This window comes from Roseibium sp. MB-4, from assembly GCF_053005265.1.
Window position 1 is genome coordinate 2056078 of sequence record NZ_JBRKQB010000001.1, and the last position, 114285, is coordinate 2170362.

General features: G+C 57.2%; 111 protein-coding genes (2 of these 111 cut by a window edge). 58 read left to right on the plus strand and 53 right to left on the minus strand.

The window, feature by feature from the left end:
• The 19 genes from ACVDG4_RS09505 to ACVDG4_RS09595 form a co-directional block, all read left to right on the plus strand.
• Positions 1 to 1609 carry the 3' portion of an acyl-CoA dehydrogenase family protein gene (locus ACVDG4_RS09505; protein WP_447234872.1) on the plus strand. Its footprint begins 173 nt before the window's first position, so only the last 1609 of its 1782 coding nucleotides appear in the window; its start codon lies off the left edge, out of view; its stop codon occupies positions 1607 to 1609.
• Between the two features lie 35 nt (positions 1610 to 1644).
• Positions 1645 to 2391 carry a crotonase/enoyl-CoA hydratase family protein gene (locus ACVDG4_RS09510; protein WP_447234873.1) on the plus strand — a complete coding sequence of 249 codons (747 nt, stop codon included), beginning with the start codon at positions 1645 to 1647 and terminating at the stop codon, positions 2389 to 2391.
• A 35-nt stretch (positions 2392 to 2426) separates the two neighbouring features.
• Positions 2427 to 3290, plus strand: coding sequence for an SDR family oxidoreductase (locus ACVDG4_RS09515; protein WP_447234874.1), 864 nt, complete (start codon positions 2427 to 2429; stop codon positions 3288 to 3290).
• A gap of 178 nt (positions 3291 to 3468) precedes the next feature.
• Positions 3469 to 5007, plus strand: coding sequence for an ankyrin repeat domain-containing protein (locus ACVDG4_RS09520; protein WP_447234875.1), 1539 nt, complete (start codon positions 3469 to 3471; stop codon positions 5005 to 5007).
• A gap of 107 nt (positions 5008 to 5114) precedes the next feature.
• A complete protein-coding gene (locus ACVDG4_RS09525) occupies positions 5115 to 5921 on the plus strand; it encodes a mechanosensitive ion channel family protein (protein WP_409689437.1) in 807 nt (268 codons plus the stop codon).
• A gap of 108 nt (positions 5922 to 6029) precedes the next feature.
• Positions 6030 to 6959 carry a histone deacetylase family protein gene (locus tag ACVDG4_RS09530; protein ID WP_209172831.1) on the plus strand — a complete coding sequence of 310 codons (930 nt, stop codon included), beginning with the start codon at positions 6030 to 6032 and terminating at the stop codon, positions 6957 to 6959.
• 125 nt (positions 6960 to 7084) lie between these two features.
• Positions 7085 to 7339 (plus strand): exodeoxyribonuclease VII small subunit, encoded by a 255-nt coding sequence (locus tag ACVDG4_RS09535; RefSeq protein WP_008190357.1) that lies wholly within the window; start codon positions 7085 to 7087, stop codon positions 7337 to 7339.
• A gap of 317 nt (positions 7340 to 7656) precedes the next feature.
• The gene (locus ACVDG4_RS09540; protein ID WP_306149548.1) at positions 7657 to 8811 is read left to right on the plus strand and encodes a helix-turn-helix transcriptional regulator; all 1155 of its coding nucleotides are present in this window, start codon (positions 7657 to 7659) and stop codon (positions 8809 to 8811) included.
• Positions 8812 to 9143: 332 nt separating this feature from the next.
• On the plus strand, positions 9144 to 11105 hold the full coding sequence (gene dxs / locus ACVDG4_RS09545; RefSeq protein ID WP_420338605.1) for a 1-deoxy-D-xylulose-5-phosphate synthase: 1962 nt from the start codon (positions 9144 to 9146) through the stop codon (positions 11103 to 11105).
• 183 nt (positions 11106 to 11288) lie between these two features.
• A complete protein-coding gene (locus tag ACVDG4_RS09550) occupies positions 11289 to 12737 on the plus strand; it encodes an MFS transporter (protein ID WP_447234876.1) in 1449 nt (482 codons plus the stop codon).
• Positions 12738 to 12836: 99 nt separating this feature from the next.
• A complete protein-coding gene (locus ACVDG4_RS09555) occupies positions 12837 to 13223 on the plus strand; it encodes a hypothetical protein (protein WP_306149551.1) in 387 nt (128 codons plus the stop codon).
• 36 nt (positions 13224 to 13259) lie between these two features.
• On the plus strand, positions 13260 to 13799 hold the full coding sequence (locus ACVDG4_RS09560) for a copper chaperone PCu(A)C (RefSeq protein WP_306149552.1): 540 nt from the start codon (positions 13260 to 13262) through the stop codon (positions 13797 to 13799).
• A gap of 27 nt (positions 13800 to 13826) precedes the next feature.
• On the plus strand, positions 13827 to 14453 hold the full coding sequence (locus tag ACVDG4_RS09565; protein WP_286189729.1) for an SCO family protein: 627 nt from the start codon (positions 13827 to 13829) through the stop codon (positions 14451 to 14453).
• A 52-nt stretch (positions 14454 to 14505) separates the two neighbouring features.
• Positions 14506 to 14640 carry a hypothetical protein gene (locus ACVDG4_RS09570; protein ID WP_447234877.1) on the plus strand — a complete coding sequence of 45 codons (135 nt, stop codon included), beginning with the start codon at positions 14506 to 14508 and terminating at the stop codon, positions 14638 to 14640.
• Between the two features lie 39 nt (positions 14641 to 14679).
• Positions 14680 to 15420, plus strand: a complete 741-nt coding sequence (locus ACVDG4_RS09575; RefSeq protein WP_447234878.1) for a TlyA family RNA methyltransferase — start codon at positions 14680 to 14682, stop codon at positions 15418 to 15420.
• 49 nt (positions 15421 to 15469) lie between these two features.
• Positions 15470 to 16702 (plus strand): class I SAM-dependent RNA methyltransferase, encoded by a 1233-nt coding sequence (locus ACVDG4_RS09580; RefSeq protein WP_447234879.1) that lies wholly within the window; start codon positions 15470 to 15472, stop codon positions 16700 to 16702.
• Positions 16703 to 16705: 3 nt separating this feature from the next.
• Positions 16706 to 17824, plus strand: coding sequence for a class I SAM-dependent methyltransferase (locus ACVDG4_RS09585; RefSeq protein ID WP_447234880.1), 1119 nt, complete (start codon positions 16706 to 16708; stop codon positions 17822 to 17824).
• 73 nt (positions 17825 to 17897) lie between these two features.
• On the plus strand, positions 17898 to 19217 hold the full coding sequence (gene ribB, locus ACVDG4_RS09590) for a 3,4-dihydroxy-2-butanone-4-phosphate synthase (protein WP_447234881.1): 1320 nt from the start codon (positions 17898 to 17900) through the stop codon (positions 19215 to 19217).
• A gap of 24 nt (positions 19218 to 19241) precedes the next feature.
• On the plus strand, positions 19242 to 19802 hold the full coding sequence (locus tag ACVDG4_RS09595; RefSeq protein WP_306149557.1) for a hypothetical protein: 561 nt from the start codon (positions 19242 to 19244) through the stop codon (positions 19800 to 19802).
• An 18-nt stretch (positions 19803 to 19820) separates the two neighbouring features.
• Here ACVDG4_RS09595 and aroC read toward each other — a convergent pair whose 3' ends face one another.
• A complete protein-coding gene (gene aroC / locus ACVDG4_RS09600) occupies positions 19821 to 20906 on the minus strand; it encodes a chorismate synthase (protein ID WP_447234882.1) in 1086 nt (361 codons plus the stop codon).
• A gap of 268 nt (positions 20907 to 21174) precedes the next feature.
• On the opposite strand from aroC, the gene ACVDG4_RS09605 reads away from it, so the two are divergent.
• Positions 21175 to 23433, plus strand: a complete 2259-nt coding sequence (locus tag ACVDG4_RS09605; RefSeq protein ID WP_447234883.1) for a putative bifunctional diguanylate cyclase/phosphodiesterase — start codon at positions 21175 to 21177, stop codon at positions 23431 to 23433.
• A gap of 30 nt (positions 23434 to 23463) precedes the next feature.
• Here ACVDG4_RS09605 and ACVDG4_RS09610 read toward each other — a convergent pair whose 3' ends face one another.
• The 3 genes from ACVDG4_RS09610 to fabI all read right to left on the minus strand — a co-directional run bounded on the left by ACVDG4_RS09610 (position 23464) and on the right by fabI (position 26340).
• Positions 23464 to 24645: a DUF3095 family protein gene (locus ACVDG4_RS09610; RefSeq protein ID WP_447234884.1), complete on the minus strand. Its 1182-nt coding sequence runs from the start codon at positions 24643 to 24645 to the stop codon at positions 23464 to 23466.
• Positions 24646 to 24767: 122 nt separating this feature from the next.
• Positions 24768 to 25421: a histidine phosphatase family protein gene (locus tag ACVDG4_RS09615; protein WP_447234885.1), complete on the minus strand. Its 654-nt coding sequence runs from the start codon at positions 25419 to 25421 to the stop codon at positions 24768 to 24770.
• A 100-nt stretch (positions 25422 to 25521) separates the two neighbouring features.
• The gene (fabI, locus tag ACVDG4_RS09620; RefSeq protein WP_428527893.1) at positions 25522 to 26340 is read right to left on the minus strand and encodes an enoyl-ACP reductase FabI; all 819 of its coding nucleotides are present in this window, start codon (positions 26338 to 26340) and stop codon (positions 25522 to 25524) included.
• 171 nt (positions 26341 to 26511) lie between these two features.
• On the opposite strand from fabI, the gene ACVDG4_RS09625 reads away from it, so the two are divergent.
• The 3 genes from ACVDG4_RS09625 (at position 26512) to ACVDG4_RS09635 (ending at position 31163) form a co-directional block, all read left to right on the plus strand.
• Positions 26512 to 27924 (plus strand): FAD-binding oxidoreductase, encoded by a 1413-nt coding sequence (locus ACVDG4_RS09625; RefSeq protein WP_447234886.1) that lies wholly within the window; start codon positions 26512 to 26514, stop codon positions 27922 to 27924.
• Positions 27925 to 28915: 991 nt separating this feature from the next.
• Entirely contained in the window at positions 28916 to 30376 is a 1461-nt protein-coding gene (gene dnaA / locus ACVDG4_RS09630) for a chromosomal replication initiator protein DnaA (RefSeq protein WP_209172815.1), read from the plus strand.
• Between the two features lie 352 nt (positions 30377 to 30728).
• Positions 30729 to 31163, plus strand: coding sequence for a glyoxalase superfamily protein (locus ACVDG4_RS09635; protein ID WP_133948170.1), 435 nt, complete (start codon positions 30729 to 30731; stop codon positions 31161 to 31163).
• 50 nt (positions 31164 to 31213) lie between these two features.
• Here the strand turns inward: ACVDG4_RS09635 and ACVDG4_RS09640 are convergent, their stop codons facing one another.
• From ACVDG4_RS09640 to ACVDG4_RS09655, 4 genes are all read right to left on the minus strand, one after another.
• Entirely contained in the window at positions 31214 to 32083 is an 870-nt protein-coding gene (locus tag ACVDG4_RS09640) for a class I SAM-dependent methyltransferase (protein WP_447234887.1), read from the minus strand.
• A gap of 131 nt (positions 32084 to 32214) precedes the next feature.
• Complete coding sequence (locus tag ACVDG4_RS09645) at positions 32215 to 33642, minus strand: DUF1254 domain-containing protein (protein ID WP_447235104.1); 1428 nt, start codon at positions 33640 to 33642, stop codon at positions 32215 to 32217.
• 200 nt (positions 33643 to 33842) lie between these two features.
• Positions 33843 to 34634, minus strand: a complete 792-nt coding sequence (locus tag ACVDG4_RS09650) for a prephenate dehydrogenase/arogenate dehydrogenase family protein (RefSeq protein ID WP_447234888.1) — start codon at positions 34632 to 34634, stop codon at positions 33843 to 33845.
• Between the two features lie 282 nt (positions 34635 to 34916).
• Entirely contained in the window at positions 34917 to 35663 is a 747-nt protein-coding gene (locus ACVDG4_RS09655; protein WP_447234889.1) for an SOS response-associated peptidase, read from the minus strand.
• Positions 35664 to 35781: 118 nt separating this feature from the next.
• Here ACVDG4_RS09655 and ACVDG4_RS09660 point away from each other — a divergent pair, with 118 nt between their 5' ends.
• The 4 genes from ACVDG4_RS09660 (at position 35782) to ACVDG4_RS09675 (ending at position 37698) form a co-directional block, all read left to right on the plus strand.
• On the plus strand, positions 35782 to 36294 hold the full coding sequence (locus ACVDG4_RS09660; protein ID WP_209172812.1) for a hypothetical protein: 513 nt from the start codon (positions 35782 to 35784) through the stop codon (positions 36292 to 36294).
• A gap of 28 nt (positions 36295 to 36322) precedes the next feature.
• A complete protein-coding gene (locus tag ACVDG4_RS09665; RefSeq protein WP_447234890.1) occupies positions 36323 to 36751 on the plus strand; it encodes an NUDIX hydrolase in 429 nt (142 codons plus the stop codon).
• Positions 36752 to 36820: 69 nt separating this feature from the next.
• Complete coding sequence (locus tag ACVDG4_RS09670) at positions 36821 to 37234, plus strand: TIGR02301 family protein (RefSeq protein WP_447234891.1); 414 nt, start codon at positions 36821 to 36823, stop codon at positions 37232 to 37234.
• 191 nt (positions 37235 to 37425) lie between these two features.
• Positions 37426 to 37698, plus strand: coding sequence for a hypothetical protein (locus ACVDG4_RS09675; RefSeq protein WP_008193146.1), 273 nt, complete (start codon positions 37426 to 37428; stop codon positions 37696 to 37698).
• A gap of 80 nt (positions 37699 to 37778) precedes the next feature.
• Here the strand turns inward: ACVDG4_RS09675 and ACVDG4_RS09680 are convergent, their stop codons facing one another.
• Positions 37779 to 38417, minus strand: a complete 639-nt coding sequence (locus ACVDG4_RS09680; protein ID WP_447234892.1) for a LysE family translocator — start codon at positions 38415 to 38417, stop codon at positions 37779 to 37781.
• 171 nt (positions 38418 to 38588) lie between these two features.
• Between ACVDG4_RS09680 and ACVDG4_RS09685 the strand changes: the two genes are divergently transcribed.
• A complete protein-coding gene (locus tag ACVDG4_RS09685; protein ID WP_447234893.1) occupies positions 38589 to 39269 on the plus strand; it encodes a hypothetical protein in 681 nt (226 codons plus the stop codon).
• A gap of 10 nt (positions 39270 to 39279) precedes the next feature.
• Here the strand turns inward: ACVDG4_RS09685 and ACVDG4_RS09690 are convergent, their stop codons facing one another.
• The 3 genes from ACVDG4_RS09690 to ACVDG4_RS09700 all read right to left on the minus strand — a co-directional run bounded on the left by ACVDG4_RS09690 (position 39280) and on the right by ACVDG4_RS09700 (position 42600).
• The gene (locus ACVDG4_RS09690) at positions 39280 to 39933 is read right to left on the minus strand and encodes a class I SAM-dependent methyltransferase (protein ID WP_447234894.1); all 654 of its coding nucleotides are present in this window, start codon (positions 39931 to 39933) and stop codon (positions 39280 to 39282) included.
• Between the two features lie 18 nt (positions 39934 to 39951).
• A complete protein-coding gene (locus tag ACVDG4_RS09695; protein ID WP_447234895.1) occupies positions 39952 to 41214 on the minus strand; it encodes a BtaA family protein in 1263 nt (420 codons plus the stop codon).
• 144 nt (positions 41215 to 41358) lie between these two features.
• Complete coding sequence (locus ACVDG4_RS09700) at positions 41359 to 42600, minus strand: L,D-transpeptidase family protein (RefSeq protein ID WP_447234896.1); 1242 nt, start codon at positions 42598 to 42600, stop codon at positions 41359 to 41361.
• A gap of 365 nt (positions 42601 to 42965) precedes the next feature.
• Between ACVDG4_RS09700 and ygfZ the strand changes: the two genes are divergently transcribed.
• The 5 genes from ygfZ to ACVDG4_RS09725 all read left to right on the plus strand — a co-directional run bounded on the left by ygfZ (position 42966) and on the right by ACVDG4_RS09725 (position 47596).
• Complete coding sequence (gene ygfZ, locus ACVDG4_RS09705; protein WP_447234897.1) at positions 42966 to 43856, plus strand: CAF17-like 4Fe-4S cluster assembly/insertion protein YgfZ; 891 nt, start codon at positions 42966 to 42968, stop codon at positions 43854 to 43856.
• A 25-nt stretch (positions 43857 to 43881) separates the two neighbouring features.
• Positions 43882 to 44544: a YfbR-like 5'-deoxynucleotidase gene (locus ACVDG4_RS09710; RefSeq protein ID WP_447234898.1), complete on the plus strand. Its 663-nt coding sequence runs from the start codon at positions 43882 to 43884 to the stop codon at positions 44542 to 44544.
• Positions 44545 to 44613: 69 nt separating this feature from the next.
• Positions 44614 to 45123, plus strand: coding sequence for a tyrosine phosphatase family protein (locus tag ACVDG4_RS09715; protein WP_409689378.1), 510 nt, complete (start codon positions 44614 to 44616; stop codon positions 45121 to 45123).
• A gap of 12 nt (positions 45124 to 45135) precedes the next feature.
• A complete protein-coding gene (locus tag ACVDG4_RS09720; protein ID WP_447234899.1) occupies positions 45136 to 46119 on the plus strand; it encodes an NUDIX hydrolase in 984 nt (327 codons plus the stop codon).
• 250 nt (positions 46120 to 46369) lie between these two features.
• Positions 46370 to 47596 (plus strand): cell wall hydrolase, encoded by a 1227-nt coding sequence (locus tag ACVDG4_RS09725; protein WP_447234900.1) that lies wholly within the window; start codon positions 46370 to 46372, stop codon positions 47594 to 47596.
• A 38-nt stretch (positions 47597 to 47634) separates the two neighbouring features.
• Here ACVDG4_RS09725 and ACVDG4_RS09730 read toward each other — a convergent pair whose 3' ends face one another.
• Complete coding sequence (locus tag ACVDG4_RS09730; protein WP_447234901.1) at positions 47635 to 48672, minus strand: GlxA family transcriptional regulator; 1038 nt, start codon at positions 48670 to 48672, stop codon at positions 47635 to 47637.
• Positions 48673 to 48708: 36 nt separating this feature from the next.
• Positions 48709 to 49209 (minus strand): YqhA family protein, encoded by a 501-nt coding sequence (locus ACVDG4_RS09735; protein WP_133948196.1) that lies wholly within the window; start codon positions 49207 to 49209, stop codon positions 48709 to 48711.
• Between the two features lie 332 nt (positions 49210 to 49541).
• Here ACVDG4_RS09735 and ACVDG4_RS09740 point away from each other — a divergent pair, with 332 nt between their 5' ends.
• Positions 49542 to 50135 carry a HupE/UreJ family protein gene (locus ACVDG4_RS09740; RefSeq protein ID WP_447234902.1) on the plus strand — a complete coding sequence of 198 codons (594 nt, stop codon included), beginning with the start codon at positions 49542 to 49544 and terminating at the stop codon, positions 50133 to 50135.
• Between the two features lie 6 nt (positions 50136 to 50141).
• On the opposite strand, the gene nadC is transcribed toward ACVDG4_RS09740, so the two are convergent.
• From nadC to nadA, 3 genes are all read right to left on the minus strand, one after another.
• Positions 50142 to 51002, minus strand: coding sequence for a carboxylating nicotinate-nucleotide diphosphorylase (gene nadC, locus ACVDG4_RS09745; RefSeq protein WP_447234903.1), 861 nt, complete (start codon positions 51000 to 51002; stop codon positions 50142 to 50144).
• A gap of 14 nt (positions 51003 to 51016) precedes the next feature.
• Complete coding sequence (locus ACVDG4_RS09750) at positions 51017 to 52621, minus strand: L-aspartate oxidase (RefSeq protein WP_447234904.1); 1605 nt, start codon at positions 52619 to 52621, stop codon at positions 51017 to 51019.
• Positions 52622 to 52720: 99 nt separating this feature from the next.
• Positions 52721 to 53803: a quinolinate synthase NadA gene (nadA, locus tag ACVDG4_RS09755; protein ID WP_447234905.1), complete on the minus strand. Its 1083-nt coding sequence runs from the start codon at positions 53801 to 53803 to the stop codon at positions 52721 to 52723.
• Between the two features lie 409 nt (positions 53804 to 54212).
• Here nadA and ACVDG4_RS09760 point away from each other — a divergent pair, with 409 nt between their 5' ends.
• A complete protein-coding gene (locus ACVDG4_RS09760) occupies positions 54213 to 55448 on the plus strand; it encodes an MFS transporter (RefSeq protein ID WP_447234906.1) in 1236 nt (411 codons plus the stop codon).
• A gap of 4 nt (positions 55449 to 55452) precedes the next feature.
• Here ACVDG4_RS09760 and ACVDG4_RS09765 read toward each other — a convergent pair whose 3' ends face one another.
• The 8 genes from ACVDG4_RS09765 to ACVDG4_RS09800 all read right to left on the minus strand — a co-directional run bounded on the left by ACVDG4_RS09765 (position 55453) and on the right by ACVDG4_RS09800 (position 64241).
• The gene (locus ACVDG4_RS09765) at positions 55453 to 55848 is read right to left on the minus strand and encodes a type II toxin-antitoxin system death-on-curing family toxin (protein ID WP_447234907.1); all 396 of its coding nucleotides are present in this window, start codon (positions 55846 to 55848) and stop codon (positions 55453 to 55455) included.
• A gap of 4 nt (positions 55849 to 55852) precedes the next feature.
• On the minus strand, positions 55853 to 56038 hold the full coding sequence (locus ACVDG4_RS09770) for a hypothetical protein (protein WP_447234908.1): 186 nt from the start codon (positions 56036 to 56038) through the stop codon (positions 55853 to 55855).
• Positions 56039 to 56192: 154 nt separating this feature from the next.
• Entirely contained in the window at positions 56193 to 56633 is a 441-nt protein-coding gene (locus tag ACVDG4_RS09775) for a 6,7-dimethyl-8-ribityllumazine synthase (protein WP_353621037.1), read from the minus strand.
• 66 nt (positions 56634 to 56699) lie between these two features.
• Positions 56700 to 58787: a glycine--tRNA ligase subunit beta gene (gene glyS / locus ACVDG4_RS09780; protein ID WP_447234909.1), complete on the minus strand. Its 2088-nt coding sequence runs from the start codon at positions 58785 to 58787 to the stop codon at positions 56700 to 56702.
• 138 nt (positions 58788 to 58925) lie between these two features.
• Positions 58926 to 60146, minus strand: a complete 1221-nt coding sequence (gene gltS, locus ACVDG4_RS09785; protein WP_447234910.1) for a sodium/glutamate symporter — start codon at positions 60144 to 60146, stop codon at positions 58926 to 58928.
• 258 nt (positions 60147 to 60404) lie between these two features.
• A complete protein-coding gene (locus tag ACVDG4_RS09790; protein WP_447234911.1) occupies positions 60405 to 62366 on the minus strand; it encodes a DUF2207 domain-containing protein in 1962 nt (653 codons plus the stop codon).
• 21 nt (positions 62367 to 62387) lie between these two features.
• Positions 62388 to 62945 (minus strand): LemA family protein, encoded by a 558-nt coding sequence (locus ACVDG4_RS09795; RefSeq protein WP_447234912.1) that lies wholly within the window; start codon positions 62943 to 62945, stop codon positions 62388 to 62390.
• A gap of 330 nt (positions 62946 to 63275) precedes the next feature.
• Positions 63276 to 64241 carry a glycine--tRNA ligase subunit alpha gene (locus ACVDG4_RS09800; RefSeq protein WP_133948220.1) on the minus strand — a complete coding sequence of 322 codons (966 nt, stop codon included), beginning with the start codon at positions 64239 to 64241 and terminating at the stop codon, positions 63276 to 63278.
• 371 nt (positions 64242 to 64612) lie between these two features.
• Between ACVDG4_RS09800 and ACVDG4_RS09805 the strand changes: the two genes are divergently transcribed.
• The 3 genes from ACVDG4_RS09805 to ACVDG4_RS09815 are packed head-to-tail and all read left to right on the plus strand — an operon-like array spanning position 64613 to position 66304.
• Complete coding sequence (locus ACVDG4_RS09805) at positions 64613 to 64891, plus strand: hypothetical protein (protein WP_447234913.1); 279 nt, start codon at positions 64613 to 64615, stop codon at positions 64889 to 64891.
• A 54-nt stretch (positions 64892 to 64945) separates the two neighbouring features.
• Positions 64946 to 65677 (plus strand): HupE/UreJ family protein, encoded by a 732-nt coding sequence (locus ACVDG4_RS09810; protein WP_428527962.1) that lies wholly within the window; start codon positions 64946 to 64948, stop codon positions 65675 to 65677.
• A gap of 12 nt (positions 65678 to 65689) precedes the next feature.
• The gene (locus ACVDG4_RS09815) at positions 65690 to 66304 is read left to right on the plus strand and encodes a transmembrane anchor protein (protein ID WP_447234914.1); all 615 of its coding nucleotides are present in this window, start codon (positions 65690 to 65692) and stop codon (positions 66302 to 66304) included.
• Positions 66305 to 66476: 172 nt separating this feature from the next.
• On the opposite strand, the gene ACVDG4_RS09820 is transcribed toward ACVDG4_RS09815, so the two are convergent.
• A complete protein-coding gene (locus ACVDG4_RS09820) occupies positions 66477 to 67073 on the minus strand; it encodes a TetR/AcrR family transcriptional regulator (protein WP_447234915.1) in 597 nt (198 codons plus the stop codon).
• A 109-nt stretch (positions 67074 to 67182) separates the two neighbouring features.
• On the opposite strand from ACVDG4_RS09820, the gene ACVDG4_RS09825 reads away from it, so the two are divergent.
• The 3 genes from ACVDG4_RS09825 (at position 67183) to ACVDG4_RS09835 (ending at position 68767) form a co-directional block, all read left to right on the plus strand.
• Positions 67183 to 67500, plus strand: coding sequence for a YciI family protein (locus tag ACVDG4_RS09825; protein WP_209172782.1), 318 nt, complete (start codon positions 67183 to 67185; stop codon positions 67498 to 67500).
• A 51-nt stretch (positions 67501 to 67551) separates the two neighbouring features.
• Positions 67552 to 68082: an MAPEG family protein gene (locus tag ACVDG4_RS09830; RefSeq protein ID WP_447234916.1), complete on the plus strand. Its 531-nt coding sequence runs from the start codon at positions 67552 to 67554 to the stop codon at positions 68080 to 68082.
• A 94-nt stretch (positions 68083 to 68176) separates the two neighbouring features.
• A complete protein-coding gene (locus ACVDG4_RS09835; protein ID WP_447234917.1) occupies positions 68177 to 68767 on the plus strand; it encodes a hypothetical protein in 591 nt (196 codons plus the stop codon).
• Positions 68768 to 68800: 33 nt separating this feature from the next.
• On the opposite strand, the gene ACVDG4_RS09840 is transcribed toward ACVDG4_RS09835, so the two are convergent.
• The 5 genes from ACVDG4_RS09840 to ACVDG4_RS09860 all read right to left on the minus strand — a co-directional run bounded on the left by ACVDG4_RS09840 (position 68801) and on the right by ACVDG4_RS09860 (position 72169).
• The gene (locus tag ACVDG4_RS09840) at positions 68801 to 69034 is read right to left on the minus strand and encodes a hypothetical protein (RefSeq protein ID WP_133948230.1); all 234 of its coding nucleotides are present in this window, start codon (positions 69032 to 69034) and stop codon (positions 68801 to 68803) included.
• Between the two features lie 108 nt (positions 69035 to 69142).
• Entirely contained in the window at positions 69143 to 69328 is a 186-nt protein-coding gene (locus tag ACVDG4_RS09845) for a hypothetical protein (RefSeq protein WP_133948232.1), read from the minus strand.
• Between the two features lie 47 nt (positions 69329 to 69375).
• Positions 69376 to 70233, minus strand: coding sequence for a S49 family peptidase (locus ACVDG4_RS09850; protein ID WP_409689326.1), 858 nt, complete (start codon positions 70231 to 70233; stop codon positions 69376 to 69378).
• 90 nt (positions 70234 to 70323) lie between these two features.
• Positions 70324 to 70959 carry a PilZ domain-containing protein gene (locus ACVDG4_RS09855; protein ID WP_447234918.1) on the minus strand — a complete coding sequence of 212 codons (636 nt, stop codon included), beginning with the start codon at positions 70957 to 70959 and terminating at the stop codon, positions 70324 to 70326.
• Positions 70960 to 71269: 310 nt separating this feature from the next.
• On the minus strand, positions 71270 to 72169 hold the full coding sequence (locus tag ACVDG4_RS09860) for a uracil-DNA glycosylase (RefSeq protein ID WP_447235105.1): 900 nt from the start codon (positions 72167 to 72169) through the stop codon (positions 71270 to 71272).
• A 396-nt stretch (positions 72170 to 72565) separates the two neighbouring features.
• Between ACVDG4_RS09860 and ACVDG4_RS09865 the strand changes: the two genes are divergently transcribed.
• Positions 72566 to 74242 carry an electron transfer flavoprotein-ubiquinone oxidoreductase gene (locus ACVDG4_RS09865; protein WP_447234919.1) on the plus strand — a complete coding sequence of 559 codons (1677 nt, stop codon included), beginning with the start codon at positions 72566 to 72568 and terminating at the stop codon, positions 74240 to 74242.
• 86 nt (positions 74243 to 74328) lie between these two features.
• Here the strand turns inward: ACVDG4_RS09865 and ACVDG4_RS09870 are convergent, their stop codons facing one another.
• On the minus strand, positions 74329 to 75099 hold the full coding sequence (locus ACVDG4_RS09870) for a nuclear transport factor 2 family protein (RefSeq protein WP_447234920.1): 771 nt from the start codon (positions 75097 to 75099) through the stop codon (positions 74329 to 74331).
• 178 nt (positions 75100 to 75277) lie between these two features.
• Between ACVDG4_RS09870 and ACVDG4_RS09875 the strand changes: the two genes are divergently transcribed.
• Positions 75278 to 75655, plus strand: coding sequence for a winged helix-turn-helix transcriptional regulator (locus ACVDG4_RS09875; protein ID WP_447234921.1), 378 nt, complete (start codon positions 75278 to 75280; stop codon positions 75653 to 75655).
• Between the two features lie 868 nt (positions 75656 to 76523).
• Here the strand turns inward: ACVDG4_RS09875 and ACVDG4_RS09880 are convergent.
• The 6 genes from ACVDG4_RS09880 to ACVDG4_RS09905 all read right to left on the minus strand — a co-directional run bounded on the left by ACVDG4_RS09880 (position 76524) and on the right by ACVDG4_RS09905 (position 84414).
• The gene (locus tag ACVDG4_RS09880; RefSeq protein WP_447234922.1) at positions 76524 to 77822 is read right to left on the minus strand and encodes a DEAD/DEAH box helicase; all 1299 of its coding nucleotides are present in this window, start codon (positions 77820 to 77822) and stop codon (positions 76524 to 76526) included.
• A 369-nt stretch (positions 77823 to 78191) separates the two neighbouring features.
• A complete protein-coding gene (locus tag ACVDG4_RS09885) occupies positions 78192 to 79355 on the minus strand; it encodes a PQQ-dependent sugar dehydrogenase (RefSeq protein ID WP_447234923.1) in 1164 nt (387 codons plus the stop codon).
• A 173-nt stretch (positions 79356 to 79528) separates the two neighbouring features.
• Positions 79529 to 79843 carry a chorismate mutase gene (locus tag ACVDG4_RS09890; protein WP_447234924.1) on the minus strand — a complete coding sequence of 105 codons (315 nt, stop codon included), beginning with the start codon at positions 79841 to 79843 and terminating at the stop codon, positions 79529 to 79531.
• Positions 79844 to 79930: 87 nt separating this feature from the next.
• Positions 79931 to 82234 (minus strand): NADP-dependent malic enzyme, encoded by a 2304-nt coding sequence (locus tag ACVDG4_RS09895; protein ID WP_447234925.1) that lies wholly within the window; start codon positions 82232 to 82234, stop codon positions 79931 to 79933.
• A gap of 269 nt (positions 82235 to 82503) precedes the next feature.
• Positions 82504 to 83148: a ceramidase domain-containing protein gene (locus ACVDG4_RS09900; protein ID WP_055672031.1), complete on the minus strand. Its 645-nt coding sequence runs from the start codon at positions 83146 to 83148 to the stop codon at positions 82504 to 82506.
• Positions 83149 to 83187: 39 nt separating this feature from the next.
• Entirely contained in the window at positions 83188 to 84414 is a 1227-nt protein-coding gene (locus tag ACVDG4_RS09905) for an aminotransferase-like domain-containing protein (RefSeq protein ID WP_447234926.1), read from the minus strand.
• 197 nt (positions 84415 to 84611) lie between these two features.
• On the opposite strand from ACVDG4_RS09905, the gene moaB reads away from it, so the two are divergent.
• On the plus strand, positions 84612 to 85169 hold the full coding sequence (moaB, locus tag ACVDG4_RS09910) for a molybdenum cofactor biosynthesis protein B (RefSeq protein WP_306149948.1): 558 nt from the start codon (positions 84612 to 84614) through the stop codon (positions 85167 to 85169).
• 284 nt (positions 85170 to 85453) lie between these two features.
• Here the strand turns inward: moaB and ACVDG4_RS09915 are convergent, their stop codons facing one another.
• Positions 85454 to 85879, minus strand: a complete 426-nt coding sequence (locus tag ACVDG4_RS09915) for an Lrp/AsnC family transcriptional regulator (protein ID WP_447234927.1) — start codon at positions 85877 to 85879, stop codon at positions 85454 to 85456.
• 308 nt (positions 85880 to 86187) lie between these two features.
• On the opposite strand from ACVDG4_RS09915, the gene ACVDG4_RS09920 reads away from it, so the two are divergent.
• On the plus strand, positions 86188 to 87246 hold the full coding sequence (locus tag ACVDG4_RS09920; RefSeq protein WP_306149947.1) for a saccharopine dehydrogenase family protein: 1059 nt from the start codon (positions 86188 to 86190) through the stop codon (positions 87244 to 87246).
• Positions 87247 to 87581: 335 nt separating this feature from the next.
• Here the strand turns inward: ACVDG4_RS09920 and ACVDG4_RS09925 are convergent, their stop codons facing one another.
• Positions 87582 to 88274, minus strand: a complete 693-nt coding sequence (locus tag ACVDG4_RS09925) for a glycosyltransferase (RefSeq protein ID WP_209176796.1) — start codon at positions 88272 to 88274, stop codon at positions 87582 to 87584.
• A 176-nt stretch (positions 88275 to 88450) separates the two neighbouring features.
• Between ACVDG4_RS09925 and ACVDG4_RS09930 the strand changes: the two genes are divergently transcribed.
• Together ACVDG4_RS09930 and rnhB are read left to right on the plus strand one after the other, a co-directional pair.
• Positions 88451 to 89515 (plus strand): PA0069 family radical SAM protein, encoded by a 1065-nt coding sequence (locus ACVDG4_RS09930; protein WP_447235106.1) that lies wholly within the window; start codon positions 88451 to 88453, stop codon positions 89513 to 89515.
• Positions 89516 to 89672: 157 nt separating this feature from the next.
• Positions 89673 to 90329, plus strand: a complete 657-nt coding sequence (gene rnhB / locus ACVDG4_RS09935) for a ribonuclease HII (RefSeq protein WP_447234928.1) — start codon at positions 89673 to 89675, stop codon at positions 90327 to 90329.
• A 6-nt stretch (positions 90330 to 90335) separates the two neighbouring features.
• Here rnhB and ACVDG4_RS09940 read toward each other — a convergent pair whose 3' ends face one another.
• On the minus strand, positions 90336 to 91721 hold the full coding sequence (locus tag ACVDG4_RS09940) for a DUF3179 domain-containing (seleno)protein (protein ID WP_447234929.1): 1386 nt from the start codon (positions 91719 to 91721) through the stop codon (positions 90336 to 90338).
• Between the two features lie 197 nt (positions 91722 to 91918).
• On the opposite strand from ACVDG4_RS09940, the gene ACVDG4_RS09945 reads away from it, so the two are divergent.
• Entirely contained in the window at positions 91919 to 92380 is a 462-nt protein-coding gene (locus ACVDG4_RS09945; protein ID WP_447234930.1) for a GNAT family N-acetyltransferase, read from the plus strand.
• A 243-nt stretch (positions 92381 to 92623) separates the two neighbouring features.
• Here ACVDG4_RS09945 and ACVDG4_RS09950 read toward each other — a convergent pair whose 3' ends face one another.
• The 8 genes from ACVDG4_RS09950 to ACVDG4_RS09985 form a co-directional block, all read right to left on the minus strand.
• Entirely contained in the window at positions 92624 to 93103 is a 480-nt protein-coding gene (locus ACVDG4_RS09950) for a F0F1 ATP synthase subunit B (RefSeq protein ID WP_395174275.1), read from the minus strand.
• Between the two features lie 10 nt (positions 93104 to 93113).
• Complete coding sequence (locus ACVDG4_RS09955; protein ID WP_133948272.1) at positions 93114 to 93659, minus strand: F0F1 ATP synthase subunit B; 546 nt, start codon at positions 93657 to 93659, stop codon at positions 93114 to 93116.
• A 79-nt stretch (positions 93660 to 93738) separates the two neighbouring features.
• A complete protein-coding gene (locus ACVDG4_RS09960) occupies positions 93739 to 93966 on the minus strand; it encodes a F0F1 ATP synthase subunit C (RefSeq protein WP_008191441.1) in 228 nt (75 codons plus the stop codon).
• Between the two features lie 85 nt (positions 93967 to 94051).
• On the minus strand, positions 94052 to 94801 hold the full coding sequence (locus ACVDG4_RS09965; RefSeq protein WP_133948274.1) for a F0F1 ATP synthase subunit A: 750 nt from the start codon (positions 94799 to 94801) through the stop codon (positions 94052 to 94054).
• Positions 94802 to 94866: 65 nt separating this feature from the next.
• Complete coding sequence (locus ACVDG4_RS09970) at positions 94867 to 95256, minus strand: AtpZ/AtpI family protein (RefSeq protein WP_447234931.1); 390 nt, start codon at positions 95254 to 95256, stop codon at positions 94867 to 94869.
• Between the two features lie 207 nt (positions 95257 to 95463).
• On the minus strand, positions 95464 to 98922 hold the full coding sequence (smc, locus tag ACVDG4_RS09975) for a chromosome segregation protein SMC (protein WP_447234932.1): 3459 nt from the start codon (positions 98920 to 98922) through the stop codon (positions 95464 to 95466).
• Positions 98923 to 99009: 87 nt separating this feature from the next.
• Positions 99010 to 99645: a thioredoxin domain-containing protein gene (locus ACVDG4_RS09980; RefSeq protein ID WP_209179416.1), complete on the minus strand. Its 636-nt coding sequence runs from the start codon at positions 99643 to 99645 to the stop codon at positions 99010 to 99012.
• Positions 99646 to 99816: 171 nt separating this feature from the next.
• Positions 99817 to 100290, minus strand: coding sequence for a DUF721 domain-containing protein (locus ACVDG4_RS09985; RefSeq protein WP_228198200.1), 474 nt, complete (start codon positions 100288 to 100290; stop codon positions 99817 to 99819).
• Positions 100291 to 100551: 261 nt separating this feature from the next.
• Here ACVDG4_RS09985 and mutY point away from each other — a divergent pair, with 261 nt between their 5' ends.
• The 4 genes from mutY (at position 100552) to bcmE (ending at position 104748) form a co-directional block, all read left to right on the plus strand.
• Complete coding sequence (gene mutY / locus ACVDG4_RS09990) at positions 100552 to 101634, plus strand: A/G-specific adenine glycosylase (RefSeq protein ID WP_447234933.1); 1083 nt, start codon at positions 100552 to 100554, stop codon at positions 101632 to 101634.
• A gap of 219 nt (positions 101635 to 101853) precedes the next feature.
• Positions 101854 to 102336 carry a fasciclin domain-containing protein gene (locus tag ACVDG4_RS09995; protein WP_133948286.1) on the plus strand — a complete coding sequence of 161 codons (483 nt, stop codon included), beginning with the start codon at positions 101854 to 101856 and terminating at the stop codon, positions 102334 to 102336.
• 247 nt (positions 102337 to 102583) lie between these two features.
• Positions 102584 to 103069, plus strand: a complete 486-nt coding sequence (bfr, locus tag ACVDG4_RS10000; RefSeq protein WP_040451567.1) for a bacterioferritin — start codon at positions 102584 to 102586, stop codon at positions 103067 to 103069.
• A 164-nt stretch (positions 103070 to 103233) separates the two neighbouring features.
• Positions 103234 to 104748 carry a thiamine pyridinylase gene (gene bcmE, locus ACVDG4_RS10005; protein ID WP_447234934.1) on the plus strand — a complete coding sequence of 505 codons (1515 nt, stop codon included), beginning with the start codon at positions 103234 to 103236 and terminating at the stop codon, positions 104746 to 104748.
• A 233-nt stretch (positions 104749 to 104981) separates the two neighbouring features.
• On the opposite strand, the gene ACVDG4_RS10010 is transcribed toward bcmE, so the two are convergent.
• Positions 104982 to 106493 (minus strand): AMP nucleosidase, encoded by a 1512-nt coding sequence (locus ACVDG4_RS10010; protein WP_447234935.1) that lies wholly within the window; start codon positions 106491 to 106493, stop codon positions 104982 to 104984.
• A gap of 188 nt (positions 106494 to 106681) precedes the next feature.
• Here ACVDG4_RS10010 and ACVDG4_RS10015 point away from each other — a divergent pair, with 188 nt between their 5' ends.
• The 3 genes from ACVDG4_RS10015 to ACVDG4_RS10025 all read left to right on the plus strand — a co-directional run bounded on the left by ACVDG4_RS10015 (position 106682) and on the right by ACVDG4_RS10025 (position 109821).
• Positions 106682 to 107359 (plus strand): DNA-3-methyladenine glycosylase I, encoded by a 678-nt coding sequence (locus ACVDG4_RS10015; RefSeq protein ID WP_447234936.1) that lies wholly within the window; start codon positions 106682 to 106684, stop codon positions 107357 to 107359.
• Between the two features lie 140 nt (positions 107360 to 107499).
• The gene (locus ACVDG4_RS10020; protein WP_447234937.1) at positions 107500 to 108642 is read left to right on the plus strand and encodes a site-specific DNA-methyltransferase; all 1143 of its coding nucleotides are present in this window, start codon (positions 107500 to 107502) and stop codon (positions 108640 to 108642) included.
• A 156-nt stretch (positions 108643 to 108798) separates the two neighbouring features.
• Positions 108799 to 109821: an adenylate/guanylate cyclase domain-containing protein gene (locus ACVDG4_RS10025; RefSeq protein WP_447234938.1), complete on the plus strand. Its 1023-nt coding sequence runs from the start codon at positions 108799 to 108801 to the stop codon at positions 109819 to 109821.
• Between the two features lie 690 nt (positions 109822 to 110511).
• Here the strand turns inward: ACVDG4_RS10025 and ACVDG4_RS10030 are convergent.
• Entirely contained in the window at positions 110512 to 111024 is a 513-nt protein-coding gene (locus tag ACVDG4_RS10030; RefSeq protein ID WP_447234939.1) for a winged helix-turn-helix transcriptional regulator, read from the minus strand.
• 33 nt (positions 111025 to 111057) lie between these two features.
• Here ACVDG4_RS10030 and ACVDG4_RS10035 point away from each other — a divergent pair, with 33 nt between their 5' ends.
• Genes ACVDG4_RS10035 through ACVDG4_RS10045 form a run of 3 tightly spaced genes read left to right on the plus strand, consistent with a single transcriptional unit; the run spans position 111058 to position 112270 of the window.
• Positions 111058 to 111672 carry a glutathione binding-like protein gene (locus ACVDG4_RS10035; RefSeq protein WP_447234940.1) on the plus strand — a complete coding sequence of 205 codons (615 nt, stop codon included), beginning with the start codon at positions 111058 to 111060 and terminating at the stop codon, positions 111670 to 111672.
• Positions 111669 to 112055 (plus strand): nuclear transport factor 2 family protein, encoded by a 387-nt coding sequence (locus tag ACVDG4_RS10040; protein ID WP_447234941.1) that lies wholly within the window; start codon positions 111669 to 111671, stop codon positions 112053 to 112055. Before ACVDG4_RS10035 ends, ACVDG4_RS10040 begins: the two co-directional genes overlap by 4 nt.
• Before the next feature lie 2 nt (positions 112056 to 112057).
• Positions 112058 to 112270, plus strand: coding sequence for a tautomerase family protein (locus ACVDG4_RS10045; protein WP_447234942.1), 213 nt, complete (start codon positions 112058 to 112060; stop codon positions 112268 to 112270).
• Positions 112271 to 112320: 50 nt separating this feature from the next.
• Here ACVDG4_RS10045 and tyrS read toward each other — a convergent pair whose 3' ends face one another.
• Together tyrS and ACVDG4_RS10055 are read right to left on the minus strand one after the other, a co-directional pair.
• Positions 112321 to 113598: a tyrosine--tRNA ligase gene (gene tyrS / locus ACVDG4_RS10050; RefSeq protein ID WP_447234943.1), complete on the minus strand. Its 1278-nt coding sequence runs from the start codon at positions 113596 to 113598 to the stop codon at positions 112321 to 112323.
• A 208-nt stretch (positions 113599 to 113806) separates the two neighbouring features.
• Positions 113807 to 114285 carry the 3' portion of a cysteine hydrolase family protein gene (locus ACVDG4_RS10055; protein ID WP_447234944.1) on the minus strand. Its footprint extends 193 nt past the window's final position, so 479 of the gene's 672 nt are visible here — the last part of the coding sequence; the start codon falls outside the window, past its right edge; its stop codon occupies positions 113807 to 113809.

Consider the following 114285-nt stretch of genomic DNA (forward strand, 5'->3'; position numbering starts at 1 on the left):
CGACAAGCACGGAACTCCGCTTACCAACCGGGAAGTCACAACACCTCCCGGCTGGCGCGAACTCTACCATGGCTGGATCGAAGGCGGCTGGAACGGTCTTTCTGCCAGCGAGGACGCCGGCGGTCAGGGGTTGCCACAAATGCTGTCAGCCGCTGCACTGGAGATGTGGAACTCCGGTTCCATGGCCTTCGCCATCGGCCCGACGCTGACAATGGGCGCTGTGGAGGCCATCGAAAAGCACGCAACGGAAGAGTTGCGGGCAACCTACCTGGAAAAGCTAGTCACCGGTGAATGGATGGGCACCATGAACCTGACCGAGCCACAGGCCGGGTCTGATCTCAATGCGTTGAAAGCGCGGGCCGAACGCAATGACGACGGCACGTACCGGATCTACGGCCAGAAGATCTTCATCACCTACGGCGAACATGATCTGACCGACAATATCATCCATCTGGTGCTTGCCCGCCTGCCGGATGCGCCGGCTGGAACCCGTGGCATTTCGTTGTTTCTCGTGCCGAAATTCCTGGTCAACGAAGACGGCTCGCTCGGCGCGCGGAACGATGTCCACTGCGCGGGTGTAGAGCATAAGCTCGGCATTCATGGTTCCCCGACCTGCACCATGGTCTACGGCGATGAAGGTGGTGCCACGGGCTGGCTGATCGGTGAGGAAAACAAAGGCCTTGCCTGTATGTTCACGATGATGAACAACGCCCGGCTTGCCGTCGGCATTCAAGGGCTGGGTGTTGCGGAACGCGCCTGTCAGGACGCCCATGCCTACGCGCTGGAGCGCAAACAAGGCAACGTACCCGGCAAGAAGGGCGACGGCATGGTCGCCATTGCACACCACCCTGACATCAAACGCTCTTTGCTGGGCATGCGGACCCGAACCCAGGTCGCCCGCGCGATCTGTTATTCCTGCGCCCATGCCATCGATATGGCCAACACGGCCACCGACCCGGATCAGAAGAAGCACTGGTCGGAACGCGCGGGCCTGCTCACGCCGATTGCCAAGGCGCTGTCGACCGATTTCGGCGTCGAAGTCGCCTCCATCGGCGTTCAGATCCACGGCGGAATGGGCTACGTGGAAGAAACCGGCGTTGCACAACATCTACGCGATGCCCGGATTGCGCCGATCTATGAAGGCACCAACGGCATTCAGTCGATCGACCTTGTGATGCGCAAGCTGCCCCTGTCGGGCGGGGATCACATTCGTGGCTTCCTGACCGAACTGCGTGAGATCGCCCGGGAAGTTTCCCAATCTAACCGACCCGAGTTCGGTGACACGGCCGAACGCCTGCGCCGGGCCCTAGATGATCTGGAAGAAGCAACCGACTGGATGCTGGCAGCTCAGGCCGATGGACGGGTCGAAGAGGCCCTTTCCGGCGCAACACCCTACTTGCGGCTGGCGGGCCTTGCCTATGGTGGTGTGTTGCTGGCAAAGGGCGCCCTGAAATCAGGCATGGAAAACCGGGCCCTGCGAACTCAGCGCACCATCATGGCGAGAAGCTACGCCATGACACTTCTCTGCGACACGGCAAGTCTGAAGGAAGACATCGTCGGCTCGTCGGACAGCATCCTGGAGTTCGACCCGGAAGCCATGACCTCTTAAACGCCTTATAGGCGAATACTGAAAGGAATTTCCTCATGATCACGCAGTCTCTTGAAGACGGCGTCAGGACTTTGCGTCTTGATCGTCCGGAAAAGAAGAACGCCTTGACCGGCCAGATGTACACGGATCTGGCGGAAGCGCTGGAAACCGGAAACACGGACGACAATGTGCGCTGCCACCTCATTTGCGGCCAGCCGGAAGCATTCACGTCCGGCAATGACATCGGTGATTTCCTTCAATTCGCCGGCAAGATGCAGATGTCGGAAACACCGGTTTACCGCTTTCTGCGCGCGCTTGTTGGGAACAGGAAGCCATTGGTCGCCTCCATCGACGGGATTGCAGTTGGTGTTGGCGCAACGCTACTCATGCATTGCGACATGGTGTTTGCCAGCCCGCGCTCCGTCATCCGCACCCCGTTCATCGACCTGGGTCTCGTCCCAGAGGCCGGGTCGAGCCTGCTCGGTCCGAAAATCATGGGCCATGCCCGCGCATTTGAAATGCTGTGCCTCGGCCGTCCGTTCAGCGCCGAACGGGCCTATCAGGCCGGTCTCGTCAATGAAGTCGTCTCTGAGAATGTCGATGATGTGGCTTTGGCTTGCGCCCGGGAAATTGCTGCAAAACCGCCGGAAGCAATGGCGCTTTCCCGCCAGTTCCTTTGGCAGGAAAGCCAAGACCTCAGCGACCGGGTCGATGAGGAAGCCAAGGTGTTCTCCTCCCGCCTGACGTCGCCGGAGGCCATCTCCGCGTTCCAGGCCTTCATGACCAAGAAGTCGAAATCCTGAACAGCCACACAGCAGCTTCCTTGAAGGAGAACACCATGTCCTTGAACGGCAAAATACTCTTCATCACCGGCGCTTCGCGCGGGATCGGCAAAGCCATTGCATTGCGTGCTGCACGGGAAGGCGCGAATGTCGCCGTTGCTGCCAAGACCGCAGAACCGCATCCGAAACTGGAGGGCACGATTTTTTCAGCTGCCGAGGAAATCGATGCGGCTGGCGGCAAAGCCCTGCCGATCGTGCTCGATGTTCGCGATGATGAAGCGGTTCAAGCAGCCATCGACAAGACGGCGGATCACTTTGGCGGTTTGGACATCCTCGTCAACAATGCCAGCGCGATCCAACTGACTCCGCTCCAGCAGACGGACATGAAGAAGTTTGATCTGATGCACCAGATCAACACGAGGGGCACGATGGCCTGCTCGAAACACGCCATCGCTCATTTAAAGAAATCAGAAAACCCGCACATCCTGATGCTGTCCCCGCCGCTGGATATGCAGGAAAAGTGGTTTGCGCCGTTTACGCCCTACTCGATCGCCAAATACGGCATGAGCCTTGTTGTTCTGGGCCTTGCCGGTGAACTGCGGTCCAAGGGGATTGCGGTGAATGCGCTTTGGCCGCGCACCACGATCGCGACAGCGGCGATCAAAAACATCATCGGCGGCGACAAGATGATGCAAACAAGCCGGACGCCGGACATCCTCGCAGATGCTGCCTACGAGATCTTTACGACACCTTCTAAGGAATTGACCGGTCAGTTCCTGATAGACGACACGTTCCTTCAGAGCTGCGGCGTAACCGACTTTGATCAGTACCGTGTGGATCCAACCCAGTCACTCACCCCGGATTTCTTTGTCCCGGACGACAGCCCGGCCCCGGCCAGCATGAAACCTGCTACCACCTGAGAATTTTACCGAGGCGGGCTTGCATTTTCAGGCACGTCCCGGCAATGTCCGCGGGCCGATGAGGGCGGCACCCGGATCCGCGGACAGCGAAAGCACCCTGACACATACAATTGATGCCGGTTTTTCACCTGCGCCCGACACAAGCGGATCGTCCGGGCACGCCAACAGGAGAAAAGCCTTGTCTTCCAAGACGCTGACCTCACTCGATCACTTCCGCAAGGATGCCAAACGCCTCAAAAAGGCGATTGCCAGTGGCGACCGCGCGGCTCTTGCGCGGGCGCATAAATTTGTTTCTGCCGATAAGCCGCTCAAGCATGCCGATTGCCTCCATGTAATCGCGCGCGAAGCCGGACACACCAGCTGGCCCCAGCTCAAGTTTGCCGTCGAAAGTGCGGCCATGACCCGCTCTGAGCGGGCGGAGCGACTGAAAACGGCACTCTTCGCAGGTCAGCATTGGGTCACGAACAAGCTGCTGGATGATGATCCCGCGCTCAAAGACGACAACCTCGGACTGCAAATCGCACTCTACGACCTAGCCTCGGTGCGCGAAGCGGTCGAGGCCGATCCCAAGCGAGCGCTCGACCCGATTGGTGTTCGATCCCCCCTGCTCCATCTCGCCTTTTCGAAAGAAATCCACCGATCTCCCTCGAAACATGCGGACATGCTTGCCCTGGCAGAGCTCCTTCTGTCCCATGGCGCAGATGTCAATGACGGCTTTCCCGCGGATGCAAACACTGATCACAAGCTCTCAGCGCTGTACGGCGCGTTGTGCCACGCCGACAATTACGAACTCGGAGACTTACTGCTCCGCCATGGCGCAGATCCGAATGACAATGAAAGCCTCTATCATGCCACGGAGCTCACCCACGCTCGCGCCCTGAAGCTGCTTCTGGAATATGGCGCCAAACCAGATGGCACCAACGCTCTACCGCGTGCGCTTGATTTCAATGACCTCGACAAAGTTCGCATGCTGCTGGAGGCCGGTGCCGATCCGAACCTGCTTGAAGACAATCACCCGAGCGGACAACCGGTGAATACCGTCCCGGCCCTGCACCAGGCAGCGCGCAGGGGATGTTCCGGAGAGGTTGTTTCGCTGCTTGTTTCGTCCGGGGCGGCCCTCGATGCCCGGTGGCAGGGCCATTCTGCTTATGCGCTTGCCAGGATCCACGGCCATACAGAAGCGGCAAGCGCGCTGTCGGACCTCGGGTGCGACACACGTCTCACCCCGGATGAGCAGGCTCTCGCGGCGTGTGCCACTGGCGAGGCTTCTGCAATGAGGCTCGATCTGAAGGCGCTGACTGATGAAGACAGACGGCTGTTGGTGAGGCTTGCCTCAGAACCCGGACGTCTTTCGCAAATCAAGGCTCTCGTTGCCGCCGGGCTGGACCCAAATGCCACCGATGAGATGGGTCTATCGCCCCTTCATGCAGCTGGCTGGCATGGGCTACCAAAGGAAACTGCATATTTCCTGAGTCTGAAGCCGGATCTTTCCAAAAAGAACGGCTTCGGAGGTGACGCGCTCGACACGGTGCTTCACGGCGCAGAGTTCGCACCGGAAAAACCTGGAGCTGACCATATCAAATGCGCGGGGCTTTTGCTGGAAAACGGCAGTCGGATCTATCCCGACTTCATCAAGGGATGTGGTGACGAGGACATGGCTGCCTTTCTAGAGACCTGGATCAGCGCGCATCCAGAGAGCCTAGACCACCGGGTCTGATCCGACAAAAAGCGAGATTTGCCACAGGCTTACTTGCTTGTGGCAAATCATTCCGCTACGACATTTTGACAAGTGGGGTGACACGTCAGCTATCGGGGAGACCGTCGATGAACGGCACAATGGAACAGGTAACCGTCTACATGCCTCTGGTGATCAATGCGGCAAAAGCACTGATCGTTCTGATCATTGGCTGGCTGCTTGCCGGTGCCCTGTCGAGCTTCGTCCGAAAGCGGATCGTCTCTCACGAACGGATCGACGATACGATCGGCGGCTTCGCGGCCTCGATCGTCCGCTGGCTTGTCCTTCTCGTAACATTCATTGCGGTTCTGCAGCTGTTTGGCATTCAGGCGACCAGTTTGGTAGCCGTCCTCGGCGCCGGTACCCTTGCGATCGGCCTTGCCCTGCAGGGCACCTTGAGTGACATCGCGGCCGGAGTGATGCTCATCATCTTCCGCCCCTACAAGATCGGACAATATGTGTCCATCGGCGGGACCTCCGGAACGGTGAAGGACCTCAACATCTTCGTCACAGAGTTGGTGACCCCGGACAATGTTCAGATCATCATGCCCAACGGCCAGGCATGGGGCACGGTCATCACCAATTTTTCCGCGCACCAGACTCGCCGGCTCGACCTGACTTTCGGCATCGACTACGGCGATGACGCGGACAAGGCGATCCAGATCATTCTCGACACCGCCACTGCGGATGCGCGCGTCCACAAAGACCCTGAGCCCTGGGTGCGTGTGACAAATCTCGGTGACAGCTCCGTGGATCTAGGTGTGCGGCTTTGGTGCGACGCGGGCGACTATTGGGAACTGAAATTCCACATGCTGAAGTCTGTGAAAGAGGCTTTCGACGCGGGCGGAATTTCCATTCCCTACCCGCACCAGGTGGAAATTCAGAAAGCCGGATAGACCGGCCTGGAATAAGCTGCCGGAATTGAGATGGCTCATTGACAGATCTGAAGACCACGGATCTGATGGCGGACAACTATAAATTCATACCTTATGGAAACGCCCGCCGTGTCAACACTCCTACTGCATCACCCGACCTACCTGGATCATTTGACCCCGGTGGGTCATCCGGAGCGCCCGGATCGCATTCGTGCCATTGACCGTATTCTGGAACATGAAAAGTTTCAGTCGGTTGAGCGCGATCTCGCACCCGTTGGCGCGCTGGAGGATATCGCACGGGCTCATCCGATGGCGTATATCGACCAACTTCACCGGCTGTCCCCGGACGAGGGTGTCGCGCGTGTCGATGCAGACACGACCATGTCGCCCGGCACCTGGGAAGCGGCGCTGCGCGGTGTGGGCGGAGCCTGCCGGGCGGTTGACGAAGTCCTGACAAAGAAAGTCAACAACGCCTTTTCTGCCTCCCGCCCCCCTGGGCACCATGCGGAAAAAGACCGGGCGATGGGCTTTTGCTTCTTCAACAACGCAGCCGTTGCAGCCCGGTACGCTCAGGAGAAATACGGGATAGACCGGGTCGCGATCATCGATTTCGATGTGCATCACGGCAACGGCACCCAAGATATTTTCTGGGATGATCCAAGCGTGATGTATTGTTCGACGCACCAGATGCCCCTCTATCCTGGTTCCGGCGATGCTTCGGAAACCGGGGAGGCCAACACGATCGTCAATGTCCCACTGCCGCCGGGCGAAAATGGCGCGGGCTTTAAGGAGGCGTTCGAAGTTGTTCTGCTTCCTCGGCTCGATGGCTTCGCACCGGAATTGGTCATCATTTCAGCCGGGTTCGATGCCCATGCGCGTGACCCGCTCGGCGGCTTGAATCTCGTGGAGGCTGACTTCGCCTGGGCCACGCGGGCCCTGATGGACGTGGCAGACAAACACAGTGACGGCCGTGTGGTCTCGGTTCTGGAAGGCGGCTATGACCTTGAAGGCCTCGCCCGCTCAACCGCTGCTCATGTCATGACGTTGATGACCGGCTGAAGTCTAACACCAAGAATTCTCCAGTTGGCGGTGGATGGCAACGCCTATCCACCCGCGCCCTCTTGACCTTTGGCGCAGGTCTCGCAAATGTGCCGGTCTGTAGGGAATTCATTCAGGAAAATCGCATGTCTGATGCTGCCAAGGAAATTGCCGGTCTGTCTTTCGAAGACGCGCTCAAGCAGCTTGAGACAATCGTGCGCGAACTCGAGCAGGGAAACGTTCCGCTGGAGCGCAGCATCGAAATGTACGAGCGCGGCGATGCATTGCGCCAGCATTGCGATACATTGCTGAAGGCGGCTGAGGCCAAAGTGGAAAAAATCCAGCTTGGGCAAAATGGAGAACCAACTGGCACGACCGAGCTTGACCCGCAAAACGGCTAGACTGCTCAGCCGGTAGCGCCAGCAATGGCTCATGCAGCCAAATAACCGCCGACAAACGTAACCCGAACCGTTTGCGAGGGCTGGTCTCTGCAAAGAACCAATCTCAGGAGCACCGAGATTGACGCACCCACAGGTAGAGAAAGCTCAAATCATCTACCAAAACTTATAAATCAATTGCAGAACGTTATTGCCTGAACCTTTACTTTATTTCTGGCAAATTGACGATCTCATTAATTTTTTCAGATCCCTGACTATTTTGCAGTGTTATCCTTGCGCTCATCTTGTAATATTTGAGTACATCTATCGAGCGACCGGAAATGCCCAATTTAAGCAAAGACGCTGAACTGGACCTTTTGGAAGACGCCTTAGGCAATATTACGACCCATACGGACTGGCTGCCTTTCCTAGACAAAGTCAGTGGGGTCTTTGAAAGCAAAGCCTGCGCGGCAGAATATCTCAACGACGGATTTGCAACAGGCCGGTTTACGGGTCCGGCGCACGCAGAAGCCTTCAGAGACTTTTTGAATTCTGCTTCCTACCACGCCGGAGTATCAGCGTTTAAGTATTTGCTTGAGTTGGCGGAACCGGATGCTGTGTACCGTATTCACCAAGGTCACATTTCAAAGCTCGATGCTGCTGCCACATCTCTTGTGAATGGAAATGAACTCTCGTCCCAATCGGCGATAATCATCATTACACGGGATAGCACAGGCTTGACCGTGATATTCGGCCTGCTCTTTGATGACGCATCGTCGGTGGAAACGACTTCGGCAGAAACCGTTCTTGCCTTCTCCAAAATCGCCAAGATCCTGAAGACCTGCTTTGGTGCACTCACAAACATCGACATGCTTAAAACGCAAAGCCGCATTCAGCGGGCCTTTGCGAACCATTGCGCGGTTCCTTCTGTTCTCATCAACAAACAACGTCTCGTTATAGCCGAGCATGAAAACGGGCTATCAGCTCTGGCAGATCTGGACGTCGGTCATATGGCCGGGGAGAAACTGCAGATCCGGAACAGGGAGATGGAGATGCTTCTGTCAGAGATATCGTCAGCTCCCACCTCTGCAAAAGACCCGCATCAAACAGGTTACATAAAAGATGCCAGGTCAGACAGCTCTCTTTCCCGGTCCGGTTTTTGTCTTCGTGACCGGTCGGGAAACTTAAACCGGGTCACGATCGAGGCAGTATCGGGAGACACACATGACCCTTGGGTTCTTATCCGCGTTTGCCAGCCAGCCAACATACCTGAAGCCATTGAGACCATCCTGCAGGAGGAACTCGGCCTCTCACAGTCTGAAGCGCACCTTGCCCGGTCTTTGGCGGAAACCGGTTCCGTTTCTGCGACCACCGATTTGCTGAACATCACGCGCAACACCATGAAAACTCACCTTCGCCGGATATTCGACAAGACAGCAGTGCGCACACAACTGGAGTTGGTGCAATTGGTGTATCGGCTATCCGGTCTGGTGTGACAAAAGAGCCCAAGGATAGGCAATGAGCCGGCAAATATTTTAAAGAATAACCGCGTCTAAAAAGTCAAAAAACTGGGGTCGCGCAATTACGACCCCAAGTTGATCACTGTGCACGTGGCCCCATCGACCACACTTAAAGGTTTAATACATATTAATAATGTATGCATCACCCAAATGGGTGACATTGCATGGATTTCGACGAAAATTTAGCGCTATAAGTGCATAAATTCCTGCATACACCCGTTATCTCAATGCATATTCACCAAGGTGTCACATTTCAAGGTGTGCCCCCCCTGATCGTACAGCGTTTGCGCCATACATAAGGTTGGTGTATGGCTGCCCGCCATGTTTTCTATTCCGGAGCATTCCCCAGCGTGACTGCAGATTCAAAAACGCCCTTGCTCGATAAGGTGTCCTCTCCGGCCGATTTGCGCCAGCTCGATGAAACCGAGCTCGGCCAACTGGCCGACGAGTTGCGCACCGAAACCATTGATACGGTTTCCATAACCGGAGGGCATTTGGGCGCCGGTCTGGGTGTCGTAGAGCTAACGGTCGCGCTGCATTATGTCTTCAACACGCCGGACGACAGGATCATTTGGGACGTTGGACACCAAAGCTATCCGCACAAGATTCTTACCGAACGTCGGGACAGAATTCGGACCCTGCGCCAACCAGGGGGCCTGTCGGGTTTCACCAAGCGCTCTGAAAGCATCTATGACCCCTTCGGAACGGCGCATTCGTCGACATCCATTTCTGCCGGCCTTGGCATGGCAGCGGCTCGTGATCTGAAGGATGGCGACAACAATGTCATCGCAGTGATCGGTGACGGAGCAATGTCCGCAGGCATGGCTTACGAGGCGATGAACAACGCGGGGCATCTCGGCTCCCGGCTTGTGGTTATCCTGAACGACAATGACATGTCGATCGCACCGCCAGTGGGCGCAATGTCCGCCTATCTCGCCAAGCTAGTCTCAGGCCCGACTTACCAGTCGCTGCGCGGTGCCGCGAAGAACATCGTCAAGAATTTCCCGAAGCAGCTGGCTGAAAAAGCGGCTCGGGCGGAAGAGTATGCTCGAGGCTTCTGGACCGGCGGCACCTTGTTTGAAGAGCTGGGTTTTTATTACGTCGGCCCGGTCGATGGGCATAACCTTGAGCACCTGCTGCCGATCCTGAAAAACGTTCGCGATACGCACAATGGTCCAGTCCTGATCCATGCTGTCACCCAGAAAGGCAAGGGCTATGCGCCGGCAGAGGGCGCGAAAGACAAGTATCACGGCGTTGCCAAGTTTGACGTGGTCACGGGTAAACAGTCCAAACCCAAGGCCAACGCGCCGAGCTACACCAATGTGTTCGCAACGTCCTTGATCAAGGAAGCGGAAGAAGATGAAAAGGTGGTCGCCATCACAGCGGCCATGCCCGACGGCACCGGCCTGAACCTCTTCGGCGAAGCCTTCCCGGAGCGCACCTATGATGTCGGCATTGCCGAACAGCATGCGGTGACCTTTGCTGCTGGCATGGCGACCGAAGGATACAAGCCGTTTGCCGCGATCTATTCGACGTTCCTGCAGCGAGCCTATGATCAAGTGATCCATGACGTCGCTCTCCAGGGACTGCCCGTCCGGTTTCCGATCGACCGTGCAGGTCTCGTCGGCGCGGATGGGGCCACCCATGCCGGCGCGTTTGATACCGCGTATCTTTCTTGCCTGCCGGGCTTTGTGGTCATGGCTGCCTCCGATGAAGCCGAACTCCGGCACATGGTGGCAACAGCTGTTGCTTATGATGAGGGCCCGATCTCCTTCCGCTATCCACGCGGCGAAGGTGTTGGTCTAGAGATGCCGGAACGCGGCACTGTTCTGGAAATCGGCAAAGGCATTGTGCGGCGCGAAGGCACCAAGGTGGCGCTCCTCTCCTTCGGCGGACGGATGGCCGAATGTTTGAAAGCCGCAGATGAATTGGATGCCGCCGGTCTTTCCACAACTGTTGCAGATGCCCGGTTTGCCAAACCGCTCGACATGGATCTCATCCGGCGACTTGCGCGCGAACACGAAGTGCTTGTGACAATCGAAGAAGGATCCATCGGCGGTTTCGGCAGCCATGTCCTGAGCGCACTGGCTCAAGAAGGCGCGCTGGATGCCGGCCTTAAGATCCGCACCTTGACCCTTCCGGACACGTATCAGGACCATGACAAACCGGCATCCATGTACGCGTCTGCCGGTCTCGATAAGGACGGTATTCTCAAAACAGTCTTTGCAGCGCTTGGCACCGAATTCATGAGCGGATCTCAGCGCGCATAAACCTTGTGCCAGGGCTCGGCGAATTTGAGCCACGCCGCGCCGGAAAATGCGGATTGACAGGCCGGGCGCAGGAAGATTATGGCTGGAGAAATATAAAAAACCGCGCCGGCATCTTGCCGGCGCTTTTGTTTTTCGCCCGATTTGAACGTTCCGGACGCTGAACGAAACGCTCAGGAGGCTGCCATGGCACAGACGCTACTCTCGGTTTCCGCACTCTTGTTGTCGGTTGCTCTGCTCATTTTTGGCCACGGCCTGCAGACAACGCTGCTGCCGCTCGCTGCGGACCGATTCTATTTCTCAGATTTCGAGATTGGTGCGATCTCGTCCGCTTACTTTGTGGGAATGGTCATCGGATGCTTCGGCGCTCCGCTCTTGATTATGCGGGCTGGCCATATCCGGGCCTTCGCCGCGCTCGTTTCCATGATGTCAGCGGCTGCCATCCTCCATCCCGTCGTCGTGGATCCGGTCTTCTGGGTCGTGATCCGTATCGTCTCGGGTTTTTGTCTCGCCGGTTTTTACATGATCGTCGAGAGCTGGCTGAACGAGAGCGCCACCAACGAAAACCGCGGCACGATCATGTCCGTTTACATCGTGATCCTATTCGGCGCGCTGATGCTTGGCCAGGTGTCCATCGCAACGATGAGCATTGCGTCTTTCATTCCGTTCGTGATTGCCTCAGTCACGGTCAGCCTGGCGGTCATGCCGGTCTCGTTGACGACCTCTGCACAACCTGCGCCGATCACACTTGTCCGGTTCCGACCGGTTCAGCTCTACAAGAACTCACCGGCTGCCTTTGTCGGGGTGTTTTTCATCGGCATTTCTCAAGGCGCACTTTTGACGCTGACGCCGCTCTATGGATCTCAGATCGGATTGAGCACCAACCAGTCCGCGTTCTATGCGGCCGCGATCATCGGTGGCGGTCTGATTGCCCAATGGCCGGTCGGCCGTTTGTCCGACCGGATGGACCGGCGTCTCGTGATCATCATTCTGGGACTTGCGACCGCGGCGGCCTCGACAGCGATCGTTGTCTTCTCACCGAACGCGTTCCTGATTGCTGCCGGCACGGCTGTTCTCGTCGGCATGTTCTCGCAGCCGCTCTACGCGATTGCCGTGGCGCACGCGTTTGACCACGCAGCGCAGGAAGACTTCGTTGAAACCTCATCCGGCATGCTTCTGTCCTTTGGGATCGGCTCGATCGTCGGACCTCTGGTCGCCTCAGTCTTGATGGGCCAGATGGGCCCGTCCGGTCTCTACGTGATGGTGATCGCGTTCAATGTCTTAATGGCCGCATTCATCTTCACCCGCGTCCTGACCCGCGAAGCGCTGACAGCCGAAGAAAAGACAGACTTCGAGTACGCTGCAACGGCGCAGGTCGGCACCGTTATTTCGACCGAAGAGCTGAACGCCGAAGACGAAGAGTATGTCATCCCGCCGGAAGAGTTCCCGGCTTATGAAGATGACATCTACAACTTCGATACCGAAGCTTCTGGCGATCCGGAAAAAGACGAGACCGAGGTTGGTTCCGCCGATGATACAAGTGGCACTGACACATCACTCAAGGACGGTGCCCCAGAAGGCAACCCTTCCGAGACTTTGTCAGAGGCACCAGCAAAGCCGGCAGACAAAACCTGACGTGTTGGAGGCCTTTTGAGCGGACAATCGAACTTCTGCGCTGTTTCGCCGCTCGACAGAAGTCCGCAATCAGCTTATAGCCGCCCCATGGAATGGCGCATGAGCACACTCAGGATCTTGCGGCAAGAGCGGACACCACTGGTGGCGCTCACTGGGCTTGCGTTTGCCGTCCGGCTGATCCTGATCACACTCGGCACTGCCCTCGCACCCACCGGCTCGATTGCTGGTGACGGGCTGGCGAGCCTCTGCCTCACAACAGATCTTGACCCTTCCACCCAAGGTGCGCATGACCCGATCACCTGCACCTGCGCAACGAGCTGTCCGCATGGCTGTGCAGCTGGCCCGTGCCTTGCTCCGGCGCAGATTGAGCGCTTGTCGGCCAATGATCCGATAGGCCTCAACACGCCCCACCACGCGCAACGCGCACCTCATCTTTCCATCGGCAAAAGCGGGCCAATCCGTGCACCGCCTGTTCTTCGTGTCTGACCCGAACCAAACCTACAGAACACGAGGAATTCACAAATGAAACTCTGGACTTCCGTTGCAGCCGCAGCTGCACTTTCGCTCGTCTCTATGACAGCCATAGCAGCCGATTATTCTGCCGGCTCTCTTGAGCTGTCGAACGCCTGGACCCGGGCAACACCTCCGAAAGCCAAGGCAGGCGGTGGCTTTATCGAAATCGTGAACACAGGAACAGAGGCTGATCGCCTTGTCGCGGCCAGCTCCGATGTCTCCAAGAAAGTCGAGTTGCATGAAATGGCCGTCACCGACGGCGTGATGAAAATGCGCGAGATGGAAAACGGCATTGAGATCCCGGCTGGCGAAACTGTGTCCTTGAAGCCGGGCGGCTTGCACATCATGTTCATGGGGCTGAACCAGTCGTTTGAAGAGGGCACGTCCGTTCCAGTCGTTTTGACGTTCGAAAAAGCTGGTGATGTCGCCGTCGAACTGCCGGTCGCCAAGATGGGCGCGAAAGCCATGGACCACGGCAAAATGGATCACAGTGGCCATGACCACAGTAGCGATGATCACAGTGGTCACGACCACAGCAAGACCAACTAACACCAAAGGACCCAGGGAGAGCCAACCATGTCAGGTTTGAAACTCTTCCGGTACGTGGCTTGGGCGGCAGTTGCCGTCCTTGCCTGCGTGGCCGGCGCGCTTGTCTATCTGCAAACCACTTCCAGCAACAATTCCGGGGCCTTGATCGAGCCACTGGCTGCCATTGGTGGCCCGTTCGAACTGGTCAGTGGCAACGGCGAAACCGTGACCGACCAGACGCTGGCCGGAAAACCGACAGTCATGTTCTTCGGTTTCACTTATTGCCCGGACGTGTGCCCCACCACCTTGTCGGAACTGCAGGGCTGGATCGAAGCTCTGGGCCCGGATGCAGACAAACTCAACTACGCCTTTGTCAGCGTTGATCCGGAGCGGGATACTCCAGACGTTATGCGCGATTATGTCGGTGCATTCGATGACCGCATCCTGGCCCTGACCGGGTCCCGCGAGAACATCGATTCAATGCTGAAGGCCTATCGGGTCTATGCAAAGCGGGTTCCGCTTGACGACGGCGACTATACGATGGACCATTCCGCGGCCGTCTATCTGATGAATGCAGACAACAAGTTCGTCGGCACCATTGCTTATGGCGAAGTGGAAGAAACAGCACTGGCCAAACTCAAGCGGCTGATCGAAAATGCCCCGGCGTCGTCCTGACGAATTGCGACAGGATTGCGTCGGATAGTTTGGATGAAAGGATAAGGGCGGAATGCAAACGTCACTTTATTTCGGACTGGCGCTTGGCGCGACAAGCCTTGTCGCGTTGTCCGCAATGCTGTGGCTCTACGCAGGCGAGCGGGTCTATGTCGACCGTCTCATCTCCACAATTGCCGGGTGTTTTTGACAACCCACCGCCCCCTTCCTTTCTGATTAGCCCGTTCTGATGTCCAAACAGCGTCTTGATCAGCACCTTGTCGACACCGGTCACTTTCCCTCCCGAGCCCGTGCCCGGGATGCGATCTTGCGCGGCACGGTTTCGGTGAACGGCGCGGTCTGTGGCAAACCAGCTCAAAAAGTCGCCGCAGATGTTGTTATTGCCGTGGAAGATCCGGCGGCAGCCTACGTCTCCCGCGCTGCACTGAAACTGATTGAGGGGCTGCGCGCCTTTGATGTTTCGGCGGTAGACAAGATTTGCCTTGATATCGGCGCGTCGACCGGCGGCTTCACACAGGTTCTCCTGCAAAACGGGGCAACAAAAGTCCATGCCATAGACGTCGGGCATGACCAACTGCACGACAGCCTGCGCAGCGATCCCAGAGTTTTGGCACAAGACGGATTGAATGCGCGCGAGCTGACCCTTGAGCACCTCACCGGCGATCAGCCGGAATTTCTGGTCTCCGATGTCAGCTTCATTTCCCTTAAACTCGCTCTCCCTCCTGCTCTCAATCTAGCAGCGCCGGGGGCGGACGGAATTTTTCTAGTGAAGCCGCAGTTTGAAGCGGGCAAGGACAACATCGGCAAAGGCGGGCTGGTGGATCCGGAGATTGCCGAGGCAACAGCCAAACAACTCCAAAACTGGCTTGGAACCGTGTCCGGTTGGACCGCAGGGGACTTGATCCCCTCTCCGGTCAAAGGCGGCGACGGCAACGCCGAATGGCTGCTTTACGGGAAGAAAGCGCCCTAAAGCCGACCTATCGCTTGCCCCGACCTGCGTTCGCCTGTATCGCTCGGCCATGACTGAGACGCGACTAGAAATCACCGAGCTGGGCCATCGGGGAGATGGCATTGCCATCACCGATACCGGGCCTGTTTATGTGGCCGGAGGCCTGCCGGGCGAGACTGTTGAGGCGAAGGTCCAGAATGGCCGAGCGCTGAAACCAACGTATCTGACCCAATCGCCGGACCGTATTGAGCCGGTGTGCCGGCATTACGCGGCCTGTGGCGGCTGTTCGGTGCAGCACCTGACCGAAGCGACCTATCTGTCGTGGAAACGGAGCCTTGTTGAAAAGGCGCTCAAAACCCAGGGCATAGACGCAGAAGTGGCGCAGACCATCGCAGCGACCCAAGGCGGACGGCGGCGGGCGGTCTTTACGGCGACCCGGGCCGGGCGGGCTGTTCTTCTCGGCTATCATGAAAAAGCCAGCCACAAGCTGGTCGATATTTCTGAATGCCCGGTGCTCGACCCAACTATTACCGGCGCGCTCAAGGGTCTGAAGTCCCTGGCAGCCGAACTGGTTCCGAAGAAGGGCGACCTCCGGATAACCGTGCTCAGCACCACCTCCGGTCTGGATGTCGCCTTTGACAAGGCCGACAAGACCTATGACCGCAAGATCCCGGCTTTGAGCCAGAAGACCGTGGAACTGGATCTGGCGCGCCTCAGTGTGAACGGCGAAGTCCTTCTGGAAGTACGCCCGCCCTTGCTCGACATGGGCGGCACCGGCCTCGTCCCGCCACCGGGCGGCTTTACGCAGGCAACACATGCCGCTGAAGAGGCGCTCTCAGAACTTGTTGCCGCAGGTGTTGGCAAGGCCAAGACCGTGGCCGATCTGTTTTCCGGTGTCGGCACCTTTGCACTCAGGCTTGCCCGCGCAGCCAACGTCCATGCGGTTGAGGGCGACCCGGCCGCGATTGCCGCGCTCGACCGGTCCTTGCGCAAGCCGCAGGGCTTGAAGAAGGTGACCTTCGAAAAGCGGGATCTTTTCCGCCGCCCGCTGGTGCCGGAAGAGCTGGAGCCATTGGCCGCTGTTGTTTTCGACCCGCCGCGTGCCGGCGCTCAAGCTCAGGCCGAGATGCTGGCCAAATCGAAAGTGAAGACGATCGTCGCCGTCTCCTGCAATCCGGCAACGCTGGCCCGGGACTTGAGGATCCTGATCGACGGCGGCTATGCGCTTCACTCTGTCACCCCGGTAGACCAGTTCCACTTCTCGCCCCATATTGAGGCGGTGGCAGTTTTAAAACGGGAGTGAGCCATGGCTGCGGTGACGGATCAGGATGTGTCTGACAAAGAGGGCTTGCGCCGGTCACCGCCCCCGATTGCCAAAGTTGCCCGCAGGCTCCGCTATGCGGCCCACCAGGGCAGTCGTGTCGCGCTCTACACGTTACACTCAGAAGCCATGCGCCGCATGAACCTGCGGCTTCAAAAGGACCTGCCCGAAACGCCGAAAGTCACCCCGGAAGGCCCAGTCCCAAGCCAACGGCGCATGCTCGCCGACATCGTCAGGTTATTTGCCGAGGACATGAAGGCGGTTGAAGATGGCATCTATCCGATGCCTTCAGACGGCACCCTGAGCCCAAGGGAGCTGTTGCAGACCAGCCAGGCCTTTTTCAAGGACGTGCCCAAAGTGGCGCGGCGGCGGGCCGAAAACACCCATCAGGAAGTCAACCAGGACGGCCCGGCCTTTGCCGATGCGCTTCCACGTTATTACCGCCAGAACTTCCATTTCCAGACAGATGGCTGGCTGTCGGAAGACAGTGCACGGCTTTATGATTTCCAGGTTGATGTCCTGTTTTCCGGGGCAACAGCCGCCATGCGGCGCAAGGCCCTCCTCCCGTTCGCGGAAATCCTGAAACGCAAGGACCAGCGCAAGATCGCCTATGTCGACATTGCGTGCGGCACGGGCGGCCTGCTCCGCCCCGCGCTCAATGCCTTTCCGCGCCTGTCCGGGATCGGACTGGACCTTTCAGAACCGTATCTCAACGTTGCGCGGGACCGGTTCAAAAGTCCGCGCGCCAGATATGTGACCGCGATGGCCGAAGAGCTGCCCTTCGCGGACAACTCGCTCGATGTTGTTTCGTGCGTGTTCCTGTTTCACGAACTGCCCCCGAAAATCCGGCGCCAGGTTTTAAGCGAGGTGGCCCGGGTCCTGAAACCACGCGGTTCGTTTCTATTCGTCGACAGCCTGCAAACCGGCGATGTGCCGGATTACGACGGACTTTTGACGATTTTTCCGCAGCTGTTCCACGAGCCGTACTATACCTCTTATCTGAAAGAGGACCTCGCGAGCCTGTGCGCGGATGTGGGGCTTGATGAACGCTGGATGCGGCCCGCCTTTGTGTCCCGAGCTGCAGAATTCGTGAAGACCACCTGACCTTTCAGTATTACTGAAATTTTTCTGCTTCTTGTCTTGTGACTGAAAGCCGAAGGGCGTATATCCGGTCTCTATGAGATTGGATCATTGGCTCTTGCAAACAGGGGAAAACCGCAGCGCCTTCGCGCGCCGGGCAAACCTGTCCCCTGCCTCCGTTACCGCCCTGTGCAACGACCCGAATGTCTGGGTGTCGCGCGATATGGCCCGCAAGATCGCCATCGCCACGAATGGCGAAGTCACTCCAAACGACTTTCTCGGACTAGCTACAACCAAGGAGCATCCCGTGTCCCAGGCCCGTGTCGCAGAAGCAATCCGCGCATTCGAACGTGGAGAAATGGTGGTCGTGACCGACGATGACGACCGCGAAAACGAAGGCGATCTGATTGTCGCCGCCTCCAAAGTCACGCCTGAACAAATGGCGTTCATGGTCCGGCACACATCCGGGATCATCTGCGCGCCGATGACGGTGGCCCATGCGCGGCGGCTTCGCCTTGACCCGATGGTTGCGGAAAACGATGCGCCGCTCGCAACCGCCTTCACCATTTCGGTCGACTACCGCCAGGGCCTGACCACCGGGATCTCGGCTGAAGAGCGTTGCTCCACCGTCCGTGCGCTGGCCAACCCGAATGTTGGCGCAGATGATTTTGTCCGTCCCGGCCACATCTTCCCACTGGTTGCCAAGGAAGGCGGCGTCATGATCCGCTCCGGGCACACGGAAGCCGCTGTCGATCTGTGCCGCCTGGCCGGCCTTGAACAGGTTGGCGTGATCAGTGAACTGGTCAATGACGACGGCACGGTCAAACGCGGCGCGCAAGTTGCCGAATTTGCCGCCGAATATGATCTGAAGATGGTGTCAGTCTCCGACCTGATCGCCTGGCGCCAGCGCACAGAACGCATGGTTGAGAGGGTCAACGAGCAGCCGGTTGAGACAATTGCAGGCCCGGCTTACGCCATGACTTATTCTACGCCTTACGACCCGATGCACCACGTTGCCATCGTCTATGGTGATATTCTGGATGGCCGCAGCGTGCCGGTTCGCCTGCAGCTGGAATCAGTACTGGACGATACGTTCGGGGATGCCCGCCCGCTTGACACCATCATGAAGCATTTTGCCGACCGGGGACGCGGCGTTGTTGTCTATCTGCGCGAGGGATCTGTGGGGGTTGCCCGTCAGTCCACCCGGCCAAGATCGGATTTCGAAGCTGCGGAAACCGAAGACCACAGCTCCGCGCAAGCTAGACAGGAACAATGGCGGGAAGTCGGACTGGGTGCTCAAATTCTGAAAGATTTGGGTGTCAGCTCCATTCGTCTGCTGGCCTCCCGTGAGCGGCACTACGTTGGGCTGGAGGGGTTTGACATCAAGATCGACGAAACAGAGATCCTCGACTTGTGAGGTCAACAGATTGGATAATGCTGAATGAAAGAACAGGTGGTCGACAAGGAAGCCGAGAGCAAGGGATCTGAAAAGCCAGCTCCTGCGCCGTTCACAATCGGCTACGACCGACGGAACAGCGAGGCCATCGTCTATGGCTGTATGCTGCTTGCAGGTCTCTTCGCAGTCGTGAGCATCGTGTCCGGCATGTACCTGTTGCTGTTTGCAGCGCTTGGTCCAGCGGTCATCGCCTATTGGCATTTTCCAATGCTTGAGAAAAAGCGCCCACAGTTGGGCGCGAATGAGGATGGACTTTTTATTGACCGGATCGGCTTTATCGACTGGGGTGCCATCCGGATGATCGATCTGACCCGCACGAGCGTGCGCAGTATCGAGTTGATCAAACTGAACGTGCTTCTAACCCGCCCATTGGAAGATGCCGTCACTCAAGGCCAACACACACCCTTATGGAAGCGGTTCACAATGCGCAACTGGAAGCGCAGCAAACGCGAACACGGCCGGGAGCTGATTTCCGTCAACCTGCACACCCTTGTCGGCGACCCGGACGAAGTTCTGACCCGCATCCGGACGTTCAAGTTTGTCTAAACCTTCGGTCGTTCAGTCTTAGCCGACCTGGCCACGGTGGCGGATCATGTGGTCGGCCAAAACGCAGGCCATCATGGCCTCGCCTACCGGAACGGCGCGGATGCCGACGCACGGATCGTGGCGGCCCTTGGTCATCACGTCGACTTCTTCGCCCTGGCGCGTGATCGATTTGCGCTCTGTCAGGATGGACGAGGTCGGTTTGACCGCAAAGCGCACCACCAGCGGATCACCGTTTGAGATCCCGCCGAGCACACCGCCGGCATTATTTGTCAGGAACACCGGCCGGCCGACATCATCCACGCGGATTTCATCGGCGTTTTCTTCACCGGTTAAGGTCGCGGACTCAAAGCCGTTTCCGACTTCAACGCCCTTTACTGCGTTGATGGACATCATCGCTGCGGTCAGGTCCGTATCCAGTTTGCCGTAGATCGGCGCGCCCCAACCAGCAGGGACACCTTCCGCCACGATTTCAATCACCGCGCCGACGGAGGACCCCGCCTTGCGCACCCCGTCCAAATACTCCGCCCACTGGGCAGCGGCTGCTGCGTCGGGACAGAAAAACGGGTTGTTGTTGACTTCCGCCCAGTCCCAATTGCCGCGATCAAGTTCATGCGGCCCAATCTGAACCAGAGCGCCGCGGATCGTGACACCCTGTAGAACCTTCCGCGCAACGGCACCAGCTGCGACACGCATTGCCGTTTCACGGGCAGAGGATCGCCCACCGCCGCGATAATCCCGAATGCCGTATTTCGCATCATAGGTGAAATCAGCGTGGCCCGGGCGGAACCGATCCTTGATTTCGGAGTAATCCTTGGACCGTTGATCGGTATTCTCAACCATCAACGAAATCGGTGTGCCAGTTGTTTTCTGCACACCGTCTTCATCAACCATGACGCCGGACAGGATCTTCACTTCATCAGGCTCACGCCGCTGGGTCGTGTACTTGGATTGGCCAGGCTTGCGCTTTTCCATGAAGCCCTGAATGTCGGCTTCGGTCAGCGGAACGAGCGGCGGACAGCCATCAACAACACAGCCGATTGCAGGTCCGTGGCTTTCCCCCCAAGTGGTGACCCGAAACATGTGACCGAAACTGTTGTGCGACATCCGTGGCTTTCCCAAAAAGCAGCGTGAACCAAGACTGCGAGCGATAAGCCATCCGCCCTTGAAGCTCAAGCCCATGAGGCGTTGGAGCGGTCTTCTATTTCGACGCATGTCAAAATGACAGAAAACAAGAAAATCGCTGATTGATCAAAAACAGATCACCTATACGTGTGAAACGGCGATAGACCCGTTTTTATAAAACCGGATTTGCCAATCGTTAAACACCAATCTTTATCGTGCCTTCCCAAGTTGAGGTCAGCGGGATTCTATCGTGCGCATTCGTGGTTGGCTAACAGGTCTGATCATTTTCTTGCTGGCGCCCAGCCTGCTCTTTGCCTCGCTTTGGTTTTACGGGAATTTCGAAAGTGTCCGCGCGATTGACCGCAGTTTGAAGGGCGTTGGCCTGCTTCAAGCGCTGGGACCACTGACGGAGGAAAAGTCGCGTGGCATCCCTTCACTTGAGATCCCAGACGACTACCGCAACCAGCTTATCCGCTTCGGTGGCCCCGATTATGCGGACTATCTGGACACCCAACTGACAGAGTTTGCGACGGAAGAAGATGTCTCCAAATCGCTGAGACATGCCAGAAGTCTGGCACTTTCGATCGCAGCCCTTGCCAAGATCTCATCATCCAGTCCGTACGAGACAACAAAACTCCCTCATTTGCTGACTGAAATTCTGCCCTCCGTCATTATCGAAACGTCGAAAATGCGCGAGAATGCCGAACTCCTGTCGGCAAAGGACACCATCAACGTCTGGGACAAGATGATGGTTCCGGTTCAGGGCGGGCAATTCAAGGTGGCCGCCGATGGCGCGGCACGTGACACCGTATTGCTGTTCACCGATCTCGTAGGCCCGGCAGCAGATGACCTGCGTCTCATGGCTAGACAGTACCGCGAGGCGAACGTTGCCTTTCAGACCCAAGGAGCCAAGTTTCTGACGTCGACGATACAGGCCGAAACAGGGACCGATATCGTCGCAGAACCCGTAATCACTGCGGAGCCTTTGCTGATCGAAGCCACATACACTCTGTGGCAAGAAACCCTGGATTACTTGCGCGCTGCATTGATCGAAGAAAAGCAGGACACACTTCAGGCAGTCTCCTTAGCCGGCGCTGTTGCGACGGCTGTGATCTTCATCGCCTTTGGGATCGGTGCTGTTCTTGTCAGGGCACTGGCGGACCGGACGCAAAAGGAGTTTGAAAAGCTCGGGTTCCACGATCCATTGACAGGCCTGCCGAACCGCAGAGCTCTGCTGGAGGCACTCCGAACCGTACGCCCGTCCAGCTCAAGTGGCACATCAGGCCTTGTCGTGTTCGACATCCGCCAGTTCCGCAAGATCAATCATCGTTTTGGGGACGAAGCTGGCGACATGATCTTGCGGGCGATTGCGAGCGACCTAACAGCGATCGCGGGCCCAAAAGACTTCCTGTGCCGAACGGGCGGCAGTGAGTTCGCCCTACTCCGCAGGGACGCCAACAGCATCGCAGCCTTTGAATCGTTCGCCCGGAAAGTCTTGAAAAAGATATGCTCGGTCAAAGTCGTGGAAGGCCAGGAAACGGTAATCGATGCTAACGCTGGGGTTTCCTTTCACAAAGCAAACACGGCACTCAGCGAAAACATTCTGACGGACGCAACACTTGCCTTGCGCGCGGCCAAACAGAAGGGATCGAAAGAGCTCGAAGTTTTCTCGCCGATGATGCGTGCCATATTCGAGAGCAACGCGGAGACCGCCAAGGAAGTCCTCTCGGCTCTGGAACATGGCAACATTGTTCCCTGGTATCAGCCTCAGGTGGATATCCACACCGGACAGATCATCGGCGCGGAAGCCCTCGCCCGTTGGATAGATGGAGATCAGGTCCGCTTTCCAGGCGCTTTCCTGCCCGCCGCAGAAGATGCCGGATACATGGAACTTATCGAAACAGCGGTTCGTGAGAACGTGCTCTCGTTGGCAACGACGCTCGAAACCCGGGACATGCATGGCATTCATCTCGGACTGAACGTCTCTGCGAGCTTTCTGGAGCAGGAAAATGTGGCTGAAGAGATCTACGCCAAGATCGTCAGCCTCGGTCTCAAGCCTTCCAACTTCAACCTCGAAATCCTTGAAGCTGTCATGATCGACGAGATCGCTGCCATGCCGGTCAAAGCCAACATTGCGCGCCTGTCAGAACTTGGCTTTTTCATTGAACTCGATGATTTCGGCACCGGCCATTCCAGCATTTCAAGTTTGCGGGACCTCAAGGTGGATCGCGTGAAGATCGACCGCAGCTTTGTCACCGGAGTTGACACCAATCCGGGTCTGCAAAAATTCACAAGCGCCTTGATCAATCTCGCCAAGAGCCTCGACATCAGCGTTTTGGCGGAAGGTGTTGAAACCGAAGGCGAACGGCTCTGGTTGCAACAAAATGGCTGTGATTACATCCAGGGCTTTTTGGTCTCAAAGGCCGTACCGGAAGATCAAATACTGGACATGATCCAGCGGCAGTCGGTCCTGAATGCGGACGGCAAGATTTACGCCGTAACCGCGTGAGCCGCTAAACTTGCGGCTTCTATCGGCGGATCAATTGGTGATCCGAGAAGCTGCTACCCGATCTGCGAGCCTCTTCTTGAAATCGATGGCAGCCAAAGACAGGCCGCCATTGGCCCCGTCCACAAAGTGGATGTGCTGGTTGTTGGACACATCCTGCACGAAACAGGTCATCAGGGCACTGTCAGAGACATGGAGCCCGTAAACCAGTTGGTCCGCTTTTGATTGGCTTTCCAGATACGTCTTCACCGCGGTCAGCTGATCGGGAGTCAGATCGAGAACAAGCTGCAAACTGTCCCCGAGCTTCCTGTGATCGGTATTGAGACTAAGCTCTTTGATATATTTCTTGGGCTCGAAGGGCCCAACCCGGCGCCCGGTGAAGTACCCGTACATGAAGAACAGGCTCTCCACGATCCCCATGAGATAGCCTTTCAGCCAGCGGCCCGGCGAACCAAAACTGGCTTCCAGCGACAAGGTGCGCGGCGGAAACCGGAACTTCAGACGCGGCCCCTCTGCCAAACGGAGCTTTTCGTCGTCCGTTAGTGGATTGAAACCGAGTCCACCGGCCAATCCCTCGATAATCTCCGGCAAACTTTCGTCCGTTGCCGGTTTCAAGATGACGGAAACGATATGCCCATTTTGGGCATCCAACGGCTCCCATCTGCAGGACAATCCGCTCAAAACGGGATCATCTGAAGATGCCGCCAAAGCATAGGGCTTTACGGCCTGAGGATCTTTCAGGATCCTGTCCGCGATCAGCAGGCCGTCGCCGATGATCATGGCAAGGTGATTTCCCGGGCTGAGGCAGTATTTGCGGACTTTGATGTCGCCGCCTCTTTTCCGGATGTCCGCAACCGGAATGGATGCAGCCCGTAACTCCAAATCCACAACATCTCGTGCCAGAGCAACAACGCCGGCGATCGCTTCCGCTGCAAGTTTTTTGTCGGCCTCTGGAACAACGACAACAGCCCCATCGCCGCCGAAAACAAAGGGCACGCGCTCTCGGTCAATCTTGTTGAGGACGGCGGCAATGACGGCCGCACCGACCATGTTGACGTGCTTATAGCGTCCCGCGTTAATGGCGTCGCGGGATCGAACGATGTCGGCAGTCAGGACGACCCAGTCTTCCGGAACGGGAATGAAATCGTTACGTATGTTGTCCGACTTGAAATCTTGGCAGCTAGGAAGCTCGGAATAGAAGTCTTCTGCGGACATGTCTTTGTCTCCGTATGAGTACAGATTCATACGGACTGAAGCTCGGCATCCGATGACCGGACCGAACGCTTTCAGTTCACATATGCGTCAAGACACCGGCCCCGTAAGTGGCCGGGTTGCTCTCAGATTGTTTCAACAGCGGTCATCTGGCTGTCCCGCCAAACGAACACCTTGTCTTGCGGAACATCGTATTTCGGAACCTTGTCCGTATAGCCACCTTCCAGAAGACCGCGCAGAACCCGGAAGACACCGCCATGGGACACTACGACCGAAGGACGGTCAACGGTCACAAGCCACCGTCCGATGCGATCTGCAAGCATCTCATAGCTCTCCCCGCCCGGCGGCACGAAACGCCACTTGTCCGAGCGCCGTTGCTCAACGAGATCCGGATCATTTACGGCCAGCTCTTCAAGCGTGAAACCTTCCCAGTTACCGAAGGTGATTTCCTTCAATTGGTCTTCGAGCCTGTAGGTAACCGGCGCAAGCCCCATTTCCGCCCTCACACGTTCCATCGTCGCCCGGGTCCGGCCGAGAGGAGACGCGACAAAATCCAGGGTATCCGGGTCGATCCCCTCTTTCTCCAAAAACGCCTTCAAAAGCGCGCCATTGTTGGTCGCTTGGCCTTCGCCGTGGGCGTTCAAGGGAATGTCCTTCTGGCCCTGCATCCGGCCTTCGGCATTCCAGTCGGTCTGACCATGGCGGATAAAAATCAGGAATCCGGGATCAAAAAGCTTCTTCAGATATTCAGGGGCTTTGGGCGCAGGTACAATCGTCATGAAGATGTCCGGATATGGAAACGCTCCGGCAAGATATAAGCCGGAGCGCTGAAATTGGAATATGCCCGGCGGGGCCCCGCCTCGGCTTACTGCCTGAGCGTCAATCTTTGACGACGGAAATATCCGGCGCATCGACGGCTTTCATGCCGACGATGTTATAGCCGCAATCGACATGCTGGACTTCGCCAGTGACACCTCGTCCAAGATCGGACAAGAGGAACAGGGCGCTGTCGCCGACTTCCTCAATGGTAACAGAGCGGCGCAGCGGAGAATTGTATTCGTTCCACTTCAAGATATAGCGGAAGTCGCCGATACCGGACGCCGCCAGCGTCTTGATCGGTCCGGCAGAGATCGCATTGACGCGAATGTTTTGCGGTCCGAGATCCATCGCGAGGTATTTGACGCTGGTTTCCAGAGCCGCCTTGGCAACACCCATGACGTTGTAGTGCGGCATGACTTTCTCTGCACCATAGTAGGTCATGGTGAGGATCGACCCGCCATCGGTCATCAGCTTTTCCGCGCGCTGGGTGACAGCGGTCAGCGAGTAGCAGGAGATGTCCATCGTGCGGGCAAAGTTATCGGCGGTCGTATCAACGAAACGGCCGGTCAGCTCGTTCTTGTCGGAGAATGCAACGGCATGAACCAGAAAGTCGATCTTGCCCCACTTTTCTTCAAGCGCCTTGAAGACGTCGTCGATGGACTGAGTGTCGGTCACATCACAATGACCGGCCACAAACGCACCCAGTTCGTCCCCAAGCGGCTCCACGCGTTTCTTCAGAGCGTCGCCCTGGTATGTGAGGGCAAGCTCGGCACCGGCATCGGCAAGCGATTTGGCGATGCCCCAGGCAATTGACTTCTTGTTTGCCAAGCCCATGATCAAGCCACGTTTGCCGTTCATCAGTCCGCGCGTTTCCGCCATCGTATTCTCCGATTAGGATTTCATTCACCACCCGAGCGGGCTGGCCTCCTATGGCACAAGGCATTTTCTCCTTCAAGTCAGACCGAGACGGAATGAAGCGTCGACGGGGGCCGGTTCAATCACTATGTTGGCCGCAAAATTTGATCACGGAACAGGACGAGAATCCCGACTATGGAGCCCTCCCCTCACGCTGAACGCTTCGCCGAAATGATCGGCGCAGCCAACGTATTGACGACCGCCGAAGACCAAGCCCCGTTCCTCACAGAGTGGCGTGACCTCTATAAAGGTGTCACGCCAATGGTGCTGCGGCCAGGATCCACCGAAGAGGTCAGTGCGGTGGTGCGCTATGCCTATGAGAACGATCTGAAGGTCGTCCCGCAAGGCGGGAACACCGGGCTCGTCGGCGGTCAAATTCCGCAGGAATCCGGGGACGAAATCGTTCTTTCACTCACCCGGATGAACAAAGTCCGGGCCGTCGATCCGGACGGTTTCACGCTGACCGTAGAGTCCGGCGTGATCCTTGAGACGGTGCAAAACGAGGCTGAAAAAGTCGACCGCCTGTTCCCGCTTTCACTTGGCGCGCAAGGCTCCTGTCAGATCGGCGGCAACATTTCGACCAACGCCGGCGGCACCGCCGTGCTGGCTTATGGCAACACCCGCGACCTGGTTCTCGGGCTCGAAGTTGTGCTGCCGACAGGTGAGATTTGGAACGGTCTGCGCACCCTTCGCAAAGACAATACCGGTTATGATTTGAAACAATTGTTTATCGGTGGAGAGGGCACCCTGGGGATTATTACGGCAGCCTCTTTGAAGCTGTTTCCCAAGCCGAAGAAACTGGAAGCTGCGTTTATCGGCCTCGCCAACCCGCATGCCGCGTTGAAGGTCTTTTCAATGGCCAAGGCGCAGGCGGGACCGCTGCTCACCGGTTTTGAAATCATGCCGCGTGTCGGCGTGCAATTCTGTCTCGATCATCTGGACGGGGCACGGGATCCCTTGGAGGGCGAACACGCCTGGTATGTGCTTATGGAGCTGTCCAGCGGCTCTGAAGTGTTCCCGGTCAGGGACCTCATGGAGGGCATTCTGGGCGAAGCTTTTGAAGCCGAGCTGGTTGAAGACGCAGCCTTCGCCCAGAACCTCACCCAGGTTCAGGACTTCTGGCACATTCGCCATGGCATGTCGGAAGTCCAAAAGGCCGAAGGCGGATCCATCAAGCATGATGTCTCTATACCGGTTGCCTCTGTTCCCGACTTCCTCGATGAGGCGATTGCTGCCGTCGAAGCATTCGTTCCCGGGTGCCGGCCGGTGCCATTCGGCCACTTGGGCGACGGCAACATCCATTTCAATGTCAGCCAGCCGGTTGGCGCGGACAAGGAAGCCTACCTCGCACAATGGGACGAGATGAATGCGATCGTCCACGGCATCGTTGCAGATTTCAGCGGCAGCATTTCTGCCGAACACGGCATCGGGCGTTTGAAGAAGGATCTGCTGCGCGACGTCAAATCAGAGATCGAGCTCGATCTCATGCGCCGGATCAAATCGGCCTTCGATCCGAAAAACCTCATGAACCCGGGCCGGGTACTCTAAACATACTGAAAATGGGGAGGTGCTCGCCTCCCCTAGGCCGTGTACCTTGCGGAGACCAAGAAGCAAAACTGCTGCGTAAAAAATCAGCCACTTGGCAATATCCATCGGCTGCGCCCACTCCCATTTGGAGTAAATGTCTATTTTTACTTCCAACAGTGAATGCTGTACTTGCCGGTTCGGTAAACGGCGTCAAAAGGTCGGCCAAACGGATTGGCGGAGAATTCCTGCTGAGGCGTGCAATTGTCAATATTACCATATTGCAGCGATTTGTGCCCTGAACGGGGATGCACAGGCCAACCGACTTAGCGGCGATTGCTGACCCGATAATTTCACTCTGTGAAGTAAATGCCTGTTTAGACGAATTTTTTGGTTCTGACCAAGTGGTCAAAAGACGGTTTGCCTCGCCTCAATCCTAAGTTCCTAAGGCCAGGTTTTTCCCACAAATCCACTGCCGAAAAGGCAAGTTTTCAGCAAAAATCGGGTCCATCCTGAATTCGGGCCGTTTTTTTGGCACACGCCACCTTGGGAAAATTCTCATTATTTCTCAGCGCGATCGCAGAATTCACATACAAAGAATTCCCAATTTTCGCGCTTACCTTTTGAAAACTCCTGGATAATTTTCGAAATAGTTAAAAATTTCCTAAAATCCAAACTTGCAACGGCAGAAACCAATAGCAGACCAAGGAGGAATACTGGGCTGGATCTAGCTCTCTGCTCGGCGGCGAGTAAACGGGCAAGTCTCCTTCCCTAAACAACAGAATCGAAGACTGGGCATCTACAAAAATTACAATACAAAACGTCTATGACCCCATAAAAATTAGCTATTTGAAAATATGGTAAGCAAATAGTTAACGTTGTTCATAGGCAAGAATAAGCCAACCGGCCGTTAAGGCCAGAAAACAGCCAAAAGGCAGCGGCAAGAGCAATCGCAGCCAGGCAGGACAGTGCACGTGAAGAAGCGACGAATGCGTTTCTTTGGATGGAGGCCACAATGCAGGTTCAGACTCTACAAGTGTCCGATCCTTGGGATCGGGTGAAGGCGGAACTGAAAAATGAACTGGGCGAAGACATTTTCTCCAACTGGTTCGGCAGGGTAAAACACGAAGAGACAAACGGAGATGCGGTTCGTTTGTCGGTCCCGACACCGTTTCTCAAGAACTGGATCTTGAGCAATTACGAAAAGCAGCTGGTCAACCTGTGGCAGCGGCAGCATGACGACATCAGCCGGGTTGAGCTGACCGTTCGCGGTGCACTCCGCCCGCGGCCGGCTGGCAGCCAGGCACCAAAACCGATCAAGGCACGCCGCATTAGCGGCCGGGCCGCCCCATTTGCCACAAACCCTCAGTTCGGCTCGGTCAACACGGCTGCGTCCATCCCGTGCCTAGCGGACACGGGTGAAGATGCTGCAGCTGATTTCCTGAACGGCGCCGCGCTGAACCCGAAACTGACCTTCGATACCTTTGCCGAAGGAACGTCCAATAGCCTCGCCTGTGCAGCGGTGCGCCAAATGGCGGCCGGTCACGATGGCTCGCTCGGCCTGCTCTACATCCACTCTTCCACCGGCATCGGCAAAACGCACCTGCTCCAGGCTGCGGCCACCGAAGCACGGAAAGGTGGGCGCCGGGTGGCCTATTTGTCTGCTGAATTCTTCATGTACCACCTGGTACCGGCCCTGCGCACACCGGCCTATCCGGTTCTGCGCCAGGCCATGAAGTCCATCGATCTGCTTTTGATCGATGATCTGCAGTTCCTCCACGGCAAACAGGGCCACGAAGAGTTCGGCAAAACTCTCGAAATGCTCATGGAATCGCCGATGAAGATCATCATGGCGGCGGACCGGGCTCCGGACGAAATGAGCACTTTGGGCACCACGGTCCGCCAACGCATCCAGACCGGTGAAGTTGTCACGATCCAGGCGACCGACTATGCGCTCCGTCACGATATCCTCAAGAAACGGATCTTCTCGGCGCGCCGGACCCATCCCGGCTTCACGGTTCCGGACGAAGTGATCGACTACATCGCCCGCTATGTGATTTCCTCCGCACGGGATCTGGAAGGCGCCTTGAACCGCCTGTTTGCACACAACCAGCTGACCAAACAGCCGGTTACCATGCAGCTTGCTGAAAAGACCTTGCATGATCTGGTCCGGATCGGTGAGCCGCGGTCCATCAAGGTCGAAGACATTCAAAACGTTGTCTGCAAGCACTTCAGCGTTACAAAGGCCGACTTGCTGTCTTCCTGCCGTGCCCGGACCCTAGTCCGTCCGCGCCAGATCGCGATGTACATCGCAAAGGTCATGACAGGGCGGTCCTTGCCGGAAATCGGACGCCGGTTCGGCAACCGGGACCACACCACGGTTCTCCATGCGGTGCGCAAGATCGAAAGCATGGTTGCGGGCGATGCGGCGCTGGCCCAAGAGGTCGAACTGTTGAAGCGTCTCGTCCATGCATGAGACGATGCTGGCCTGACATGCACCAGCTTCAGGCCAGCTTCATCCAATAGCCTTTTGGTATGGCAGATGTGATTGCCCTGCCATTTGATTGTGAAGCGTTGTGTACCTGAGTTTCTACTCCTCCCTCCCTTGAAGCCGCCGCGTGCGGCTTTCTTTTTGCCCTCTTGATTTATTTGAACTGGCCACTTACATGTGCGTCCGGTTTGAAGGGACCAGCCGTCCGCGGGCGACAAGCCTCGGTGAACACCTTCGCAGCCGCCTGGCTGCTTCAATCGTTCCTGACTAAGTTGTGCAGGCCGATGGCAATGCGGACCCCATCTGAACATGCCTGCCTTTCTTGGAAGGGTGCGTAATGACTTTACCTAATCTGACTGATCTGAAGTCTCAGGCGAAACGCCTCCGGCTCGCGATCTCAAATTCTGACAGTGCCGACATCAGCCATAGCAAATCGCTGGAACTGGTTGCCAAACAATATGGCTACCGGGACTGGAATACATTGCATGCGGCCACCCAGAGCAACGGCTTCCGTCCCTTCACTGTGGGGGACCGGGTGAACGGCACATATCTTGGCCAGTCTTTCGAAGGCGAAATTCTCGGCTTCGCAAAAACCTCGCAATCCGGGACCTACAGGGTGACGATCCAGTTTGACGCCCCTGTGGATGTGGTGACATTTGACAGCTTCTCCGCTTACCGGAGCCGCGTCACCTGCACCATTCGGGAAAACGGGGTTGCGATCAACCGGACGTCCGACGGGCGCCCGCATTTGGTCATGGACTTGGCTGCGTAGAGCAGCATTGGGCGTCTGAAACAAAACGCCCGACGCTCTTTGCGGCGCTGTTACCGTTTCCGGGTCATCACGAGATGGCCCGGAACCGGCTCCCCTTCCTCCATCCGGACGGTAATCGGGTCCATCGCCAGGATGTCGAAACCGAATTCCTCAAGCCTTTTTCGAACATAAGCTTCGCCTTGAGCAAACCGGCTCTTCGGCCCGACCATATAGTCCCGACCGTCCAGCATGGCATCCGGCAGGGTTTCGGTCGAAAAGGCGAGATACCCGCCCGCTACCAGCCGCTCGGACGCGCCTTTCAGAAAGGGTTCAATCGCGCCGAGATAGGGAAACACATCCGTTGCGGCGATAAAGTTCCAAGATGGACGGCTGCCGTCTTCTTCCTCAAATTCTTCAAGAAACTCGACGGCTTCTCCGACATAGAGGTCATTATAGACCTCCCGATCATAAGCCAGTTCGACAATCCGTTCCGACAGGTCAACGCCGGTTAGATGCTGTGCGGTCTCGGAGAACGCGAGACCAGTCAATCCGGTGCCGCAGCCAAGATCCAGAAAACGGTCGAACGGTCCCAGCTGCAATCGCCCGACAAGGTCCTGAAGTAGCAACGGGACACAATATCCAAGGTCATCGACCAGAATTTCATCAAAGACATCTGCGTGTTGATCGAACAAGGTCGCCACATAGGCATCCGGCATCTTGCCGGGCGTCTCCGCCACGCCCATGGCTGCGAGCCGGATACTGACGCCGCCAGGATCGGACGGATCGAGTGCCAAGGCTTCCCGGTAGGACTCGGCCGCTGCGACGAGGTCACCTGCCTTTTCGAGTTTCAAACCCCGATTGTAAGCTTCCGCAAGCGCGTCGTTCTCGACGGTTGCTGCGGGCATGTCAGATACGTCGGAATTGGTTTGATCGTCGCTCATCAGGCTCTCATTTCTCGTTGAAGCCCTCTCCTATCGCGGCCTTGGTTACAATGCACGGCAAAAGGTTGTTCTTGAACCAAATTCAAATCACTACTCTGCGGACAAAGCAGTTGTTCCGAAATTGATCAATCCTACGGTTCAACCCTGTTTAATTGCGGCAATTCGAAGTCTCCACTAATTACATTGTCCTGCGGCTCGTAAAGCCTGATCTGCAGCATGAAATTACCATCCGGAGCAGGTAGCCAATTGGCCAGACGTTTGGCATCGTTGGGCCTGTCCTTTGAAATGAAAATTGTCAACGAGCCGTCGCCGTTGCGCTGCAAGCCTTGAGTTGTGGTACCAATTTTATAGCGATCAATCTCGTTCTCCACCATGAACCGGTCTGTGTCGTCATACATAGTCATAGACCAGAAGCCGCCTACGTCTCCTCTGACCGGCATGTCGGGAGGAAACGTAATCTCATATGCGTTATTGCCATTAAGTTGCTGCCCCTGATCATCTACGAAGCGTTTGGGGTACATCGCCCTCTCTGGCGAGTTCAGACCCACCGAGTTCATGTTGACTGCGGAGCGCAAGAGGAAATCGTTGCCGTAGCGTCCGGCTTCGTATTCCCAATTCCAACCGTTCACTGGCGTGCCGGTGAACTTGGCCGTATCGGCAACAATGCTAAAGCCATCTTGAAATGCCGCTTTCAGCGCTGATTTCCGCGTGTTGGACAAGTCAATGACGTCTGTGTCGTCTGACCCGATGCCTATGAAAGCAAATTGGTCTGTCATAGCCGCGGCTTCAGGCAAGGGATTTGCCTCAAGAACATCATCAAGACGTTTGAACCAATCCAGTCCCGACGGGAACGACACCGTGGGCGCACCGTTGGACACAAGCGGTTCGGGCTGTTCACCGCCGTCCGGGTATGAACTAAGGGACATCAAACGAAACAGCTTCTGAACTTCTCGTGCCGCTTCTTGGTCCTCAGGGGTACTGACGCCCAAGCGTCCTGCGAGCCAAATGTAACGCGTGTTCGAATAGTACACCGACAGGTCGTCCGGGATGGGTCCTTCGTACCCACGCTTTGCAAGGACAAAATATTCATCGCCATCGCCCACTGTTGCACCAGTCAGATCAACAACCGACTCAGTATACATGTCCAAAATTTGCTGTATCCAGTAGCGATCTTCGATCTTGGGTACGTACAACACGAGCGGTTCTTCTTCCAGATCAGCCCAGCCTTGAATGTAAAGTGTGTCGTTGTTAGGTGTTGCATAGGACTGATCACGGTAGTCCCAAAGCCGGGTAATAGGACCCAGTTGATTGATTGGCGCTTGTCCGTTGTTCGTCGGTGAGTCAACAGACGTCTGCAGTACACGTGCCACGTCCATCATGACAGGTGCCCAGCCGTAGACCACCGCCTGAACCCCTAAGGTGTAAGCATAGTCATATTCGGCTTTCTGTCGTTCGGACAAATCTACGTCTGTGTTCGCGGCTACACTGGTAACAGCAAATGCAAGCGCGAAAATGGTTGCAACTGCGCGAATGCTCTGAAGGATTCGGTCTAAGGGCATTTGTTTCACTCTGAAAATGTGCGGCCTACCAGATGAAAAGCTTCCTAGAAGGCACTAATCATTGCAAATCACGTTGTTAAGCGAAGCGTTTGTTTCGTAGCATGTATCGCTATGGAAAAGAAAAGGGGTGGGCCCCGTCTGCTTAGGTCTCACACCGGTCGTTCCTCTGGCTCAAGAACCATCGAATCCTTACTGCTCTATCAACGTCCCGTGTCGTTGCGTGAAATTGTCGTCGAGGCCGCCTCCAAATCGGCATTCAGACTCGCCGCCAAATCGAAAAACTGGCGTCGCACGGCCTCAGCGTAGGGATTGGTCTTCTCAATCGCATCAAAAACTTCCGGTGCATCGTACTGAACCATGGATATTGCCTCTGACAACAAGTCGAAGCTCTTTGTTGTCATGCGCGTTGGTAACGGCCCCATTCTCAATAGCACTTTAGCGATGAGGTGTGTGAGCCCTTGAACAACTGCGGCTTCTTGGTCGTGATCTTCTGGTGTCGTTACAATGACTTTCAATCCAAGAGATTTTCGTAAAAACGCCGCCATCCGAACGTGTTGTTTTCCCCGAATGGGGCAAACCGCAATTTTCAGCCCTGTAACGCCTTTCTCAGCACTCTGAGGACCAAACAACGGGTGAGTGGCTACGATTTCTACACAGTTCGGTAGCAGCCGCTGCATGATTTCCGACGGAATTACTTTGACCGAGCCAACATCGACAATCAGCGCACCCGGCTTGCAAGTACGAGCGATTTCGCGAACGACCTGCTCGAAGGAAGAGACCGGTGCGGCAATTAGGATCACATCTGCCTGGGTCACTGAATGGAACGACGAGAGTGTCACCCCGAGTTGCTGTGCAACCTTCGCAAGGCTCGGGGATGGATCATACGCCGATATCTCGAAATGCTCGCCCAGATGAAGCGCAGCAAGTTGCCCGAAAGCACCGAAGCCTACGATGCCCAGTGACGTATGATGAATTCTTCTTTTGGTGTTCAATATCTCGACCTTTGTAATTGCCGCCCGGCAAAAGGTCGTTTTTATGGTGACCGCTGTCAGGGGCAGCGGAAAACCAATGATGAATGACCCGCAGCTATGTAAACTGCGGATAATAGTCCTGACATGGCGAACTCAAATTCATCATGTGGCTAGGTCTAATGCACCCAATCGAACAAAGTCAATGACCGCCGAATAGCGGTTGTAAACTGCGGCGCAGCAGTCTGGAAGTTTGGGCTCAAACCGGTCATTCCACTGGCTCGAAAACCATAGGTTCCTAGACGCTCAAAACAGATCCAACTGCCCACCGCCTGTTGCCGTCTTCTTTTGAGTTCGGCTCGTCTTTTCCGGAGTGTCTGTCTGCTCAAGTGGAACCTCGACTTGCAGGTCCGGGTCATCATTCACGACTTTGTTGACTCGCGTTGAGACGGGAACAGCTTTCAGATAATCGTCTTCGATTGGCAGCATCAGCTGTTTCACATCGCGAACGGGCACATTGCCGGTGTCCAGCCATGTCTCGAAACTCTCCGGCTTCAGAATCACCGGCATTCGATGGTGGATCTCGGACATCATCCGGTTGGATTGCGTGGTCAGCATCGCCCCGGAATCCATGTCGCCGCCGTCCGGATCCGACCACGTTTCCCAAAGGCCCGCAAAGGCCATCAGCCCACCATCTGCGGGCGAAATATAGAAAGGTTGCTTGCCCTCGGGCGTCCGCCGCCACTCGTAAAAACCGGAGGCTGGAAACAGACACCGATGGTGTTTCATCGCCGACCGGAAAGATGGTTTTTCGGCAGCCGTCTCTGCGCGTGCATTGATCAGAAGCGTGAAACTTGCCGGATCCTTGACCCAGGACGGGATCAGGCCCCAGCGGACAAGTTGAAACCGCCGCTGGCCATGTGCATTGATCACTGTTGCGACCGGCTGGGTCGGCGCGATGTTGTAGCGTGCCGGAAAATTCGGTTGATCGATGTAGCCAAAAAGCGCCCGCACATCGTCCGGTGTGGCTGTCAGGCTGTAACGTCCGCACATGTCTGGTTGTCCTTATTCACATGCCCGTTTGCGAATTATCAAGAAATGACGTGAAGTTAGGCAATTTGAAACGATAAAGCGCTAGCTTTTTCAAAAGTAACATAATCGGGGGTCGGGTATGGAATGTGTGGATCCAGTTTTGGGCGCCGGTGAGCTGGCCGCCGAACGGCTGGAGCAGGCCAATATCAATTCCCAGACCGGCCTGGCAACCGACTACCTAAACCATTTCAATGAAGTGATGATGCTGCTCGAAATGCTGCCGGCAATGCCGGATTGCGCCGCTGACGTTCTGGAATGGCAGCCGCTCGACTATGAAGGGCACTTTGAGAATTCATCCTTCAAGGACAAGAAACTGGCGATCCTTGCCTATCATGCCGCACCGGCCCACCTCCGCGAGCACCTTGAAGCTCGCGTCTCCGACATCAATGCGCTCGTGGCTCAAATCCAGGATCAGCTCCGCGAAACCGAAGACCCGTCAGTGATCGCTGCGGAGATCGCCGACTTCGCGACCCACGAGATCAAACCACTGATCTCGACGGCAAGTGGTGTGATCCACGGTCACGTCAAACCGGAAGCCGAGCAACCCGAAGGCGATGACGCACAGGCAGAGATCGACGCCCTGTTTGCCTGATCGACCTTTTATGTGACAGAGTTTGGGTATGTCCCCCCCCTTTCCTTCCATCCCCATTCTCAGCGTCAGTGTGCTCTGCCATAAGGATGGCTCCGCGCTTCTCATCAAGCGCGGCAAACCGCCTTACAAGGACCATTGGAGCCTGCCGGGCGGTAAGGTGGAGTTCGGCGAAACACTTGCAGAGGCCGCGGCGCGGGAGCTGCGCGAAGAGACCGAGCTGAAGGCAGAGCTTGCCGGACCCGTCGAGGTGTTTGACTCCATCCAACGTGATGAAACCGGGAACATCCTTTCTCATTTCGTTTTGGCGGTTTTTGTTGCGGCAAACCCGTCCGGGACCGTGATGGCCGGTGATGATGCCACCGCGGCTGAATGGGTGGCCCTAGAAGACCTGGACGGCCGCATCACGACACCTGGAACACCGGCGCGGATCCGGCGCCTGCTCTCCAAGCTCTCCTGAGAAGCGAATTCCTGGGGTCAACGCACCATAGCTGTTGCAGGACGCGCACGCCCGGCGCATGATCGTCCTATGTTCGGAAACGCGATACAACCTGGGTTTCCCGCCGCCGCCTTTTTGGCGGCGTTTCTTGTCGTATCCGGACCTCCAACCGCTTCTGCTCAGGACACACCAAGCGTCAGCGCTCCGCCCTATGAACCGCAGCTGATGCGGCTGTCTGAAATCTTCGGAGCGTTGCATTACCTGCGTCCGCTGTGCGGAGAAGACGACACGCCAACCTGGCGGGATCGTATGGAGGAATTCCTCGACGCTGAAACCCGGGATGAAAACCGGCGGCGGCGATTCATCGAGCGATTCAATCAGGGTTATCGCGGTTTTTCAGTCGCTTATCAGGACTGCACGGATGCCGCACGTCTCGCCATGGCACAGTATTTGGGCCAAGGCGAAACGATCATATCCGACGTGACCAGCCGTTACGGGCGCTGAACCCGGCAGATTTTTCCATTTCGTTATCAGTTCGTAAACTTTTTGCATCAAATTTGTGGGTGGCCGTTAAGTTTGTGTTCACGGTTGCTTATCAGCGCGATTCACCGTGCTAGGATCAGTTCATGAGATTCGGGGATGGGACACGCTGGGGTTGATACCAAGCGCGTCGGGAAAGACCGGTAAGGGAACGAATGATCAACGACGATTACGCCGAAGCGGCAATGGAAGCCGAATTTGCCGAAGACGAGGATATTCGGCGCGCTGCATTGGGCTTCATTTCAGAAGCCTGGTCAGAAGCTATTGCCAATGGTGTCGACGCGGATGCTGTCGCACATGCCGCAATGTTCACCGCCCTCGCCGACCTCGTTGCGGCCTATGGCGAAGATGCAGTTGCCAAACTGGCCGAAGGTTTGCCGGACCGAATCCAGCGCGGCGACTACACGGTCAACCGGGTTCTGCAGTAGCATCAGCTTGGCAAGTACTGTTATTTGGAGAGGCCGGTTCGTCCGGCCTTTTTGAGTTCTGTTTCGCGCAAAGCCTAGGGTCAGCGGATCAGATCGTAGGCAAGCTTCAGGTAGATCAGCCCGCCAAAGATCATCAAAATGGCACCGGCAATATGATTGGCCCGGTCGAGCCAGGCATCGTCGATGCGGGATCTGAAATGGGTCACTGTCGCAGAGATGAAGACCCACCAGGAACACGCGCCGGCCGTGACACCGGCGACCATCATCAGCGACCCGAAGTAGTTGTCGTGGTCCGGGCGCCAGTCCCCTAAGCTACCGAAAATCGCGATAAAGGCCAGAATTGTTCCCGGGTTTGTGATGGCCATGAAGAACGCCGCCGTTGCATCGCCCCAGAACCCATGCTCCTTGCCGTCATCCCCGCCGTTCAAGTGCGGATGGCTGTTCCAGATTTTCAAACCGAAAATAATCAGAAGCGCTCCGCCGACGATCTCAATCAGATCGAATTGGCCTTCGATGAACCGCGTTACGGCGGAGACGCCAAATATCGCGACGGTCGCATAGATCGTGTCTGCGACAACAGCCCCAAGTCCAACGAACACCCCATGGCGAAACCCGCTGCGTACGGCATGCTGGATGGCCATGACGTTGACAGGTCCGACCGGTGCCGTGGTGATGATACCGATGAAGAAGCCAATAACGGCATATTCCAAAAAGGTCACAGGCCAGCCTTAGGTGTGTTGTCGTCGCCCGAGCGGGAGGGAATACCTTCGATAGCGCTGCAGCCCATGCACCACAAGCATATCAACGCCGTTTCTTATTGTTTTCACATTGCCATGAACTGATTAAAGAAGAACGGCTGACGGTACGGCGATTCTAAAGGAGAAAGACCCATGAAATGGCACACCCTCGGGGCATGCATTGCCTTTCTCTTGTGTGTTGGGAACGCTCCAGCCAAAACGGTCACTGTCGAGACGATTGAAGTGTCGCCCGCCCAAGGTGAAGACAGTCCTGCGGCCACTCCAGAAACGATCCCACTCGGAGATCTGCCCGGCACCTTGGAAAGTGCTGATGAGGTGATTGGTGACGTCCCGGACGCCCTCCAGGATCGGCCGCAAATCCTTTACAACAAGTCCTATCTGCCCAAACCCGTCGCCCGCATGCATTCCCAGATGATGGAGGCCGCTCTGTCCGGCGATATCAACCGGATGCGCATCATTCTGGAAAGCAACGAGGTCATGCCGACCTTGTCGTTCGGAGAAATTGAAGATCCGATCGATTTCCTGAAAGAAAGCTCCGGCGACGGGGAAGGCTACGAGATACTGGCTATCCTCGCAGACATACTGGACGCCGGTTTCGTACATGTGGACGCTGGCACCCCGCAGGAAATGTATGTCTGGCCGTATTTCTCTCGCTATCCGATCCAGGATCTAACGCCGGAGCAAAAGGTTGAGCTGTTCCGCATCGTAACCTCAGGCGACTTTGCAGAAATGGAGCAATACGGCGCCTGGAATTTCTACCGGGTCGGCATTGGCCCGGATGGCACCCTGCATTACTTTGTCGCCGGCGATTGATCTAGAAAGATCACGGTTTGCGGAGGTCTGCCATAACGGCATAGCCGCGATAGATCGGCTTGTAGGAACATGTGGCGCCGTTGTCCTGCGCCAATTTCTGCAGTTCCTCCTGCAGATCCGCGCGCGGTGTGACATGGAAAGAGGCCAGCCATTTCATTAGTAGCGCCTTGAACCACACCGGCAGCTCCTCCTGCTGGCCGAAGTCGACGATGTGAATACGCCCTTGAGGAGCCAGATGCGCCAATCCAGCCGCCAGCGCCTCACGCCAAATCGGCATCATGGACAGGGTGTACGAGAAGAACACCCGCTCGAACTGGGAGACCCCCAAAGCCGTCACCGCCGCCGGGTCTGAAGCATCTCCGCGAACAAGAATGATCCGGTCTGTGAGGCCTGCTTTTTCGATATTCGCGCGGGCCGTCTCCAGCATTTGTTCAGAAATGTCGAGGCCATAATACCGCACGTTAGGATAACGCTTGGCCGCCGCAATCAGATTGCGCCCTGTGCCGCAACCAAGCTCGAGAACATGACTGCCCTCCGGTGGCGCCAAATCCCGGATGAGCCGATCCCGGCCGAGCAAATAGTATTTGCGGGTCAGATCATAGATGTGGCGCTGGTTGCGGTAGACCGCATCCATCAGGCCTGCGGTGTCAGCTGTTTGGCTCATGACGTTTGCGGCGCTCGCCTATCCCTTGAAGACGTAGAGGTGGAACCCGCCATAGATCGAGGATCGATCCTGACGGCCGAGCTCAAGGCTCTCCTCAGCTTCATAGGTCCAGCGGTCCAAAATCTCGTCGGCAACACGGCCCGGCAAAAGGCTTGGTTCAGCGGCCGTCCGGAAGATCACCCTTGCGCCTGGACGCGCCGTCCGCGTGATCTCGCTCCACAGCGCATTGAGCTGGTGATCCGTCATCCAGTCCTGCGCATCCAGCAGCAGGTATGCGTCCAGGACATCCTCGCCAACGCTCTGCAGATGCTCGGTAAAGTTCCGGTTCAGGACCCGGACGCGGCCGGCGCGGTCACGGATATCTTCAAAATGATCACGTTTGAGATACGGCGGCAGAGGTCCGGATTTACCCGTCGTTCCGCCATCTTGAGGCGCATAACCCCGGCCAAAGGCCTGCCACGCGAAGTAGTTGTCTGACATGGAGAAATCGCAAGCAAGTTTTTCGAGCCGCTCTTTCAGGACCGCAGACATGTTGCCGTCCGCATTGCCGGATACCAGCGCATCATATTGCGCCGGTGGAATGCCCAGACCATAAAGAGACATCTTCTTCGACGTCGCCCAGCGAACCAGGCGCTTGTCAAACAGTGGCGCCAGAGCCGTGTCGAAGAAGCTGCGCTGCTCTTCAAGAGACTTGGCCCGGACCATGTGCTTGGGGTCGATACCGTACAGGCGGGCGACCAAGTGCCCTGCGCCAATGCAGTAGCCCAGAAGGCCATGATGGTAGAGATCACGCGAGAACAGCGTTATGCGCTTGCGGCCCCAGTTGGCCAGATCCCGGCCTTCCCAGTAGTGAATGGTTTCCGGATCAAGGTTGGCTTTGAGGAAACGCTCATACGCTGCGACGTTGGCCTTCTCGTCCGCCTCACCGAAGAACCGGTAAAATGTCTCGTAGTTCGGGAAATGCTTTGCCGCAGCGAGTTTCAAACGGCCAAGGGCCACATGTGCCCGGTTCAAATCAACTGCGGTGATCTCTGCGGGATTGGCGGTCAGGTATGACATCACGTTGCAGCCACCAGACGCAATCGTCACCATCCGGCTTTCCGTGGTCAGACGGAGAGCCCGCATGTCGACATCCGGGTCTTCCCAGATTTGCGGATAGACCAGGCCCTTGAATGCGAAGGTAAAGAGCCGTTCCAGCATTCCATCGCGGGACGCGGCATCCGAGCGGTGCACCGCGTTTTTCAGACGTTTTTTGGATGCAGTTAACGTGCTCTGAGGCATCTCGCTCTCCCGGATCGCTGTTCGAAAGTTCCCTTGCGATACGGGAGAGTGACGACAGTTTGGTGACGTTCACGCCAGAATTGTGAGGTTATCCGGATAATAGTCTTGCGCCGGATTTCCGGCACAAGACGCTTGGCCGATCTGTCAACGCGTGATCACAACGAAGTCTGTGCCAAGACCCGTGTTGCGCTGATAGCTGCGGTCCGTCACGGTCAATGATGTTCCCGGCGTCAGCATTTTCGAAAGGTCTTCGGCGACTTTTTGCGGGATCTCCAGACGATCCAGGATTTCATATGATGCACCGCCGCGTTCGCCTTCTGCGGAGACGGCAATCCACTCGACAGACGGGTCGCCCTGTTTGAAATCAAGTGCGGTGAAGACATGGGTGCCGATATCAACGCCGGCAGCCTTGATTGTGACAGGCGCGCTGTAAACATCGCGGAACTTACGGCGGACCCGGAGCTTGGCATTGTGGGGCTTTTCATACCCGGCCTCACGGTAAATCCGCGCCACCAGACTGTCGGTGATGTTGCCGGTGATCGGCAGGTCCGCGCCTTCCTGATAAAGCTCGATCGCTGCCCGGGTCTTGCGCCCGACCACGCCATCGACCGGCCCGGCATTGTATCCAAGCTCGTTCAAAAGCCGCTGCAGTACCTTGTTTTTGCTCGGCGGCTTTTGCGGCGTGATGATCATCCGAAGCGGTTGATCGAAATGAGGGTTTTCCGGTTCTGCAGCTGCTAAGGGCGTCTGCAGAACAGCTGGCTGGATCGCGCCGCGCAGCGCCGGATCCATGGCAATGTTCTGTGCAGACAAGCTCGCCACCTTGGTGGAGGGCGATAACGGCTGCGGCAGAGCGCTGTGCGTGACAGGCATTGGTGTTGCAGCGGCACGCGTTACGACCACGTGATTACCGCGCGCTGTCATACCGAAGATTGATTTGGCAAAGCTGCGTGGCAGACGGATGCAGCCGTGAGACGCCGGATACCCAGGGAGTTTGCCCTGATGAAGCGCAATCCCAGACCACGTTAGGCGCTGCATGAACGGCATCGGGGCGTTGTCATAAAGGTTGGAGAAGTGCTTGCGCCGTTTTTCCAGAATAGAAAACACGCCCGTCGGGGTGCTGTTGCCACGTTTTCCGGAAGAAATCGGCGATGTCTCGATCAGTTCAGAGCCACGATAAACATCAATACGCTGCTCATCGAGAGAGACAAGAAAATGCAACGGGTCCTGTTTTTGGAACTCTTCAGGCGTGCCCTGAACTGCTTCGCTGGCAAGGCTGGTTGAGCCCGCTGCCAAGGTCAGAAAAGCCGCACATGCGAGCTGCGACAACCTACGCCCAGCGGCGCGCGATTTCGAAGGTCTTTCACCGTACTTCGTCACAAACATTCCCGAGCTCCCCAACGCAATACCCATAAGCCCTTAGAAAACCTTACAAGTGAGCCGTGTATTTTGGGTTAGGACATAAGGTTACCAAATGGTTTCCAAGCGTCCAGTCCCTCTAAGCGCACCTTTCCTCGCACACTAGCGGCGGGCTGGCTGTTATTCACATCACAAATTCGAAGAGTTTCCGGGTGTGTTTTTCAGGACACATTCTTTTTGGCTGGCGCCGCGCACCAATTACCGAGGTTCCGCTGAAGGGTACAGCCGCAGTGTCTTGGCGGGATCACAGGCCGATACCTTGTCTGTCTACACGAAAGGGCTTATCTGCCGTTCAAGGCCGCGTCTGGCATAACTTCAAGGAGCGTTTTCCCGTGTCATCCCCCAATATCGCACCGCTTCATGATCGTGCCCTGATCCGCGTCTCTGGCCCGGACGCCGAGCACTTTCTTCAGAACCTCGTGACGGCCGACATCGATGAGCTGGCGGAGCCGGGCGCAACACTTTCCGCGCTGCTGACGCCCCAGGGCAAGATCCTCTTCGATTTCCTCATTTACAAACAGAACGGCGGCTACCTGATTGATGCTCCAAAAGAAACATCCGCGGATCTTTTAAAGCGCCTGATATTCTACCGCTTGCGAGCAAAGGTGGATCTGGAAGCTGCCGGTGAAGATGTCTGCGTGTTTGCCGTTTGGGGGGAAGACCTGTCAGACACAAACGGCGCCGAACTTGTTGTGACGGATCCGCGTCTTGCAGCGCTCGGCCAGAGGATTGTCGCTTCTGCCGGTTTTGCGGAAAAGTCTTTGGCCACGGTCAAGGATCTTGAGGCCTATGACGCCCATCGTGTCGCCCTCGGAGTTCCGGAGGGTCTGAAGGATTTCGCATACTCCGACATTTTCCCGCACGATGCGGATATGGATCAGCTCGGCGGCGTTTCCTTCAAAAAGGGCTGCTATGTCGGACAGGAAGTGGTCTCGCGTGTCCATCACCGGGGCACAGCCCGTAAACGGTTTATCCAAATCGAGGCAGCCGGCGCGCTCCCGGAAAAGGGCACAGCTGTCATCGCCAACGACAAAAGCGTCGGCGAACTCGGCTCGTCCACAATGATCGATGGCCAAGCCTTTGGCGTTGCCCTGCTGCGCCTTGACAAGGTGCACCAAGCCATTGAAAACGGCGTCCCGCTGACCTGCGAAAATGTGGCCATTACCGTCAAGCTGCCAGACTGGGCAGAGTTCGGCTGGCCGGATGCCAAGGCAGCGGAGTAACGTTCCACCCACCGACAGGGGTCCAATGTCTGCTTCCCGTTCTGATGAGCCGCCCCGCGCCTGGCAACGCATGTTGTCCGGCCGCCGGCTGAACCTCTTGGACCCCTCGCCGCTCGATGTTGAGATTTCCGACATTGCCCACGGCCTTGCCCGTGTCGCCCGATGGAACGGTCAGACCTACGGCGATCATGCGTTCTCCGTTGCGGAACATTCGCTGATCGTGGAAGACATCGCTCTCAGCTTGAAGCCAGATATCTCGCCGGACTGGCGGCTTGCAATCCTTCTCCACGATGCCCCGGAATATGTGATCGGAGACATGATTTCGCCGTTCAAAACAGTAATCGGTGAAGCCTACAAGGCGGTTGAACACCGGCTGCAAAGCGCTATCCATTTACGCTTTGGCTTGCCTGCGGACATGCCGCAGACAATCAAGAAACTCTGCAAACGAGCGGACATCATCTGCGCCTATTTTGAAGCCGTTGAACTTGCTGGCTTCGATGACAAGGAAGCTGCCACAATCTTCGGACGTCCCCGCGGCTATCCCGCCGACGCGGATGGCAGGTTGCGGTATGGTTTGAAACCTTTGCCCGTCGCGAAAGCGGAAACCTTGTTTATGGAGCGGTTCGAACTGATCGAAGCCCTGCGGGAAGCTGGGAAAAAACCGAAAACCGGACGCGCAAGCAGGTGACCTGACCGGCGAATAGCCCTACCTTCACCTTACGCCCCTACGGCACTGAATTTTCGTTCTGGAACCTGAATGCTGCACGTGTGCTCCCTGTCCCGGCTGAGCGAAACGGTTGAAAAAACCGGCGCCAAGTCACTCGTTACCCTGATCAATGCCGAGATGCCGGTTCCGACACCGCCCAGCATTTCTGCAGAGCGTCATCTGAACCTGTCGTTCAATGATATCCCAGCGCCGGTTAAGGGGCTGACACCGCCAGGTGAAAGCCATGTTGAGCAGCTTCTGGCATTTGTCCGAGCATGGGACCGGACATCGCCGATGGTCATTCATTGCTGGGCCGGGATTAGCCGCTCCACCGCGGGCGCTTATGTGACGGCCTGCGCGCTCAATCCGGAGGCAGACGAATACACTGTGGCCGCGAAGCTGCGCCGCCAATCGCCCTCCGCAACGCCCAACCCGCGTATTGTTGCGATGGCGGACAAAATCCTCAATCGTGATGGCCGGATGATTGACGCCATTCGGGGCATCGGGCGCGGTGCCAACGCGTTCGAGGGTGCCCCCTTCGAGATGCCCATATACGATTAACGAGGAGCCTTCATGCCGCAACGGCACGCCAGCATTGAAATTGGTCTGAATGCGGTCATCGTGTCGGTCGCGGGTGGTATGCCGCAAATCGTCCATGTGGAAGAGCCGGAAAAGGATATGGCGGACAGCCTGCCCTTTGGTCCTTTCGACCCTCTCCATCACCGGACCTTTGAGATCGGGCTGCGCGCCTGGGTGGAAAACCAGACCGCACTTCGGCTGGGCTACATTGAGCAGCTCTACACATTTGGAGACCGGGGACGGCACAGGGTGTCGGGAGATGAGGGCCCGCATGTGGTGTCTGTCGGATATCTCGCCCTGACACGCCAAACCCCGGATTCAGAAGAGACGCTGTCCCGCCATCATTCCGCTTGGCGGTCCTGGTACGACTACTTCCCATGGGAAGACTGGCGGGCCGGACGCCCGGGCTTGCTGGATACCGACATGCTGCCAGCTCTGGAGAGCTGGGCCGAGGAGCCACCGGAAGAAGGCGAGCCTCCGCGCGCCCTCGCCCGGAGCGAACGCGTCCGCCTTGCCTTTGGAACCGGTGGAACCGACTGGGATGAAGAACGGGCTTTGGAACGTTTTGAGCTCCTCTACGAGGCAGGCCTTGTCGCCGAGGCCAAAAGGGATGGTCGCCCGGCGGCCTTGAAGCGAGATGAGATCCCGCCGTTTGGTATCTCGATGGAGTTTGACCACCGCCGTGTCCTTGCGACCGCGATTTCAAGGCTGCGCGGCAAGCTCAAATACCGGCCCGTGATCTTTGAGCTCATGCCCTCGGCCTTCACCCTCACCGATCTCCAAAACTCGGTCGAAGCCATCTCAGGCCGGCACCTTCACAAACAGAACTTCCGGCGCCTCGTTGAAAACGCCGACCTGGTGGAACCGACCGGTGCGACATCAACGGCGACCGGTGGCCGGCCAGCTGCCCTCTTCCGATTCAAGCATCAGCTCTTGAGCGAACGGCCGGCGCCTGGCCTGCGTGTTGGCGGCCGGTAACACCCCGAAATCATCTGCCCCTACAAAAAGGCTACAGGCAGTCAACTCATCCTGATTTTTCTCAGCGGTATTAACCATAAGCCGCTGATTATTTACGCATACCTCAAGAAATTCTGCCAATTTCAAGCTTATTAACGGTCTTTCAAGGTTAAGCAGACATCTTGTCTTTCAGAGCGGACGTTTACACAACGTTATCGATGATTGATCCGGCGTATTCGGACAGCGTGAATTGAGTTGGAGTTGGCTGCGTATGTCTGGCCTTAAGTCCCGCGAAGTAAAGCGGTTTTCTACTCGCAAAAACCAAGGTTCCCGCAAGATGGGTGCGCGTCTTCGACAGATGTCGCGTGTGCTTCTGGCAAGTCCGTTGCTGTTCTTCGGTCTCCAGGGCCAAGTCGGCAATCAGGACATTTTTGCCCTGATCAATGCAAAACATCAGGAAACGCCGCGCTGGATGCTGGCGCTGGAACCGGCAAACTTCACGTCTCGTATCGCACCGATGCTGGATCTTGCGACCCCGGCGGTTCCGGACCATACGTCCGCACCGCTTCTGACGCTGACATCCGCTGACAAGGACTTCGACGCCAAACCGATCCTCGGATTGGAAGACATTGCCCGCAGCGTTCGCCCCGATACGGTTCCGGACGGAATCAAGACAAATGTGTCGGCCAAGGGAAACCGGAAGATCACGATGGCACCGGACCGCCACATGGTGGATCAGGCCGCTGGTAATCTCTACGCCATGTCCAGTCTCATTTCGACCGAGAAGAAGCATGAAGACCTGCCGCGGGTGGCCTTCGTAAAGCCCGAACCACTGGACGAAAAATCCAGTTCCGACGAATTCGAGCCTGGCGCTCCGATTGATCTTCAAAAGGTCATGATGGCCCGCAACGCAGCCGCGGCCAGCTTCTCTCTTGTTTCGGCCTATGCGCCAGATTCGGTGAAAGAAACCAAAGAGCCGTTTGATGCACTCTTTGGCGCTGCGAAGTACGAACAGGAACTGCCGCCAGCGGAAGATCCCGACAATCCGCATTGGTGGGCCCAGGTCCCGCTTCCCCTTTCTGTCGGCAGCCGCAAAGAACAAAAGTGTCTCGCAGAAGCGATCTACTTCGAGGCACGCGGGGAGTCCGAAGAGGGTCAAATCGCCGTTGCACAGGTGGTCTTGAACCGGGTCAAGAACCCGTCTTATCCGGATTCCATCTGCGGTGTCGTTTATCAGAACAAGCACAAGCGCAACCGCTGCCAGTTTTCCTTTGCCTGTGATGGCATCCGCGACCGGATCGCAAGCCCAGGCGCCTGGAAGAAGGCTGAGCGTATCGCCCGGGATGTCACCGACGGTAAGGAATTCCTGAAGATGGTCGATGCATCGACCCACTACCACGCCGACTACGTCAATCCGCGGTGGGCCAAGTCCATGGCGAAGCGCGGCAAGATCGGCCTGCACATCTTCTACAAGACCTACGCCGGCGGCTGGAACTGATCCAGCCGTCCTCCGGCACCTTCCGCTCGTTTCAGCAATCATTGTTGCCGGGGCCGGCCTTTCGCCTGCCGATCCTCGATCGGGCTCTTGCCGTGCAAGCTCTTGTAGCGCTTGGCAAAATGTGAAGCATTCGCAAACCCGCACGCCACCGCAATTTCAATGATCGGCATCGCTGTCCGGCAGACCAGCCTCTGAGCAATATCGAGCCGGATTTTGCTATAATAGGCGAGCGGGGAACACTCGAAATAATGCTGAAAATCCCGCTGGAGCTGCCGAGGGCTGACATTGAGCCGCGCCGCCAGTTCGTTCTGAGACAGGGTTTCGCCGACGTTTTCCGTCATCAGTTCAATGCACCGGCGCAGACGCGGCGGGATCAGGTAGAGCTCGTCCCGCATCAGCGTGTTCTGCCGTTCACTGCCCGATCTCATATCCTGGTGCAGGGCGATGCTGGCGACATCACTGGCAACCGCTCCGCCATGCAGATCGGCGATATAGCCAATCATCAGATCCAGCGCCGTCGTCCCGCCGGCACAGGTTAAATAATGATCGTCGGTCTGGATCAGGCTGTCGATGAGTTTGGCCTTCGGGAAGCGCTCCTTAAAGAGATCAGCATATTCCCAATGGATCGTGCATTGCCGCCCCTCGAGTAACCCAAGATCCGCAAGAACATAGGCACCAGTACAAATGCCCGCGATCCGGGTTTTCTGGTGCGCAAAGCGCCGAATGCGGTTTTTGTGCGCAGAGCTCAGGCTGTTCAGTTCGACATCATCGCTGCTGCAAATCGCCAGCAGATCCGCCGACTTAACATCATCCAATGCGCAATCCGCCCGCATAATCCCACCGGAGCTCGCCAGGGCGTCGTTGCCGTCCAAGGTGCAACACACATACTCGAACGCCTTGCGCTTCATGATCTTGTTGGCAATGCGCAAGGGTTCAATGGCGGATGAAAAGGACAGCAGCGAGAAGTTATCCAGAAGCAGGAAACAGATGCTGGTGACCCCGGTTGCCGCCTGTGCGGCACCACCTAATTCGGCCGATTGGAGTATGGCTTCGGGATGATCATCAGTTTGCGGCATTTCAAGACCAGTGTCTCAAGGGGCAGCGCTTCTGCACTATCTCTCGTTGGATTCAAAGACATTGGTCACAACATAGGTCGCCAGCAAGATCAAATGAAAGCCAAACAAGGCGGCCACTTGCAGCGCGGTTGCCTGGGAGTACTCCAAAAGCTCACTCAGAACATGGATCGAGGAGATGATGATGATCGTGGAGACGATCCGGTGTTTCATTCGCCGGTAGGCCATTTGGCCCTGCAAAATGTAATCTTCGCCATGCGCAGAGGCCCGGATCCGATAACTATTGTAGGTGTTGGTTGCCACCATGATCACCAGGTTGGCAATAAACACCATGTCCAGCAGATTGAGGATCAGCAGGATGGTCTTCTTGCGATCCATAAATTCAAAAGTCCGGACCGCATCCAGGATATCGACAAAGAATGTAACCAGAAACAGCATCATGCCGATGGCAAGCCCGATCAGAAGCGGGATCTGAGCCCATCTGGTCAAGCGCGTCACCACATCCATTTCTTTTTCTGTGTCGTCCGCTTTGTCGCTCATTCATTCCTTCCTGCCAGTTGAAACCGATGCTTCTGGACTACGACCCTCTGCGGATCATTCAGCGCAATTTCTTCCGGCAACGCATTGTTCAAAATCAAGCTCGGTCGTTGAAAATGGTCGCTAGTTTACATCCTGCGCGCTTATGATCGAAAGACAATGGCTCAATGCTTCAGAGGCGCAGAGCAGCACTCAATCAAAACAAAATGCCTTCGTATTTTATCTGATTTTTCAAAGGCAAAAGAATCAGCCATAACCGCGGCGGGTTTCCCAAAACCCACATGTCAGGTGCGACCCACTCCGGGGCACCCGAAAGACCAATTGAAGGATCACACATGAATATTCGTTTCGCCGCCGCCGCGCTGCTTGTGGCCGTTTCGGCCTCGCCCGCATTCGCCCACCTGGACCCGGCAGAGCATGGCTCCTTTGCCGCCGGCTTCACGCACCCGGTATTCGGCCTTGATCATGTTCTAGCGATGATCGCCGTCGGTTTGTGGGCGGCGCTTGCCGGCGGCCGCGCAATCTGGTTGCTGCCAACTGTATTTGTCGGTGCAATGCTGACTGGCTTTGGCTTGTCCCTCGCCGGCGTTCCTATTCCGTACGTGGAACCGGTTATTCTGGCGTCCGTGATCATTCTTGGTTTGATCGTGGCAGCAGCCGTCAACCTGCCGAGCTGGCTCAGCGTTGCCTTGGTCGCTGTCTTTGGAATGTGCCACGGACATGCACATGGCGGCGAGATGGGGAATGCCGGCTGGCTCGGTTATGCTACCGGTTTCGCGCTCGCAACGGCCATTCTTCACGCAGCCGGTGTGCTGATCGGCCATGGTGCGAATGTGGCAGCCGGCCAGGATGGCCCGGTTGCCAAAACGATCATCCGCGCCATCGGGGCTATAGCGGCGGCGGGCGGTGTTCTGCTTGTTATGAGCTAGAAGTATTTAGCTGATTTCGATATCAAGCCCGAGATCGAGAACCGGGGCCGAGTGGGTAATCCAGCCTGATGAGATCAGGTCGACCCCGGCCTCGGCAACAGCCTGGACAGTGTCCAGTTCTATTCCGCCGGAGGCTTCCAGAAGCGCTTTTCCACCCGTGATTTCGACGGCCTTTACAAGCGTTTCGGGTGGCATGTTGTCTAGCATGATCACTTCGGGGCCCGCGCCAAGCGCCTGGTGAAGCTGCTCCAGCGTGTCCACTTCAACTTCGATCTTTACCAGATGCCCGGCATAGGCCTTGGCCGCAGAGATTGCCTCTACGACACCGCCGGCAACGGCAATATGATTGTCCTTGATCAGGATCGCATCATCCAGACCGAAGCGGTGATTGGATCCGCCCCCGCATTTCACCGCATACTTTTCAAATCCGCGCAGACCCGGAGTGGTTTTACGGGTGCAAACGATCGACGCATTGGTGTGGGCAATCCGGTCGGCGAAGAGTGCCGTTGCACTTGCAATCCCGGAAAGGTGGCCAAGGAAATTCAGGGCCACCCGCTCGGCCGACAGCAGCGCGCGAGCCGGCCCGTTAATCCGGGCAACAACATCACCGGGTTCAAGCCGGTCGCCATCTTGTTTTTCAGCTGCGAAAGACAGGCTGGTGTCCGTCTGCCGGAATGCGCTTTCTGCAAGTGCAACACCAGACAACACGCCCGGTTTGCGCGCCGCGATGACAGCCGTTGCCCGTGCAGTCGCCGGGATGGTTGCCTGGCTCGTGATGTCCCCGGCGCGGCCCCAGTCTTCCAGAAGCGCCGCCTTAACGGCATCGTCCACCATCAGGCGCGGCAGGTCCGGCAGATGTCTCGGCATGGAAATACTCGCAATCAGATCGCTGTTTCGAGGCTCTCGGCGACAAGCGCGTTGACCTCTTTCAAGGTCGTGTAGGACCGCTTGGCCTTGGCCGGGTTTTCTTCCGGGAAATCGGTGCGGAAATGGCCACCCCGGCTTTCTTCGCGCATGAGCGCCGCTGCGGCAATCAGTTTGCCGGTCACCATCATATTCTGAATGGACTGGCGCACACAGACGCTTTCGGCTTTTTGAATATCCGCCAGCGCCTTTCTCAGGCCTTCCCGGTTGCGCAGAACACCGACATTTTCGGACAGTGTGCTCCGCAGGACCGTGATCGCATCGCGCTCTTCGATGTTCCGCTGGCTTGGCAGACCCGGCGCTGCGTCCATCTCGTCCCAAAAAGCGCTGCGCGGCGTCGGCATCAGGCCTTGGATATCTTCCGCAATGCGCGCGGCAAACACCACGGCTTCCAAAAGGGAATTGGAGGCCAGCCGGTTGGCGCCGTGCGCACCCGTGCTGGCAACTTCCCCTGCAGCCCAAAGGTTATCGAGGGATGTCCGACCGTTGGCATCGGTCAGGACACCGCCCATGTGGTAATGCTCGGCCGGTGCGACCGGCAGGAGATCCTTTACCGGGTCGAGGCCTGCGCTTTGCGCGGCGGCAAACACGGTTGGAAAGTCGTCTTTAAAGCGGGCGCCAATCGCGTCCCGGCAATCGAGAAAAGCACCGCGGCCTTCGAGGATCTCCCGATGAATGGCCCTGGCGACAATGTCACGGGGCGCGAGTTCCAGATCGGCATGGATGCCTTCCATGAACCGCTCGCCCGCCTTGTTGACAAGGATCGCGCCTTCACCGCGCAAGGCCTCGGTTGCCAGCGGAGCGGGATCGGAGCCAACATCCAGTGCCGTTGGGTGGAACTGAACGAATTCGGCATCCGAAATAACCGCACCAGCACGGGCAGCCATCGCCAATCCGTGGCCATTGGCTTCGCCGGGATTGGTCGTCATGGCATATAGGTGGCCGATGCCGCCAGAGGCCAGAACAACAGCTTTTGCGGGAAAGGCCATTCGTTCCAAACCGCCGCGGCGCCGGGCAAGAACACCGGTCACATAACGGCCTTCGCCGATGAAGCTTTCGCCCATATAGCCTTCAAGCACCCGGATCGACGGGGTTCGGCGGACGGCGGCAATCAGCGCATCCATGATCGCCTTGCCGGCCATGTCGCCACGAACACGTACAACCCGGCTGTGCGAGTGCGCTGCCTCACGCGACAACTGAAGGCGGCCTTCCAGATCCTGATCAAACGGCACGCCATAAGACAGAAGGTCCCGAACGCGTTCGCTGCCTTCGCGGGTCATCTGATCGACGATGTTTTCTTCGCAAATGCCGCAGCCGGCCGCCAACGTATCGTCGCGGTGTTTTTCGACCGAGTCCTTTTCAGAAATCGCAGCGGCAATACCGCCTTGGGCCCAGGCGGACGACGCGCCCTGCCCGATAGGTGCGTTGGAGATGATCGTAACGGGCCGTGGGCTCAACTTCAGTGCACAGAAGAGGCCGGCCAAACCACCGCCCAGAATGACAACGTCATCGACATCCTTGCCCGGATAGGCAGGTACAAAATCATCGGTCGAGATGGCCATGGGACCTTCCTGGATGGAACTGGGCAATGCCCAAGAAGAGCTTCCCGGCCCAAGCCCGGAAGATATTCATTTGAAGATGTGTGACCTACCCTTGAGCGGTCAAATTTTCAAGTTGATCATCCGCTCAACAGCCACTCGCGCCTTGTCGGCAATCACCGGATCGACAACCACTTCGTCCTTCATCTCAAGAAGGGTATCGAGGATCTTGTCCAAGGTAATCCGCTTCATGTGCGGGCACAGGTTGCACGGACGGATGAAGTTCACTTCCGGGGTCTCGCTGGCGACATTGTCTGCCATGGAGCATTCGGTGATCATCATCACCTTCTCCGGCTGTTTGGTCTTCACCCAATCGATCATGTGCGCGGTGGAGCCGGCAAAATCAGCTTCCGCGACCACTTCGGGCGGGCATTCCGGGTGTGCGATGATTTTCACCTCCGGCTCTATCTTGCGATAATCCCGCAACTCCTGTGCCGTGAACCGCTCGTGAACCTCACAGGCGCCATCCCAGATCAGGACTTCTACATCGGTCTTGTTGCCGACATTCGCTGCCAGATACTTGTCCGGGATCAGGAACACCTTGTCGACGCCGAAGCTCTCAACAACTTGCAAGGCATTGGACGATGTGCAGCAGATATCGCATTCGGCCTTCACGTCGGCAGACGTGTTCACATAGGTGATGATCGGGATGCCTGGGTTGCGCTCACGCAAAGCCCGCACATCCGCGCCAGTGATGGACTCGGCCAAGGAACAGCCGGCCTTCATGTCCGGGATCAAAACGGTCTTTTCCGGGCTCAGGATCTTGGAGGTTTCCGCCATGAAGTGCACGCCGCATTGGACGATGACTTCCGCATCGGTGCGGGTCGCCTCGATCGCAAGCTGCAAGCTGTCACCCACGATATCGGCCACGCCATGAAAAATGTCCGGCGTCATGTAATTGTGCGCCAGGATGACCGCATTCCGCTCTTTTTTCAGCTTGTTGATCGCGTGGATTGTTGGGGCCAAGGCGGGCCACTCGATCTCCGGAATGATGTGCTTCACCTTCTGGTAGATCGGAGCCGTCGCTTCCGCAACTTCAGCCGTGTAACTCAGATCCGGTCGGGTCAATTTGCCATAGCGATCCAGGGCCGACAGGCCGTCGTTGATCGGGGTTCCGACCGGTGCGGTTGTTTGGGCAATGGTCATGGCGACCTCCCTCATTTTGGCTCGAACACCGGTGTTTTGGCCCGATGCACACTTATACTCATTTTGAGCATATTTAGTTCAAAAGAAAACGGGCTTGCGCCCATCTCTTTTGCTCGTTCGGAGCTTATATAAGAGGCTTTCGTGGCAAAATCTATTACTTTCTGGCAAATAACACAAAAACAGTTCGCAAGCGATTGATATTCCTTGACAAAATATACGATCTCCAACGCCGGCTAACCAAAGGACAGTTTGGGCCTGCAGGAGTTCGTCCGCACTTCGGGACGGTCCGGCCTTCCGTTGGCCTCGACCGGCAATTCATTCTCAAGATTGATGGACACATCACAAATACACGTTTGGTCGTTTTGGCGGACGGAAGTATCTTATCGTCAATTCACGATGAGAGGTTCTGATGTCAACTGCATCCACATCGCGGCGCGATGGCCCCAACATTCCCCTGGTGATCGCCTGCGGTTGTCTGATCGCACTGATTTCCTTCGGGCCCCGCTCTGCCATGGGCCTCTTCTTCCAGCCGATGACAGAAGCCCGCGACTGGAGCCGGGAGATCTTCGCGCTGGCGATTGCCATCCAGAACCTCATGTGGGGGATCGGCCAGCCGATTGCGGGGATGTTCGCCGACCGGTTCGGCACATGGAAAGCCATGGCCATTGGCGCGACACTTTATGCAGCTGGCCTCTTCCTGATGGTCGATGCCCAAAGTGCTGTTGCGCTGCATGTCTCGGCAGGTGTCCTCATCGGTCTCGGCGTCGCCTTCTCGTCTTTCTCGCTTGTGCTCGCCTCGTTCGGCCGGACAGTGTCGCCGGAACAACGTTCACTCGCTTTCGGCATTGGAACGGCCTCCGGGTCTCTCGGGCAGTTCCTGTTTGCCCCACTGGGCGGTGCTCTGATTGCCGGCATTGGCTGGCAGCAGACACTAATCGTTTTCATGGGACTGATCGCCCTGATCCCGCTTTTGGCGATTGCTCTGAAAGGCAAGGCAGCTCCGCCGTCTTCCGATCAGGCTGTTGCGGACCAGAGCTTGACGAGCGCGATGGCCGAGGCGTTCGGCACCCGCGGGTTTATTCTGCTGACCATTGGCTTTTTCGTATGCGGATTCCACGTGGCGTTCATCACTGTCCACCTGCCGCCCTATATAGCTGATCTCGGGCTTGATCCGTCTTGGGGCGCGACCTCGATTGCGCTCATCGGCCTGTTTAACATCGTCGGCTCGCTTGCGTCGGGCTATATCGGCGGGCGCTATTCCAAGCCGATCTTCCTGTCGCTGATCTATCTTGCCCGGGCCGTGGTCATCTTCGGCTTTATTATGCTGCCGGTGACCCCGGTTTCGGTGCTTGTGTTCTCCGCGCTCATGGGCCTGTTGTGGCTGTCCACCGTGCCGCCGACCTCAGGGCTGGTTGCCGTCATGTTCGGGCCGCGCTACATGGCAACCCTCTTCGGTTTCGTGTTTCTATCGCACCAGATCGGCTCGTTTCTGGGCGTGTGGCTCGGTGGCAAACTCTATGACGAAACCGGCTCCTACGACGCCATCTGGTGGATGGGCATTGCCCTCGGCATCGCCGCGGCCATCATTCACTGGCCGATCCAGGAAAAGCCCGTCGACCGTCTCGCCCAACAGGCTGCGGAGTGACGAGCTACATTGGCTCGGAGAACACTGAGAAGACCGTAGACAACATTTGCATGTTGATGCGGTCAGCCATCAAAGCCTTGATGTAGACGGCAAAGAATTCGTCAGCCGGCTCATTCAGCCGCACGCGGTTCAATTCAAGAAAGACAAGCGCAGACTGAAACGCGATGCGCTTGTTTCCGTCAACCAGCGCATGCGCCTTGCCAACGCCATAAATGTACTCAGAGGCGAGCATGTAAAGGTTGGTTTCGCTGGCATAATGAAATCTGTTCGCAGGACGTAGCAAGGCAGCGGCCAATTCTGCCGGCCGAACCAACTCGACGCGATGGCGCGGATACAATTCGCCGACCACGTCGATAATTTCTGTCACCTGACCGAAAGTCAGCCAAGTCGGTTCCTCCAAAACCCTACTCGCCCAGGGACTTCATTGTCGCGGCAAAACGCTTATTATTGTCAATCACCATTTCACGGATGGAGCGGTGCGGTATTTGAGACTGCGCCTGATCAGACACAGCCAAGCCTTTGACAATGTGGTCACGGCCAGTTGCATTGTCTGGTGCACCGTCTGTCTTGCACTTGGCTTTTGTATCCATTGTCGTGTCTCTCGCACCTCAATCCTCTCACTGAATATAACGAAGAACGGCAAAAACTCCAAAAGCACGGCTCAAAAAAAGTCCACCAGATGGGCTTCCCATCCGGTGGATTCAATTTCACCACATCGGGTCATAGTGTTCCGCGAGAACCTTCTTAGCCCTTCAGGCTCTCCCGGGTTTCGCCGATCATGAGGGCCGCTTGCGCGGCTTCCCGGCCTTTTTCGACGAAGTGGTCCTTGTAGATGCCGATGTGGTGCTCGGTCGGCTGGAAGTGATGCGGGGTCAGAGACACCGACAGGACCGGCACATTGCTGTCCAGACCCGCCTGCATCAGGCCGCTGACAACGGCCTGCGCCACAAAGTCATGCCGGTAGATCCCGCCATCGACCACCAGAGCCGCCGCAGCGACGGCAGCATATTTGCCGCTGTTGGCCAGATCGCGCGCGAGCAACGGCATTTCGAAGGCGCCGGGCACGGTGAAGACATCGACCTGATCTGCCGGGATCACTTCACAAAACCCATCCAGAGCGCGGTCCACGATGTCGGCATGCCAGTTGGCTTTGATGAAGGCATAGCGGGTTGGTGCTGCAGTCACGGCTGACTCCTATAAGCAACAGAATAAGTGGAACGAGCCTCATCGGATGAGGCCCGGATCTGTGAGTTAACCGGCGACTTTCGAGAAATCGGCAACCACGTGGGTGGCATCGCGGATTTCGGCGAGCAACTGTAGACGGTTCATCCGAAGTGCCGGATCATCGGCATTGACCAGAATGTCCTCGAAGAACTTGTCGACCGGCGCGCGCAGTTTGGACAGCGCCTCCATGGCCCCTTCGAAGTCTTCCGATTTCACAGCCTCGGCGGCTTCCGCACGGGCCGTGTCGATGCTTGCGGCCAGATCAATCTCGGCCTGCTCGGCCAAGTGATCCGCATGCGGCCTGCCGGTTACCGGTTTGCCGTCCTTTTTCTCTTCCGCCTTCAAGATGTTCACCGCCCGCTTGTAGCCAGCTGCCAAGTTGGTACCGTCGTCGGAGGAGACGAATTTCTGCAAGGCTTCAACGCGTTTCACGACCATCAGGAGATCATCCTGACCCTCGAGCGCGAACACGGCGTCGATCAGATCATGCCGCATGCCCTCGTCCTTCAGGTGGACCTTCAGGCGGTCGGCGAAGAAAGAAAGAAGGTCGGCAACCAGTGCCGCGTTATCGTCGGCTTTTGCAGACTGGGCTTTCAGCGCGGAGAGGATCAGATCCCCCAGCTTCAGGCGCAAATTGTTTTCCAGAACAATCCGGATGACACCCAGAGCAGCGCGGCGCAGGGCATAAGGATCCTTGGAGCCGGTCGGCTTTTCGTCAATCGCCCAGAAGCCTGTAAGAAGATCGAGCTTTTCGGCCAAGGCCACGGCAATCGCGACCGGATCGGTCGGCACGTTGTCGCTCGGCCCCTGCGGCTTGTAATGCTCTTCGATCGCGGTCGCGACCGAGGCGTCCTCGCCCTGTGCGGTGGCGTAGTAGCGGCCCATCAGGCCTTGCAGTTCGGGGAACTCGAAGACCATCGCGGAGACAAGATCGGCCTTGGCAAGTTCCGCACCGCGTTTGGCCTTGGCTGCATCCGCGCCGACCAGCGGGGCAAGCTCTGCGGAGAACGCGATCAGGCGCTGAACCCGCTCGCCGACGCTGCCGAGCTTTTCGTGGAACTTCACGTCATTGAGCTTCGGCAGATTATCGGTGAGTTTGGTTTTCAGATCGCTGGTCCAGAAGAACTGCGCATCCGACAGACGCGCGCGGATCACCTTCTCATTGCCCGCAATGATCAGCTGTCCGTCATCGGGCGCAACGATGTTGGAGATCAGAACGAACTTGTTGGCAAGCTTGCCGGTTTTCGGGTCCTTCAGCACAAAGCACTTCTGGTTGACCTTGATGGTCAACTGAATGCACTCGTCCGGGATTTCCAAAAACGCCTCATCAAAGGACCCGGTAAGAACGACCGGCCATTCGACCAGGCCGGCGACCTCTTCCAGTAGCCCCGGATCTTCGACAAGTTCAAGCCCAAGCGCCAGTGCGCGGTCTTTTGCGTCGGCAAGGATGATCTCCTTGCGGCGATCCGCATCCAGCACGACCTTGTGCTTTTCAAGAGTGGGCGCATAGTCGTCGAACCGGCGGACATCGAAGGCGACATCTGCAAGGAACCGGTGACCCCGGGTGGTCTTGCCGGACGTGATGCCGTCAAACTCGAACGGCACGACATCCGGCTCTTCGGTTTCCGGACCGAATGTTGCGATGATGGAATGCAGTGGGCGCACCCAACGGGTCGACGTCGTGCCCCATTTCATGGACTTCGGCCACGGGAAATTGCGCAAGATGCCCGGCATGAATTCGGCGATGATGTCGATGGCGGAGCGGCCCGGCTTCTCGATCACGGCCACATAAAAGTCGCCCTTCTTCGGATCGGTCTGGATCGTCGCCTCGTCAATGGAGGCAAGTCCTGCCCCGCGCAAAAACCCTTCAACGGCCTTTTCCGGCGCGCCGACGCGCGGACCCTTGCGCTCTTCACGGGTCGCGGCAGAGCCAGCCGGCACACCGGCAACATGAAGGGCGAGCCGGCGCGGCGTTGCAAAGGCTTTGGCACCCTCGTAGGGCAAACCGGCATCCACCAAGGCATTGGTCACAAGCGTTTTCAGGTCTTCGGCCGCCTTGCGCTGCATACGGGCCGGGATTTCTTCGCTGAACAGCTCAAGCAGAAGATCGGGCATAGGGTCTAAAGCCTTTGGGTCTGGGTGGAAACCACCGGAAATGCGTTGGCCGTCCGTTACCAAGTCAGCCGCGGCTTGTCACCCCCTTTGGCAAGCACATACGCGCGAAGGCACTTCAAAGACACACGTGACCGCGCGCTAGTTCCCCAGAAACAGTACGATAATCACCGCATTCGCGAGATCGACGAAGAAGGCGGAGACGAGCGGCAGGATCAGGAAGGCCTGCATAGCCGGGCCGTATTGCTTGGTCACTGCCGTCATGTTGGCAATGGCCGTTGGGGTCGCGCCCAGCGCAAAACCGGCGAACCCCGCCCCAAGCACCGAGGCGTTGTAGTCCCGCCCCATCACAGGGAAGAGCACGAAAATGATGAACAGCCCTGCTCCAACAATCTGAGCGGCCAAGATCAGCATCATCGGCCCGGCGAGACCAGCAATGGTCCAGAGTTGCAGGCTCATCAGCGACATGGTCAGGAAGATCCCAAGCGCAAGATCCGAGATCACAGCAAGTGAGCGTGACCGAGCCGGCCAGATGATGTTCTTGAAAATGACAGGCACGGTGTTCGACAGGATGATGCCGCAGAACAGGCAGCAGACGAAGATCGGCAGATCGAGATTGAAGCCGTATACCAGAGCCTCCTGTAGCGCGACACCGAGCGCAATGGCGATGTTCAACACGAGGATCGCCCGCATCAGGCCAGTATGGGTCACACTCGTATCGGCCTCGTCCTCGGTCTCGATCCCGATCACCGGACCTTCATCCGGCCGGTTCGGGTCCGGCTTGCCGCCCTTTACCTGGATCAGATAGTTGCCGATCGGGCCACCCAGCAAACTCGCCGCGATCAGGCCAAGAGTTGCGGTTGCTGCGCCGATTTCAACGGCACCGACAACACCGTATTGCTCGACCAGACGTGGTCCCCAGGCAATCGCTGTGCCGTGACCACCCACCAGCGAGATCGTTCCGCCCAAAAGACCAAAGCCGACAGGTAATCCCATGGCGACGGCGATCCCGGTGCCGATGACGTTCTGGAACAGCATGTAGCCGACCGTCAGCATCAACAGGATCAACAGCGGCTTGCCACCCTTGGCAAGATCCGAGAAGCGAGCGTTCAAACCGATGGCGGTGAAAAAACAGTAGAGAAGGTAATCACGCGCGCCCAGCGAAAAGCTGATTTCCTTGTCGAAGACCCCGTAGGCAAAAAGCGCGAGTGTCGCGACCATCAAACCGCCGGAAACCGGTTCTGGAATGTTGTAGTGGCGCAGGAACGCGAACTGCTTGTTCAGGCGAACGCCCAGAAAATAAACAAGAATGGCAATATTGAAGCTGAGAAACTCATCCAGCGTCAGCACTTCGCCGCTCATATCAAACCTGCCCCTTGTTAGCCCGAAGCGAGCCTAGCGAAGAATGACGAGGTTTACCAGTTCAGCGCCGAGCCAGCGCGGCCAGCTACCAATCTTCCCCGCTCGCTATTCTGCAGATTATTAGAAGCATCGGAGCCGCCCCGGACATGATCCGGGGCCGCGTCGCCCGGTCCCGGCTCAGGGCCGGGACGGCGGTATCGGCCCAGCCCCGCCAAGCCGTTCCGGCATTGGGGCGGCAAATATGGCGGAAATGGCTGCCTACCAGCCACCGCCGCCGCCACCACCGCCACCGCCGCCGGAAGACCCGCCACCGGACGAGCCGGAACTGGAGCTGGAAGACACCGGCAAGGAAGACTGGAACGATCCGGCCATGGCACTTGCCGTTGCGCCAACGCTGCGCGAGATGTCCCGGCTGTCGAAGTCTCGGCCGCTGTACCACCTCGGGCGGTATTCACGCGACTGTCCTGCATTGGCTGCACTCGACAGCCAGGTTTCAAAATGCGTGGACCAGGGCTTTTCAACGCCCAGCGAAACCGCATAGGGCAGCAGCTTTTCAAAATGGAGGACACTCATGTCCGGCGCATCCGTCATGTTCAGACGGTCTTTTTCGGCGACCGATAAATAAAGCTTCAGGCCCTCGATCTCGTCCATGACCACCCGGCCATGGGTGGTCGGAATGTCGATGACATTGGCGTAGACAATGAACATCAGAACAATCCCGATCACAAATGCGGGCAGCAGGGGAATTTCCGGCGGGATTTGAAGGATAAACGCGGTGAGATGCATAACAAGGTAGACAGCGCCAGCAAAAATCACCGCAAAAACCAGCCAGAATGCCAGCGCCTTGGAGCTTCGCCCTGTCGTTTTGTCAAACAGGCTTTGAGCCAGAATTGTCAGGCCGACGGAGCCCGCAATTCCGAAGATGGTGAAAAAGCCGAACAGAAAGGACTGCTCGAACTGCGCATCGCTCAAGTTGCCGAAATAAAACAGCGAGAAGATCGTCACAACACTGACCCCAAGACCGGGCAGTAGATAAAATCCATTGTGCTTGAAATAGACCCCGCTGTATTCGCGGTTGATCGCTGAAACGAATTTGTCTCCCAGCGCGCTGATCGCCTTGCCGTTCTTGTCATTCAAGGCGAGCGGTGTCCCGCGGCCCCGGATGTAACTCTCAATCACGGCCTCGCCTTTGGGCAGCGGCTCATCATTTACCGGTGTGCCCTCCTCGGGCATTTCCAGAACAAGATCCTTGTCGTCTTTTGAGAGTTTGAGTCGCCCCTTGGTGGCAAGGCTCAAACAGGCCGCGGCCAGTGCAACCCAGCGCTGCCCTTCGATTCCGCGATTGGTGATGTAGTTGGCCATCGCCGGCGACACGCCATCCGGTCCCTTAAAGCGCGGGAAGATGACACCGCGAGCCGGATCCCGGCCAACGCGCCACCAGGAAATCAAGTAATAAAGAACAAGGATCAGAACCGCGGGCGCGCCGATCGCAAAGACCCGCTGATCCTGGAGCCACATGTCCCATTTTTCAGACTCGCTCGGCTCCGCGACAAAGCCCTTCGGGAATCCGACAGCGACCGTCAGGCCCTCGTAAGCGCCGAGCGGCTGCGTGGTCTCGAAGACCACCTGCCCCGTTGCCGGGTCGACGGAGGCCTCATAATCGGTCGCATCAGAGCCGAATGCGCCGGTGTAGGCAGCATATTGCGTAGCGTCGGCCCCGGCAGGCAAGCGGACCCTCGCAACGGCTTCATCGATCGGGAAGATCCACTCGTTGCCTGTCGCGTTCCAATAGACTTCATCATAGCCGTCAAAGAAACGGACTTGGCGCCACATGCGGTATTTGATCGTGTAGGTGTAAACGCCGGGATCCAGAAACACATCTTCGCGGCCAATGTAGATCCGGACACCGCGTCCGTTCTCCCGAGTGAACTTGTTTTCGCGCTGCCCGTCCTGCAAGACCTCCAGCAGCTCAAACGGCACATCATGCTCCCAGCCGTTGGCGTCTTTTGCCCGCAAGGGAACGTCGCGGAAGATGCCTCGCTTGATCTCATCGCCTTCGGCCCGGACCCGGATGGTTTCCGTCACGATCAGGGATCCGTCCTCCTGAACGTCGATGTCGGAGACGTAGGTGAGGATGCGTTCTTCCGAGACCGCACCGCTGACTGTTACGAGCCACAAGACAGCCGCCAGGACCGCCATCAGACCTTGATGGAACCGCATGATCGGACCTCCCGGAAACGCTTAAAACTCTACCTTCGGAACAGCCCGCTCCGCCGCATCCTCGATCTCGAAATACTCAGCTTTTTGAAAACCGAACTGGCCCGCGATCAGGTTGGACGGGAAGCTTTCTACGGCAACGTTCAGACCGCGTACTGCGCCATTGTAATAACGCCGGGCCATCTGGATGGCGTTTTCGATTTCATCAAGGGAATTGTGCAGATCCGAGAAATTCTGGCTGGCCTTGAGGTCCGGATAATCTTCGGCGACGGCAAACAAACGGCCCAGCGCCTGGGTCAGCGCGCCTTCGACCTTGGCCCGGCCGACAATGTCGGAGCCCGACACAGCGGCGGCATCCGTGCGCAGCCGGGTGACATTTTCCAGCGCCTCCTTTTCATGGGACGCGTAAGCCTTCACCGTCTCAACGAGATTCGGGATCAGGTTGGCGCGGCGCTTCAGCTGGACATCAATCCCGCTCCAGCCTTCCTCGACCATCTGCCGCTTTTTCACCAGCGCGTTGTAAAGAAGGATCGCGAAAACCGAGAGCGCGATCAAAAGAGCGAGAATAAACCACGTGGCCATAAAAACCTCCGAACCATTTGCAGCGGAGGCTAGCCGGACTTTCAGCGGATGTCATCGCCCGGCCGCAGAGGAAACGGTCAAAACGGGAAAAGTGTAATCCAGACCACACTTTTGACGGTCCGAGACAAGTCTACCGGGGTTAAGCTGATGTTGTTACAGCCACCATTCGTCATCCCGGGCGAGCGCAGCCGAGACCCGGGATCTACTCGCTTGCAGAGGGTTGGTGATTTCGATTCACACGCTTCGGCAAGCGGTACTGCGCGTGGACCCCGGATCGCAACATTGCTGCGTCCGGGGTGACCACGTCAGGATTGTTGCTGGAGCCCGGCCTTATTCAGCGGCCTGATTGTGATAGCCGACACCGCCGGCTTCCGTTTCCAGGAACGCTGCGCCGCAGGCTTTGGCAAGTTCGCGAACCCGCAAGATGTAGCTCTGGCGCTCGGTCACGGAGATCACGCCGCGAGCATCGAGCAGATTGAAGGCATGAGAGGCCTTGATGCACTGGTCATAGGCCGGGAGCACCACCTGATGAACCGACAGACCGTTGTCGTCGCGCGCCTTGGCCCCGGCATCTAGGATGGCGCGGCATTCGGCTTCCGCATCCTTGAAGTGCTGGAACAAGGTTTCGGTGTTGGCGTGCTCGAAATTGTAGCGGGAGTATTCCTGCTCGGCCTGCAAGAAGACATCTCCATAGGTGACTTTGTCCGCGCCTTCCATGCCGTTGTAATTCAGGTCGTAGACGTTATCGACGCCCTGAATGTACATCGCCAGACGTTCCAGCCCATAGGTCAGCTCGCCGGAAACCGGTGAGCATTCAAAGCCTGCGACCTGCTGGAAATAGGTAAACTGCGACACTTCCATGCCATCGCACCAGCATTCCCAGCCAAGGCCCCAGGCCCCCAGCGTCGGGCTTTCCCAGTCGTCTTCCACGAAGCGGATGTCGTGCACCTTCGGGTCGAGCCCGATGGCGTAGAGCGAATTGAGATAAAGCTCTTGAAGGTTGGACGGAGACGGCTTCAACAGCACCTGGAACTGGTAGTAATGCTGCAGGCGGTTCGGGTTCTCGCCATAACGGCCATCGGTCGGGCGGCGGGACGGCTGCACGTAGGCCGCTTTCCACGGACGAGGCCCCAGCGAGCGCAGGGTCGTTGCCGGGTGGAACGTTCCGGCGCCGACTTCCATGTCATAGGGCTGCAGAACCACGCAGCCCTGATCGGCCCAATACCGTTGAAGGGTGAGGATGAGGCCTTGGAAGGAGTTTTCAGGGCGCATGTGCGCCGGGACGTCGCTCGACATGTTTTCGTGTTCCTGAGAACGGAGGCTTTGCTAAATCCGGCAAGGGCTCCCCTCGCCTGTTGGCGCGACAGGTGCCACGGAGGACCGGAGAGGTCAAGGCTGCACTTGTCGCACAAGCTTCCCCTGCCTTGCACTCCTAAAACGACAGAGCAGTGTATGTTCGGAATTCAGGCTGCCTCCAATGTTGCAATCCTTCGCCGTTTGGCCATATTTCGCTCTTATCCGAAGCGCTACGGATAACAAGCGATTCGTCGTTGGAGCCCCGACGTAAACAGGAACCTGTTTTGAACTGGATGCGGATCCACAAACATTCAGAATGGCAGAGGCTCCTGGCAGGGCTTCTCTGCCTCTGCCTGTGCGTCTGGACGACGGTGCCCGCAGCGTCTCATACTCCGAAGTATCTCGATACGGTGCAAGATCATCTTGAGATGATTGAGGACCACGGGCATTCGCACGGGTTTGAACTCGATTTGTTGTGGGCCATGCACGGCCACCAGCACGACCTGGGTGACCATGACCACAACTCCGCAGTGCTTGTGAAACCGGCGCCGAAATCACCACACATCTTTGACACGTTATCCTGGCGGCTGCCCGTCAGCGATGCGACGTCCGCCTTTGTTTTTCCCCCGGAGCGCCCTCCAAGGACCTGACAGATTGCCCGGTTCGGGCTCATCAGAAATCTGTTATTCACTTGGAAGGACCTTATGAAGCCTACTTCAATTCATGGGCAGACACGGCTGACTCACGCCTTTGTTTTTGCCCTGTCACTCTCATTTCTCTTCTACGCCGCTGGCGTTCAAACCGCCGCCGCGCATGATGTCACGCCCGGCGATGCGGGATACATCCAGGAAATCTGGGGGGTTCACATCATCCCCTTCATCTATCTCGGGGCCAAACACATGGTCACGGGATACGACCACATCCTCTTCCTGCTAGGAGTCGTCTTCTTCCTCTACCGGATGAAGGATGTGGCCATCTATGTGAGCCTGTTTGCGCTTGGTCACTCCGTCACCATGCTTCTTGGTGTCTGGTACGGCTGGGGCATCAACGCCTACATCATCGATGCAATCATCGGCCTGTCCGTGGTCTACAAGGCGCTGGACAACCTTGGCGTCTTTCAAAGAGTTTTGGGGTTTCAGCCGAACACAAAGGCCGCAACGCTTATCTTCGGCCTGTTCCATGGGACAGGTTTGGCCTCCAAAATCCTGGAGTACAACATCTCCCCGGATGGCCTCCTCGCCAATCTTCTGGCGTTCAATGTAGGGGTCGAGATCGGACAGCTTCTGGCATTGTTTGTGATCCTCATCGTCATGGGATACTGGCGCAAAAGCCCGAATTTCATGCGCCAGGCCACAATCGCCAACATCATCATGGTATTCCTCGGCGTCTTGCTGACCTACCAGCAAATCGCCGGTTACATCGCCAGCACCTCATGATCGGAGACAGCAATGTACAACGCACCCCAGCCGAAACTTGAAGACCTGCCGAGCAATCGCCAACTGGGCCGCATGTCCGTCGTTGCCGCCATTGGCGCTGCGGCCATTGGCGTGATGGTCTACCTGCCCGCTGAGTACGGCATCGATCCGACAGGTGTCGGCAATGTGCTCGGCCTCACCGAGATGGGCGAGATCAAGCAACAACTGGCGAAGGAAGCAGCCGAAGACGAAAAACTTCATGGCAGCCAGGACTCATCGTCGCTGATCGACGGCGTGTTGGGGCTTTTCGTTTCCACCGCCCAGGCGCAAGACGCCTGGAAAGACGTCGTGACCTTTACCCTTGAACCCGGTGCCTACACCGAGATCAAGGCCACCATGGAAAAGGGCGCCACGCTGACATATGCCTGGATGGCTGACGGCGGACGGATCAACTTTGATCTGCACGCCCACGCTGGCGGGGAAAACGTGACCTATGAAAAGGGCCGCGGCGAAACCTCGGGCGCAGGAAGCTTTGAAACCCCGTTCGCGGGGGATCACGGCTGGTTCTGGCGGAACCGCGATAAGTCAGCAGTCACGGTCACGCTGCAATTGCGCGGAGACTACTCAGGCCTTGTCCGGAGCGACTAAGTTGTCAGCCACGCGCCCTCTTCAAAGGGCGCGTGGCACCAAAAACCCATTACTTAGCCGTCTAACTAAACCAAGCCGACCGACTATTTACGACACAAGATGTGCCAAAGCTTCGGCGCCGACTTTCTCTGAGACGACATCCAAATCGGCGAGTAAGCGCTGCTCCAAACACCTAACGTTGACCTTCGCTCAGGAGACGTTTTGCCGATTGGCCCGCAGCAACGCGAACTTCCTTTGCAAGCGTTGAATCCGGTAGCGCGCGGGAAAGAACCATCCCGCCGACGCACAGCGCAGCAATCGCTTGAGCCCACTGCCTGTTGGTGCTGTCGTCGGAGGACATGTTTGTCTCAAACAGAGAGACCATCGCCTCCAAAAGGGTCTGAAAAGACTGCTGGGCCTCTATCCCACCTCTCGCAATATCCGAAGGCAACGCGATCATCGGGCACTGCCCATCCAGATCATCTAAGTGTTCCGGCGACAGATACGCGTTGATCATTTGGTGGGCCATTTCGGGCCGCAGGTTGGTGACATCGATACCGGCATCTTCCCGCCACTCTGCGCCGCGCCCCATCAGAAAGCTCATCACCGCCTCACTGAAGAGCTCTTCCTTGTTCTTGAAATGATTGTAAAAACCGCCGCGGGTCAGTCCAGCCTCCTGCATCACCATGTCGATCGACACGCCGTTGAAGCCATGCCGATTGAACAAGACACGCGCGGTCTCCACAATCTTCTTTCGCGTTTTGTCCTTATGTTCAGCGCTGTAGGGCATCGCTTCCTCCGATACGAGGTGTACTTAGCACCGCCTCTAAAAATGTTCTTTATCATATTTTGATTTGTGCCAATCGTTCTCTCGTTGATTGAAACAAGGAAAGTTCAACATGCCCAAATTTTTGCTGATTTATCACGGGAAGCCTGACATCCAGAGCCGGGAGGATGGCGTCAATCACATGCAGGCGTGGAAAGCCTGGAGCGCCTCCATCGCTGATGCTGTCATTGATCCGGGCCTTCCGGTCGGGCCGTCGAAAACGATCACGCCAGATGGTGTCGAGGATCACGGGGGAGCCAATCCAGCGAGCGGCATGACCGTTCTGCAAGCCGACACAATGGAAGATGCGATTGCCTTGGCCAAAGGTTGTCCTCATCTCAGCGGGACTGGCACCATTGAGATCGCAGAAGCTTTGGACATGGACATGTGAGCCTGCAAGACCAGCCCACTGACATAGACACCGGGCTCGTCTGGAGCCTGGTTGGAAACCAAGCAGCTCGCCCCTTCGATCAGTAAGACGCTTCGATCGAAGCCACCCTTTAATCGAAAACAATTGATCGGCGATGCTCGCTTTGTTGTCATCAACGGAGCCTGCATCGCCGATGGAAATCAAAGGCGACAACCAATGACCCAAGCCCTGCTGCCCGTCACAATTACTTTTACAAGCCTGCTCGCTATTTCACTCATCCCGCTGACCGGCTGGATCGGCCTGCGCCGCGAAAAAATCGGTGGTGTCTTTCGAGGCGACGGCGATGATGCGACGCTCTTCAAACGCATCCGGATTCACGGAAACCTGATGGAGAATGCACCGGTCTTCATCCTGGTTCTGGGAGCATCCGAAATGGTTGGGCTTGGACAAAAGTGGTTGTGGTTGGCTGTTGCCGTTTTTCTCATTGGGCGTGTCTTGCACTTCATTCTCTTTGACAGCAGCAAACGGGGCTTTGCCATGCTGATCACCTTGCTTCCCGGGATGTTGATGGGCTTGTGGCTTCTTCTGCAGACTTGGCTTTGAACAACACTTGGACCAAGTCTCCAATCCGGCTTCAGAAAAACCAAGTTGCCCGCCGGCCCATCGGTCCTACCTCTCCAAGAACAGGAGACAGATCATGGACGCAAGTTCGGTACGCACGGAAACACAGACTTCAAAAGCCCTTGGCGCGGAGCGGGATCTCAGCGTTTACATGATGCTGGTGGATGACCGGCTGAACATCTTTTCGGTGTTCGACGACCTGCGCTACGACCGCTCGGATGCGGACATCATGAGCCCGGGCATGCGCACACATGCCGTTCAGCAGCTCAAACCCCACGGATTCAAGCAAACCTCCGGGTCTGTCCTGCACAACAAGGCCGATGATGTGTTTTGCTACATCCCGAAGCCCCAAGTGCTTGGGGCATCCCCGTTCGATGTCCTGCGCTACACGCCGAAGCGCGAACAGGACTATTACATCCTCACGCCCACGCAAACGGCCTGCCAGATCATCGACACCTATTCCTTTGATGACGCATTGGAAAAGGTGTCAGCGCTCATTCAGAAGCAGCCGATCAATCTCTACCGGTTGATGGATTATCTGGAGCGCAAACCGGTCCATGAGACGATCCGCGAAGCGCTCGGGCACTTCAAGTTCATCCAGCGCAAGGCCGTGCAATCTGAACCGCTGAAACGCCGGAAAGCCTTGGGGTCTGGCCTCTTCGGCTAGAGATCGAGAATGGGTGTTGCCGCAACAGGCCCGTCAATGCAGGCTCAGCAACACTTCTATGTCGCGCAGTGTAAGCGGCGATAGCAGTGCGCGGTCATCGTTGTTGAGGTTTGTGCCTTCATCAACTTGCTGCTTGATTTGCAGTGCGATCTGGCTGGTTGGCTGGTAGTACAGGTCCGGGTTCGATCTGCTCAAATCTTCAAGCAAACGCGTGATGAGTTTCTTTCGTTTTTCAGCGTCCAAATCGCCGTGCTTCTCCTGCAACATGGCTCTCAATCCTTTTTGAGTTCAATATCTTGTGTCAGGAAAAATAGCGCACGGCGTCCTTTGGTCGAGCCACCGCATCAAGGTTTATAGACGACGCTGGAAACCGTTTCAGCTCTGGGGCCGGTATTTTCCGCTGACAGGATCCAGAACAAGCTTTTCACCGCGCCCGGCCGGATCGGCCTTTGCCGCAGCCTTGGAGATCTGCGCTTCGACATCCGCCATCTTGCGCTTGATCCGTTGGACAATCCAATATCCGCCGACCGCCAATGCAGCGGCCCCAATCAACTCGGTCATCTTATATCCCCTGTTGCTGACCTAGCTCACACCCTCAATACGTTTTTTTAAAGACCAAATCGCTGCCACATGAGCCGCTCCTCGGCCGCCGAAATCAGTTCATTGCCAAGGCCTGCGGTCAAAGTTCCGGCCTCCAGATTGACGCCGACGCCGCCCTTTCGGCCGAACAGGCCGCGCGGTGCCGAAATCAGCTTGGCTTCCGCCTTGTCGCCGTAACGCTTTTTCAAGACACCGCGCAGATCGCCAAGGGAATCCACAAGCCCAAGATTGACCGCGCTCGATCCCGTCCAGAACTTGCCCGTGAAAAGGTCCGGATCATCCGACAGGACATCCGCCCGGCGGGACTTCACCATGTCGATGAAGGTGTCATGGATCTCTTGCTGCAGGGTTTTTAGGTATTCGATGTCTTCGGGCACTTCCGGCTGGAACGGATCGAGCGTGACTTTCTTCTTGCCCGCCGTATAGACCCGGCGTTCAACACCGATTTTTCCAATCAACTCCGTGAAGCCGAAGCCGGCCGCGACAACGCCAATCGAGCCGACAACGGAAGACGGATCGACGATGATCTCATCGCCCGCAAGCGCAATCATGTAACCGCCACTGGCCGCAACATCCTCAACAAAAACCAGAACGTCCTTTTCGTTCTCCTTGGCCAGATCCCGGATCCGCTGGAAAATCAGCCGCGATTGCACCGGCGAGCCCCCGGGAGAATTCACGATAAGCGCCACAGCCGGCGCTTTCTTCATGGAAAAGGCGCGCTCCAGAGGCAGGGCTGCGGTTGCCAACGACAGGCCTGGCCGCAACGGGCTGGACATGCCAATAGGCCCCTGCAGGCGCACGACTGGAATGATGGGGGCGTCATTTTTCAAAAAACCGGGCAAAAACCGGCGCAAGGAAGACAGCACGAAGAGGTAATCCTGACTAATTTGTTGTTTCAGGAGATATAGGTGCTGGTTTGGAAGATACCACTGCGCGATCGTAACAAGGCAGCGGGTTTATCGGGCCGGGATAATGTAAGGCTGTTTCACTAGGGTCTTTTTGCGGCTGCCATTGGCACCGGCTTTTTCGGCCAAGCTTGGCGGCCGGATCGTCTTGGCCGCCATAAACTCGGTCTTTCCGCTGAACTGCCAGTTCATTTTAACACCTGCGTAGCCGTTGGCGCGCCAGACGATGCTGCCGCCAACAGGCAGATCCATGCCCGGGATCCGCAAAGCAATGGTGTCCGGCAGTTCGTCCAGCTGATTGCAAAAAAATCGGCATCCGGACAGGCTGGCATCCACGATTTGACAACTTACCGGAGGCATTCCGTGTCCTGGAAGAACCGAGGCCGCGATAGAAACCGTGCGGCGCTTTTCCTTGCGCTTTTCCCGTTTCGTATCGTCTTCGAACAAGAATGAAACCTGGACCTCTTCGTCCAGGATATCCCGGATCTTGCCCTTGATCATCTTGTCCAGACCGGACAGGCGCAGACCGATCAATTTGTTTTTTTTCGAGTGAGAAGTATCCCGGATCCGGCATCCGGATCGGGTGATATCTGTCGCGATCGCCTCCTCGCAATCAAGGGTCTCGAAGTCGAGAACCAAGACCATGATGTTGGAGCCGCCGGAATATCGGTCAAAGATTTCCTTCACATCCAATCTCCAGCTGACAGCGGTTAAAGACCACTTCCAGTTGGGGAAAGACCATAGCCCTCAAAGCGCAAAAATATTGTTAATTCTACCGGTGACTCTAGGATGTGTTTGAAGTGACTTTTGTGCAATACTTCCCACAAGTATGTTTTCCCGTTGTCTTACAGCCCTTTACAACATATCCGCACAACTTTCTCTGCTATCCAGAATGCAAATATTTGAGCTTGTGTTTAAGTAGCGGCTGCATTTTCTTGAACAAATTGACCGAACGGTCAGCTTGCAATCTGTGCCTTGCGCCGCCCCAGTTCGTCGATCAGCCCAACTCGGACAGCTTGGATTTCACGCTTAGAAAATCGCGCCAGGACAGCCGCTTCTCAAGCGGGCTGCGCAACAGGTAGGCCGGATGGTACGTGGCCAGAGCTGCGACCTGACGCCCAGCGACTGGATAGGTCATCCAGCGGCCACGCATTTTCCGGATACCGTCCTGCACTCCAAGCAGCGTCTTCGCAGAGGCTGCGCCTAGGAACACAACCACATCCGGGTTCACCAACTCGATCTGGCGCTGGATGAACGGGCGGCAGATCTCTGTCTCCTGCGGTGTCGGCGTGCGGTTTCCCGGCGGCCTCCAGGGGACGGTGTTCGCGATATAGACTTGGGATCTGTCGAGGCCAATTGCCTTCAGCATCCGGTCAAGCAGCTGACCCGACCGACCAACGAAGGGTTTGCCCTGCAGATCCTCATCGCGGCCCGGCGCCTCACCAATAAACATAACTCTTGCATCCGGGTTGCCATCGGCAAACACGAGTGACTTGGCCGTGCGTTTCAAGTTGCAGCCGTCGAAAGCCTCAAGACAGGCCCGCAGATCAGCCAGAGACCCGGTGCTGGAGGCTTGTTCACGCGCCATGGAAATGACCGCCTGATCGGGGATTGCTCCGTGATCGGAGGGGCTGCGGGGACCGGCTCCAACGATCGGCGCGGCCGGGGCTGGTCCGGGCTGAGAGGGGGATTGGTGCTGCGGCGGCATCTGCCGAACTTGTTGGGAGGAGCCCTGCCCCGGAGCAACTGGCTGAGCTGCAGCCTGCGGTGTGGCAATTTGCTGGCGTGATTTTGCCTGAACTTCGGAGAGCTGGAACCAATCAACGACGTCTTCACCCAGCGACGCATCAACGCCTGATGCCAGATAGAAATCCAGCAGGGCTTCCAGATGCCGCATATCAGACGGGCTGTGTTGCAAACGAACTCTCCAACGGGGCCGAGCGCCCAGAGACTGACCGCAGATGCAGTCATCAGATAAACCGGTAAACTAAGCTAAGAGGTCATGCCTGCCAAGGCGGCACCACGCAGCCGCAAATATCCTCCCACACCCTTTGCGTAAAGAGTTGCGCAACGAAACAGGAAGGCACCGCATCGACAGGTAGGCATAATTACGTTTACGTAAGCGTCACTTTTGCACTTGACGCCCGAGCCGAGCTTTGGTCTATCTGGCCCCAAATAGGAGCATTCGGCAACCGGCTTCGCATTTTCATATGCAAAATGTCGCGAATTGCCTGTCATTGAACGGCAAATCGCGCGAAACCGGCACTGCGAACCTTGCGGAGGGAGACATTTCATGAGCGAACAGGACGCGCTCGGCGAACGCGAAAGCATGGACGTGGATGTGGTGATCATCGGCGCTGGCCCGGCTGGTCTGGCCGCCGCGATCCGTTTGAAACAAATCGCCAACGAAAAAGGCGAAGACATTAGCATCGTGGTCTTGGAGAAAGGCTCCGAGGTTGGTGCGCACATCTTGTCTGGTGCCGTGATTGATCCGGTTGCCCTCGACAAGCTGCTGCCGGAGTGGCGCGAGGAAGACACGCCGCTGAAAACCCCTGTCACGGACGACCAGTTCATTGTGCTTGGGCCAGCGGGCTCGATGCGCCTGCCGAACATGTTCATGCCAAAGCTCATGAACAACCATGGCAATTACATCGTGTCGCTTGGCAATGTCTGCCGTTGGCTTGCGGAAAAGGCGGAAGCGCTCGGCGTCGAGATCTATCCAGGCTTTGCTGCAGCCGAGATCCTTTATGACGACAGCGGCAATGTCACGGGCGTTGCGACCGGCGACATGGGCATCGGCCGCGATGGCAAGCCAAACGCAATGTTCACCCGCGGTATGGAGCTGCGCGGCAAATACACCCTGATCGGCGAAGGCGCGCGCGGATCTCTTGCCAAAGAACTGATCGAGAAGTTCGAGCTCGACAAAGACAGCGATGTTCCGAAGTTCGGTATCGGCATCAAGGAACTCTGGCAGATTGACCCGGCAAAGCACAATCAGGGCCTGGTCCAGCACTCCTTCGGCTGGCCGCTAGACGGCAAGACAGGCGGCGGCTCCTTCCTGTATCATCTGGAAGACAACCAGGTCGCTGTCGGCTTCGTGGTGCACCTGAACTACGAAAACCCGTGGCTGTCGCCATTCGACGAGTTCCAGCGCTTCAAGACGCACCCGGCCGTCCGCGAAACGTTCGAAGGCGGCAAGCGCCTGGCCTACGGCGCGCGTGCCATTACAGAAGGCGGGTATCAGTCCGTGCCGAAACTGTCCTTCCCGGGCGGTTTGCTGATGGGCTGCTCCGCGGGCTTCGTCAACGTGCCGCGGATCAAGGGATCGCACAACGCGATGCTCTCCGGCATGCTGGCGGCAGAAGAAGTCATGGCCGCGATCGGCCGCGGCGAGGCCAATACAGAGCTGGCCGCCTATGATCAGGCGTGGCGCGACAGCGAGATTGGCAAGGATCTTTGGAAGGTCCGCAACGCCAAACCGCTCTGGTCGAAGTTCGGTACGGTGCTGGGCGTTGCCCTCGGAGGTCTCGACATGTGGACCAACGAACTGTTCGGCTTCTCCTTCTTCGGCACCATGAAACACGGCAAGCGGGACTCTGAAACGCTGAAGCCGGCCAAGGATTGCAAGAAGATCGACTATCCGAAGCCGGATGGGGTGATTTCCTTCGATAAGTTGTCATCGGTCTTCCTGTCGAACACAAACCATGAGGAAGATCAGCCGATCCACCTCAAGGTCGCTGACGAGACACTGCAGAAGATGTCCGAGCACGATATTTACGCAGGGCCCTCCAACCGTTATTGCCCGGCCGGCGTTTACGAGTGGGTGGAAGAAGGCGAAGACGCACCGCGTTTCCAGATCAACTCGCAGAACTGCGTGCACTGCAAGACCTGCGACATCAAGGATCCGAACCGCAACATCACGTGGACGGTGCCGGAAGGCGCTGGCGGACCGAACTACCCGAACATGTGATCTGTTCGTTCACAGAAAAAACCAGAAAGCCGGGACGTCAAAATGGACGCCCCGGCTTTTTCTTATGATCAACGTGTTGAGGCTGCTCAGAACTTGCCGTTGTCGTGCGCCATCTCTGCTGGAATCGGGGACACGACGTCCCAGTGCTCAACGATCTTACCTGCCTCGACTCGCCACAGATCGAAAAACGCCCAGGGCTCGCCGCCCATGACCGCATCAGAGGCAATAAAGACAAAGTTGCCTTCGGCAACGACGATTTGCGGCTCAAACTTCGTGATCACCTGCCCCTGGGCCGCAAACTCTTCAATGGCCTTCATAAGGCCGTTAAGCCCGTCGCCGATGAGCGGATTGTGCTGCATGTAAACCGCCGGATCCATATACTGGGTTACGTTCTGCGGCGCGGCTCCGCCAAGAACGTCCCGGACGAAACCGACAACCAGTTCCTTGTTTTCCTGTGTGCGGTCATGGTCGGTCACCTCGACGGGGCCATCGGTCATTGACCGTCCGGAGACCGTTGCCTCGGGCGGCGCCTGGAGATTATCCCAATGCTCGGCAACAACACCATCTTCAACCCGAAATACATCAAAAGCGACTAGGCTCGGCGCCCCAAAGGCATCTGCATTTTCGTAGGTGTTGTGCAAGACGACATAATCACCTTCCGAGATCACACGGTGAGTTGTGACGGTCAAACCGGAGTCTTTCACAATAGGGATTGCGCCCAGCAATCCGTCCGCGCCGGTCGGGATCGCCGGATTGTGTTGAATGTAATCGGGCGCCAACAACGGTTTGGCAGCCTCTGGATCGTGATCCACGAAAGCTGCGGTCAAAAGAGCAAGTACCAATTCCTTCGGCGACATGTTTGAATCCTCTGTTTGTGTCGTCGCCATAGTAGGTATTCATTCTGCACCAGCAGTCAATTACGCACTAATTTGTCACAAGGTATGCTCCAGGATACCTGTTGTTTTGCCTTGTATTCTGACACATAATCTAAGTTTGATATCTGTCACTGGTTCCCTATGCATACCGAGACATCCCATGCTCCCAATTGGTGTTGAAACCAAGGCTGAAGCCTCGAACTGTCCGATCCGATCCGTTCTCTCCAATGTCACCGGCAAATGGCGCATGATCATTGTTCTGGCGCTGGAAGATGGACCGATGCGTTTTGGCGAGATCAAACGCTGCATCGGAGATGTCACGCAGCGGGTGCTGACGGAAAATCTGCGCGGACTGCAGCGGGACGGCTATCTCACCCGCACGGTCGATCCAGGCCCGCCGGTCGCTGTGTCCTACGAACTCACGCCACTCGGCCAAAGCCTGGTTGCCACTTTGAAGCCTTTGGTGTTTTGGTCCAGCGAGCAGATGGAACAGGTTAAAACAGCCCGCCTGGAGTATGATCGGGCCCATCCGAAATAAGCCCATCCTTTGGACGGACATGACTGGAGTGGACGTGCAGACTTGAAACGCAACGTCGACCGGACACGGGGCATCAGTCCTTACTGGTGCTGGAGACCGGCTGAGGATCGAGGCTCCTAAAACCAGAGCGGGTTACACATAAACAAAAGTTATGGCTTAAAAGATCCATCAAATACATAGACTTACCATTAAACCCAACGTTGCTGGCGCGCACTCTTCCGGATACAAAACACGCCACACAACCCTGGACTGCATGATTCTCAAGGATTCGGCGCTTTTGCGAGCATCTTCAGCCGAATTATCGATTTTCAATCCACAGCCTCGGGGCAAAATTTGACAATATAATCATTTTTTATGGGGTAATAGATAAAGAAAATACAATGAACAATTCATTGATGTTTAAGGTTTTCCGGATTTCACACAGGCAGAGACTTCGTTCAGGACTTACGCAACACAACCTGAATATTCCGCAGCACACCTCGGTTAAAACGTTGATTTTTATCATTTTTATACGTCTAAAACCACGATTGACGCAGTCTAGGTTGTATTTGCACTTTGCAAATGATTAACCTAAATTCACTTGCATCGGAAAGATAATAATAAAGTCTTAGAAGATTAGAGTGGGCTTGCACCTGCGAACACCGAGTCTCGCTTAGCGTTAAAATGCAAAGGCAGAAATGGTGTCTTGTGGACCAGGAGCAGAGGGCAAAATGAGGGACGCGGCGGTCTCGCACTTTTGGCTCGATGTGACAAATGACTACTCAGCGCGGTTTGACTGCACTGACCCCATCGACCACAGGACACCGCACCGGGAAGGCCACTTCCCGGTGCTTTTGTTTTCAGCGTCTGATACTTGGCAAATGTTGGATTATGCCGCGTTCTTGCGCGCCTGAGGGCGACGGCGACGGTTCTTGGCAAACCGGCGACCGTTGTCGTTGTCGCCGGCACCGGCACCGGCAGCCTTTTGGAACCGTGGCTTGCCACCGCCACCGGACTTGTTGTTTTTCGCGCGCTTGGCAGCCTTTGCAGCGGACATCGGCGGCACTTCACCACTGACGACCTCAATATCGATGCCGATCAGCTTCTCGATCTGACGGAAGAGACCGATCTCTTCCGGAGCACAGAGTGCAACGGCATCGCCGTCCGCGCCTGCGCGGGCAGTCCGGCCGATCCGGTGCACATAAGCTTCGGCGACTTCGGGCAATTCGAAATTGTAGACATGGCTGACGCCCGGAATGTCGATACCACGCGCTGCAACGTCCGTTGCGACCAGAACTTTGATCGCGCCGGAGCGAAGTTCCTTAATCGCGCGCTCGCGCTGGTTCTGGCTCTTGTTGCCATGGATCGAGCCGGCAGCGATGCCCGCCTGCGCCATTTTACGCATCAGGCGTTCGGCGCCGTGTTTCGTCCGGCAGAACACCAGCGACATGTCGTCCGGCTGGTCCGACAGCACATCGATCAGGAAACCGGTCTTAGCTTTTGAATCCATGAAATGGACTTTCTGACGGACCTTGTCGGCCGTACGGCCGACCGGAGAGACTTCCACCCGCGCTGGGTCTGTCAGATAGGATTGAGCCAGTTCGTTGATCTGCTTCGGCATGGTGGCAGAAAAGAGTAGTGTCTGGCGATCTTTGGCCACCAAACCTGCAATCTTGCGGAGGGCATGGATAAAGCCGAGGTCAAGCATCTGATCGGCTTCATCGAGGACCAGATAGGACGCTGAACCAAGGTCAACCGCATTCCGGTCGACAAGGTCAAGCAACCGGCCCGGTGTTGCCACCAGAATATCGGTCCCCTTCGACATCCGCTTCACCTGGCCATTTATGGACACACCGCCAACCACCGAGGTCACCCGCAAAGGGGTGGTCTTGAGGAAGGAAATCAGGTTTTTGGCGATCTGGTTCACCAGTTCGCGGGTCGGAGCCAGGATCAGCGCACGGGTTCCTTTGGGTGCCGCCCGTCGCGGCTCAGCCAGAAGACGCTCGATGAGGGGCAGTCCGAATGCGGCGGTTTTGCCGGTCCCGGTCTGCGCCAGACCCATCAGGTCCTGTCCGTCAAGAATAAGCGGGATTGCTTTCTGCTGAATGGGGGTCGGAGCCTCATAGCCATTGTCTTTGATGGCGCTCAGCAGAGAACTGGAAAGCCCCAGGCTTTCAAAGTTGGTCAAATCAAATATCCTTTGTCAGGCGGACGAGGTCGCGCCTGCGTGACCGCCTGTTGATCGCGGTCCTGTTGCGGTTGCGGCTGCAGAGGCTATATCGCCATCTGCACAAGCCGTCAGCCCCCGCGTGAACTGGGTACTGGGAATATGTCCGGCTAATTTGGACATGAGCCTGTCATGCCTGGCACATTCAATCGGAGCATCTGCTCCCGGCCGCTCGGGCCTGTGCTTGCTGCTCACGCGGCAGCGGCAATGACGTGCGGTGTATCTGCCTTTCTGATGGTTTTGTCAAGCAGAGGATCTTGCATCCCACGAAAAATCAAGAACTTCTGCTTGTTCCAATCAACGATCACAGCGATGGATCGGCGGTCACGGCTACGGGCGCAGCCGGATCAATTTGCCGTCATCGCTGTCGGTCAGCACATAGATGAACCCGTCCGGCCCCTGGCGCACGTCCCGGATACGCTCTCGCAAGTCCGACAGCAGTTGTTCTTGAGACACGACTTCTTCTCCGTTCAGGGTGAGTTTGGCCAAATGCTGTCCGCGAAGGGCGCCGACCAGCAGATCACCTGACCAGTCGGGGTATTTGTCGCTGGTCACAAAGGCCATTCCAGAGGGGGCGATCGACGGATCCCAATAGAAGATCGGCTGTTCCATACCGGCCTTTTCGGTTCCCTCACCGATCTTGCCACCGGAATAGTGGCGGCCATAGGAAATGACCGGCCAGCCATAGTTCTTACCAGCCTCCGGAATGTTGATCTCGTCCCCGCCTCTGGCTCCATGCTCTACGGTCCACAAAGCCCCAGTTTCCGGGTGAACGGCCGCGCTTTGTGGGTTCCGGTGGCCGATCGACCAGATCTCCGGTTGGTAGGCTGGGTTGTCGAGGAAAGGATTGCCCGGTGCAGGTTCGCCATCGGGGGTCAGACGCAGCACGGAGCCCGTGTGATCGGATGTGTCCTGAGACCGGGGGCCATCCCCGCGATCGCCAAGTGTCATGTAAATGTTGCCATCGCCGTCAAACGCCAGACGTGAGCCAAAGTGGCGTCCGCCAAAGGCCTTGTTGTTGCCGGCGAAGATCGTGTCCCCTTCAACCAGCGTGTAGCCAGAGCCATTCGACCCATCGAGCGTTGCCTTGAAGAGTGATGTTCCAGCGCCCTCCGGCGATCCTTGAGAGAAGGTGAGATAGACCGTCTGATCCGCATCAAAAGAGGGGCTCAGAACAACGTCCAAAAGACCGCCCTGCCCTTGCGCAAACACTTCCGGAGTACCGGCAACAACATCCTGGCGGCCATCTTCGTGAACGACTTTCAGAACACCGTCACGTTCGGTGACCAGGTATCCACCGTCCGGTAGAAAGGCGACGCTCCACGGATGGGACAAACCGGAGGCAACTGTTTCAGCGGTCACAGCAGACTGCGCGTGCGCACTTTGATTGGGGCTGCCCGCAAGGCCAAGGAACGTGATGCCGGCGACCAACACCGTCCACGCGTATCTCAACAATCCATGCCGTGAGCCCTGACGCCAATATGCGTGTTGCACATCACCCTCCCGAAAACCATCCATCCGATCCCGCGGCCTTTGGTGCCGGCGCGATTTCCAGATTTACAGATAGGGAGTGATTTTGGCAGGAACAGAGCTGGTGCGACGATTAATGTGCTGGTGCGGATTGTTCCCTCACCCGGCCGCAATTAAACCAGCGACCTGTTTAGCTCTCACTTTTTTGCCACCCGAGCCGTGATCGTCCGCTTCTCATGGGCGACATTCCAGTCGATCAGAACCCGCCAGACCTGCTCGGCCTGATCGGCTTCCAAGCCTAATTCGTTGGCACGGTGTTTGAGCGCTGCCACCATTGTTTCAATCCGGTCGTGGTCAAAGGCCTCGTCAGGGTGCTGCTTCAACTCTGCCATGCGCCGGACATAGCCTTGGCGCTGCGCAAAGAGCTTCAAGAGATCCTGATCAAGCGCATCGATGGCTGTTCGGATGTCTGCCTTGGTCTGGCAGTCTGCGGGGCGTTTGATGTCGGTCATGCGCTCTTGTTTCGCAAACACGGAAAATCGGCCAGCGGTCACAAGGACGCACCGGCCGGAAATGCTGCGGTGTTCCGGACAGCTTCGTTATGCGGTCTGTTCTGGAGCCCTTGTTTGCGCTTCAACGCTCGCAAGCGCGGACATGTTGACGACGCCCCGGGACGTCACCGACGGTGTCAGGATGTGAGCGGGCTTTGCCGTCCCTAGCAGGATCGGGCCAACATGCAGCGCATCCGTTGCGACCTTCAAAAGGTTGTGCGCAATGTTTGCGGAATCCAGGTTCGGGAATAGAAGAAGGTTTGCCTCACCCTTCAGTTTGCTATTCGGCATGACACGTTCACGCAAGGCGACGCTCAATGCCGAGTCCCCGTGCATTTCGCCATCTGCCTCCAGTTCGGGATGCCGCTCCCAGATCAATTCCAGCGCTTCGCGCATTTTGCGGGACGAGGCTGTGTCGCGCGAACCGAAGTTCGACATGGAGAGCAGCGCGACCTTCGGCTCAATGCCAAACCGGCGGATTTCCTGCGCCGCCAGGATCGCCATCTCGGAGATTTCCTCTGCCGTCGGATCTTCCGTCACGAACGTATCAGACAGGAACATCGCGCCCCGGCTGTTGATCAAGAGCGACATGGCCGACAGATCGCGCGCCGTTTCACAAACGCCGATCACCTGCCGGATATCGCGCATGTGTTTGGTGAACCGGCCTTCCAGGCCGCAGATCAGGGCGTCCACTTCGCCGCGGCGCACGGCAATCGCTGAGATGACCGTCTGGTTTGTCCGCAACACCGTTCTTGCCGCCGTTGGCGGCATACCCAAGCGGCCGACACACTCCAGATATTCATCGACATAATCGCGGTAGCGCGGATCGTCCTGCGGGTTCACAAACTCAAAATCCACGTCCGGACGGATCTTCAGACCGAACCGTTCGCAGCGGGCTGTCAGAACGTCCGGACGGCCGACCAGAACCGGTTTGGCGATGCCATCTTCAATCAGCACCTGCGCGGCGCGAAGTACCCGTTCGTCTTCGCCTTCCGCATAGATGATCTTTTTCGGATCCTTGGCCGCATTCTGGATGATAGGCTTCATGATCAGGCCAGAGCGGAAAACGAACCGGTTCAGACGGTCCTGGTACGCGTCGAAATCCTCGATCGGCCGGGTCGCAACGCCGGTGTCCATCGCAGCTTTGGCGACCGCGGGGGCGATCCGCAGGATCAAGCGTTGGTCGAACGGCGACGGGATCAGGTAGTTCGGGCCAAAGGTCTCGGTCTTGCCGCCGTAGGCGCGTGCGGCGACATCCGATGGTTCTTCCTGGGCGAGGCCAGCGATTGCCTCGACGGCCGCGCGCTTCATTTCCTCGTTGATGGTGGTTGCACCCACATCGAGCGCGCCGCGGAAAATATATGGGAAACACAGGACGTTGTTGACCTGGTTCGGGTAGTCGGAGCGGCCGGTGCACATGACGACATCGTCGCGCACTGCCATGGCGTCTTCCGGCATGATTTCAGGGTTCGGATTGGCAAGCGCCAGGATCAACGGGCCCTTGCCCATCCGTTCGACCATGTCGGGTTTCAAAACACCGGAAGCCGACAACCCCAGGAACACGTCCGCGCCGTCGATCACTTCGCCAAGTGTCCGCTTGTCGGTCTCTTGTGCAAACACCGCTTTCCACTGGTCCATCAAAGCTTGGCGCCCCTGGTAGACCACGCCCTCAATATCGGTGACCCAGATGTTTTCGCGCTTGGCACCGAGTGAGACCAGCATGTTCAGGCATGCGAGGGACGCTGCCCCCGCGCCAGATGCGACAATCTTGGCGTCTTCGATTTTCTTGCCGGCGAGCTGCAGACCGTTGCGTACAGCCGCCCCGGCGATGATTGCGGTGCCATGCTGATCGTCATGGAAGACCGGGATGTTCATGCGATCGCGCAAGGCGGCTTCGATCATGAAGCATTCCGGCGCCTTGATGTCTTCCAGATTGATCCCGCCGAAGGTCGGCTCAAGCGCAGCCACGGCATCAACGAACTTGTCCACATCCAGCTGATCGACCTCGATGTCGAACACGTCTATCCCGGCAAATTTCTTGAAAAGGACCGCCTTCCCTTCCATCACCGGCTTTGAGGCGAGCGGCCCGATGTTGCCAAGCCCGAGCACTGCGGTGCCGTTGGAGATGACGGCAACCAGATTGCCGCGGGCGGTATAGTTGGCCGCCTTTGCCGGATCCTCGGCAATCTCAAGACAAGGTGCTGCGACGCCCGGCGAATAGGCGAGCGCGAGGTCGCGCTGGTTGCCGAGCGGTTTGGTCGCCTGGATTTCCAGCTTGCCGGGCTTTGGATGCTCGTGAAAGAACAGGGCGGCTTCGGTCAGGTCGCTTTCTGTTTTGTTATTATCGCTCATGACGTTCTTGTCTCCCTACCGCTTCTCGTAGTCACCTGAAACTGTAGTTCGTCTGAATTTCCAGCGTGTTCTGAACGAACTACAGGTTCATAGAGGTGACTAGCAAATTTTGTATCCGGTGTGGTTTCCGGAATTGAAATTTGTGCCCGTACTCGGTGCAAATATCAGACAAATTTCAATTCCACCACACTCGGTCATTGATCTGGTGCGTCTGTTTAAGCCGGCGATCCGATCCTGACCTTCGAAATTTCATGAATTGTCTTCGACCTTTACCCGGCGCGATGCAAAATGAGAACCCGTAACAGCCCAAACAGCACGGCAGCGTTCAAAATATGCCACAGGAAATGCGTGCCGAGGGCCAGCTGACTGCATACCGGACCATCTAGCGTCCGGAAAGTCAGCGAAACGGTAAACAGTATCCCGATGAGAAGCACTTGTTTGGCAAGCGCTTTGTCGTGCTGATAAAAGAACCCGCCCACAACGAAAATTGCCAGAAGTGCGGGCAGGTATCCGGCAGAGGACCCGATCAGCGGTGCCCAAACCTCGCCCACCATCGGTGAGAGCACGAAAAAGCCGATCACGATCGACACGCTGATCACCCAATGGAGGTTGAGGAAGCGCCGGAGCGCGAACAGCAAGAACCCGTGGATGAAGACAACAATCGGAATGACATCAGCCAGAAGCGCCCACCGTGTCGCGAATGTGTGGAACAGAAACGACCCGATCCCGGTCGCAAGCACGACACAAATCAGAAACAGCGCGACCCAATCATCCGGCGTCTTTCGCCGCCACAAGAGATAAGCGGCGAGAGCCGCCACAACAAAGGCGGCGTTGGTTATGGCGTTGACAGGTTCCGACCAGAACTCCGGACCGAGGCGTTCACAATAATTGTTGAGCTGATCCGTCAAATCCATCCTGCGCTGTCCCTTTGCTGCTTTTGATTCTGAACCTTATTACAGCGCGGGTGTGACAGTCTTCGAAATCAAGGCACCAAGACGGGAAATGCCCTCGTTGATCTTTTCTGGCGTCGTAGCTGAAAAGCTGAGTCTTAATGTGTTGCTACCGCTTCCATCTGCGAAAAACGCCTTGCCCGGAACAAAGGCGATCTTGGCCGTTTCGACGGCTTGTTTGAGCAGGCCTGCCGCGTCCGTGCCTTCCGGCAGCTCGACCCAGACGAACATGCCACCCTCAGGCCGGGTCCAACGGGTCCCTTCCGGCATGTGATTTTCAAGGGCGGCCAGCATGGCATCCCGGCGCGCCCGATAGGCAGCGCGCACCTTGTCGACTTGCGCGTCAAAGACGGTTTCGGCAACGCGCGCCATGGCTTCCTGATTAAGGCTTGAAGAGTGCAGATCGCCTGCCTGCTTCAAGAGCACCAGACGGGAGATCACATCTTTTGCAGCACAAACCCAGCCAAGCCGCAGACCGGGAGACAGTGTTTTTGAAAAGCTGCCACAATAGAGCGTCCGGGTGTTTTCAATACCGCCGGACCGGGCACAGTCTAGCGCGAGAACGGCAGGGACCGGCGTGCCGTCATACCGCAGGCTCTGATACGCGCCATCCTCGATGACCGCGCAGTCCAACTCGTCAGCAAGTCCAAGCAACCGCTGGCGGCCTGCTTCATCGAGCGTTTCCCCCGTCGGGTTGGCAAAGTCCGGCGACAGATACGCAAACTTGACCTTGCCACCGCGCTCCTCTGCGGTTTTTCGGTAGTCTTCTGAGTATCGGTTGGTCATCGGGTCCAGCCGGTCGTAATTCGGCTCGTAGGCATTGAAGGCCTGCAAGGCCCCCAGATAGGTCGGCCAGCCAACCAGGGCAGTGTCATTTGCAGACAAAAACAGTTTTCCGAGGAAATCGAGCGCCTGCTGCGAACCCGAAGTGATCAGGATGTTTTCCGGGCCGCATGAAACGCCAAGCTTTGCCATTTCTCCAACAAGCCACCGGCGCAGACGCAAACTGCCCTCGCTGACCGAATATTGCAGACCGGCAGCGGCCCCATCACCGCTCAGGGCATCCGCATAGGCCGTCCGGAACGCGTCCGCCGGAAACAGCGCCGGGTCGGGAATGCCGCCGGCAAAGGAGATGATGTCCGGTTGGTCCAGGAGTTTCAGAAGCTCGCGGATTTCAGATGCACTCATGCGCTTTGCGCGCGTCGCCAATACGGCGTCCCAGGTCATCATGCTCGGCTCCTTCGGTTTCTTGTGACGTTGATCAATTAAGTCAATAATACTGACCTATTTTGAATGCAAGTGTCTTATTCTTGTTATTTTTTGTAATTTTATTTCAACGCCACAGTCTGAGACGGCCCAACCGCTCGCATCTCCTCTGGTTTCGCGAAGGGCGATCACCTATGTCTCTAGTCAAACAGGAGCCAAAAATGTCCCGTCTTGATGAAAGCCGTCCATTCATTCCGCTGAACATGGCCGTGTTGACCGTATCCGACACGCGGAAGCCGGAGGACGACAGGTCCGGAAACACGCTGGTGGATCGGTTGGAAAAGGCAGGGCACACACTGGCCGACCGCAAGATCGTTCAAGACGACGTGCCCGCGATCCAGGCGATTGCCAAGGACTGGATTTCAAGGGACGGCGTCGACGTGATCATCTCCACCGGCGGTACGGGTTTTACCGGCCGGGACGTCACGCCCGAGGCGATGGAACCGCTCTTTGAGAAGAAAATGGACGGGTTCTCAGAGGTCTTTCACCGGATTTCCTATGACAAGATCGGCACGTCCACCATCCAGTCCCGGGCAACTGGCGGTGTGGCCGGAGCCACCTATATCTTCGTCCTGCCCGGCTCGCCCGGCGCCTGCAAGGACGCCTGGGACGGCATCTTGAAGTGGCAGCTCGACTACCGCCACATGCCGTGCAATTTCGTGGAAATCATGCCGCGGCTGGACGAGCACCTGAAACGCGGGAAACTGCAGGAAGCCTGAGGCCATCGACTGCGACTGCGACTGCGACTGAAGTGCCGTTCTCAAGGCAACGGGGCGAAGATCCACGATCTAGGGGCATGACCGGCCAGAGGTCCCGGCTCAAGGCCGGGACGGCAGCAAGTCTCAAGAAACAAGAATTCGCCCTTTGTCCACTCGGCCGCCCCTGCGCAGGCAGGGGCCCAGCAATCACCGCTGCCAGCGTGGAACAAAACCGCAAGGCCCCAGAATACTGGATCCCTGCCTACGCAGGGATGGCCAAGCTAGTTAACTCTGGGCTGTAACGGTTAGCGCTTACCCGCGGAGGCCAAACGGATGTGACTTTGGGTTTCCGCCACCTCCGGCAAGGCGCGGATTTGATCGAGAGTCTGATCGAGGATCTTCAGTGAGCGGACACGAAGCTCGGCGACCAAATCAAACGCACCGCTGAGCGTGTGAATGTCGGTGATCGCATCGATCCGCCGAAGTGCTGCTTGCGTTGCCCGCCCATCGTCCGCCGCCAACCGGATCAATGTGAAGGCGCTGATCTGGTGATCTTCTTCCGACTGCCCGAGCTCGACGGTGAACCGGTGTATGACCTTCTGGTGCAAGAGACGGTCAATCCGGTTTTGCACTGTGCCGCGCGACACCCCAAGCGCTGCCGCCAAATCCGTGACAGAAGCACGGGCATCGCGCGTCAAGAGATGAAGCAGGCGGTGATCCAGGTCATCCATGATTACTTCTCATTTATTGTCTTCGGCCAGCATCAAGGGCCCGTCCATGTGCTGTCCCGGACACAGTGCAACGGAGATCCGGGACCAGGGCCGAAACGAAACCGGCTCGTGACCGGGGCGGCGCCTCGTCTCCAGTTATCATTTTGCCATAAAACTCCCGTTTTGTAAGATTTTTTGACATTTTGGTTGACACAGACTCAAGGCTTAATGCGGTCCAACAGCTTCTTGGCGGGAAGCGGAATGTCGATTGTTGTGGTGACTGAACCGGTCCTGTCTGGGGAAACCAGTCATCACCTAAGGGGGAATTCATGAAGAAAATAGCAGTGCTCGGATTGGGTAAGGTCGGCGCTTTGGCGGCTCGGCTGTTGCACGACTCCGGCTTCGAGGTTCATGCCTATGACCAGCATGCGCCCCGCGAAGACCTGCCGTTTTCTGTACAGTCTGCAGACTTGAAGGCCTATGATGGCCTACTGCAGATGTTCAAGGGCGTCGATGCCGTCCTCTCCTGCCTGCCCTATCAGCTCAATGTCGGTGTGGCCACGGCAGCTCATGCGACCGGGATCCATTATTTTGATCTGACGGAGGATGTGCCAACCACCAAGGCGATCATCGAGATGAGCGAAACCGCCAAGGGTCTCATGGCCCCGCAATGCGGTCTGGCGCCCGGGTTTGTTGGCATTGTTGGCGCGAAACAGATCGGCGACTTCGACGACTGCCGGTCTTGCCGGATGCGCGTCGGCGCGCTGCCGCAAAACCCGACCGGGCTGATGGGCTATGCCTTCAACTGGTCCCCGGATGGGGTCGTTAACGAGTACCTCAACGACTGTGAGGTGATCGAGGATGGCGTACGCAAGTGGGTCTCGCCGATGGAGTGGCTGGAAACGATCTACATCGACGGCATGAAGCTGGAGGCGTTCACCACCTCCGGCGGACTTGGCACCATGTGCGAGACCTATTTGGGCAAGGTCGCCAACATCGACTACAAGACCATGCGCTATCCTGGCCATGCCGAACTGATGAACTTCTTCTTCCACGAGCTCCTCATGCGTGAGCGCCGTCAGGAAGCCGGAGAAATTCTGGTGCACGCCAAACCACCAACCGACAATGATGTCGTCTATGTGCATGTGGCCTCGGAAGGCACCATCGACGGCCGCCCGCGCCGGGAGGAATTCGTGCGGGCTTACAAGCCGATTGAGATCGGCGGCCAGATCCGCACGGCGATTGCCTGGACCACATCAGCCTCTGTCGTTGCAGTCATCGAGATGGTCCGGGACGGCGCCTTGCCGGCAACCGGTTTCCTGAAGCAGGAAGACATTCCGCTGGATGCGTTTCTGAAAACCCGCACCGGTTCGCTCTACGCGGCGTAAGTCTACCCAGACCAAAGCCCTTCTTCAACGTGGCCGCCCCTGCGCAGGCAGGGGCCCCAGTAATCACCACCGCCAGCGCAGAAAAAACCTTAGGCCGCAGAATACTGGATCCCTGCTTTCGCAGGGATGGCACCATTTGTCTGCTTTCTACTGTGTTAGGAAACCTTGCTTCACTGTAATCAGAACTGCAACGCGATCGAGGTGCCTTCCCGTACGAAGCAACGCGGAGATCCGGGATCAAACACGAAGCATCTTCGCTCCCGGTTCGGGGACCGGGACGGCGCCGATGTTATAGTGGAATTCGCAAGTCTGAAGCGAACTGCACTGGCTGCCGATTACCCGTGCAGCTTGACCGCAAGGCTTGTTGGAACACGAAGGGCACCGACGGCAAAGCGCGCCAGAGCCTGACGCAGGCCGGTGGCATAGCCAGCTGCGCCCGGCTCACCCGCGGATACGGCTGCCGCGCGCAAAAACACCATCCGGCTGCGACCGATGCGTTTTGCAAGGTCCAGATCTTCCATTTCCGGCAACGGCCGGTGGCCACCAAGCTTTTCGTAGAACTGGCGGGAGATCAGAAGGCCCTGATTGCCGTAGGGCATGCCAAGCAGCTGGCTGCGCACAGAAGCTGCCTTTTCCGACAATCTGGGACCAAGCCCGAAAGCCTCGTACCGCAAGCGGAAAGCTGCAGCCGTCTTTGGCCCTTTCGGAGTGCGCCCCGCCCGCTCGATGAACGCCTGCGCTTCGTGATGCCAACCGCTTTCCAGAAGAGTTTCAGGCTGCAGGAACAACAGCCAGTCGCCGCGTTTGGCAACACTTGCGCCATGTGCGAGGCGCTCGCTGCGGGGCCCTTTGCGCGTCACAAACGTGCAGCCTGCCGCATCGGCGACCATCGCCGTGTTATCGGTCGATCCGCCGTCCACAACGACAACTTCCCGAACAACGCCCTCGGCAGCGGCCGGTACCAAGGCAGCCAGTGCGTGAACAAGGTCGAGTTCTGCGTTTTCAGTCGGAATTATGACACTAATCATGACCCTTTCTATGACATGAAATTTTCGAAAGTGCGAGAGAAGGGGCTTGTTCGGCGCCCGATTCTAGATAATGTTCTTGTATTGTTCTCATAAAGAGTCGGCAGTCTATGACACTTGCACCCCCAATTTCTTCTGGTTCTGCTCAATTGGCGCCCGATACGGCGGATCTGAGCCATATGGCGGCCGACCGGCGCCGGGGGCGTGCGGCCGCAACGAACCGCTCGGGGCGGTTCGAACCCTTATCGAAAGAAGCCTTTGACGACGGTTGGGACAGCCTCGATCAATTGCCACCTCTCAAGACAGAGGTGCAGGAAGAACGCGCGCGGACGATCATCACCCGCAACGAGTCACCGGACATCTCCTTCGATCGCTCGATCAATCCTTATCGCGGCTGCGAGCATGGCTGCATCTACTGTTTTGCGAGGCCCAGCCACGCGTTTATGGGCCTCTCACCCGGGCTGGACTTTGAAACCCGGCTTTTTGCCAAACCCAACGCCGCAGCGCTCCTTGAGCGGGAGCTCTCCAAGCCGGGATACCAGCCAAAAGTGATTGCCATCGGCACCAACACCGATCCCTACCAGCCGATGGAACGCAGCTACAAGCTGATGCCGGAGATCCTGGAAGTGCTGGAGGCCTGCGGCCACCCGGTCGCCATCGTCACCAAATCGGCGCTCGTGACACGGGACATCGACGTTCTGTCGCGAATGGCCGAGCGCAACCTTGTCAAGGTGGCCTTGTCGATTACGACGCTCGACAAAAAGCTGTGCCGCGCCATGGAACCCCGCGCATCCGCGCCGCACAAGCGTCTTGCAGCGGTCAAAGCCTTGAGCGATGCAGGCATTCCGACCTCCGTCATGATGGCCCCCATCATTCCTGCGCTGACGGACAGTGAAATTGAGACCCTTTTGGAGGCAGCCGCTGAGCACGGGGCCAGCGAAGCGGCCTTTATTCTGCTGCGCCTGCCTCTGGAAGTATCAGAGCTCTTTCGCGATTGGCTTTTGCGCGAACGCCCGGACCGCTACCGCCACGTGATGAACCTGATCCGCTCCATGCGCGGCGGCAAGGACTATGACGCCAAATGGGGCGAGCGCATGCGCGGGCGCGGCCCCTATGCCGACCAGATCGCTAAACGCTTCTCGCTCACCGCCAAACGGCTCGGCCTGAATTTGCGAAGGAAAAAGCTGTCCACCGAGCATTTTATCCAGCCGCAAAAAGGCGGCGTGCAGCTGGACTTGTTTTAAAGCGCAGTGAAGTGAATGCGTTTGCCCTCCAAATGCACTCCCGGACGCAGCAAAGCGGAGATCCGAGACCTGTTGACGTGCGCTGTGGTCCCGGCTCTGGGCCGGGACGGCACCAACAGGTCTTGCACCTTGTTTTGGCAAACGGCATTTTGGCCCAATGACCAAGACGTCCTCCCTTTTCGACCTCAGTTTCCCGGACAGTCCCGACCTCAAAATCGAGAAAAAACACGCCAAATCCTTTGACGGTTTGCTGTGCGGGGTCGATGAGGCCGGTCGCGGGCCTTGGGCGGGTCCTGTGGTGACGGCGGCGGTTATCCTGGACTATGCAAATGTGCCGGCCGGACTGAACGATTCAAAAAAGCTGACTGAGGCCAAACGGGAATCCCTGTTCGGTGAAATCCTCAAAACAAGCTGGGTGTGCGCGGCGAGTGCCTCCCCTGCCACCATTGATCGGCTGAACATCCGGACAGCGACGCTGAGCGCCATGGTGCGGGCGGTGAACGGGCTGCCGAAGGTGCCGCAATATGTGCTCATCGATGGCCGCGATGTGCCACCTGGCCTAACGCAGCCTGGGCAGGCGCTGGTCAAGGGCGATGGCCGCTGTCTGTGTGTCGCCGCAGCCTCCATCGTTGCCAAGGTGCTGCGGGACCGCATGATGGTCGCCTTGGAACCCGAGTTTCCCGGCTACGGCTTTGCCCAGCACAAGGGGTACGGCGTTCCAGCACACCAAGCGGCCTTGGATACCCTTGGGCCAACGGCGCACCACCGGATGAGTTTCAAACCAGTCCGGCTGGCCGATGGGGTTCCCGGATAGGGTTTGTCAACCGTCCCAGAGATCTGTTTTAGGGTAAAACTGCGACCACGCGAACCAGAACGCCGCATGGCTGCCGAGATCCGCTCCGTCCTCGCCAACGGCCCGAATACCACCGGCATCCAATTCCAGACGAACGTTCTCAACGCGGAGCTCGGTCCCTTGTTTGAGCGCGGCAAAGGCCTTGCTGCGCTGAAAAGCAACCGGCTGTCCGGATGCTGTGACAATCCCGATGATGTCCTCATGCACGGGCAGCCGGGGATCGACATCACCGATCGGGAAGATTGGTCCATTGGCGTCCCGGCCATTGCGGAAATCGAAGTCCCGGCCAAGCGCAAGCGCTTCCACCAACACGGTTGTTTCCGGATGCGCCTTCTTCCACGTACCCCAATCGGTCGTGACGACGCTGACCTGTTTTAGCTTCAGGTTTTTCTCCGCAAGCGGGCCAGTCACCGCGGTGCCAAGGAAAGTGTCGAAGACCGAGTAGGTGTTGACGTCATACATCACCTTGTTGGACCGAATGAGCAGCCCGGAGGTTCTCAGGACTGGCCGCTCAATTCCCTCCGGCAGCTCATCCGTCAGATAGGCCTGCGCAGCGCCACATAAGGTGCAATAGGGAATACCCAGTGTCCGGCCGCCAAGGGTGTCATTCACCATCTCGCGCACTTCCATGATCCGTCTTGGATAGGCGCGGTAGTCTCCGTTCACACCGATCCCGAAAACGATATCGCTGTCCTTGAGCCAGGTTGCGTCTTCAGCGCTGCTGACTTCCGGATTGTCCACGGCCGGAATGCAGTTGCACTGATTGTCGGTCTGGTCATACGGGCGGTCATCGATCAAGACCCCGCCCCAGGACACCATCCGCCAATCAATATCGCCCTCGACAAAGATCCGGTCCCAGCCGGGTACGATCGTTGTGAAGATCTCGCGCTTGGAAGCAAGATAATCGGGCGGTGCGGGAATATCCCAGGCCATGAGATGACCGGTCACCACGCCCCAACTGTTGCGCAGCGGGATCTGTTTGCCCAGCAGTTCGGACGCGGCTTCGCTCAAGGCCTGGTTCAGCTGCGGGCCGGTGGCAAACCGCATCAAATCACTGATGATCCAGACAAGGCGCGGGTCTTTGGATGCAGCGACTTCGGCGAGCGATAGGCTTTGGTCCCGTCCCCAACCTGCATGGGTCACCGGGTCTACAAGCGCCATTTTCACGGCCCGTTTCAGATCTTCGGACAGCGGGCCATCCGGTATCGCGGGAGGGGTGCCGAATTTTTCAATCACGTAGTCTGGAAGGGGCGCGCGCTCCTGGGCTTGGGCAAATCCGCTGCCAACAAGTGACAACAACGGTATAAGCGCTGCGATAAGGAGATGTGCGAAAACTCGATGAGACGACTTCATGGCGGCGCCTTTCCTGAAAACCCCAATCAACCCCGCCGACTGGACCGCGGTGGCATTGCATGACCGGCGCCTTGCTTGGTATCACCTCAAGTGAATTGCCTTAGGCGACGTATTCCGATGAGGATGGCTTGAGTGGCCAATCCTATCGAATCACGACGCATCAGAAAATTTTGAGATCACAATCCGGCGAGAGGGAAATGGACGTCGAAATCACAGTCGCAGACAAAAGCGATGCGCAACAAATCCTCGAACTTCAGAAAATCGCCTTTCACAAAGAAGCAGCGCTAAACGGTGATATGCAGATCGCCCCTATGGTTGAGGCCCTCGCCGACACAGAATCGGCTTTTACCACGCATGTTTTTCTTGTCGCCCGGCAGGGATCTGACATCATCGGATCGGTTCGAGCCCGCGCTGAGGACGACACATGTCATATCGGCCGACTGTTTGTGGCACCCGAACATCAAGGACGGGGTATCGGCCGGCAGCTCTTCATTGCAGCGGAAGAGAAGTTTCCCTCCGCTGGTTCCTACCGTCTGATTACCGGCAAGCTGAGTTCGGGCAACATCCGGCTTTATGAAAGCCTCGGCTATCAGGTGACCGGCGAAATGATGGAAAACGGCCGGACACCGTTGGTGGTCATGGAGAAGGAACGGGCTTAGGGGTCTCCTTGAGATAGTTCAGCCAGCAAGCTCAAACACCCCGGCCGCTCCTGCGAACGCAGGGGCCCAGGAGCCACTTATGCCCATAAGTGAAACTAAGCGTACCGGCTCGGATTACTGGATCCCTGCCTTCGCAGAGATCGCGAATAAAAACGCGGATAGAATTTCATTCGACTGACGCAGACAAACAAAAAGCGGCCCACTAAGGCCGCTTTTCAGAACTGTTTCCGGATGTGCTGAAGATTAGTTCAGCCGTTCCTTCACCTGAGTGATGCTCTTGGCGAGAATGTCGTCTGCTACCTTGTCCTTGACTTTGGCGGAGAGAATTTCCTCAGCGGCCGCGACAGCGATGTCAGCAGCCTTGGCACGGACTTCGGCGATTGCCTGCGTCTCGGCCTGAGCGATTTTCTCTTCCGCTGCCTTGGAACGGCGAGCGATCATCTCTTCCAGTGCCTGGTTCGTCTCAACGGTCAGGCGCTCGGCTTCAGCGTTGGCTTCCGCAACGATTGCTTCGGCTTCGCTTTCAGCTTCGTGACGCTTGCGCTGATACTCAGACAGAAGTTCCTGGGCTTCTTCACGCATCTTGCGTGCTTCTTCCAGTTCCTTCTTGATGTCGTCAGCGCGCTTGTCCAGCGCTCCGCCGATCATGCCCGGTACCTTGAGGTAGGCAATCAGGACGAAGAAGAGAACGAGACCGACCAGGGCCCAAAATGATGCGTCCATGACGGTCTCCTCAGTTCATCGCCGACTTGAGCGCTTTGGTCAGATCGGTTTTTGTCGGAGCCTTGCCCATCAGCTGCTCAACGAGCGCAGACGTGGTGTCTCCGGCAATGTCACCAATCTGGGACAGCGCTTCGGTCTTGATACCGGCGATATGAGCTTCAGCTGCTTTCAGCTTCTCGGCAATATCCGCTTCGGCTTTTTCCCGGCGGGCTTCCTGATCCGCCTTCAACTTGGCGCGGGTATCGCTTGCGATCCCGTGTGCCTTGTTGCGCGCTTCAGCAAGTGCCTGTTCGTAAGCCGCGATCGCCGCGTCGGTTTCATCTTTGAGGCGGTTGGCCTCGCCGAGGTCACCGGCAATGCGGTCCTTGCGGTCTTCCAGGATGCCTGCAATCCGAGGCACAGCGACGTTCTTCATGATCCAGTAGAAAAAGCCAAAAGTGATGGCCAGCCACAGGAGCTGCGAAGAATAGGTCGTTGCGTCGAACGGCGGGAAGCCGGCACCGTGCTCTTCAGCCGGAATTCCGAGTTCCGTATTATGTTCGGCGTTGCCTGCCATATCCTATCTCCAAAATCCGGTTGGGCGGCGCAGACGCCGCCCCCGGAGTCGCGTCAAAACTCTCTGAAACGAAAGAGAATTAGACAGCGAAGAGCAGGAGAAGAGCGATGAGCAGGGAGAAGATGCCCAGAGCTTCGGTAACGGCGAAGCCGAAAACCAGACGGCCGAACTGGCCATCAGCTGCAGTCGGGTTGCGCAGAGCGCCATTCAGGTAGTTACCGAAGATGGTGCCGAGTGCGATCGCTGCACCACCCATGCCGAGGCATGCGATACCAGCGCCGATGTATTTTGCTGCTTCTGCTTCCATGACACGTGCTCCTAAGTAGTGTTTTGCAGATTTCAGATTTCTTCAGGCAGCGACCCGGGTTGGGCCGCCGCATGAGACGTTTCGCTTAGTGTGACGGATGAAGGGCGTCGTTGAGGTACATGCAGGTCAGGACCGTGAAGACGTAGGCCTGCAGGAACGAGACGAGGAACTCCAGCGCGGTGATCGCGACTGTCATACTCAGCGGAAGGATTGCGCCGACGATGCCCACGCCGCCAGCGGCGCTCATGGACACGATAAACCCGGCGAAAACTTTGAGGGTGATGTGACCGGCCAGCATGTTTGCGAACAGACGGACGGACAGGCTGATCGGACGCGAGAGGAAGGAAACAACCTCAATCGGTGCAACGATCAAAAGCAACACCGGCGGAACGCCTGATGGTGCGAACAGGTGGAAGAACTTGGTTCCGTGCTTCATGATGCCGTAGATCGTGACAGTCAGAAACACGAGCATCGCAAGCGCAAACGTTACGATGATATGGCTGGTTACCGTGAAGAAGTACGGGAACATGCCGAAGAGGTTTGCCACAAGGACGAACATGAAGAGCGAGAACACAAGCGGGAAGAACCGCATGCCTTCCGTGCCCGCCGAGCTTCGCAGCATGCCTGCAACAAACTCATAAGCCATTTCCGAGACCGACTGCACGCGGCTCGGCACAAGGCCGCGGCCGGACGTGGAGAAGATCAGGAAGGCAGAAGCTGCTGCTACGGTCGCAACCATAAACAGCGAAGAGTTGGTGAAAGAGAAATCCATTCCGCCGACTTCAATCGGAAACAGGGTCTGGATTTTGAACTGCGAGATCGGATCGTTCGCCACCGGTCAGCCTTCTTCGCTCAAATCATTTCTATTCGTGGGTGCGCGAGGCGCCCAGATGCACAACTTCAGTTGGACCCGCCGTCGTCAGAACTCTCGCGTTTGTACCGTTGACCTGGCTCGGCGATACGCCCGGCAGCCCTCATCACGTTCAAAACGCCCGCCGCGAAACCAATCAGCAGGAACATGATCAACCCAAAGGGCTTTGTCCCAAACCATTGGTCAACGAACCATCCCAAACCGCCTCCAACAACCACACCAGAAATGAACTCAGACGAGAGCTTCATTGCCTGTGCGTAGCCGGAATTGTCGCTCTTCTTGGCCGCGCGCTCTGCTTCTTCAGCTTTGCGCTGGCCGTCCAGCTTCCGGTTCAGACGGTCCCGCCGTTCCGACAGATCCGCCTCGGAGGCACCCTTGTCCAGATCATCTGAATTGCCGTTCTGCGAAGAGCCACTCATGTTGTTCCCCGCCCCCGTCAAGCCGTGAGACCCAGCCTTTGGACACCCCCTCAAGCCGCGCGCACCATAGTCGGGGGCCCTTGCCCTGTCAAGAACACTAAGATTTCCGCTATTTATCTGATTTATAACACAAATTCGCCCTTCTTCACATTTTCCATGACCTAAGTCTTACGGGAAACTTACGAAGGAGCGCGGTTCGGCTGAAAATTAGGCACTTTCGCGGAATCGTTCCGCAGTCTCCAAATCCACCGAAACAAGCTGCGAGACACCTCGTTCCGCCATTGTGACACCGAACAAACGGTTCATGCGAGCCATGGTGATCGGGTTATGGGTGATCACCACAAAACGGGTATCTGTATTGCGCGCCATCTCATCCAGGAGATCGCAATAGCGCTCCACATTGGCATCATCGAGTGGTGCGTCGACCTCATCAAGCACGCAAATCGGCGCTGGATTTGTCAAAAAAACTGCGAAAATCAATGACATGGCGGTGAGCGCCTGTTCACCGCCCGACAGCAAGGTCATGGTCTGCGGCTTCTTGCCCGGAGGCCGTGCAATGATCTCAAGGCCGGCATCCAGCGGATCGTCCGAATCGACCAGCTGTAGTTCCGCCGTGCCGCCGCCGAAGAGGTGCGTGAACAAACGCTGGAAGTGACCGTTGACCACCTCGAAAGAAGCCAGCAAGCGCTCCCGGGCCTCGCGGTTCAAATTTGAGATCCCGGTCCGCAAGCGACGAATTGCCTCAATCAAATCATCCCGCTCAGACGTCAGCGTGGTCTTTTGCTCGTCCATTTCGCGCAATTCTTCTTCTGCGCGCAGGTTGACCCCGCCCAAACGTTCGCGTTCGGCCTTGAGACGGTCCAGTTTCTTCTCCATCGTCTCCGGATCTGGCAATGGCGCGCCTTCCTTCAGACCGGCGATTTCCGGTAGAGCCACGACCGGCACTTCGAGGTCCTCGTCGATCCGCCGCTCCAGGGTGTCTTTCCGCTCCCGTGCCGCATCAAGGCGTTCTTCGGCGCGAATCTTTTGCTCGCGCGCCCCGGCCAGGCCTTCCATAGCCAGTTTTGCGGCCCGGTCGACATCGGCCAGATCCAGCTCGGCCTGGCTGAGCTGATCGTCCTTTTCCTTCTTGGCGTCTTCGGCTTTTGCGATCGCGGAAAACAGCTCCCGGCGTTTGATCTCGATGTCTTCGGGTGCCTCGATCAGCTCAGCCCGCTCTTCTTCCGCCTCATCGCGACGTTCGCTCAGGACAGCGATCTGCTGGGTCGCATTGGCCGCGCGGGACTTCCAGCTGTCATATTCCCGGGCGATCGCCTCCAGGCGCCGGTCGCGCATCTGTTGTTCCCGGGAGAGACCTTCCGAGACCGCCCGCGCTTCTGCAAGTGCTGTCCGCGCAGAGGAGACCTCCGTTTGCAGATCCCGGATTTGGTCGGCGTAGCCGATTGCCTCAGCAGCTGCTTCCAATTGTTCCTGTGCTTCTTCCAAGTAGGCCCGCGCTTCTTCTGCTTCTTCATTCAGGCGCTGAGCCCGGTCTTCCGCGGCCGCCTTCTGAGACGCCAGCTGCGCAACGGACCGCTCCGCAGCGGCCAACGCTTCGCGCGCCGCGGTGACCTGCCGCTGACCATCCCGGACCTTGCCCCGGGCGGTTTGTTCCAGTTCCACGGACTGCCGGACCCGGCTCGCAGCGGCTTCCAGATCCAGCTGGTGACGTTCGACGGCCTGACGCGCGGTCTCGATTTCGTCATCCAATTCGGCCAGGCGATTCTTCTGCGCCAACCGTTGAGCTGCCGGGGTTGGTGCATTGGCCGCAACGATAAACCCGTCCCAACGCCAGAGATCCCCTTCCCTGCTCACCAAGCGCTGACCGGGTTTCAGATCAGATCGCAGGAGTGGGCCGTCTTCCTGGGACACCAAACCGATCTGAGACAATCGGCGGTGGAGTTCTTTGGGCGCGGTTACGACATCCAGCAGCGGTTTGGCACCTCGAGGTAGAGCCGGATCCCCGTCCGTTCCGAGCGCATTGCCCCAGCGGACCGCAGCGGCCTCATCAAGGGAGGCATCCAGATCTTCGCCGAGCGCTGCGCCCAGCGCTGTCTCGTATCCGGTCTCAACGGTGATTTGCTCAACGACCGGCGTGTGATCCGCCTCGCTGTGCACGTTCAATACCTGTTCAAGGGTCCGGGCTTCTGTCTGAAGGCCTTGCAGCAAAGCTTTGGCATCGCTCAAGGGGGACCGCGCGGCCTGCTCCTGATCCCGTGCTGTTGCGGTGGCAGCTTCTGCTTCTTCGACGGCCGCTTCAGCCTCGGCGAGTTCTTCGCTTGCAAGTTCTAGCGTTCCACGGTGCTCCGCCACACCATCTTGTTCATCCATGCGCGCGATGAGAGCACCGAGCGCCGTTTGAGCTTCCTGTGCCTGCGACATCAGCCGGTCCGCCCGCTGGCGGCTTTCGGCAACGGCGCGTTCCAGCTGCTGGCGTTCCGCCGTTGCCCGCGCTTCCGCCGCCGTCAGCTCGGAGAGCATTGCCTCCTTGCCGCGCACGATGTCTTCGGCCTCGGCCACCTTTTCCCGGGCCGCTTCGGTGCGGTCCTGAACCATCTCGTTTTCTTCCAGAAGTTCGGCGCGCTCTTCTGCCAAGCGTTCCAGAACTTCGTCGTTTTCCGAGACCATGGACTGTTCGCGGCGGATATCCTCGGCCAACTGCACCAGGCGGCGTTCCAGATCCTGCAAACGTTCCTTGATCCGCCGTTCCTCGGCGTCCAAATCATTGCGCGCGATCACCAGCCTTTGCAGGGCAGCTCCGGCTTTTGCCGCGTCCTCCCGAAGCTCAGGCAACTTGTGCGCGGCGATTGCCTGAATGCGCGCACTTTCCGCCTGCAGGCCGGTCGCTTCGTTGACCTGGCTTTGCGCCTCAGTGAACTGTTTTTCAGCCGAGCTCAGGGCATCCCGGGCTTCTGTCCACCGGATATAAAGAATGGCAGCTTCGGCACCGCGGATCTCCGATGACAGATTGCGGTAGCGCGAGGCCTGACGCGATTGGCGTTTCAGATTGTCGAGCTGGCTGTCGATCTGCACCAGCACGTCTACCAGGCGTTCAAGGTTCTGTTCGGCCCCGCGCAGGCGGATTTCCGCTTCATGGCGTCGCGAATGAAGGCCGGAAATCCCGGCCGCTTCTTCCAGGATCTTGCGGCGCGATGTCGGTTTTGCGGCGATCAGCTCGCCAATTTGTCCCTGCCGGACCATCGCGGGTGAGCGCGCACCCGTGGAGGCATCCGCAAACAGGAGCTGGACGTCGCGGGCACGGACATCCTTGGCATTGATTTTGTAGTTGGAGCCCTGTTCCCGCTCAATGCGGCGGCTAACTTCCAGAAGATCGGCATCATTAAAGGCGGTCGGGGCCGTGCGATCGTTGTTTTCCAGAAACAGCGTCACTTCCGCGGTGTTGCGTGCCGGGCGATTGAGGCTTCCGGAAAAGATCACGTCATCCATACCGGACGCGCGCATATTCTTATAGGAGTTCTCGCCCATCACCCATCGAAGGGCTTCCACGAGATTGGATTTGCCGCAGCCGTTGGGACCGACAACCCCGGTCAAGCCGTTGCCGATGATGAATTCCATCGGCTCGACAAAGGATTTGAACCCGGCGATACGGAGCTTTGAAAACCTCATCGGCGCCCGCACCTCTCCGGTCCGGACGCCGACAAAGTCATATCAGATTGCAGATGCAGGCGCGTGGCCCGCAGCCCTGCTGCAGGATCAGAGGTTTTCCTCGATGATCTTGCCCATCTCTTCAATCGAAAGCGCCCCCGAGTGCTTTTCGCCGTTGATGAAGAATGTCGGCGTTGAGTTCACCCCAAACTCGTTCGCCCCGCGCTCACGCACAGCGTTTACTGCGTCAAGCAAACCCTGGTTTGTCAAGCATTCCTCAAAGGACTCCTGTGTAAAGCCGATCTGTTTGGAAAAGTCGAGCAGGGATTGGTACGGGTTGTCGGTGAACGCCCAGGCGCGCTGTTCTTCGAACATGATGTCCACAATGTCGAAGTATTTTTCCTGCGGCGCGCAGCGGGCCAGCATGAATGCCGCCGAGGCAACCGGGTCGAGCGGAAACTCCCGGAAAATAAAGCGGACCTTGCCAGTCTCGATGTAGTCTTTCTTCAGATCCGGCCAGGTGCGCTTGTGGAAATTAGCGCAGTGTCCACAGGTCATGGACGCATATTCGATGATCGTGACCGGTGCGGCCTCATCGCCCAGGATTTTGTCCCCCAGCGGACCCGGCTTCAGGAGCTCGTCTTCGTCGACCGACTGAGCCCATGCGGGCGCAGCAGATGCGAGCCCAAGCGCGGCCGTGGTCAAAGCGGTGGTTTTGAGAAACTGTCTGCGGGTCTGTGTCACGAAGATCGTCCTGTCACAAATTGATGTCCTGCACCTTGCGGTGCCATTGTTGTTCCATGTGCCCTTTTCAGGCCCTCAACGTCAACACAGCTTGGCAAATGTGGCACCAGCGTGGACATATTGGCAGGCAAAATCACAGTGTTGTTATTGCCGCGTGAGGGCTAGAAGCGATCAGGCGGCCGTGCCGGCGTTCCGGGCAATGACTTGCGCGCCCAGCTTCTTCAAGGCTTCGCGAAGGCGATCGTTTTCGACCGTCTCGAGTTTCGCATCGAGCTGCTGTTCTTCTGACCGGGTCAGTGGCCGCAGCGCCTTGCGCGTGCTGGCGCGTTTCACGGCGACCGGCTTTTGCTGGATCTTGATGCGGCCAATGGCGGCCCAGCCATAAAATGTGTTGATCCGCTCAATCACCTGCGGACTGTCGTGAGACAGCATCAGCGCAGTGGGGCCATCTGTATGAACCACGAGGGTTGCAGGTTGCGGCGGACGTTCCGGGTCACTAAGCTCCGGTTGCCGCGGCCAGATGAGCCGGTCCGGCTGGACGCGGGTGCCATAGCGCTCGCCGACAATGTCGGCCCAGGACGCGATGATATCGATGGACGCAAAGCCGCGTTTCTTGCAGGCAGGGGTCATCGCCTTGCCGACCAAATCGGCCAGCAGTTTTGCACCCTTTCGATTTGCCTTCGACGCGGTTATGGCCTACCTCCTGACGCCTGCGCGGACCTTTTACGCGGCGCGCAGATGCGCTTTTCGAAGTCTGTTGTGTTCCAGTAGAATAAGACAAAATGAAGACGATTACTTTAACACACGTTTTGGCGCCGGCTTATCACCGCAATTGTCCCCAAGCTATCCAGACGCAAATCACCGTTGATCAGCAGCAACTTGGCGCATACCGGCGTGCAGCAAACCATGGCTGAAACCCATCCATCACCAAGTCTTCTATCATCAAGTCTACTGGAGTGGTACGACCGGCATGCGCGCACTCTGCCCTGGCGGGTGAGCCCGGAAAACCGGCGTCTTGGCGAAGTGCCGGATCCCTACCGCATCTGGCTGTCGGAAGTCATGCTGCAGCAAACCACAGTTGCTGCCGTGAAGAGTTATTTCGAAACCTTCACCAGCACCTGGCCGACCGTCAAGGATCTGGCCGCAGCAGATGAAGAAGACGTCATGAAAGCCTGGGCGGGGCTGGGCTATTATTCCAGGGCGCGGAACTTGAAAAAATGCGCCGACCTCGTTGCCAGCGAGTATGACGGCCGCTTTCCGGATGCGGAAGACGATCTCTTGAAGCTGCCGGGCATCGGCCCTTATACGGCCGCGGCCATTGCCACGATTGCCTTCGACCGCCATGCCGCCGTTGTTGATGGCAACGTCGAACGTGTCCTGTCGCGCCTGAAACTGATCGAGACGCCTCTGCCCGCGGCCAAGCCGGAGATCAAAGCCGTGATGGCGGACCTGACCCCGGACGCCCGGCCCGGCGACTTCGCGCAGGCTGTGATGGATCTTGGCGCGACCATCTGCACACCGAAAAAACCCGCCTGTGCGTTGTGCCCCTGGCGGGAAGAGTGCGAAGGCCACCGCGCAGGACTGGCCGAAACCCTGCCGCGGAAAGCCCCGAAGACGAAAAAACCGACCCGGCACGGAGCAGCCTTCGTTGCCATCGACGCAGCAAGCGGTGCCGTGTTCCTGCGCCGCCGTCCGCCGGAAGGACTGCTCGGCGGGATGACCGAAGTGCCTGGTTCTGTCTGGTCGGAAGACTTTGACACCGACAGCAGCCTCTCCCATGCGCCCTTTGCCGCGAACTGGCAGAAGCGCGTTGGTGAGGTGAAACACACGTTCACCCATTTTCATTTGAAGCTGACCGTTTTCAGGGCAGAGATGTCCGGTAACGATCCGCTTGGCACCGACTCCGGCTGGTGGTCAGCTCAGGACACGCTTTCCGAGGAAGCTTTGCCGACAGTCATGCGCAAGGTTTTGTCAGCGGCGTTGGACTGAATAGGTCGTGCGTCGCGGGCGCACGTGACGCTTCAACACAGCGATCAGATCACGTCTTTTCTTGGAAAAGTCAGGAAAGACTTTTTCCTCATCCGTTTACCCACCCCTCCCGTAAGTGTTCACGTTGCAAGCAAAGACTGCATCCAAGTTTAACCCCTCGGAACATCATTTCCGGGAACGCTGATCTTTGGCTTGAACCTAAGCAAGGGAGTCATCTACATGAAATTGATCCAGAAACTCGCAGTTGCTCTACTTCTCGTTCTGCCGTTTTCCGCTGCGAAAGCTGCCGAGAAAGACATTGTTGACACTGCTGTCGGCGCAGGCACCTTCAACACACTGGTTGCCGCTGTTCAGGCCGCTGACCTGGTCGACACCTTGAAAGGCGATGGTCCCTTCACTGTTTTCGCTCCGACCGACGAAGCCTTCGCGAAACTGCCGGCTGGCACTGTAGAAGACCTGCTGAAGCCGGAAAACAAGGACAAGCTCGTCGCTGTTCTGACCTACCACGTGGTCCCGGGCAAAGTGATGTCTTCCGATATCGCAGGCAAGAAAGCTGATGTTGCCTCTGTTCAGGGCGACACAATTGCAGTTGACGCAACAGACGGCGTGAAAGTCGACGAAGCAAACGTTGTCACCGCCGACATTGAAACAAGCAACGGCGTCATCCACGTGATCGACAGCGTGATCCTGCCGGCCTCCTAATACCACCGGCGTCTTACCCCTCCTCTGGTAAGTCAACAGGCGCAGCTTTACCGGCTGCGCCTTTTGCTTTTTTGCGGCAGGCTGTTCCAGCGCCTTGCAATCAACCGATTTTGGACAGTGCGTCAGATACTTCTCCCTACATTCAAAAGCTCGCAAATTTCTGAAAAAAAACATGATTTAGACACTGGACACCTAGTGTAGAATAATTCTAAAGTACAGAAAATTTCGGCTACAAGGAGTGACGGCCATGAAAGGGAATGAAAAGGTTATTGCCTGTTTGAACGAGGCTCTGTTCCTGGAGCTTGGCGCGATCAACCAGTACTGGCTGCATTACCGCATGCTGGCCGATTGGGGTTACGCGAAACTGGCGAAAAAGGAACGCGAGGAATCCATCGAAGAGATGGAACATGCGGACAAGCTGGTTGACCGGATCATCTTCCTGGAAGGCCTGCCGAACATGCAAAAGGTCGCGCCGCTGCGCATCGGCCAGGACATCAAAGAAGTTCTGGAAGCAGATCTTGCCGGTGAATACGACGCCCGGACCGCCTACTCCAAATCACGCGAAGTCTGCCGGGAAGAAGGCGATTACGTCTCCATGGCGATTTTCGAAGAACTTCTGAAGGACGAGGAAGGCCACATCGACTTCCTCGAAACCCAGCTTGAGCTTCTGGAGAAAATCGGCGTTGAGCGCTACGGCATGCTGAACGCAGCCTCTGCGGACGAAGCCGAGTAAGGATACCGTCAGCCCAAATTTTGGAACGCGGCTCTGTTCGGGGCCGCGTTTTTTGTTGGCTCCACACGGTATAGCGAGTAATTCTTATTTACTAAATTATAAGTTGCATAACGTTACGGCATCGTGAGACACTCCCTCCACCGAGACTGCCTGGAGGTGAAGTCATGCATCAGCAATTCCGCAATATCGTCATATTGAAAAGTGCACTGGTCATCGGCGCATTGTTTTCGACCGCAGCGTCGGCGCAGAACTGCGATGCGATCTGCACAGATGGTGAAACCTGTATCTCCGCGGCGGTCTATCCATATGTCCCGGACATGGGCGCGTTCACGTCCGCCATCTGTTCGGCGTGGCAGTCAGCGGGGCAAACGGAGAAGCTCTATCTGATTGCAGATGAGAATGTCTGGGACGGCGGGTACGATTCCAATCCGGTCTATACCAATGGCAGCGGCAAACAGACGCCGATCGACGTCTTTGTCTATGACGCAATGTATCTGGAATACTGGAAGACCCAAACAACCCAGATCCCGGCGGCGCAAATTAGCAATCCGACAGACTTCGTGCCTTACGCCGACACAGCCTTGAAGCTTCCCAACAACGACATGTACGCCCTGCCCATGCTGGGCTGTACGAACATCATGTTCTACCGAAACGGCGATTCGGGCATGGCGGGTGTGACCACCCTATCGGACTTCGAGACCGTCAATTCGGCCGGGATCTATATCAGCCCCGTGCCTTTCGGCATGTCGGGCGCCATGATGAACATGTCCGGCAAGACGACCATCGGCGTCAATTACATGGTCAAGGGGTATCTCGACACCGGCAACTGGCCATCAATGACCCAACTGGATCCCTCGATTGTCCAATCTCTTGCTGGCATTGCGGAGACCGCGAGCTACTACAACGCCTTGACCGGAGCCGTACCACCGCTGCAGGGCGTTGAGGACCAGTATGTCCGGGCCGGATATTTCAGTGAAGGCTATGGGCGGACGTCCATCGGTTTTTCTGAAAGCATGTCACAGATGTCGAATGCCACCCGGCAGAACCTGAAACTCCGTGCGTTTCCCTGGACCGACAACACCAACTCCCCGAACATGTTTTACGCAGATGTTGCTGGCGTGAACAGCAACTCACCGTTCCTCGCCAACAATGGAACGCTGCCGTTTGTGCTTGCGAACATCATGACCAAACAAGCGACAATGCAGAACGCCATCGCGCCTCCCAATGGGCAGCTGTCCTATCTCTTCCCCGCGCGGACCAGTGTGCTCAATGCCTTGAGCTCGGTTGATCCGCTGTACCAGCAAATGTCCGACATCCTGAATGCGAAGACAACGGAACTGGTCAGCATGCCGACGACCGACCGGACTGCTTTTCATAGTTTCGGCGGATCCGTTCAAACTGCCGTCCTTGGCGACTTCAGCGGCCATTGCGATTTGGAGAGCGCCGATTTTCCGGGCGACAACTCGCAGGCGCCGTCCATCTGCACCCCGCTGTGCCAATCGGCAGGCGGCTGGATCGGCTCCTGGACCAACCAATCTCCTCCTGCCTGGCCAGGATATTCGGCCTGCGGCTGCAACACCTGCGTCCAGGCTTCGCCTCTTCCTCAGTCGGTTCAGGGCGAAGAAGCAACTACCATGGTTCAGTCCGGACCGGCGTTGAAGCGCTACATGCGGAACTAAATTCGCAGGCCCTGGTCGTCTGTATACCGGCAACAAAAAGGCTCCGGACTGCATCCGGGGCCTTTGCTTGGTGACAAAGTCAAATTCCCCTCGGGCGTCATGTTCGGACTTGTTCCGAACATCCAAAACTTATTGAAGAAAATGGATCCTCGGCACACGGCCGAGGATGACTTCTGAGAGGAATGGGTTTGACTAGCTTCTAGCTTTCGTTAGACTGAAACCAGCGGGGGTGCCTACTGAAACGCGGTTTCCGCAAAGCTTCTGAGTTTGCGCGAATGCAGGCGGTCGGCAGGCATCTGGCGCATCTTTTCCAGAGAGCGAATACCGATTTCCAGATGCTGGGCGACCTGGCGCTTGTAGAAGTCCGTCGCCATGCCCGGCAACTTCAGCTCGCCGTGAAGCGGTTTGTCGGAGATGCATAAAAGCGTTCCATAGGGCACACGGAAGCGGAAGCCGTTGGCGGCAATGGTCGCCGATTCCATATCAAGCGCAATGGCCCGCGACTGCGAGAAGCGTTTGACCAGCTCCGGCTGATCCCAAAGTTCCCAGTTCCGGTTGTCGAGCGAGACGACCGTGCCGGTCCGCATTACACGCTTTAGCTCATACCCGTCATATCCGGTGATTTCGGCAACCGCGTCTTCGAGGGCAACCTGCACTTCTGCAAGCGGCGGAATCGGCACCCAAATCGGCAAATCCTGATTAAGAACATTGTCATCGCGCACATAACCATGCGCAAGGACATAGTCCCCGAGGGTCTGGCTGTTGCGCAAGCCCGCGCAGTGCCCGAGCATGAGCCAGACATGCGGACGCAGGACTGCCACATGGTCGGTGATCGTCTTCGCGTTGGACGGCCCGACGCCGATATTGACCATTGTAATGCCGCTGCCGTCGGCCCGTTTCAGGTGATAGGCTGGCATTTGCGGAAGCTTTGCCGGTTCTGTTCCGCTGCAAGGCGCTGTTTCACCGGCCTTTGTCAGCAGATTGCCTGGCCCAACGAAGGCCTCATAACCACTGTCCGGATCCGCCAGATAGTCCTGAGACATGCGGCAAAATTCATCGATGTAGAACTGATAGTTTGTGAAGAGCACGTAGTTCTGAAAATGCTCCGCCGCTGTGGCCGTGTAGTGCTGCAAACGGTGGAGGGAGTAATCGACCCTGGGTGCCGTGAAAGAAGCCAACGGCATTTCGCCATCGGCCGGTTCATAGGTTCCGTTGGCGATGGAATCGTCCATTACGGTCAGGTCCGGCAGATCAAAGACGTCTGCCAGCGGCCGGTTGAGGCTCGCCGCGGCGGCACCGCCTTCCACGTGCGTTCCGTCATAAAAGGCGAAATGCAACGGGATCGGCATATCGCTATCGCCAACCAGAACCGGCACCTCGTGGTTCTTCATGAGAAGCGACAGCTGTGTCTCCAGATAATGGCGGAACAGGTCCGGCCTGGTAATGGTCGCAACATGACGCCCCGGCCCGGAGACAAAACCGTAGGACAAGCGGCTGTCATGGCGAATATGGCTGTCGGTGACGATCTGAACCTGCGGATAAAAGGCCCGCACCCGATGTTCCGGCTCTTCCCCGTCGAGAAGCGCCTGAAAATGCTTCCTCAAGAAGGCCGTGTTCGCCTCAAAAATTTCAATCAACCGCGCGACGGCTTCCTTGGGATCGCTGAAAACCTGCAAAGGATGCGATGGTGCAAGGCGGGTTGGTCGGGCCGGTTGTTGAAAGGCTCTGTGGATCGAGTTGGTCATATGATCATCCTTATTTTTGTTATCCTTGAACAGTCTCGCCAGATGCGCGCGCGGTCAATAGGTGCAGCTTCAGATAATGAATATTTTTGCACACGAAGAAATTATTTTCGCACACACGAGGGCATCCATCCCTGTGATAGGGATATCCCCTTATCTGATTGAATTTAGAAACTTGCCGGGACGGTTTTATGAAATCCTTTGAAGACATCGAAGCGTTGGCAATCGAGAAAAAAGGCGGCGCAGCTCAGCTCTCCGCCCTGTTGGCCGAACACAATGGTCCGAAGACACCGGAAGACCTGGAGACGATCGGGGATGACCGCTGGCTGTCCATGTTCACCAAAACGATCTTTCAGGCCGGATTTTCATGGAAAGTGATTGAGAAGAAGTGGCCGGGCTTCGAAGAAGCCTTTGAAGGTTTTGATACGGCCCGTCTCGCCTTCCTGCCGGATGAGGCTTTTGAGGCGCTTCTCAACAACAAGGCCATTGTGCGCAATGCCATGAAGATCAAGTCCGTCCAGGCTAATGCGATATTCCTCCGGGATCTGGCCGAAGCCCACGGCAGCGCTTCGAAGTTCTTTGCCCGGTATCCTGTCGAGGATCAAATCGGCCTGATGGATATTTTAAAGAAGCGCGGCAGCCGGCTTGGTGGCAACTCCGGTCAGTATGCGCTTCGCTTCATGGGAAAGGAGACATTCATCCTCTCCCGGGACGTGGTTAACGCTCTAATCCGTGAAAATGTCATTGGGAATGAGTCCATGTCGAAAAAAAATCTGATTGCAATCCAGGAAGCCTTTAACCATTGGCAATCAACTTCCGGTCGTTCTCTCAATGAAATCAGCAGAATTCTGGCGTTTTCGGTCGGCTGAGCCTATTAACTTCTCATTTAGGTTTTACCATTGTAAACAAAGCATTGATTCAACGGTAATTTTTGTTCTGACGGCTTAACGCCTGATTTACCAAAAGCGGTAACCATGACACTCGAAATTGCGTGAGGTATTGCGTCGCAATGAGAGTACTGCGTACCGGGGTGTCCCCTGTGGCACCCCATCCAACATCTTCGACGGAAGCTGATGCTTCCTGGCTGAACACGATCCTGAAGGGCGACTGCGTGGCCGCCCTTGAGAAGCTGCCGTCCCGGTCTATCGACCTGGTGTTTGCGGATCCGCCCTACAATCTCCAGCTGGGCGGCGACCTCCACCGGCCGGATCAGTCCAAGGTCGACGCCTGCGACGATCACTGGGATCAGTTCGAGAGCTTTGAGGCCTACGACGCCTTCACCCGCGCCTGGCTGCTGGCAGCGCGCCGGGTGATGAAGCCGGACGGCTCGCTCTATGTAATCGGCTCCTATCACAACATCTTCCGGGTGGGTGCGATCCTTCAGGATCTCGGCTTCTGGATCATGAACGACATCGTCTGGCTGAAGTCGAATCCGATGCCGAACTTTCGCGGCAAGCGGTTCACCAATGCCCACGAAACCATGATCTGGGCGACGAAATCCAAGGATGCCAAGCCGACCTTCAATTACGACGCACTGAAGACCTTCAACGAAGATCTGCAGATGCGCTCCGACTGGCATTTGCCGCTGTGCACCGGTTCGGAACGGCTGAAGGGCAAGGATGGCCAGAAAGTGCATCCGACCCAGAAACCGGAAGCCCTGCTCTACCGGGTGCTGACCGCCTCGTCCAAACCGGGCGACGTTGTGCTCGATCCGTTCTTCGGCACAGGCACCACCGGTGCTGTCGCACGCAAACTTGGCCGCAACTATGTAGGTGTGGAGCGCGAGCAGGATTACATCGATGCGGCAACAGCCCGGATCGCGGTAATCCAGCCGGGTGACGAAAAAGCGCTTGAGATGCAGCAAGGCAAGCGGGCCCAAAAGCGCATCCCGTTTGGTACGCTTTTGGAAAACGGCATGCTGGAGCCGGGCGCCGAGTTGACCTGTTCCAAGGGCAAGCATCTGGCGATCGTCCGGGCAGACGGCTCCTTGAAATCCGGCGACCACACCGGTTCGATCCACAAGGTGGGCGCGTTGGTGCAGGGCCAGGAGGCCTGCAACGGCTGGACCTTCTGGCATACAAAAGAAGGGTCTAAGAAGTCGCCGATCGACGAACTTCGCAAGGAAATCAGATCCCGGCTGCAGGCCAATTAGAGCTGTAGCCGGCACGAACTAACAAGCAGGAAGAAAAGACCTTCGCGTTCCCCGCGAGATCTTCCCTTGGCCCCGCCTCCCGAAAGGGATGGCGGGGTTTTTCTTCTGCCTGGCAAACGCCTATACACATAGGCGGACACCGAGTGGGATGTTGCAATGTTTCAGAACTGGCAAATCAGAACACTGCATGCGATTGCCTGGATCTCGCTGGCCTCAGCCATCGTTGGGCTATTTATCGGCTTGCTTCGCGCAGGTGAGCAAAGCCTGATCACGGATGTGAGTGTCGGCATGCTCACCGGTGTCCTGATCGGCTTCAGTTGTTCCTGCTCTGAGTTTTTTGTTTTTTCCAACTCCCGCCTGAGAATGGCCCGGCAGATGCCGCTTTGGCAGCTCCTGCTGCTTCGCACAATTGTTTGGTGCGTCTGCATCTTGGCCGGCATGAGCTTGCCCAATTGGCTCTTCGGCCAACCGTGGCAGCACCTCGATACGCATTTCATTGAGAATTTTGCGATTTCCGCGGCGATCGCCTTTGCGTTTTCCAGCGGTATTGAAATCTCCCGCCTATTGGGGACGGAAGCCACCACTGCACTTATCACCGGCCGGTATGCCCGCCCAAGACTTGAAAACCGTGTGGTGCTGTTTGCCGATCTTGTTGGGTCAACCGCGCTTGCAGAACGCCTTGGAGAACTTCAGTTCCATGCATTTTTGAGCGATGTCGCGCAGGAGTTTGCAGACCCGATTTACAAGACCGGCGGCGATGTTCATCGCTATATCGGCGATGCTGTAATTGTGACCTGGCCACTTGAAAAGGGTGTGAAGAATGGTGCCAGTCTCAACTGCGCGCTTGGCATGCATCGCATCCTGGATCGCCGGGCGTCGTTTTACAGGACGAGATACGATACGGAACCGCGCATTCGCATTGCCATCCATTGCGGCCAGGTGGCTGCCGGTGAAATCGGCGATTGGAAAAAAGAAATCGCCCTGCTCGGCGACACCATGAACACCACCGCCCGGATCGAAAGCGCTGCCCGCGATCTGGGCGAACAGATCGTTTTATCGGACGATCTCGTCAAAAGACTTCCAGATATCCTCAGGACGCCAATACGCGTTCTGCCTGCATATGAAGCTGCCGGAAAACAGGACAAGCTGACGCTTTGGGCTGTGGATCCACACGGCTAGATGACAAGCTGCGGATAGTCGGGACCACTCATTTGCCGAGCTTCGGTTTAACCCCCGCAACCTCAAGCAAGAAGTCGGACGGCGAATAGACCCTGGGTCTTCACTCCCGTTCGCGCGGGGAGACAGTTTGCAGACTTGAGTATTTTGCAGTGCCGGACCTGATCCGGGACCAAACCTCAATCGGTCGGTCCCGGCTCGGAGACCGGGACAGCAGAGATAGACTTAAATCACCAGCACAAAACCCGCCGCGAGGTCTCCCTCCGGCGTTTTGGCGATCAGAATACCGTTCGAAACGAACGGGACGGCAGGCGCGCCGGACTTGCCGGAGCGAAGAGTAAAGAGTGGGTTAGATTGGCAAGGCAGCACGCCTACCCGAAGGCTGTTCCCGGCCAGCAGTCTTGTCTTTCTTGGACAAACACCAGGCCCTGGCAGCGCCCGATGATCTTTAAGAAACTCTTCCGGTCTGACCTGCCCCCGTCTGGAACCCGGCGGCAGTCCAAAAACCAGCTGATTGCTGACGGCGCGTTTCTTGATCCGTTACCTCAAAAAAGCGCCCAACCTCCGGTTCCTGCCACCTCGAACGGACGGTCCGGCCTCGGCCCCGTGGGACAGGAACGGGAGGAAGTATACGGCTGGTTTGCAGAGCGTGGATAAGTTTTTCAAATCGACCAGGCGACAACCATTGATCAATCACGCAGGTTCCAGCGCTTGCGCCAGATTTGCATCGGCCTCCGCTTCTGACGGATAGTACCCGCTGCGGATCTTAAGTTTGTGCCCGACACGGACGATGCCCTCCAGGGCCGGGATCAGCTCCTGGCCAATCTCTGTCAACTCGTATTCAACGGACGGCGGCGATGTCGGGCGGACATGGCGGACGATCACGTCCCGCTCCTCCAGCTCCTTCAGCCGTGCCGACAGAACTTTCGCCGACACCGGCGGTATGTCAGCCCGAAGCTCGCTGAACCGCCTCGGTCCCGCTCTCAAACACCAAATGACGTTTGGGGCCCACGCCCCGGCGATCACCTGCATGCACTCAGTCAACAGGCATGGCGCGGGTGGCTGTGGGCTATTATTCTTTCGCATTTTCAGTACCATAGCAAGATCTCCAACCAACCGCCAACATGCAACAAGTTTCTTCGCGGTAACTTCATAATAGGAGTTACCATCAGTTACCATATTGTCAACAGAAACCAACGTGAGCATCTTCCGGTCATCGGAACCAGAAGGAGCCACCCGATGAAACTCTTCTACAAATCAGGCGCCTGCTCCATGGCAGCGCACATTCTCCTCAACGAGGCAGACGTTCCCTACACGCTTGAAAAGGTCGATACGGATGCCGGCACAACCGAAAGCGGCGCGGCCTACGCGCAGATCAATCCTCGGGGCTACGTTCCGGCCTTGAAGTTTGAAGATGGCGCGGTCTTGACCGAAAACGTCGCCATTCTCACCTGGCTGTCCGAACAGTTTCCCCAGCTTGGGCCCCAGGGTGGAACCTCCGCACTTCAGAAATACCGGATGCTGGAAGCCCTCAGCTTTTTAACATCCGAGTTGCACAAGGCCTTCAGCCCGTACTTCTCAGGCAAAACTTTCACGGCAGAGGAGAGTGCTCGTAATCTCGCCGTCTTGAAGAAGAAGATTTCCCAGTTCGAAGGCATGCTCTCGGATGACAGCGGGTATCTTCTCGGTGAGACCTTCACTGTTGCCGATGCCTATGCCTTCGTCATCTTGAACTGGGCGAGCTTTATCGGAGTAGCGCTGACCGAGTGGCCACGCACGACAGACTATGTGAACCGGATCAAGGCCCGGCCCGCCACGCAGCGAACGCTGCAGGAAGAAGGGCTGGCCGCATGAGTACCGCCCTCAATGAACTTCAGGCGGTGATCGCGGATTACTTCGAAGCGCTGTACCGCTGCGACGCGGATCTCTTGCAGACAGTGTTTCATCCAAAGGCGGTCTATGCGACCGCCGATGAAGCACCGCTGCTTCACCGGACCATGGATGCTTATGTTCCGGTGGTTGCCGCACGCCAATCCCCGGCCTCGCGCGGGGAAGTGCGCACAGACGCAATTGACGAAATCCAGCTGGCTGGGGCCAACACAGCCTTTGCCCGTGTTCGTTGCTCAATCGGGAACAACGACTTCGTCGATTTCCTGACCTTCGTGCGTGACGGTGGGCGCTGGCAGATCATGGCGAAGATTTTTCAGATCATCCCGCGCCAATCCGGGAGCGTTTAAAGATGCCTTATGTGCATATTCAAGTGACGGATGAAGGTGTCAGCAAAGAACAAAAAGCCGACTTGATCAAAGGTACGACGGATCTGCTTGTTGACGTCCTGAACAAGGAGCCCGCCACGACGTTTGTCGTCATCGAGGAGGTCCCCCTCGAGAACTGGGGGGTCGGCGGTGTGCCGGTAACCGAATTCAGGGCCCGGAGAAAAACCGGGACCTGATGAGAATGACAGACGGTGCCCCGGTCTTTTCGGGGCACCGTTGCGCAAGATCACTCGAAGCCAATCAGCGCCTTGCGCCGTTTGCCGACAGACAGGGACAGGCGGTCATTGGCACCAAGATCGCCGGAAGAAATCCGGCGGCGCGCATCATCAACCACCCGGTTGTTGAGACGCACACCACCGCCTTCCACAAGGCGCCGGGCTTCACCGTTGGAAACGGCGAAGCCGCTTGCCACCACAAGCTCCAGAAGACCGACCCCTTCAGCCAAGACGGACAGGGCCATTGTGTGGGTTGGTTCCGTCAACTCGGCATCGCCTGAAAACAAGGCATCGCCCTGCTCCAGCGCCACACGCGCTTCTTCCGGACCATGCACGATGGCGGTGACTTGCGTTGCAAGGATCTTCTTGGCCTCGTTCAACTCCGCACCTTGCAACTCCGACAAACGCTCCACTTCGCGCATCGGCAGTTCGGTGAAGAGACGCAGGAACTTGCCGACATCGGCGTCCGCCGTGTTGCGCCAGAATTGCCAAAAGCCGAACGGCGACAGATGCTCCGGATGCAGCCAGACAGCGCCCGCTGAGGTCTTACCCATCTTGGACCCATTGGCCGTTGTCAGAAGCGGGACGGTCAGACCGTGCAGCTTGCGGCCGTCTCTCCGGCCAAGCTCGACACCGTTGACGATGTTGCCCCACTGATCGGAGCCGCCGACCTGGAGAACGCAGTCGTGGCGTTTGGCGAGTTCCAGGAAGTCCACGGCCTGCAGCATCATGTAGCAGAACTCAAGGATCGTCAGCGGCATCTGGGCATCGAGCCGCGACTTGACGCTGTCGAAGGTCATCATCCGGTTGACGGTGAACTGAGATCCATAATCGCGCAGGAACTCAAGGAAGCGGAACTCGTTCAGCCATTCCGCGTTGTCGACCAGCAGCGCCCCTTCCGGACCGTCCATATCAACAAGACGTTCCACCGAGCGGCGGATGGTCGCCATGTTGGCCTCGATCTGGCGTTCCTCCAGAAGCGGGCGTGCGTCCTTGCGGAAACTCGGATCCCCAACCTGGCTGGTGCCCCCGCCCAGAACCACGATCGGCCGGTGGCCCAGTCTTTGCAGCCAGCGCAAGGTCATCAAAGGCATCAAGTGACCGACGTGAAGGCTGGCCGCTGTTGCATCAAACCCGGCGTAAGCGGTGATCGGACCGTCGTTGAGGCGCTTGTCGAGAGCTTCCAGATCGGTGGACTGATGCACGAGCCCGCGCTCCAGAAGCACGGCAAGAGCTTCCGATTTAAGCTTAGTCGCCGGTTTTCCGGCTTCGATCATGTGTTTGGTCATTTTCGGCTTCCTGGGTCTTTTGGGAAGTTCCCGCCAGGGGCCGGTATCTTGAAAACCAAAAAGCCGCCTGACGCGGCGGCTTTTTAGGTTTGATTTGTCAGAGCAAGATCCTACGCAGCCGCCGATATGTCGGTGACGTAATAAAAATACACGAAGGATGCGCTCAGGTTGGTCATGGCATTTTTGATGCGCGAACTTTCAGGCAATGTCAAGCGGCTTGTTCGGCGTCTCTGATAACCTGCGCGCCAAGTGCTTCGAGTTCCTTCTTGAAAGTCCCCCACTTTTCCGGCGTGACGGTCATGGTTGCCGGTTCAATGATCTCAACGGAATAGCCGCGGTTGAGTGCCCCTTTGGCAGTAAACTGGACACACTGGCAGGCATCGAGGCCGGTCAGGCGGAGGTGACCGACATTTTTCTCCGCGAGATAGGCGTCCAGCTCCGGATTAGAGAACGCATCCCCGATCGGCTTTTCGAAAACGGGCGCATTGCCAGCCTTCAGATCCTCGTCGAACGCCAGCCCCTTGCGTCCCGGCGTGCCAATGCCACGCATCAGTAGTTTCATGGCCAGAATGGCCGGCCAGTGGCGAAACACCTGTTTGATCAGGATGACCTCTTGACCGGCAGCATGCGCTGCCTCGATTTCCCGGTTGATGCGCGCAATGCCGCGGGTCCGTGCGTCTTCCGAAT

Coding starts and splice junctions, on each gene's coding strand:
- ACVDG4_RS09510 (WP_447234873.1), top strand. CDS start 1,645: ATGATCACGCAGTCTCTTGAAGACGGCGTCAGGACTTTGCGTCTTGAT.
- ACVDG4_RS09515 (WP_447234874.1), top strand. CDS start 2,427: ATGTCCTTGAACGGCAAAATACTCTTCATCACCGGCGCTTCGCGCGGG.
- ACVDG4_RS09525 (WP_409689437.1), top strand. CDS start 5,115: ATGAACGGCACAATGGAACAGGTAACCGTCTACATGCCTCTGGTGATC.
- ACVDG4_RS09535 (WP_008190357.1), top strand. CDS start 7,085: ATGTCTGATGCTGCCAAGGAAATTGCCGGTCTGTCTTTCGAAGACGCG.
- ACVDG4_RS09540 (WP_306149548.1), top strand. CDS start 7,657: ATGCCCAATTTAAGCAAAGACGCTGAACTGGACCTTTTGGAAGACGCC.
- dxs (WP_420338605.1), top strand. CDS start 9,144: ATGGCTGCCCGCCATGTTTTCTATTCCGGAGCATTCCCCAGCGTGACT.
- ACVDG4_RS09550 (WP_447234876.1), top strand. CDS start 11,289: ATGGCACAGACGCTACTCTCGGTTTCCGCACTCTTGTTGTCGGTTGCT.
- ACVDG4_RS09555 (WP_306149551.1), top strand. CDS start 12,837: ATGAGCACACTCAGGATCTTGCGGCAAGAGCGGACACCACTGGTGGCG.
- ACVDG4_RS09560 (WP_306149552.1), top strand. CDS start 13,260: ATGAAACTCTGGACTTCCGTTGCAGCCGCAGCTGCACTTTCGCTCGTC.
- ACVDG4_RS09565 (WP_286189729.1), top strand. CDS start 13,827: ATGTCAGGTTTGAAACTCTTCCGGTACGTGGCTTGGGCGGCAGTTGCC.
- ACVDG4_RS09570 (WP_447234877.1), top strand. CDS start 14,506: ATGCAAACGTCACTTTATTTCGGACTGGCGCTTGGCGCGACAAGCCTT.
- ACVDG4_RS09575 (WP_447234878.1), top strand. CDS start 14,680: ATGTCCAAACAGCGTCTTGATCAGCACCTTGTCGACACCGGTCACTTT.
- ACVDG4_RS09580 (WP_447234879.1), top strand. CDS start 15,470: ATGACTGAGACGCGACTAGAAATCACCGAGCTGGGCCATCGGGGAGAT.
- ACVDG4_RS09585 (WP_447234880.1), top strand. CDS start 16,706: ATGGCTGCGGTGACGGATCAGGATGTGTCTGACAAAGAGGGCTTGCGC.
- ribB (WP_447234881.1), top strand. CDS start 17,898: ATGAGATTGGATCATTGGCTCTTGCAAACAGGGGAAAACCGCAGCGCC.
- ACVDG4_RS09595 (WP_306149557.1), top strand. CDS start 19,242: ATGAAAGAACAGGTGGTCGACAAGGAAGCCGAGAGCAAGGGATCTGAA.
- aroC (WP_447234882.1), bottom strand. CDS start 20,906: ATGTCGCACAACAGTTTCGGTCACATGTTTCGGGTCACCACTTGGGGG.
- ACVDG4_RS09610 (WP_447234884.1), bottom strand. CDS start 24,645: ATGTCCGCAGAAGACTTCTATTCCGAGCTTCCTAGCTGCCAAGATTTC.
- ACVDG4_RS09615 (WP_447234885.1), bottom strand. CDS start 25,421: ATGACGATTGTACCTGCGCCCAAAGCCCCTGAATATCTGAAGAAGCTT.
- fabI (WP_428527893.1), bottom strand. CDS start 26,340: ATGGCGGAAACGCGCGGACTGATGAACGGCAAACGTGGCTTGATCATG.
- ACVDG4_RS09625 (WP_447234886.1), top strand. CDS start 26,512: ATGGAGCCCTCCCCTCACGCTGAACGCTTCGCCGAAATGATCGGCGCA.
- dnaA (WP_209172815.1), top strand. CDS start 28,916: ATGCAGGTTCAGACTCTACAAGTGTCCGATCCTTGGGATCGGGTGAAG.
- ACVDG4_RS09635 (WP_133948170.1), top strand. CDS start 30,729: ATGACTTTACCTAATCTGACTGATCTGAAGTCTCAGGCGAAACGCCTC.
- ACVDG4_RS09640 (WP_447234887.1), bottom strand. CDS start 32,083: ATGAGCGACGATCAAACCAATTCCGACGTATCTGACATGCCCGCAGCA.
- ACVDG4_RS09645 (WP_447235104.1), bottom strand. CDS start 33,642: ATGCCCTTAGACCGAATCCTTCAGAGCATTCGCGCAGTTGCAACCATT.
- ACVDG4_RS09655 (WP_447234889.1), bottom strand. CDS start 35,663: ATGTGCGGACGTTACAGCCTGACAGCCACACCGGACGATGTGCGGGCG.
- ACVDG4_RS09660 (WP_209172812.1), top strand. CDS start 35,782: ATGGAATGTGTGGATCCAGTTTTGGGCGCCGGTGAGCTGGCCGCCGAA.
- ACVDG4_RS09665 (WP_447234890.1), top strand. CDS start 36,323: ATGTCCCCCCCCTTTCCTTCCATCCCCATTCTCAGCGTCAGTGTGCTC.
- ACVDG4_RS09670 (WP_447234891.1), top strand. CDS start 36,821: ATGTTCGGAAACGCGATACAACCTGGGTTTCCCGCCGCCGCCTTTTTG.
- ACVDG4_RS09675 (WP_008193146.1), top strand. CDS start 37,426: ATGATCAACGACGATTACGCCGAAGCGGCAATGGAAGCCGAATTTGCC.
- ACVDG4_RS09685 (WP_447234893.1), top strand. CDS start 38,589: ATGAAATGGCACACCCTCGGGGCATGCATTGCCTTTCTCTTGTGTGTT.
- ACVDG4_RS09690 (WP_447234894.1), bottom strand. CDS start 39,933: ATGAGCCAAACAGCTGACACCGCAGGCCTGATGGATGCGGTCTACCGC.
- ACVDG4_RS09695 (WP_447234895.1), bottom strand. CDS start 41,214: ATGCCTCAGAGCACGTTAACTGCATCCAAAAAACGTCTGAAAAACGCG.
- ACVDG4_RS09700 (WP_447234896.1), bottom strand. CDS start 42,600: ATGTTTGTGACGAAGTACGGTGAAAGACCTTCGAAATCGCGCGCCGCT.
- ACVDG4_RS09710 (WP_447234898.1), top strand. CDS start 43,882: ATGTCTGCTTCCCGTTCTGATGAGCCGCCCCGCGCCTGGCAACGCATG.
- ACVDG4_RS09715 (WP_409689378.1), top strand. CDS start 44,614: ATGCTGCACGTGTGCTCCCTGTCCCGGCTGAGCGAAACGGTTGAAAAA.
- ACVDG4_RS09720 (WP_447234899.1), top strand. CDS start 45,136: ATGCCGCAACGGCACGCCAGCATTGAAATTGGTCTGAATGCGGTCATC.
- ACVDG4_RS09725 (WP_447234900.1), top strand. CDS start 46,370: ATGTCTGGCCTTAAGTCCCGCGAAGTAAAGCGGTTTTCTACTCGCAAA.
- ACVDG4_RS09730 (WP_447234901.1), bottom strand. CDS start 48,672: ATGCCGCAAACTGATGATCATCCCGAAGCCATACTCCAATCGGCCGAA.
- ACVDG4_RS09735 (WP_133948196.1), bottom strand. CDS start 49,209: ATGAGCGACAAAGCGGACGACACAGAAAAAGAAATGGATGTGGTGACG.
- ACVDG4_RS09740 (WP_447234902.1), top strand. CDS start 49,542: ATGAATATTCGTTTCGCCGCCGCCGCGCTGCTTGTGGCCGTTTCGGCC.
- nadC (WP_447234903.1), bottom strand. CDS start 51,002: ATGCCGAGACATCTGCCGGACCTGCCGCGCCTGATGGTGGACGATGCC.
- ACVDG4_RS09750 (WP_447234904.1), bottom strand. CDS start 52,621: ATGGCCATCTCGACCGATGATTTTGTACCTGCCTATCCGGGCAAGGAT.
- nadA (WP_447234905.1), bottom strand. CDS start 53,803: ATGACCATTGCCCAAACAACCGCACCGGTCGGAACCCCGATCAACGAC.
- ACVDG4_RS09760 (WP_447234906.1), top strand. CDS start 54,213: ATGTCAACTGCATCCACATCGCGGCGCGATGGCCCCAACATTCCCCTG.
- ACVDG4_RS09770 (WP_447234908.1), bottom strand. CDS start 56,038: ATGGATACAAAAGCCAAGTGCAAGACAGACGGTGCACCAGACAATGCA.
- glyS (WP_447234909.1), bottom strand. CDS start 58,787: ATGCCCGATCTTCTGCTTGAGCTGTTCAGCGAAGAAATCCCGGCCCGT.
- gltS (WP_447234910.1), bottom strand. CDS start 60,146: ATGAGCGGCGAAGTGCTGACGCTGGATGAGTTTCTCAGCTTCAATATT.
- ACVDG4_RS09790 (WP_447234911.1), bottom strand. CDS start 62,366: ATGCGGTTCCATCAAGGTCTGATGGCGGTCCTGGCGGCTGTCTTGTGG.
- ACVDG4_RS09795 (WP_447234912.1), bottom strand. CDS start 62,945: ATGGCCACGTGGTTTATTCTCGCTCTTTTGATCGCGCTCTCGGTTTTC.
- ACVDG4_RS09800 (WP_133948220.1), bottom strand. CDS start 64,241: ATGTCGAGCGACGTCCCGGCGCACATGCGCCCTGAAAACTCCTTCCAA.
- ACVDG4_RS09810 (WP_428527962.1), top strand. CDS start 64,946: ATGAAGCCTACTTCAATTCATGGGCAGACACGGCTGACTCACGCCTTT.
- ACVDG4_RS09815 (WP_447234914.1), top strand. CDS start 65,690: ATGTACAACGCACCCCAGCCGAAACTTGAAGACCTGCCGAGCAATCGC.
- ACVDG4_RS09820 (WP_447234915.1), bottom strand. CDS start 67,073: ATGCCCTACAGCGCTGAACATAAGGACAAAACGCGAAAGAAGATTGTG.
- ACVDG4_RS09825 (WP_209172782.1), top strand. CDS start 67,183: ATGCCCAAATTTTTGCTGATTTATCACGGGAAGCCTGACATCCAGAGC.
- ACVDG4_RS09835 (WP_447234917.1), top strand. CDS start 68,177: ATGGACGCAAGTTCGGTACGCACGGAAACACAGACTTCAAAAGCCCTT.
- ACVDG4_RS09840 (WP_133948230.1), bottom strand. CDS start 69,034: ATGTTGCAGGAGAAGCACGGCGATTTGGACGCTGAAAAACGAAAGAAA.
- ACVDG4_RS09845 (WP_133948232.1), bottom strand. CDS start 69,328: ATGACCGAGTTGATTGGGGCCGCTGCATTGGCGGTCGGCGGATATTGG.
- ACVDG4_RS09860 (WP_447235105.1), bottom strand. CDS start 72,169: ATGCGGCATCTGGAAGCCCTGCTGGATTTCTATCTGGCATCAGGCGTT.
- ACVDG4_RS09865 (WP_447234919.1), top strand. CDS start 72,566: ATGAGCGAACAGGACGCGCTCGGCGAACGCGAAAGCATGGACGTGGAT.
- ACVDG4_RS09870 (WP_447234920.1), bottom strand. CDS start 75,099: ATGTCGCCGAAGGAATTGGTACTTGCTCTTTTGACCGCAGCTTTCGTG.
- ACVDG4_RS09875 (WP_447234921.1), top strand. CDS start 75,278: ATGCTCCCAATTGGTGTTGAAACCAAGGCTGAAGCCTCGAACTGTCCG.
- ACVDG4_RS09890 (WP_447234924.1), bottom strand. CDS start 79,843: ATGACCGACATCAAACGCCCCGCAGACTGCCAGACCAAGGCAGACATC.
- ACVDG4_RS09895 (WP_447234925.1), bottom strand. CDS start 82,234: ATGAGCGATAATAACAAAACAGAAAGCGACCTGACCGAAGCCGCCCTG.
- ACVDG4_RS09900 (WP_055672031.1), bottom strand. CDS start 83,148: ATGGATTTGACGGATCAGCTCAACAATTATTGTGAACGCCTCGGTCCG.
- ACVDG4_RS09905 (WP_447234926.1), bottom strand. CDS start 84,414: ATGATGACCTGGGACGCCGTATTGGCGACGCGCGCAAAGCGCATGAGT.
- moaB (WP_306149948.1), top strand. CDS start 84,612: ATGTCCCGTCTTGATGAAAGCCGTCCATTCATTCCGCTGAACATGGCC.
- ACVDG4_RS09915 (WP_447234927.1), bottom strand. CDS start 85,879: ATGGATGACCTGGATCACCGCCTGCTTCATCTCTTGACGCGCGATGCC.
- ACVDG4_RS09920 (WP_306149947.1), top strand. CDS start 86,188: ATGAAGAAAATAGCAGTGCTCGGATTGGGTAAGGTCGGCGCTTTGGCG.
- ACVDG4_RS09925 (WP_209176796.1), bottom strand. CDS start 88,274: ATGATTAGTGTCATAATTCCGACTGAAAACGCAGAACTCGACCTTGTT.
- ACVDG4_RS09930 (WP_447235106.1), top strand. CDS start 88,451: ATGGCGGCCGACCGGCGCCGGGGGCGTGCGGCCGCAACGAACCGCTCG.
- rnhB (WP_447234928.1), top strand. CDS start 89,673: ATGACCAAGACGTCCTCCCTTTTCGACCTCAGTTTCCCGGACAGTCCC.
- ACVDG4_RS09940 (WP_447234929.1), bottom strand. CDS start 91,721: ATGAAGTCGTCTCATCGAGTTTTCGCACATCTCCTTATCGCAGCGCTT.
- ACVDG4_RS09945 (WP_447234930.1), top strand. CDS start 91,919: ATGGACGTCGAAATCACAGTCGCAGACAAAAGCGATGCGCAACAAATC.
- ACVDG4_RS09950 (WP_395174275.1), bottom strand. CDS start 93,103: ATGGACGCATCATTTTGGGCCCTGGTCGGTCTCGTTCTCTTCTTCGTC.
- ACVDG4_RS09955 (WP_133948272.1), bottom strand. CDS start 93,659: ATGGCAGGCAACGCCGAACATAATACGGAACTCGGAATTCCGGCTGAA.
- ACVDG4_RS09960 (WP_008191441.1), bottom strand. CDS start 93,966: ATGGAAGCAGAAGCAGCAAAATACATCGGCGCTGGTATCGCATGCCTC.
- ACVDG4_RS09970 (WP_447234931.1), bottom strand. CDS start 95,256: ATGAGTGGCTCTTCGCAGAACGGCAATTCAGATGATCTGGACAAGGGT.
- smc (WP_447234932.1), bottom strand. CDS start 98,922: ATGAGGTTTTCAAAGCTCCGTATCGCCGGGTTCAAATCCTTTGTCGAG.
- mutY (WP_447234933.1), top strand. CDS start 100,552: ATGGCTGAAACCCATCCATCACCAAGTCTTCTATCATCAAGTCTACTG.
- ACVDG4_RS09995 (WP_133948286.1), top strand. CDS start 101,854: ATGAAATTGATCCAGAAACTCGCAGTTGCTCTACTTCTCGTTCTGCCG.
- bfr (WP_040451567.1), top strand. CDS start 102,584: ATGAAAGGGAATGAAAAGGTTATTGCCTGTTTGAACGAGGCTCTGTTC.
- bcmE (WP_447234934.1), top strand. CDS start 103,234: ATGCATCAGCAATTCCGCAATATCGTCATATTGAAAAGTGCACTGGTC.
- ACVDG4_RS10010 (WP_447234935.1), bottom strand. CDS start 106,493: ATGACCAACTCGATCCACAGAGCCTTTCAACAACCGGCCCGACCAACC.
- ACVDG4_RS10015 (WP_447234936.1), top strand. CDS start 106,682: ATGAAATCCTTTGAAGACATCGAAGCGTTGGCAATCGAGAAAAAAGGC.
- ACVDG4_RS10020 (WP_447234937.1), top strand. CDS start 107,500: ATGAGAGTACTGCGTACCGGGGTGTCCCCTGTGGCACCCCATCCAACA.
- ACVDG4_RS10025 (WP_447234938.1), top strand. CDS start 108,799: ATGTTTCAGAACTGGCAAATCAGAACACTGCATGCGATTGCCTGGATC.
- ACVDG4_RS10030 (WP_447234939.1), bottom strand. CDS start 111,024: ATGCTCACGTTGGTTTCTGTTGACAATATGGTAACTGATGGTAACTCC.
- ACVDG4_RS10035 (WP_447234940.1), top strand. CDS start 111,058: ATGAAACTCTTCTACAAATCAGGCGCCTGCTCCATGGCAGCGCACATT.
- ACVDG4_RS10040 (WP_447234941.1), top strand. CDS start 111,669: ATGAGTACCGCCCTCAATGAACTTCAGGCGGTGATCGCGGATTACTTC.
- ACVDG4_RS10045 (WP_447234942.1), top strand. CDS start 112,058: ATGCCTTATGTGCATATTCAAGTGACGGATGAAGGTGTCAGCAAAGAA.
- tyrS (WP_447234943.1), bottom strand. CDS start 113,598: ATGACCAAACACATGATCGAAGCCGGAAAACCGGCGACTAAGCTTAAA.